Origin of the sequence: Amycolatopsis thailandensis, from assembly GCF_002234405.1 — a bacterium.
Taxonomy (GTDB): domain Bacteria; phylum Actinomycetota; class Actinomycetes; order Mycobacteriales; family Pseudonocardiaceae; genus Amycolatopsis; species Amycolatopsis thailandensis.
In genome coordinates this window covers 53,957-138,016 of the sequence record NZ_NMQT01000103.1, presented here as the reverse complement: position 1 = coordinate 138,016, position 84,060 = coordinate 53,957, and the positions used below count along the sequence as shown (strand labels likewise).

80 protein-coding genes and 3 pseudogenes (1 of these 83 running past the window's edge) are annotated in these 84,060 nt (G+C 68.6%); 34 read left to right on the top strand and 49 right to left on the bottom strand.

The genetic code is table 11. The features are described 5' to 3' along the window. Positions 1-26: 26 nt before the first annotated feature. Positions 27-1,835 carry a sulfoacetaldehyde acetyltransferase gene (gene xsc / locus CFP71_RS29180; RefSeq protein WP_093937153.1) on the bottom strand — a complete coding sequence of 603 codons (1,809 nt, stop codon included), beginning with the start codon at positions 1,833-1,835 and terminating at the stop codon, positions 27-29. Between the two features lie 144 nt (positions 1,836-1,979). Here xsc and CFP71_RS29175 point away from each other — a divergent pair, with 144 nt between their 5' ends. The 3 genes from CFP71_RS29175 to CFP71_RS29165 are packed head-to-tail and all read left to right on the top strand — an operon-like array spanning position 1,980 to position 5,407. Then, positions 1,980-2,780, top strand: a complete 801-nt coding sequence (locus CFP71_RS29175; protein ID WP_093937152.1) for an IclR family transcriptional regulator — start codon at positions 1,980-1,982, stop codon at positions 2,778-2,780. 9 nt (positions 2,781-2,789) lie between these two features. Continuing rightward, on the top strand, positions 2,790-3,722 hold the full coding sequence (locus CFP71_RS29170) for an AAA family ATPase (protein WP_093937151.1): 933 nt from the start codon (positions 2,790-2,792) through the stop codon (positions 3,720-3,722). Next, positions 3,719-5,407, top strand: coding sequence for a cobaltochelatase CobT-related protein (locus CFP71_RS29165; protein ID WP_093937150.1), 1,689 nt, complete (start codon positions 3,719-3,721; stop codon positions 5,405-5,407). Before CFP71_RS29170 ends, CFP71_RS29165 begins: the two co-directional genes overlap by 4 nt. Here the strand turns inward: CFP71_RS29165 and CFP71_RS29160 are convergent. After that, entirely contained in the window at positions 5,390-5,587 is a 198-nt protein-coding gene (locus CFP71_RS29160; protein ID WP_093937149.1) for an antitoxin, read from the bottom strand. The two genes, CFP71_RS29165 and CFP71_RS29160, sit on opposite strands and share 18 nt — an antisense overlap. Positions 5,588-5,916: 329 nt before the next feature. On the opposite strand from CFP71_RS29160, the gene CFP71_RS29155 reads away from it, so the two are divergent. Further along, on the top strand, positions 5,917-6,432 hold the full coding sequence (locus CFP71_RS29155; protein WP_093937169.1) for an OmpA family protein: 516 nt from the start codon (positions 5,917-5,919) through the stop codon (positions 6,430-6,432). After that, positions 6,429-7,631, top strand: a complete 1,203-nt coding sequence (locus tag CFP71_RS29150) for a polysaccharide pyruvyl transferase family protein (protein WP_093937148.1) — start codon at positions 6,429-6,431, stop codon at positions 7,629-7,631. The genes CFP71_RS29155 and CFP71_RS29150 overlap by 4 nt, the downstream gene beginning before the upstream one ends. Before the next feature lie 61 nt (positions 7,632-7,692). On the opposite strand, the gene CFP71_RS29145 is transcribed toward CFP71_RS29150, so the two are convergent. The 5 genes from CFP71_RS29145 to ald all read right to left on the bottom strand — a co-directional run bounded on the left by CFP71_RS29145 (position 7,693) and on the right by ald (position 13,744). Continuing rightward, the gene (locus tag CFP71_RS29145; RefSeq protein ID WP_093937147.1) at positions 7,693-9,132 is read right to left on the bottom strand and encodes a sodium:solute symporter family protein; all 1,440 of its coding nucleotides are present in this window, start codon (positions 9,130-9,132) and stop codon (positions 7,693-7,695) included. Further along, positions 9,132-9,344: a DUF3311 domain-containing protein gene (locus tag CFP71_RS29140; RefSeq protein ID WP_093937146.1), complete on the bottom strand. Its 213-nt coding sequence runs from the start codon at positions 9,342-9,344 to the stop codon at positions 9,132-9,134. The genes CFP71_RS29145 and CFP71_RS29140 overlap by 1 nt, the downstream gene beginning before the upstream one ends. After that, complete coding sequence (locus tag CFP71_RS29135) at positions 9,341-10,999, bottom strand: amidohydrolase (protein WP_093937145.1); 1,659 nt, start codon at positions 10,997-10,999, stop codon at positions 9,341-9,343. Before CFP71_RS29135 ends, CFP71_RS29140 begins: the two co-directional genes overlap by 4 nt. 112 nt (positions 11,000-11,111) lie before the next feature. Next, positions 11,112-12,575 carry a MocR-like pyridoxine biosynthesis transcription factor PdxR gene (gene pdxR / locus CFP71_RS29130; protein WP_093937168.1) on the bottom strand — a complete coding sequence of 488 codons (1,464 nt, stop codon included), beginning with the start codon at positions 12,573-12,575 and terminating at the stop codon, positions 11,112-11,114. A 65-nt stretch (positions 12,576-12,640) separates the two neighbouring features. Continuing rightward, a complete protein-coding gene (ald, locus tag CFP71_RS29125) occupies positions 12,641-13,744 on the bottom strand; it encodes an alanine dehydrogenase (protein ID WP_093937144.1) in 1,104 nt (367 codons plus the stop codon). Between the two features lie 399 nt (positions 13,745-14,143). Between ald and CFP71_RS29120 the strand changes: the two genes are divergently transcribed. The 6 genes from CFP71_RS29120 to CFP71_RS29095 all read left to right on the top strand — a co-directional run bounded on the left by CFP71_RS29120 (position 14,144) and on the right by CFP71_RS29095 (position 20,431). Beyond that, complete coding sequence (locus CFP71_RS29120; protein ID WP_244199873.1) at positions 14,144-14,854, top strand: sulfite exporter TauE/SafE family protein; 711 nt, start codon at positions 14,144-14,146, stop codon at positions 14,852-14,854. Positions 14,855-15,256: 402 nt separating this feature from the next. Further along, on the top strand, positions 15,257-16,441 hold the full coding sequence (locus CFP71_RS29115; protein WP_093937167.1) for a DUF418 domain-containing protein: 1,185 nt from the start codon (positions 15,257-15,259) through the stop codon (positions 16,439-16,441). Between the two features lie 125 nt (positions 16,442-16,566). After that, a complete protein-coding gene (gene eno, locus CFP71_RS29110) occupies positions 16,567-17,850 on the top strand; it encodes a phosphopyruvate hydratase (RefSeq protein ID WP_093937142.1) in 1,284 nt (427 codons plus the stop codon). A gap of 97 nt (positions 17,851-17,947) precedes the next feature. After that, on the top strand, positions 17,948-19,165 hold the full coding sequence (locus CFP71_RS29105; RefSeq protein ID WP_093937141.1) for a cytochrome P450 family protein: 1,218 nt from the start codon (positions 17,948-17,950) through the stop codon (positions 19,163-19,165). 85 nt (positions 19,166-19,250) lie between these two features. Continuing rightward, the gene (locus CFP71_RS29100) at positions 19,251-19,751 is read left to right on the top strand and encodes a GNAT family N-acetyltransferase (RefSeq protein ID WP_093937140.1); all 501 of its coding nucleotides are present in this window, start codon (positions 19,251-19,253) and stop codon (positions 19,749-19,751) included. Between the two features lie 62 nt (positions 19,752-19,813). After that, the gene (locus CFP71_RS29095; protein ID WP_167406321.1) at positions 19,814-20,431 is read left to right on the top strand and encodes a M15 family metallopeptidase; all 618 of its coding nucleotides are present in this window, start codon (positions 19,814-19,816) and stop codon (positions 20,429-20,431) included. Here the strand turns inward: CFP71_RS29095 and CFP71_RS29090 are convergent. Beyond that, positions 20,428-21,207, bottom strand: coding sequence for an endonuclease I family protein (locus CFP71_RS29090; protein WP_093937138.1), 780 nt, complete (start codon positions 21,205-21,207; stop codon positions 20,428-20,430). The genes CFP71_RS29095 and CFP71_RS29090 overlap by 4 nt on opposite strands. A 184-nt stretch (positions 21,208-21,391) precedes the next feature. Between CFP71_RS29090 and CFP71_RS29085 the strand changes: the two genes are divergently transcribed. Both CFP71_RS29085 and CFP71_RS29080 read left to right on the top strand, forming a co-directional pair. Beyond that, positions 21,392-21,787, top strand: a complete 396-nt coding sequence (locus CFP71_RS29085) for a hypothetical protein (RefSeq protein ID WP_093937137.1) — start codon at positions 21,392-21,394, stop codon at positions 21,785-21,787. A 546-nt stretch (positions 21,788-22,333) separates the two neighbouring features. After that, positions 22,334-22,567 (top strand): annotated as a pseudogene (locus tag CFP71_RS29080) (pyridoxamine 5'-phosphate oxidase family protein); the annotation flags it as partial. Positions 22,568-22,575: 8 nt separating this feature from the next. Here the strand turns inward: CFP71_RS29080 and CFP71_RS29075 are convergent. Next, positions 22,576-23,640, bottom strand: coding sequence for a DUF6348 family protein (locus CFP71_RS29075; RefSeq protein WP_093937136.1), 1,065 nt, complete (start codon positions 23,638-23,640; stop codon positions 22,576-22,578). A gap of 82 nt (positions 23,641-23,722) precedes the next feature. Here CFP71_RS29075 and CFP71_RS29070 point away from each other — a divergent pair, with 82 nt between their 5' ends. Next, on the top strand, positions 23,723-24,244 hold the full coding sequence (locus CFP71_RS29070; RefSeq protein ID WP_093937135.1) for a MarR family winged helix-turn-helix transcriptional regulator: 522 nt from the start codon (positions 23,723-23,725) through the stop codon (positions 24,242-24,244). A gap of 10 nt (positions 24,245-24,254) precedes the next feature. Next, the gene (locus tag CFP71_RS29065) at positions 24,255-25,400 is read left to right on the top strand and encodes a cytochrome P450 (RefSeq protein WP_093937134.1); all 1,146 of its coding nucleotides are present in this window, start codon (positions 24,255-24,257) and stop codon (positions 25,398-25,400) included. Here CFP71_RS29065 and CFP71_RS29060 read toward each other — a convergent pair. The 3 genes and pseudogenes from CFP71_RS29060 to CFP71_RS44685 all read right to left on the bottom strand — a co-directional run. Then, positions 25,360-27,384, bottom strand: a complete 2,025-nt coding sequence (locus CFP71_RS29060; RefSeq protein WP_167406317.1) for a S9 family peptidase — start codon at positions 27,382-27,384, stop codon at positions 25,360-25,362. The genes CFP71_RS29065 and CFP71_RS29060 overlap by 41 nt on opposite strands. 58 nt (positions 27,385-27,442) lie before the next feature. Then, entirely contained in the window at positions 27,443-28,819 is a 1,377-nt protein-coding gene (locus CFP71_RS45430) for an isochorismatase family protein (RefSeq protein WP_279629251.1), read from the bottom strand. An 8-nt stretch (positions 28,820-28,827) separates the two neighbouring features. Further along, positions 28,828-28,962 (bottom strand): annotated as a pseudogene (locus CFP71_RS44685) (leucyl aminopeptidase); the annotation flags it as partial. Positions 28,963-29,149: 187 nt separating this feature from the next. On the opposite strand from CFP71_RS44685, the gene CFP71_RS29045 reads away from it, so the two are divergent. Continuing rightward, positions 29,150-29,650, top strand: coding sequence for a MarR family winged helix-turn-helix transcriptional regulator (locus CFP71_RS29045; RefSeq protein WP_093937165.1), 501 nt, complete (start codon positions 29,150-29,152; stop codon positions 29,648-29,650). A 133-nt stretch (positions 29,651-29,783) separates the two neighbouring features. Here the strand turns inward: CFP71_RS29045 and CFP71_RS29040 are convergent, their stop codons facing one another. Continuing rightward, complete coding sequence (locus CFP71_RS29040; protein WP_093937133.1) at positions 29,784-30,572, bottom strand: alpha/beta fold hydrolase; 789 nt, start codon at positions 30,570-30,572, stop codon at positions 29,784-29,786. 641 nt (positions 30,573-31,213) lie between these two features. On the opposite strand from CFP71_RS29040, the gene CFP71_RS29035 reads away from it, so the two are divergent. From CFP71_RS29035 to CFP71_RS29025, 3 genes are all read left to right on the top strand, one after another. Next, a complete protein-coding gene (locus CFP71_RS29035; RefSeq protein WP_093937132.1) occupies positions 31,214-31,648 on the top strand; it encodes a hypothetical protein in 435 nt (144 codons plus the stop codon). A 241-nt stretch (positions 31,649-31,889) separates the two neighbouring features. Continuing rightward, positions 31,890-34,196: a PQQ-dependent sugar dehydrogenase gene (locus tag CFP71_RS29030; protein ID WP_093937131.1), complete on the top strand. Its 2,307-nt coding sequence runs from the start codon at positions 31,890-31,892 to the stop codon at positions 34,194-34,196. A 213-nt stretch (positions 34,197-34,409) separates the two neighbouring features. After that, positions 34,410-34,994: a hypothetical protein gene (locus CFP71_RS29025; protein ID WP_093937130.1), complete on the top strand. Its 585-nt coding sequence runs from the start codon at positions 34,410-34,412 to the stop codon at positions 34,992-34,994. Between the two features lie 3 nt (positions 34,995-34,997). On the opposite strand, the gene CFP71_RS29020 is transcribed toward CFP71_RS29025, so the two are convergent. Beyond that, the gene (locus CFP71_RS29020) at positions 34,998-35,537 is read right to left on the bottom strand and encodes a helix-turn-helix domain-containing protein (protein ID WP_093937129.1); all 540 of its coding nucleotides are present in this window, start codon (positions 35,535-35,537) and stop codon (positions 34,998-35,000) included. A gap of 56 nt (positions 35,538-35,593) precedes the next feature. On the opposite strand from CFP71_RS29020, the gene CFP71_RS29015 reads away from it, so the two are divergent. Then, complete coding sequence (locus tag CFP71_RS29015; protein ID WP_093937128.1) at positions 35,594-36,838, top strand: alpha/beta hydrolase; 1,245 nt, start codon at positions 35,594-35,596, stop codon at positions 36,836-36,838. Between the two features lie 10 nt (positions 36,839-36,848). On the opposite strand, the gene CFP71_RS29010 is transcribed toward CFP71_RS29015, so the two are convergent. The 5 genes from CFP71_RS29010 to CFP71_RS28990 all read right to left on the bottom strand — a co-directional run bounded on the left by CFP71_RS29010 (position 36,849) and on the right by CFP71_RS28990 (position 41,670). Further along, positions 36,849-38,357, bottom strand: a complete 1,509-nt coding sequence (locus tag CFP71_RS29010; RefSeq protein ID WP_093937127.1) for a cryptochrome/photolyase family protein — start codon at positions 38,355-38,357, stop codon at positions 36,849-36,851. 21 nt (positions 38,358-38,378) lie between these two features. After that, on the bottom strand, positions 38,379-39,248 hold the full coding sequence (locus CFP71_RS29005) for a MerR family transcriptional regulator (protein ID WP_093937164.1): 870 nt from the start codon (positions 39,246-39,248) through the stop codon (positions 38,379-38,381). Positions 39,249-39,626: 378 nt separating this feature from the next. Next, positions 39,627-40,061: a VOC family protein gene (locus CFP71_RS29000; protein WP_093937126.1), complete on the bottom strand. Its 435-nt coding sequence runs from the start codon at positions 40,059-40,061 to the stop codon at positions 39,627-39,629. Between the two features lie 9 nt (positions 40,062-40,070). Continuing rightward, positions 40,071-41,048, bottom strand: coding sequence for an aldo/keto reductase (locus CFP71_RS28995; protein WP_093937125.1), 978 nt, complete (start codon positions 41,046-41,048; stop codon positions 40,071-40,073). Between the two features lie 79 nt (positions 41,049-41,127). Further along, on the bottom strand, positions 41,128-41,670 hold the full coding sequence (locus CFP71_RS28990; protein WP_093937124.1) for a cysteine hydrolase family protein: 543 nt from the start codon (positions 41,668-41,670) through the stop codon (positions 41,128-41,130). Between the two features lie 54 nt (positions 41,671-41,724). Between CFP71_RS28990 and CFP71_RS28985 the strand changes: the two genes are divergently transcribed. Continuing rightward, the gene (locus CFP71_RS28985; protein ID WP_093937163.1) at positions 41,725-43,596 is read left to right on the top strand and encodes a glycoside hydrolase family 5 protein; all 1,872 of its coding nucleotides are present in this window, start codon (positions 41,725-41,727) and stop codon (positions 43,594-43,596) included. 164 nt (positions 43,597-43,760) lie between these two features. Here CFP71_RS28985 and CFP71_RS28980 read toward each other — a convergent pair whose 3' ends face one another. Both CFP71_RS28980 and CFP71_RS28975 read right to left on the bottom strand, forming a co-directional pair. Beyond that, the gene (locus tag CFP71_RS28980; RefSeq protein ID WP_093937162.1) at positions 43,761-44,183 is read right to left on the bottom strand and encodes a VOC family protein; all 423 of its coding nucleotides are present in this window, start codon (positions 44,181-44,183) and stop codon (positions 43,761-43,763) included. Next, positions 44,176-44,757 (bottom strand): PadR family transcriptional regulator, encoded by a 582-nt coding sequence (locus CFP71_RS28975; protein WP_093937123.1) that lies wholly within the window; start codon positions 44,755-44,757, stop codon positions 44,176-44,178. The genes CFP71_RS28980 and CFP71_RS28975 overlap by 8 nt, the downstream gene beginning before the upstream one ends. Before the next feature lie 125 nt (positions 44,758-44,882). On the opposite strand from CFP71_RS28975, the gene CFP71_RS28970 reads away from it, so the two are divergent. Then, positions 44,883-45,287 carry a nuclear transport factor 2 family protein gene (locus tag CFP71_RS28970; protein WP_093937122.1) on the top strand — a complete coding sequence of 135 codons (405 nt, stop codon included), beginning with the start codon at positions 44,883-44,885 and terminating at the stop codon, positions 45,285-45,287. Here the strand turns inward: CFP71_RS28970 and CFP71_RS28965 are convergent. Further along, positions 45,256-45,924, bottom strand: coding sequence for a DNA alkylation repair protein (locus CFP71_RS28965; RefSeq protein WP_093937121.1), 669 nt, complete (start codon positions 45,922-45,924; stop codon positions 45,256-45,258). The two genes, CFP71_RS28970 and CFP71_RS28965, sit on opposite strands and share 32 nt — an antisense overlap. Positions 45,925-46,013: 89 nt before the next feature. Here CFP71_RS28965 and CFP71_RS45080 point away from each other — a divergent pair, with 89 nt between their 5' ends. Together CFP71_RS45080 and CFP71_RS28950 are read left to right on the top strand one after the other, a co-directional pair. Continuing rightward, entirely contained in the window at positions 46,014-47,042 is a 1,029-nt protein-coding gene (locus CFP71_RS45080) for an anti-sigma factor antagonist (RefSeq protein WP_244199871.1), read from the top strand. 22 nt (positions 47,043-47,064) lie between these two features. Then, positions 47,065-48,300, top strand: a complete 1,236-nt coding sequence (locus CFP71_RS28950; RefSeq protein ID WP_093937120.1) for a PucR family transcriptional regulator — start codon at positions 47,065-47,067, stop codon at positions 48,298-48,300. A 16-nt stretch (positions 48,301-48,316) separates the two neighbouring features. Here the strand turns inward: CFP71_RS28950 and CFP71_RS28945 are convergent, their stop codons facing one another. Continuing rightward, positions 48,317-48,610 carry an STAS domain-containing protein gene (locus tag CFP71_RS28945; RefSeq protein WP_093937119.1) on the bottom strand — a complete coding sequence of 98 codons (294 nt, stop codon included), beginning with the start codon at positions 48,608-48,610 and terminating at the stop codon, positions 48,317-48,319. Between the two features lie 200 nt (positions 48,611-48,810). On the opposite strand from CFP71_RS28945, the gene CFP71_RS28940 reads away from it, so the two are divergent. After that, complete coding sequence (locus tag CFP71_RS28940; RefSeq protein ID WP_093937118.1) at positions 48,811-49,674, top strand: universal stress protein; 864 nt, start codon at positions 48,811-48,813, stop codon at positions 49,672-49,674. Positions 49,675-49,684: 10 nt separating this feature from the next. Here CFP71_RS28940 and CFP71_RS28935 read toward each other — a convergent pair whose 3' ends face one another. Further along, a complete protein-coding gene (locus CFP71_RS28935) occupies positions 49,685-50,044 on the bottom strand; it encodes a hypothetical protein (RefSeq protein WP_093937117.1) in 360 nt (119 codons plus the stop codon). Positions 50,045-50,115: 71 nt separating this feature from the next. Here CFP71_RS28935 and CFP71_RS28930 point away from each other — a divergent pair, with 71 nt between their 5' ends. From CFP71_RS28930 to CFP71_RS45075, 7 genes and pseudogenes are all read left to right on the top strand, one after another. Further along, a complete protein-coding gene (locus tag CFP71_RS28930) occupies positions 50,116-51,219 on the top strand; it encodes a carboxylate-amine ligase (RefSeq protein WP_093937116.1) in 1,104 nt (367 codons plus the stop codon). A gap of 26 nt (positions 51,220-51,245) precedes the next feature. Beyond that, a complete protein-coding gene (locus CFP71_RS28925; protein WP_093937115.1) occupies positions 51,246-51,857 on the top strand; it encodes a flavodoxin family protein in 612 nt (203 codons plus the stop codon). 46 nt (positions 51,858-51,903) lie between these two features. Next, positions 51,904-52,284, top strand: a complete 381-nt coding sequence (locus tag CFP71_RS28920; protein ID WP_093937160.1) for a hypothetical protein — start codon at positions 51,904-51,906, stop codon at positions 52,282-52,284. Between the two features lie 99 nt (positions 52,285-52,383). Continuing rightward, entirely contained in the window at positions 52,384-53,058 is a 675-nt protein-coding gene (locus CFP71_RS28915; RefSeq protein WP_093937114.1) for a DUF6766 family protein, read from the top strand. Positions 53,059-53,121: 63 nt separating this feature from the next. Further along, the gene (locus CFP71_RS28910) at positions 53,122-53,685 is read left to right on the top strand and encodes a hemerythrin domain-containing protein (RefSeq protein ID WP_093937113.1); all 564 of its coding nucleotides are present in this window, start codon (positions 53,122-53,124) and stop codon (positions 53,683-53,685) included. Positions 53,686-54,072: 387 nt separating this feature from the next. After that, a complete protein-coding gene (locus CFP71_RS28905) occupies positions 54,073-55,332 on the top strand; it encodes an HNH endonuclease signature motif containing protein (protein WP_093937159.1) in 1,260 nt (419 codons plus the stop codon). A 193-nt stretch (positions 55,333-55,525) separates the two neighbouring features. Next, positions 55,526-55,710 (top strand): annotated as a pseudogene (locus tag CFP71_RS45075) (IS481 family transposase); the annotation flags it as partial. Positions 55,711-55,779: 69 nt separating this feature from the next. Here the strand turns inward: CFP71_RS45075 and CFP71_RS28900 are convergent. The 13 genes from CFP71_RS28900 to CFP71_RS28840 form a co-directional block, all read right to left on the bottom strand. Next, positions 55,780-56,451, bottom strand: a complete 672-nt coding sequence (locus CFP71_RS28900; RefSeq protein ID WP_093937112.1) for a phosphate signaling complex PhoU family protein — start codon at positions 56,449-56,451, stop codon at positions 55,780-55,782. Then, positions 56,448-57,185 carry a metallophosphoesterase family protein gene (locus CFP71_RS28895; RefSeq protein ID WP_093937111.1) on the bottom strand — a complete coding sequence of 246 codons (738 nt, stop codon included), beginning with the start codon at positions 57,183-57,185 and terminating at the stop codon, positions 56,448-56,450. Before CFP71_RS28895 ends, CFP71_RS28900 begins: the two co-directional genes overlap by 4 nt. Next, the gene (locus tag CFP71_RS28890; protein WP_093937110.1) at positions 57,182-57,991 is read right to left on the bottom strand and encodes a nucleotidyltransferase domain-containing protein; all 810 of its coding nucleotides are present in this window, start codon (positions 57,989-57,991) and stop codon (positions 57,182-57,184) included. Before CFP71_RS28890 ends, CFP71_RS28895 begins: the two co-directional genes overlap by 4 nt. Continuing rightward, entirely contained in the window at positions 57,988-59,043 is a 1,056-nt protein-coding gene (locus tag CFP71_RS28885) for an NAD-dependent epimerase/dehydratase family protein (RefSeq protein WP_093937109.1), read from the bottom strand. Before CFP71_RS28885 ends, CFP71_RS28890 begins: the two co-directional genes overlap by 4 nt. A 28-nt stretch (positions 59,044-59,071) precedes the next feature. After that, on the bottom strand, positions 59,072-60,130 hold the full coding sequence (locus CFP71_RS28880; protein ID WP_093937108.1) for an FUSC family protein: 1,059 nt from the start codon (positions 60,128-60,130) through the stop codon (positions 59,072-59,074). A 77-nt stretch (positions 60,131-60,207) separates the two neighbouring features. Continuing rightward, a complete protein-coding gene (locus CFP71_RS28875) occupies positions 60,208-61,062 on the bottom strand; it encodes an SDR family oxidoreductase (RefSeq protein WP_093937107.1) in 855 nt (284 codons plus the stop codon). A gap of 159 nt (positions 61,063-61,221) precedes the next feature. Next, complete coding sequence (locus CFP71_RS28870; RefSeq protein WP_093937106.1) at positions 61,222-62,235, bottom strand: TauD/TfdA family dioxygenase; 1,014 nt, start codon at positions 62,233-62,235, stop codon at positions 61,222-61,224. A 6-nt stretch (positions 62,236-62,241) separates the two neighbouring features. Further along, positions 62,242-63,663, bottom strand: coding sequence for a cation:proton antiporter (locus CFP71_RS28865; protein WP_093937105.1), 1,422 nt, complete (start codon positions 63,661-63,663; stop codon positions 62,242-62,244). 10 nt (positions 63,664-63,673) lie between these two features. After that, positions 63,674-64,486, bottom strand: coding sequence for a dimethylargininase (gene ddaH, locus CFP71_RS28860; RefSeq protein ID WP_093937104.1), 813 nt, complete (start codon positions 64,484-64,486; stop codon positions 63,674-63,676). A 12-nt stretch (positions 64,487-64,498) separates the two neighbouring features. Beyond that, positions 64,499-65,752 (bottom strand): ATP-grasp domain-containing protein, encoded by a 1,254-nt coding sequence (locus CFP71_RS28855; protein WP_093937103.1) that lies wholly within the window; start codon positions 65,750-65,752, stop codon positions 64,499-64,501. Beyond that, positions 65,749-66,906: an NAD(P)/FAD-dependent oxidoreductase gene (locus CFP71_RS28850; RefSeq protein ID WP_093937102.1), complete on the bottom strand. Its 1,158-nt coding sequence runs from the start codon at positions 66,904-66,906 to the stop codon at positions 65,749-65,751. Before CFP71_RS28850 ends, CFP71_RS28855 begins: the two co-directional genes overlap by 4 nt. Before the next feature lie 100 nt (positions 66,907-67,006). Then, entirely contained in the window at positions 67,007-68,575 is a 1,569-nt protein-coding gene (locus tag CFP71_RS28845) for a carbamoyltransferase C-terminal domain-containing protein (protein ID WP_093937101.1), read from the bottom strand. A gap of 87 nt (positions 68,576-68,662) precedes the next feature. Continuing rightward, positions 68,663-70,129, bottom strand: coding sequence for an NB-ARC domain-containing protein (locus tag CFP71_RS28840; RefSeq protein ID WP_093937100.1), 1,467 nt, complete (start codon positions 70,127-70,129; stop codon positions 68,663-68,665). 188 nt (positions 70,130-70,317) lie between these two features. Between CFP71_RS28840 and CFP71_RS28835 the strand changes: the two genes are divergently transcribed. Beyond that, the gene (locus CFP71_RS28835; RefSeq protein WP_093937099.1) at positions 70,318-71,010 is read left to right on the top strand and encodes a hypothetical protein; all 693 of its coding nucleotides are present in this window, start codon (positions 70,318-70,320) and stop codon (positions 71,008-71,010) included. Continuing rightward, positions 70,994-71,344, top strand: a complete 351-nt coding sequence (locus tag CFP71_RS28830; RefSeq protein WP_093937098.1) for an MmcQ/YjbR family DNA-binding protein — start codon at positions 70,994-70,996, stop codon at positions 71,342-71,344. The genes CFP71_RS28835 and CFP71_RS28830 overlap by 17 nt, the downstream gene beginning before the upstream one ends. A 534-nt stretch (positions 71,345-71,878) precedes the next feature. Here CFP71_RS28830 and CFP71_RS28825 read toward each other — a convergent pair. The 12 genes in view from CFP71_RS28825 to CFP71_RS28770 are tightly spaced (at most 58 nt apart) and all read right to left on the bottom strand, a layout consistent with a single transcriptional unit that may run on beyond the window. Continuing rightward, a complete protein-coding gene (locus CFP71_RS28825) occupies positions 71,879-72,208 on the bottom strand; it encodes an avidin-fold protein (RefSeq protein WP_093937097.1) in 330 nt (109 codons plus the stop codon). Next, on the bottom strand, positions 72,205-73,458 hold the full coding sequence (locus CFP71_RS28820) for a glutamate synthase-related protein (RefSeq protein ID WP_093937096.1): 1,254 nt from the start codon (positions 73,456-73,458) through the stop codon (positions 72,205-72,207). The genes CFP71_RS28825 and CFP71_RS28820 overlap by 4 nt, the downstream gene beginning before the upstream one ends. Further along, complete coding sequence (locus CFP71_RS28815) at positions 73,455-74,450, bottom strand: asparagine synthetase A (protein WP_093937095.1); 996 nt, start codon at positions 74,448-74,450, stop codon at positions 73,455-73,457. Before CFP71_RS28815 ends, CFP71_RS28820 begins: the two co-directional genes overlap by 4 nt. Continuing rightward, a complete protein-coding gene (locus CFP71_RS28810) occupies positions 74,447-75,754 on the bottom strand; it encodes a methylaspartate mutase (RefSeq protein ID WP_093937094.1) in 1,308 nt (435 codons plus the stop codon). The genes CFP71_RS28815 and CFP71_RS28810 overlap by 4 nt, the downstream gene beginning before the upstream one ends. Next, the gene (locus CFP71_RS28805) at positions 75,751-76,215 is read right to left on the bottom strand and encodes a cobalamin B12-binding domain-containing protein (RefSeq protein ID WP_093937093.1); all 465 of its coding nucleotides are present in this window, start codon (positions 76,213-76,215) and stop codon (positions 75,751-75,753) included. Before CFP71_RS28805 ends, CFP71_RS28810 begins: the two co-directional genes overlap by 4 nt. Beyond that, complete coding sequence (locus CFP71_RS28800; protein WP_093937092.1) at positions 76,212-77,492, bottom strand: ATP-grasp domain-containing protein; 1,281 nt, start codon at positions 77,490-77,492, stop codon at positions 76,212-76,214. The genes CFP71_RS28805 and CFP71_RS28800 overlap by 4 nt, the downstream gene beginning before the upstream one ends. Beyond that, on the bottom strand, positions 77,489-79,228 hold the full coding sequence (locus CFP71_RS28795; protein ID WP_093937091.1) for an ABC transporter substrate-binding protein: 1,740 nt from the start codon (positions 79,226-79,228) through the stop codon (positions 77,489-77,491). The genes CFP71_RS28800 and CFP71_RS28795 overlap by 4 nt, the downstream gene beginning before the upstream one ends. Before the next feature lie 30 nt (positions 79,229-79,258). Continuing rightward, the gene (locus tag CFP71_RS28790) at positions 79,259-80,518 is read right to left on the bottom strand and encodes an MFS transporter (RefSeq protein ID WP_093937090.1); all 1,260 of its coding nucleotides are present in this window, start codon (positions 80,516-80,518) and stop codon (positions 79,259-79,261) included. A 6-nt stretch (positions 80,519-80,524) separates the two neighbouring features. Next, positions 80,525-82,144 carry a class I tRNA ligase family protein gene (locus CFP71_RS28785; RefSeq protein ID WP_093937089.1) on the bottom strand — a complete coding sequence of 540 codons (1,620 nt, stop codon included), beginning with the start codon at positions 82,142-82,144 and terminating at the stop codon, positions 80,525-80,527. Next, entirely contained in the window at positions 82,144-82,509 is a 366-nt protein-coding gene (locus CFP71_RS28780; RefSeq protein ID WP_093937088.1) for a cupin domain-containing protein, read from the bottom strand. The genes CFP71_RS28785 and CFP71_RS28780 overlap by 1 nt, the downstream gene beginning before the upstream one ends. A 23-nt stretch (positions 82,510-82,532) precedes the next feature. Then, entirely contained in the window at positions 82,533-83,846 is a 1,314-nt protein-coding gene (locus CFP71_RS28775; protein WP_093937087.1) for a lysine N(6)-hydroxylase/L-ornithine N(5)-oxygenase family protein, read from the bottom strand. 58 nt (positions 83,847-83,904) lie between these two features. After that, positions 83,905-84,060, bottom strand: partial view of an ATP-grasp domain-containing protein gene (locus CFP71_RS28770; protein WP_093937086.1) — the final stretch only. The gene runs 1,101 nt beyond the window's last position; the window shows 156 of its 1,257 coding nt (coding positions 1,102-1,257); its start codon lies off the right edge, out of view — the gene reads right to left on this strand; its stop codon occupies positions 83,905-83,907.

Genomic DNA, 84,060 nt, shown 5'->3' with positions numbered 1-84,060 from the left:
GAAGGGGGCCTTCACGCGCAAGCGACCTACACGTAGTCCTTGTACTTCTCCAGGAACCGCACGGGCTTGGACAGCGCGTCGCGGCGGAACGGGTCGCCCAGCTCGCGGGTGCACATGATCTCGACGACGGTGGTCTTGCCCTCGTTCATCTGCGCCTCGACGGCGCGCCGCAGCGCGGGGCCGACCTCGTCGAGCTTCTCCACGACGACGCCTTCCGCGCCCATCGCCTTCGCGATCCCGGCGAAGCTCTCGCTTTCCAGCTCGCCCGCGACGAACCGGCGATTGTAGAAGTCGACCTGGTTCTTCTTCTCCGCGCCCCACTGTCGGTTGTGGAACACCACGGCGGTGACCGGGATGTCGTGGCGGACCGCGGTCATGATCTCGCCCATGCTCATCCCCCACGCGCCGTCACCGGCGTAGGAGATCGCGGGCCGGTCGGGCGCCGCGGCCTTGGCGCCGATGATGGTCGGCAGCGCGTACCCGCAGTTGCCGAAGCTCATCGGAGCGAAGAAGCTGCGTGGTTCCTCGAAGCGCAGATAGCTGTTCGCGACCGAGTTGATGTTCCCGATGTCGGTCGACACCATCACCCGCGGCGGCATGGCCTTCTCCAGTTCCCGCAACACTTCCCGCGGGTGCAGCCAGTTGCCTTCCTCGGTCTCCTGCTCCGCGATCATGTCGAGGCTGAACGGGTCGTTCTCGTGGGTCCAGGCGTCGAGTTCGGCCTCCCACTCATCCTTCTCAGCCTTGATCTTCGCCGCGCGGGCGTCCCTGGTGGAGTCACACGCCAGGGTCCGGTCCTGAAGCCGCCGGGTCAGCGCGACCGCCGCGTCCTTGGCGTCACCGCAGATGCCGACGGTGATCTTCTTGACCAGTCCGAGCATCTTGTGGTCCGCGTCGATCTGGATGATCTTCGCGTCCTTGGGCCAGTAGTCCATCCCGTGCTGCGGCAGCGTGCCGAACGGGCCGAGCCGCGAGCCGAGCGCGATCACGACGTCCGCCTGGGAGATCAGCTTCATCGCGGCCTTGGAACCCTGGTAGCCCAGCGGTCCGCACCACTGCGGGTGGCTCGCCGGGAACGAGTCGTTGTGCAGGTAGCTGTTCACCACCGGCGCGCCGAGGCGTTCGGCGAGCGCCTTGCACTCCTCGACGCCGTCGGCCATCACCACGCCGCCGCCGGAGATGATCACCGGGAACTCCGCCGTGGCCAGCAGGGCGGCGGCTTCGTCGAGGCTCCGCTCCCCGCCGGGGCCGCGATCGAGCCTGGCGGGCTCCGGGATCTCGGCCTCGATCTCGCCGTAGAAGAAGTCACGCGGGATGTTGAGCTGCGTCGGGCCGAGTTCGGAGTGGGCCCGGTCGAAGCAGCGGCCGGTGTACTCGGCCATCCGCTTCGGGTTGTTGACGTGCCCCTGGTACTTGGTGAACTCCTGGAACATCGGCAGCTGGTTGGCCTCTTGGAAACCGCCGAGGCCGGTGCCCATCGTGCCCGCCTCCGGGGTCACGATGACGACCGGGCTGTGCGCCCAGTAGGCGGCGGCGATCGCGGTCACGCAGTTGCTGATGCCGGGGCCGTTCTGGCCGATGACGACGCCGTGCCTGCCGCTCACCCGGGCGTAGCCGTCGGCCATGTGCCCGGCGCCCTGTTCGTGCACGACCGGTACCAGCCGGATGCCCGCCGGCGCGAAGATGTCCATCGCGTCCATGAACGCCGACCCCATGATGCCGAAGATGTCGGTGACGCCGTTGGCCACGAGCGTCTCGACGAAGGCCTCGGACGGGGTCATCTTCTTCCGGCCGCTGACGACCGCGCGGCCGTCACCCGTCTTCCGTTCCGTCATGTTCCGCTCCTTCGACAGGCGATATTTACAAAAAACGATACGTGGCGTTCCTGAAATCAGGATGCGCTCGACGATAGGACGGCTGACGCCCAGGGTCAACGTCGGATTCTGAAAATCGAGACGCCATGTGCTACTTTTCGGAACATGGAGCTGCTTCGCGAACCCGAGCCGATCAACGGGGACACGCCGACCATCCGGCTGTTCTCCCTGCTCGAGCTGATCGCCGCCAAGGATCAGCTGGTCTCCCTGCAGGGCCTCGTCGAAGAGACCGGCCTGCCGAAACCGACCCTGCACCGCATGCTCCAGCAGCTCGAAGGCGCGGGCCTGCTCGTCCGCCAGGCCGACGGCCGCCACTACGGCACCGGCCACCGGCTGCGGCAGCTCGCGGAGAACCTGCTCCTCAACGCGACCCACCACGGCGCCCGGCACGCCGTCCTGCGCCATCTCGTCGACGAACTCGGCGAGAGCTGCAACGTGACCACCTTGTCGGGCAACGAAATCGTGTACCTCGACCGCGTGGAGACCCCGGAACCGCTGCGGTTCTACCTCCGGCCCGGCTCACGCGTCCCGATCCACTGTTCGGCCAGCGGCAAGATGATCCTCGCGCAGATGAAGCCCGCGCAGCGGCGGAAACTGCTCGCGCACGCACCACTCAAGCAGTACACGAACAAGACCCTCACCGACCTCGACGCGCTCGAAGCCGAGTTCACCCGCATCCGCCGTGACGGATTCGCGCTCGACGACGAGGAGTTCCTGCCCGGCTTGGTCTGCGTCGCGGTCCTCGTCCCGGGTCGCGCCAACCTTTGCGTCGCCGTGCAGGCGCCGGTCATGCGGCTGACCCCGGACAAGGCGCTGCAAACGCTCCCGGCGCTCCAGCGCGCGGCCGAGGCGATCAGCCGCGTCGACGCCGAGGGCGGGTCCGAACCGGAAAGTGTTCCGTCGTAAGGAGTTCTCATGGTCCCCGAGCTTCGGCTCCCGGTGCGCGACGTCTTCGGCATCGATTCGGATCTGGTCGTCGGCGCGTTCCGTGAACGCGACGAGCACGTCCCCGAGATCGACGAGGCGTACCGCTTCAACCCGGAAGTGACGCTGGCCCTGCTTGCCGGGTTCACCCGCGACCGCCGCGTGCTGGTGCAGGGTCTGCACGGCACCGGCAAATCCACCCACATCGAGCAGGTCGCCGCGCGGCTCAACTGGCCGTGCGTGCGCGTCAACCTGGACGGCCACCTCAATCGCCTCGACCTCGTCGGCCGCGACACCGTCGTGCTGCGCGAGGGCAAGCAGGTCACCGAGTTCCAGGAGGGCATCCTCCCGTGGGCGCTGCAGCGGCCGGTCGCGCTGGTCCTCGACGAATACGACGCCGGCCGCCCGGACGTGATGTTCGTGCTCCAGCGGGTCCTCGAACGCGACGGCAAGTTCACCCTCACCGATCAGAACCGGGTCCTGTGCCCGCATCCGTCCTTCCGGCTGTTCGCCACCGCCAACACGGTCGGTCTCGGCAACCTCAATGGGCTCTATCACGGCGCGCAGCGGCTGAACCACGCGCAGATCGACCGCTGGAACATCGTGGCGTCGCTGAACTACCTGCCCGCAGCCGAAGAGATCGCGATCGTGCGAGCACGGGTGCCGAGTGTTCCCGAAGCGCTGGCGGCATCCCTGGTCGCGGTCGCCGCCTTGACCCGCAAGGGTTTCCAGGCAGGCGACCTGTCCACTTTGATGTCCCCTCGCACGGTTATCACCTGGGCGGAGAACATCGAGATCTTCCGCGATCCGGCGACGGCGTTCCAGCTGTCCTTCGTGAACAAGTGCGACGAAGCCGAGCGTGCCATCGTGGCGGAGTACTTCCAGCGGTGCTTCGACGACGAACTCCACTTGCTCTCGGCATGACCGCCGGACAGGCGGAAACCCGGCGCCGTCATCAGGTCGAGGAGTTGTGCGCGGCCGCGGTCCGGGCGCTCAGCGGCGATCCGGCCCTGCATTTCCGGGCGCGGCGGCTGCATCGGGGACGCGAACCGCTGCCCCTGCACGCGCCGCATCTGCGGCAGGCCGCCGACGACGATCTGTTGTCCTCACGCGGGATCGCGGACGGCATGGCGTTGCGCCTGACCGTCTCGGACGCCGCCCTGCACCGGCGCCTGTGCCCCGCCGATCCGGCCGAGCGCGGAATTTTCGAGCTGCTGGAACAGTTCCGTGTCGAGTCGCTCCCGCCCGCGGAACTGCCGGGGATGCGGCGGAACCTGCGCCTCCGGCACGTCCGCTGGTCGCTGGAGTTCCGTCGGTCCGGGCTGACCGAGACCGCCCGCGGCCTGGCGCTGTACACGGTCGCGCAGATCTGCCGGTCGCGGATCACCGGCGAACCCGTGGTCGAGGAGACCGAGGACCTCATCGAGGCGACCAGGTTCGCGCTGGCGCCGTCGCTCGGCCACGACCTCGCCGGGCTGCGGCGGCACCGGATGGACCAGGAGGCGTTCGCCGGCCACGCGCTGGGGATCGCCCGGACGGTGGGCGTCCTGCTCGCCGGGACCGAGCGGGAGGCCGAGGACGACGGCGATCCCACCGACCCGCGGTTCAGCCTCGTGCTCGACTTCGACACGAGCCTCAGCGAGCAGATCCCTTCCGCGACCGCCGGGACCAGCCGGACCTTGGGCGAATCCGGGGCGGCGTACCGGGTCTACACCACCGCGTACGACCGCGAACGACGTGCGTCGGACCTGGTGCGCCCCGGGCAGCTGACCGGACTCCGCGAACGGCTCGACAGGCGCGTCGGGAGGCAAGGTGTCAGCCCGGGACGGCTGGCTCGCGACCTCAAGGCGGTGCTCGCCGAGCCCGCGCGCGACGGCTGGGACGGCGGGCAGGAGGAAGGCCACCTCGACGGCCGCACCCTGGCGCAGCTGATCAGCTCCCCCACCGAACGACGGATCTTCCGCACCGAGCGGATCGAACCGGTGGCGGACACGCTCGTGACGTTCCTGCTCGACTGCTCGGGTTCGATGACCGCGCACGCGGAACCCGTCGCCGCGCTGGTCGATCTCTTCGCGCGTTCGCTCGAACTCGCCGGTGCGACCTGCGAAGTACTCGGCTTCACGACCGGCGCCTGGAACGGGGGGCTGCCCGGACGGGACTGGAGGCGAGCGGGACGGCCACGGCATCCCGGCAGGCTCAACGAACGGCTCCACCTCGTGTTCAAGGACGCCGAAACTCCCTGGCGCCGGGCACGCCCGGATCTCGCGGCCCTGCTGAAGGCCGATCTGTTCCGGGAAGGCGTCGACGGCGAGGCGGTGGCCTGGGCCTGCGACCGGATGCGCGCGAGAACGGAAGCGCGCCGGATCCTGCTCGTCCTCTCCGACGGCAGTCCCATGGACACCGCGACGAGCCTGGCGAACGATCCGCACTACCTGGACGAACATCTCCGGGAAACCTTGCGGCGTCAGGAAAGTACCGTCGAGATCCGCGGAGTCGGCGTCGGGCTCGACCTCAGCCCGTTCTACCGCCGCTCGCGGGTACTCGACACTTCGGTCACCTCGGGGTACGCCCCGTTCCGGGACGTCCTCGGGCTACTGACCCGGGGGTGAGTCCTGCTGCTGCTCGCCCTGCTGCTGGTCACCGGAGTCGCCGAGGTAATCCTTCGCCTTGTCGGCGGCCGTGTCGATCTTGTCGGAGTGCTCACCGAAGCGGGATTTCGCGAAATCGGCGGCCTTGTCGACGTGCTCCCCGCTCACTTTGTCCTTCATGCCTTCGAAGTCGATACCCATCAGAACTCCTCGTATTCACTGGGCGCCGAAGATCGACGCGTATCTCCATCAAAGGCCATCGACGCCGTCCTGCAACCTGAGGCGGACGGCTGGGTGAGTTTCCGCGATTTCACCTCATTTACCCTTTCCAGGTAAGGAAACCTGCCTCGACCACCGTGAAGGACCAACCACCGAGGTAGCTCAGTCGGGTGGTCTTGCCGTCCGTTCGCCCGGCCACGATTGGCGCTTTTAGCTCTTTCGTGTTCGTATCCCTGGCGTCAGCCAATGCGGAGACAGCCAAAAGGAGTTCGAACCTCATGCGCAGGACAATTGCCCGGACGGTGGCGGGTGTGGCGATCGTGGCCGGCCTGGTCGCCGCATGCGGCTCCGAGGGCGAAAACGGTGCGGCCGGAACAAATGGCGCGAATGGAAACGCTTCAAGCGCGCCGGCCGCGTCGTCCTCCGGCACCGGAGCCGACACGTCATCGGGAGCGGGCACCGGGGACGCGGGTCAGGCAGGCGGCGAGGCGGCCCAGAAGGTGACCGCGGCGATCCAGCAGGCGCTCCAGCAGTCACCGGTCATGTTCACCACGGAAAGCGCCGAGCTGTCCGAGAAGAGCAAGTCGGCGCTCGGCGAGATCGCCAAGGCCATGCAGGGCAACGACGTCAAGATCGCCGTCGCCACTCACGCGGGTTACCCCGACGCGGAAAAGTCCAAGGCACTCTCCGAAAAACGCGCCGAAGCCATCAGCGCCGCCTTCGAAGGAGCGGGCGTGGCCAAGGATCGCGTCAAGAGCGAAGCGACCGGTAACGAAAAGGCACAGGGCGACAAGGCGTTGGACACGCAGATCACCGTCGCCCAGTGACCTTCGACGGACCCCGCCGCCGTCACTACCTGATCGGTCCGAGCGGTTTTCCCAATTTCGGCGACGAGCTGATCGCGGCGACGTGGTTGCGGTATCTGGCCAGGACCGAGCCGGAGGCCGACGTCTGGCTCGACACCCACTCGCCGGGGCCCGCTCAACTGCTGCTGAACGATCTGCACCCGCGCCTGCGCTGCACGGACACCCTGTGGCGGCTGTGCGGTGAGGCGCCGTCCGACGATCCGTGGGAGGTGGCGCGCTGGGTGCAGTCGGCGGTGGACGATCCCGGTCTCGCGCCGCGGTGGGACGCGGGCATCGGCCTGCTGGGCCGGACCGACGTGGTGCACCTGATCGGCGGCGGGTATCTCAACGCGCTGTGGCCTCGGCACATCGGGCTGATCGCGGGTGCCGCGGCCGCCGCCCGGCGATCGGGCGCCCGCACGGCCATGACCGGGCAGGGGCTCACGCCGTTCCCCGCCGGTGCCACCGATCTTCTCCGCTCGCTGGCCGACCGCTTCGACGTCGTCGACGTCCGTGACGATCCGTCGGCCGAACTCCTCCCCGGGGTCGTCCGGACAGTCGACGACGTCTTCCTCGAACCCCACGACCAGCCGCCCGTCGCGCACGCGCGCGAATTCGTGCTGTGCGTGCAGTCCGACATCGGCACCTTCGAGCCGTCCGCGCTGGCCGCCCGGGTGCTGGGCTTGTTGCGATCGTGGGAGGTGCACCCGGAACAAATCGCGGTCGTCGAAGGGATTCCCCGGATCGACCGTGCCGTTCCGGCGCTGCTGGAACACGAGCTCGCCGGCGCGGAATTCCATCCGTTCCGCGACATCTGGCGCCACGGCCTGCCGGTGGCGCCAGGCCAGACCTGGATCTCCAGCCGCTACCACCCGCACCTTCTCGCCGCGGCGGCGGGCGCGACCGGTCTCGCGGTCAGCGTGTCGCGCGGGTACTACACGACCAAGCACCAAAGCCTGATCGACCTCGGTTCGGGCTGGACGTCATTCGACGCCGAGGCGGGCGGGACACCGGACCGGCCGACCGGTACCGGGTTCCCGCCGCACGTCCTCAGGCGGTGCCGGGAGTCGAAACTTTCGGTCGCGAAGGCGGTGTACGGGAGCCGGGTAGCCGAAGAAGCCACGGCGCCTCCCCCGGTGCGGCGCCTCGCCTTGCGTTCGTGGCGGGCGCGATCGAGCTAGCCGGAAGATCCGCCTCCAAGCACGCGAGTTCGGTCTTCAATCACGCATGATCGGTCTTCAATCACGGGCTGAGTGACGGCACCGCCGCCGGGGCCGGGACGCTTTCGGGAGACAGCGCCACCGGCATCCGCGCCTTGTCCGGCGACGCCAGGCTCCAGACCGCCACCACGGCCACGTTCAGCCCCATCGACACCAGGCCCGCGTTGAACCCGCCGAACGTCGCGCCGGTGACATACAGGACGATCGCGGCGAGCACCCCGGTGATCATCCCGGCGGCCACCGCGGCCGTCCGCACCCGGCGCACGAACAGGATCGCGAGCCAGCCGGGGACGACCTGGGCCAGCAGGTTGTAGGTCAGGTTCAGGATGGTGAGCATCAACGTCGACGCGACGAGGGTCAGGACCGCCGCCAGGACCAGGAAACTCGCCACCGCGACGACCGTCCACCGTCGTTGCGCGGCGGTCGGGATGTTCGGCGCGAGGTTGCGGCAGACCATGCCGCCGATGGTGAGCGCGGTCGCGGCGAGGACCAGGACACCGGACAGTGCGGCGCCCGCGGCGACGAGACCGAGCAGCCAGTCGGGCAGCAAACCCTTGGCCGTCACCATGAACACCGTGTTCGGGTTCTTCAGGTCCGGATGCGCGCGCACGCCGTAGTAGGCGGCCAGCACCAGGAACGGGTAGATCAGCATGTACAGCGGCATCCACACGGTCGAGCTCTTCACCGCGCGTTCGGACCGGGCCGGGAACACGTACGCGCCACCGAAACCGAGGTAGAACACGGTGCTCTGGAACAGGATCGTCGTCATCGCGAACGTCAGTTCCGAACCGCCCATGGTGGTCTGCGCCGCGCTGAGCACCTCGGGTCCGCTGACCTTGGCGGTGCCGCCGGCGGCGAGTACGACCGCCACTCCGACGAGCACGACGCCGAGCAGCATGAACAGATCCTTGAGGATCGACACGAACGCGGGCGACCGCACCCCGGAGACGGCGATGTAGACGAACGCCACGATGCCAGCCAGCACCACGCATTGCACGGGATCCAGCCGCAGCCCCAGATTGCTCAGCACCACCTGGAGACCGATGAACTGGTACTGCCCCCACGGGACCAGCGCGATCAGCATCGTGACACAGGTGATCAGCTCGAGCCGCCTGCTGCCGAAATGCCGTCCGAACACGTCGGGCACGGTCATCGCGTCGTACCGTTTCGCCGCCCGCCACGCCAGCGGGGCCAGGAAGTAGCCCAGCGAGTACGCGAGCAGGATGTAGCCGATGAACCAGATCCCGTAGCTCGCGCCGTGCGCGTAGATCCCGCTCGGGAACCCGATCATCGTCCCGATGCTGTACACCTCGCCGACCGCGAGGAAGTACACCAGCCACGCCGGGAACGAGCGGCCGCCGACGAGGAACTCGGAGATCCCGCCGCCGCGCGTGGACCGTCCGGCCCACACCGCGAGCCCGATCGAGCCCGCCATCACCACCGCCACGATCGCGATCAGCATCAGTCGTCCTCCGGGTAGTGGGCGCGGTCGAAGAAACGCCAGCTGATCCACAGGCACAGGGTGGTCAGCGGGCAGCAGCAGAACACCCAGAAGAACAGCACCGGGACGCCCAGTACCGACCCCGTCGATCCCGACAGCACCAGGATTCCCACCAGCAGGGCGAAAGCGGGGACGAACAGTCCGATGAGGACACTGGGCCAGCTGCGGATCATCGAGTCACTCCCGCCGTCTCGCGCCGCCAGACGACCTCGCCGCCGCTGACGGTGGCTTCCACGGTCAGCTCACGGATCCGGTCGGGGTCGATCGTGGTGGGATCACCGGACAGCACCGCGAGATCGGCGAGTTTCCCGATCTCCAAGCTGCCCTTGAGGTTCTCCTCCCCCGCCAGGTACGCCGCGTCGATCGTGTAGCCGCGCAACGCGGCGTCGACGTCGACGGCCTGTTCGGGACCGAGCACCTTGCCCTGTCTGGTGACGCGGCGCACGGCGCACCAGATCCCTTCCAGCGGCGGCACCGGCGTCACCGGGGTGTCCGAATGCAGGCCGAAGTGGATTCCGCGCGAGCGGGCCGAGACGAGCGGGCTGATCCGGCGCGCCCGTTCGGGGCCGAGGAAGACGTCGCGATGCCGGTCTCCCCAGTAATAGACGTGCTTGACGAAGAACGACGCGAGGACGTCGTGGGCGGCCATCCGGTCCAGCTGGTCTTCGCGCACCGTCTGGCAGTGTTCGATCCGGTGCCGCCTGCCGGTTCCCGTCGGCGAGCCCAGCCGGGAGTAGCCGTCGATGATCGCGTCGATCGCCGCGTCCCCGTTTCCGTGCACGGCGACCTGCCAGCCCGCCGCGTCGAGTGCGGCGATCCGGCGGCCGAGTTCGGCGGGTTCCAGCAGCATCATGCCGTGCTCGTCCGGGTCGCAGGTGTAGCCCTCCGCGAGGCATCCCGTCTTGCCCTGGATCGACCCGTCCGCGACGATCTTCACCCCCGTCATCGCGAACTTGTCGTCCGCGCCGCCGGTGTCCGGCGCTTCCGGGGTTCCTTCGGCCAGGCCGGGAAGCAGATCGTGGAACAGGTAGCCGCGCACCCGGACGCGGAGTTTCCCCGCCCGCCGCAGCAGCGCGTACGCCTCCAGTTCCGCCGCTCCGCCGATGAGCCCGATACCGGTGTCGTGCACGGAAGTCACGCCGTTGGCGAGATATTCCTCGTCCGCCAGGAGCAGGGCTTCGGCCAGTTCGCCCGCGCTCTGCCCGGGCAGCCGCGACGTGACCAGGAAGGCCGCCGTCTCGACGAGCACGCCGGTCGGTTCGCCGCGGGCGTCACGCACGATGAGCCCGCCGGGCGGGTCCGGCGTCTCGGCGGTGATCCCGACTTCACGCAGGGCGAGTGAGTTCGCGGTGCAGAAATGCCCGGAAACGTGGGTCAGCACCACGGGATTCCGGCCGGAGACGGGGTCGAGGTCCGCGCGCGTCGGGTGACGGCCGTCGGCGAGCAGGGTGTCGTCGTAACGGAAACCCCGGATCCACTCCCCCGGCCCCAGCTCCTTGGCCGCCTGGGCGACCCGGCCCGCGATGTCGGCGATGGTGTCGTTGGGCGGGCTGCCGGCGTCGACCGGTGCGGCGAGGGTCATCCCGAAGAACGCCGGATGGTTGTGGGATTCGACGAAACCGGGGATCACCGTGCGCTCGGCCAGGTCGAGCACGGTGGTCTCCGGGCCGATCAACCCGGAGATCTCACGCTCGGAACCCAGCGCGGTGATCCGCCCGCCGGTCGCGGCCAGCGCACGGACCCGTCTCCCCGCCGGATCCAAGGCGAGCACGGTGCCCCCGAGGGCGACGAAATCGGCGGCGGGTTCTTCTCGAAGGGATTCCTGCACACGGACCTCCTGGCGACGTTGCCTGGCTCACGAAGGATCACCAGACAGTGCGGCACATCTGGCCGCCTGAACAGGTCCAGAACGGTCCGGTGCGGTGGTACCAGTTGTCTCCTCAGCCGCCGAGCAGGTCGCGGCAGGCCTCGCCGAGCAGCCGGATGCCGGGATCGATGTCGCGCAACGGCACCGCCGCGAAGCCGATCCGGAAGTGGTTGCGCGGCGGGTCGTCCCCGACGAAGAAGATGTCACCGGGTTCGATCAGGACGCCGTCGCGTTCGGCGCGCTCCATCAGCGCCCGGCAGTCCAGTCCGGACGGTCCGGTCATCCAGAGGCTGACCCCGCCGGGCGGGTACGCCGTCTGCGCCCAGGGCAGGTGCTCGGTGACCGCGGCGCAGGTCGCCTCCCATTTCCGCATGAGTTTCGTGCGGTATCGCCGCAGGGAACGGTGGTACTCGCCGCTGTCGATGAGCAACGCCAGCGCCCGCTGGAGGTGACCGGGCGGATGCCGCAGCACGTACCGCCGGATCTCCCGCAGCTCCCGCACCAGTTCGCGCGGTCCGACCAGGTAGCCCAGCCGCAGGCCGGGTGAGAGGAACTTGGAGAAGGTGCCGAGGTAGATCGCGTCACCGGTGCCGTCGAGCGCCTTGAGTGCGGGCGTCGGGCTGCCGTGATACCGGAACTCGCTGTCGTAGTCGTCCTCGACGAGCACCGTGCCCGCGCTCGCGGCCAGGCTGAGCAGGCGACGGCGGCGGCCGATGCTCAACGTCGCGTTCGTCGGGTGGTGGTGGCTCGGGGTGAGATAGAGCAGGTCGACGCCGTCGAGTGTCTCCGGCGGGCGCAGGCCGCTCTGATCGACATCGACGCCGCGCAACCCGGCTCCGGTGCGCAGGAAGATGTGCCGGGCGTCGAGGTACCCCGGGTTCTCCATCGCCACGACGCTGTCCTGGCCGAGCAGCGCGCGGCCGAGCAGGTCGAGCCCTTGCTGCGAACCGACGGTGATCAGCACCTCGGACGGGTCGGCCTCGATCCCCCGCGCGGTGAGCAGCTGACGGCAGATCAGGTCGACCAGCATCGGGTCGTCGGAGCCGACGCTGTCCTGCAAGCTCGGGAATACGTGCGGCCGGTACAGCGCGTCACGCAGGCACCGGGTCCACGATCGCGCCGGGAAGGCGGTGACGTCCACCTGCCCGGCGAGGAACGGGTACGGGTAGGTGTGCCAGTCGACGCGTTTCTCGATGTGCGGCACCCCGGCGTCCGGGTACCGGCGCACCCGCGCGCTCCAGTCGATGGAGGGACTGGTGCCACGCTCCTGCACCGCGCAGTGCGGCCGCATCTCCGCGTTGATGAACAGCCCGCTGCGCTCCCGGCTCTCCACGAACCCTTCGGCGACCAGCTCCTGGTAGGCGAGGTTGATGGTGTTGCGGGAAACGCCGAGTTCGGCGGCCAGCTCACGCGAACTCGGCAGCCGGTGAGCCGGGTCGAACGTGCCGATCGCGATGCCGTGCTCGATGGCGCGCCGCACCTGCCGGTAGAGCGGTTCGGTGGACGTGCGGTCGATTTCGATCAACGTTCGCGGCAACGGCACCTCCCTCACGGCGACGGGGCCGGGATCTGAACCTAGCTTCAGATCCCGGCCCGCACCACCTAGCCGAACGCGACCGAGTCGATCCCGAGCGCTTCGCCGACCGGCGCGGACGTCAGCCGTCCGTCCACCGTGCTGACCCCGCCGCGCAGCTCCGGGCACCGCTCGACAGCGCCGGACAGACCGTGGTTCGCCAGCTCCAGCGCGTAGGGCAGCGTGACGTTCGTCAGCGCGTACGTCGAGGTGTGCGGGACAGCGCCGGGCATGTTGGCGACGCAGTAGAACACCGAGTCGTGCACGGCGAACGTCGGTTCCGCGTGTGTCGTCGGCCGCGTGTCCTCGAAACAGCCGCCCTGGTCGACGGAGATGTCGACGAGTACGCTGCCGGGCTTCATGCGGGACACGAGCTCGTTCGACACCAGGCTCGGCGCCTTGGCGCCGGGCACGAGCACCGCGCCGATCACGAGGTCGGCTTCGACCACGGCCTCCGCGATCGAGTAGGCGTTCGCCGCGGCGGTGCGGATCCGGCCCTGATACATCCGGTCGGCGGCGCGGAGCTTGTCCACGTTCTTGTCGAACAGGACGACGTCGGCCCAGGTCCCGGCCGCGCCGGCGACCGCGTTCATCCCCGCGACACCGGCGCCGAGTACGACCACCCGCGCCGGGGCCACCCCGGAGACGCCGCCGATGAGCACCCCGCGTCCACCGTTGGCGCGCATCAGCGTCTGCGCGCCGACCTGCGGGGCCAGCCGCCCGGCGACCTCACTCATCGGGAACAGCAGGGGCAGCGACCCGTTCGGCAGCTGCACCGTCTCGTAGGCCACCGACGTCGTGCCGGCGTCCAGCAGCGCCCGCGTGCACGGCTCGCTCGCGGCGAGGTGCAGGTAAGTGAACAGCAGCTGGTCGCGCCGCAGGCGGTGGTACTCCTCGGCGATCGGCTCCTTGACCTTGAGCACGAGCTCGCCGGTCGCCCAGACGTCGTCGGCGCTGTCCAGCACCTTCGCCCCGGCCGCGGCGTAGTCCTCGTCGCGGAGGGACGATCCTTCCCCGGCTCCGCGCTCGACGAACACTTCATGCCCGGCCGAGGTGAACTCGTGCACGCCCGCAGGCGTCACCGCGACCCGGTACTCGTGGTTCTTGACTTCACGAGGGACACCGATCCTCATCTCACGCTCCCGTCTGTTCCAAAGGCAGTGACGCCGAGCGTGCGGCACGACTGGAACGGCCAGAAGAGCCAGAACCGGCGCGATCGACGGGTCCAGTTCGTGCGGTGTCTGTCGAGGAGACCGCGAAGTGTCACTCAGGGTGAGAGGTGTGTGTATTTCTGGTCATCCAGCGCACCGAAATCCACACAGTCGGCACCAAAGGTCCGATGTCGTGCCGGGCGGGGCGCCCGGCATTTCCCGCGTCGGGACGTACTGCCCTGACGTTCGGCACAACGGTGCAGGTCGTCCCCGGAGCGCGCTGGGTCACGTGCGTCCAGTCCGCGGGTCATAGCGGTGGGCTATGACGTCCTCGCCGCGCACCGGCTACCGTCCCGGCCGCGCCCGGTCCACAGTGGCCGGGTGGGAACCCTGGCCATGACTTCGCTGGCGGCGGCGGCCGGGGTTGTCGCCCAGCGTCTTTCCGGCATGGGGCTTTCCCTGCTGTGCGTACCGTTCCTGGCGCTGACGCTGGGCCCGCTCGACGCCGTCCGGCTCACCCTGCTGCTCGGCTTCCCGGTCTATCTCGCGGTCGCGGTCACCCATTGGCGGGCGATCAGATGGACGCAGGTCGCCTGGCTGACGGTGCCCGCGGTGGTGTTCACCCCGGTCGTCGCGCTCGTGGTGCGCGGCGTTCCCGAACGTCCGCTGCTGCTCGCGGCGGGTGGCTGCTGTGTCCTCGCCGTCGGCGTGCTGGCGAGCGGCATCACCAGCGGGCGGCTGGCCGGGAGGACGGGCGCCGTCGGCGCGGGCGTGCTCAGCGCGGCGATGAACTCCGTCGCCGGACTGTCCGGGCCGGCCGTGGCGGTGTACGGGGCGAGCGCGGGCTGGGGCGCGGACGAGACGCGCGGGACGCTGTCGATCTATTTCTTCCTGCTCGGCCTGGTCGCGCTGCCCAGTCTCGGCTGGGTGGAGGTGCCGGTGAGCGTGCTCCTCGCGGTCGCTGGTGCCGCCCTCGCCGGGGACCTGCTGGGGCGGGCGCTGAGCCGCCGGGTCGGCGAACGCTCCGTCCGCTGGTCCGTCCTCCTGCTTTCGGCGGCCGGTGGCGCGCTGACGCTGGCACACGCTGCCTGAAGCCCGCAACGACTGGTGGGGCGTCGTCCGCCTGGACACACGTGTCGTCCACCCGATCACACGGAACCGGGTATCACCGGCGCCCGCCGGTAATAGCTCGCCAGTCCATCCCAGCGGGGCGCCCGCTCGCGTCGGACCGGGGGCCGATCTTGTCCGGTGCCTCTGCGCCCTGAGTCCTACGTCCTCTCTCCGCACCCTTCGACGCGCCTCCACAATGGACAGTCGGCCTGAGCGCCACGAAAGCATGACATCCGATCAGAGCAATTCGCCTGATCGGAATACGTTTCGTGACCGATCTTCCTCGGTAGGACGAGCGCGATGCGGAAATGCTACGAAGTGACCAGAGCAAGATCATCCCAACGACGGATGGGGCCGGATGGGGCCGCTGGCAAGGTCGAAGACATGATCCACCAGACCTCGGCCGTCACCGCCGCGAGTCAATCCCGCGGCGGACGTATCCCTTCTCTGGACCTGTTACGAGGGGTGGCGATTCTCGGCACCTTCGGCACGAACGTATTCCTGTTCGCGCATCCCGGTGGACCGACGGGGTTCTTCCAGGACTTCATCGGGACCGCGACCGGCTTCGCCGAATACGCCGAACTCGGCCTCCGAGTGATCTCCAACGGGAAATTCCTCGCGCTGCTCACAATTCTGTTCGGAGTGGGACTGGAACTGCAATATCAATCGGCCCGCCGGCGCGGCGCCTCCTGGCCGGGAAGGTATCCGCTCCGGGCGGGCATTCTGTTCCTCGAAGGCCTCGCGCACTACCTGCTCGTCTTCGAAGGCGACGTGCTCATGGCCTACGGGCTCACCTCACTGCTCGTCGCGTACCTCGTCGGCCGGAGTGATCGGGTCGTCCGCACCGTCGTCGCGGTGGTGGGTGGCGCGTACGCCACACTGCTGCTCGCCTTGACCGCGTTCTTCTTGTCCCAACCGGACGTTTCCGGCGAGCCGGTCCCGGTCAGCCCCGCCGCGACAGCCAGCTGGCCCGGTCAGGTCTCCCTGCGTCTGCACGAATTCCTGATGCTGCGGGCGGAGACCGTCCTGATCGTGCCGTCCGCCGTCGTCCTGTTCCTGCTCGGCTCCCGACTGCGCCGGGCAGGCGTCTTCGAAGACACAGCACAGGGCGGGCGACTGCGCGCACGACTGCTCGTACTCGGCTTCGCCGTCGGTCTGCCCTTGAACGTGCTGACCGGCTTCAGCGGTCCGGACTGGCTGCTCGTGGACAGGTATCTGCTCCCCCCGCTCGTCGCACTGGGCCTGCTCGCCCTGATCACCCATCTCTCCCTCCGGATGCGCGAGCGGCCGGGGACCGTCCGAAGTGGACTCATCGCGGTCGGCCGCACCGCCCTCTCCTGTTACGTGCTCCAGAATCTTCTGGCAGGAATCCTGTGCTACGGCTGGGGTTTCGGTCTCGCCGAACAGTTCGCGGACGCCCGGCCATGGTGGATCGTCGGCCTCTGGAGCTTCGTCGGACTGGTGAACGTCGCTTTCGCCGTCGTATGGCTCCGTCACTTCGACCGCGGCCCGCTCGAACTGCTCATGCACCGCCTCCACACACCGCGGCGAAGCCGGCCGGGCGACTGAGACATCCGAGGGTTCACTGCACCGAAATGCCTGGTCAGAGCTCGGTATCGATTCAGCAGATTTCTGCTAGCCTCGGGGACGTCCCGCTGCTCACTGGGGGCCGCGCGACTCAGCAAGGAGTGCACATGACCGCCATCATCCGCGTCCACGGCCGTCAGATCCTCGACAGCCGGGGCAACCCGACCGTCGAGGTCGACGTCGAACTCGCGGACGGCTCGCTCGGGCGGGCGGCCGTGCCGTCGGGCGCCTCGACCGGGACCAAGGAAGCCGTCGAGCTACGTGACGGGGACAAGACCCGCTTCCACGGCAAGGGTGTCCGCAAGGCCGTCGACGCCGTCAACACCGAGATCGCCGAGGCCGTCGTCGGGCTCGACGCCGAAGCCCAGGCCGAAGTCGACCGCGCGCTGATCGCGCTGGACGGCACCCCGAACAAGGCGCGGCTCGGCGCCAACGCCACCCTCGGCGTCTCCCTCGCCGTGGCCAAAGCCGCCGCGTCCGCGAAGCGACTTCCGTTGTACCGCTACGTCGGCGGCGTGTTCGCGCATCTGCTCCCGATGCCGATGATGAACATCATCAACGGCGGAGCGCACGCGGACAACCCGATCGACTTCCAGGAGTTCATGATCGGCCCGCTCGGCGCGGAGACCTTCGCCGACGCCGTCCGGATGGGCTCGGAGGTATTCCACAGCCTGCGCGCGTCGCTGCACGAAGCCGGGCACGGCACCAACGTCGGGGACGAAGGCGGCTTCGCGCCGAACCTCAGCTCCGCCGACGAAGCGCTCGAATTCGTGCTGCGCGCGATCGAGCAGTCCGGTTACACCCCCGGCGAGGACATCGCCCTGCTGCTCGACCCCGCCGCGTCCGAGTTCTACACCGGCGACGTCTACGAATACACCGGCGAAGGGCGTAAACGCAGCGTCGAGGAGCACGTCGCCTACCTGGCCGACCTGACCGCGCGCTACCCCATCGTGTCCATTGAGGACGGTGTCGCCCAGGACGACTTCACCGGCTGGAAGCAGCTCACCGACACCATCGGCGACCGCGTCCAGCTCGTCGGCGACGACGTCTTCTGTACCAACGTGAACCTGCTGAACGACGGTATCGAGCGTGGCATCGGGAACTCGATCCTGGTCAAGGTCAACCAGATCGGCACGCTCACCGAAACCCTCACCACGGTCGAGACCGCGCACAAGGTCGGCTACTCCGTGGTGATGTCGCACCGCTCCGGCGAGACCGAGGACACCACCATCGCCGACCTCGCCGTCGCCACCAACTGCGGTCAGATCAAGACCGGCTCGCTGTCGCGCTCCGACCGCACGGCCAAGTACAACCAGCTCATCCGCATCGAAGAGGAACTCGGCGCCGAAGCCCGCTACGCCGGCTCCACGACCCTCCGCGGCCGCCGCTGACAAACCGGACCGCTCTCACCGATTGGCTGGTACCCGGACGACGGGCTTTGCTGGCACGCTGGGATCACTTCTTTTCCCCGAGAAAGGATGATCCCCGGTGACGCGTCCGCTGGTGCTGGACCCGAACGGCCACGACATCCACGCAGAAAACGAACGCCTGCGCGAGCGCGGCCCACTCACCCAGGTGGAGCTGCCGGGCGGTGTCGTGGCCTGGTCGGTGACGAGCTACGAATTGTTGCGCGGCTTGCTCAACGATCCGCGGGTATCGAAGGACGCCCGGCAACACTGGCCTGCCTTCGCCGACATCAGCGAGGACTGGCCGTTGCTGGTGTGGGTTTCGGTGCGGAACATGTTCACCGCTTACGGCGCCGACCACCGGCGGCTGCGCTCACTCGTCGCGCAGGCCTTCACCGCGCGCCGGATCGCCACGCTGCAACCCTGGATCACCGCGATCGTCTCCGATCTGCTGGAAACGATCGCGGCCAAGGCCACGAGCGAACCCGTCGACCTCCGGGAGAGTTTCGCCTATCCGGTGCCCATCGAGGTGATCTGCCAGTTGTTCGGGGTTCCGGACGCGGCCCGGGCCAGGCTGCGCCAGTCCGTCGACGTCTTCTTCCAGACCTCGGCGAGCCAGGTGGCGATGCTGGCCGCGTACCAGGAAATCCACTCGATCTTCACCGACCTCGTCGCCGCCAAGCGCGCGGTCCCCGGCGAAGACCTCACGACCGCGCTCATCGCCGCCCATACCCAGGACGCCGGTGCCGACCTGGACGAGACCGAACTGATCGACACCCTGATCCTGTTCATCTCGGCGGGCCACGAAACCACCGTGAACCTCCTGGACCAGGCCATCACCGCGCTGCTGACCCATCCGGAGCAGCTCGCCGAGATCCGCGCCGGGCGCGTCACCTGGTCGGACGCGATCGAAGAGACGCTGCGCTGGCAGGCACCGGTGGCGCACCTGCCGCTGCGCTACGCCGTCGACGACATCCATGTCGCCGACGTGCTGATCCGGAAGGGCGAGGCGATCCTGGCCGGCTACGCCGCCGCCGGCCGCGACCCGGCACTGCACGGGAAGGACGCCGACACGTTCGACGTCTCCCGTGCCGACAAATCGCATGTCGCGTTCGGCCACGGAGTACACCACTGCCTCGGCGCCCCGCTGGCCCGGCTGGAAGCGGCGATCGCGCTGCCCGCGCTGTTCGAACGGTTCCCGGACATGACGCTCGCGACCTCCGCGGCGGACCTGCGGCACCTCGATTCCTTCATTTCCAACGGACATCGCGTACTGCCGGTCCTGCTGAACGGCCGCTAGCGAGGCGCGGCAACCGGCCCGGATCGCTCACGACCGGTTTCTGATAGAACGGTGACGAAACCCTTGGCACCGAAGAAGGAACGACATGCCCGAACTCCGTCAAGCCCAACTCTCCGACCACGGCGCGATCGTCACCCGTGTGCAGGAGTGGTGGGGCGACTCGCGAACCCCCGAACAGGCCCGCGAGCTTTCCCTTCTGCTGCCGAAACTGTTCTTGCAGTTCTTCTCCGGCACGAGTCTGGTGCTGGAGGACGAGGCCGGGATCAGGGCCTTCCTGGTCGGCTTCCACTCCCCCGACGATGACACCGAGGCGTACATCCATTTCGTGGGAGTGGATCCGGCGCTTCGCGGTCAGGGGACGGCACGCCGTCTATACACGGCCTTCTTTCAGCGTGCCGCCGAGGCGGGCCGTACGGAGGTGCGGGCGATCACCTCGCCGGGAAACACCGGATCCATCGCCTTTCATCGCGCCATGGAGTTCACGCTCGAACCCGGTGACCGGCTGGTCGACGGGCTCCCCGTCCACAGCGACTACGACGGGCCTGGCCAGGATCGCGTGTGCTTCCTCAAGCGGATCGGGCGTTAGCGCCCACTCGAAACTCGGCGGACAGAATGGCCGGGGTACGCGACACTGCCCGGGTGATCACGATGCAGCCCGTCCTGGAGGTTCACGCGTCCGGCGACTTCGACCTCTGGCCGGTCGCCGACGTCGACTCGTTCGGCTATTTGGCGCTCAGCGGCGAACTCACGCCCCGGGAGGTCGGGACAGCGGTGATGCGCATCGTCGCCTGCAACGACATCGACCCCGAACAGGGCGACCGCCCGCCCCGGCCCGCCGACCCGCTGGGGTCGTTCCTGCACGGTTTGCTCACCTTCGACACGCTTTTCGCGGCCGGAGGGTTCAGGGTGACGGACAGCGCGACGGGCGTGACGTTCCTGCCAGGCTGCTGCAACGGCCTCGAGGACTGGCGCGAGTGGCACCGGGTCTTCGACAGCGGCTGGCCGGTCGACTTCGGGCATGATCCCGATCCTGCCGCCGAACGTCTCGGCGAAACCGTCCTGTTGACCGTCGACGCCGAGCGATCCGACAGCCCGGTGATCGAGTTGCCCGTCGCCGATCTCCGGCGGCTTCTCGCCGGAGCCGAGGACGACCTCGCCGGTTTCCTCCCGCTGGCAACGGAGTGGGCCGACCGGAACCTGTCCCACTACGCCGTCCCGGTCGTCGCGGCCCTCGCTCGCGTCCTGGACCTGCCGCCTGCCCGCTAGCCGTAGATGGAGGCCGCCCATTCGGGGTGGTCGATGAACGGGTTGCGGTTGTGCTGGAACTGGTCGTAGATGACCTGGTTGCGGCGCTGCTCGGTGGAGTCGGGCGGGTCCTGGGTGTTCCAGGTCAGCAGGACCGAGAGGCGGCCGATGTTGGGCTTCGAGCCGTTGTCGACGGCGTCGTTCGGTTCCAGGTCGGGGAAGCCGTCGGTACCGTCGTAGCGCACGGCCATGTAGAGGATCATGCGGGCCACGTCGCCCTTGACCGCGTCCCTCGGCTCGAACGAGTCGTCATCGGTCAGGCTCCCGGGTGCCTCTTCGACCGGAGAGCCGCCGGCGTCGAAGTCCTTGTTCCCTCGGGTGCTGTTGACCGACGCGTCCTCGGCCCGCAGGTGGTGCAGGTCGGTGCCGGGGCCGACGGCCGTGCCGAAGTCGCCGTGCGACTTGGCCCAGACGTGTTCCCGGTTCCAGTCGTCGACTCCCCCGCCGTTGGCGGTCTTCGCCTGTGAGCGGCCGCTGTAGAGCAGGACGACGTTCGACGGATTGGCCGGATCCTCGTCGGTGGCCCTGATTCCGTCCCACACCTGTTCGTACGTCAGTTTGGTGCCGGTACCGATGATCCCGTGCAACGCCGCCTTGAGCTCGGCACCGGTCTTGCCCAGAGCGTCCTGGTAGTAGTCGTCACCGGACACCGGTCCCGCGAGAGCCGGTGGCGCGACCGCGATCCCCAGCGCGGCGCCGAGTGCGAGAACCAGCGGGATACGGCGGACTGGCTGCATGGACAGGTCCTCTCCCCAGAGGCGCCGACCCGGATCATCGTCCGCACGACCACGATCCCGGCAACGCGTTAGTCGTTCAGTTGGAAAAATACTGTCATGCATGTCAAGGAAAACCACCTTCAAAAGTCATATGCATACGCATATCATATACACTGATAGACGATTACGGAGGCGAGGAGCACGTGTGTTCAAAAGCAGGTGGATCATCGGCCCGGCGGCGGACATCGAAGGAGACGTACTGGTCAGCGTCACCGAGTTGACCCTCGACGACTTCCGGCGAACGCCTGGCGCGTACCGGGCGGGCTACACGCTCGGCCGCGAATGGCCTCGGCTCCCCGGCGCGGTCGGCCAGTGGTTGTGGGCCGAACCGTTGCGACGACGCCTGGGGTCGGTCTCGGTCTGGCGCGACCGCGCCGCCCTGCGCGGGTTCGTCGGGCTCCCCGCGCACGTCGAGATCATGCGGAAGTACCGCGACCTCGGCAGCACCCGTGCCACCACCTGGCACACCGACGAGGTCGATCCGCAGGCCATTTGGCGGACGGCGGAGCGGTGGCTGAAGAACGAGCACATGGTGGAGTGATTCCTTCGAACCCGCGTCGGCTTCCTACCGTTGTCTCGCCGAGCATTACGCGCCGGGCGCGCACGCGGCCGACGATTCGCATCGTTCGACCCGCCCACCGAATCGATCGCGGTGTTCGGCGGGAAACGGTACCGATGACCACACCCGCGGACAGGAAAGAGACCGTTCTCGCGCTGACCAAATGCCACGGAGCTTGAGTTGATCCTGGAATGCACCCTTCGGCGGCTGTCGACCCCAGCGATCAAGCTGGATATGTCGCCGACAGTGAACCCAGGGCGCGACTGTCCACAGGGGACGCCAGCTGGGATCGGGACACCTGCGAGATCGTGAACTGTCACTCAGAGTAAGAGGTGTGTGAAAACAGGGACGTTGAATGTCCCTATTTCCACACACCCCTGGAGCTTCTCGGGCCACCTGGCTGTGATGACCGGTCCGGTCACGCGGGACTGTGTGGATTTCTGAGCGTCCAACGCACAAAAATCCACACAGTCGGCGCCCGAGTTCCGGCGCCACGCAGAGTCACGGACCCGTTCCGCGGACACTATGGACACCGACAACCCGTACGACCGGGTGGTCATCCACGGCCGGGTCGTCGAATTCATCGAAGGCGACGAAGCGGAACAGTGCATGGACCGGCTGGCGAAGAAATACGTCGGGACAGAGCGGTTCGAATGGCGGATCCCGGGAGAACGGCGGGTCAAGATCCTGGTCGAGCCGGACCGCGCCCGCCATGTCGTCGGAGTCGAGCCCTTCCGGCGCGGTGTCGAGCCTGGCGCCTGATCCTGGACTTACACCTCGACGGGCACGAGCAGTCCGAACACCCGCACCGCGACCCGGCCTTCGGGCAGCGGCGCCGGGCTGTCCGCCACCACCGCCTCACCACCGGACCACGGCTCGCTGTCCAGCAGGACCTCGTTGTTCAGCAACTCGCCGTCGTGATGCGCGGCGAACAGCCGGAGCCCGTGCACCTTCCGGCCGAGCTTCTCCGCGCGCAACGCTTCCAACAGCCGGTCCAGCAGCGGCGCGACGGGCGGCACGGTCTCGGCGAACAGGTTGATCTGCGCGCCGAGCACCAACTCGAACACCCCGTCCGGATGTTCGTACCGCTCGCGCTCGACCTGACCGGACGCGGCGCCGGGCAACAACAGGCCGTCGATGATCGGGTGCAGCGCCCCGAGGCTGAACATGTTCACCGCACGGCCGATCGCCTCGCGCCACGTGGTGCCGTGCCCGGCGAAGCTCTCGACCAGCCACGGTTTGGCCAGCGCGGGATGCGACACGGCGAAGTCGACCTGGGCCATCACCATGCCCGCGGGGGCGGGATGCACGACGAGGCTCGCATCGACCTTCGTGCCGTCGTCGAGCGAGATTCCGTGCTCTCGCAGGAAACCCTCGAACACCGCCCGCGGTGACGGCATGCCGCCATCGCCTTCGACCGCGGGTTCCAGATCCTTGAGCAGCCTCGGCTCGCTGAGCTCCAGATCGGCCAGCTGCGATCCGGCGTTGAGCGCCTCGTTGATCACGGCGAACGTACTGCTGCGCAGCGCGATCCGCTCGAACTCCGCCCGGCTCGCGTACCGGGCACGCTCGAACGCGGCCACGAAGACCGGTTCCCGCGAGAGCAGGACCTTCCCCCGCGAATCGAGCACCGCGTCCGGGTACGAGACGTCCGGCAGCAAGCGCCTGACGTAGGCCATCGGCAGGAAGACCAGCAGCCGCTCGGCCAGCCACGGCTCGACTCCGGCGCCGGTCAGCCCTTCCCACACCTGGTCGTCGCCCGGCGGTTCCTCGCCGGCGCAGAACGCGGCGATCCCGACCTCGAGTGCGGCATCGAGCCCCCATGATCCGATCACCGCGGAAGTCTATGCGCGGTGATCAAAGCCGGCGCCACCCGCCACTGGCACGTTACATCGTTTTAGATGTATCGTTTTCGATATGAAAGCCGGTGAGCTGTACCTGCTCGGCAAGCACCTGATGGAGCTCGCGTCCCGGGGCATGCGCGACGACGCCGACCCCGAGGTGCCGGAGATCTACCTCGTGCTGATCTCGGTGGTCGTCGAGGCGCCGGGTCTGTCGATCAGCGAGCTGACCGCGCGCACCGGTTTCGCGCAGAGTCATGTCTCCGCCGCCGTCGCCAAGTTGCGTGAGCGAGGTGCCCTGCGCACGCGCCCGGATCCGGCCGATCGCCGCCGCACCTTGGTCACCCCGGAAGACGGCCTGGTCACGGCGGTCGCGCGACGCCAGCGGCGTGACGCCGAGCAGGTGCTCGCCGCCGCGCTCACCGAGCTCGATCCGGACGAGGATTCGGCCGCGGAGCGCGCCGCGCGCCTGGTCCAGGCGGCCGACGAGCTGTATCGCCTGCTCACCGCCCGCGCTCTCAAGGTCGGCGGGGACTCCGCCGCGCTGATGCCACTGCATTCACTGGCCGAAGAGGCGACAGGCAAACCGAAGAAATAGGGGGAACCACATGGACTACCCGTTCGCGACGACCGAGCCGATGCGCTGCCCGGCCGAACTCGTCCGGAGACAAGACGAAGAACCCGTCAGCCGCGTGCACCTCGCGACCGGCGAGGACGCCTGGCTCGTCACCCGCTACGACGACATCCGCACGCTGCTGACCGATCCGCGATTCCGCGTCTGGCTGCCGGGGGTTCCCGCGAGCGACGCCGGCGCGCTGCTCTTCACCATGAACGGCCCCGAACACGCGCGGCTCAAGCGCATCGCGGGCAAGGCTCTCACCCCGCGCCGGGTGGAGTTCCTGCGGCCTCGCGTCGAAGCGCTCGCCGAAGACCTGGTCGCGAAGCTGATCGCCCAAGGCCCGCCCGCGGAAATCCTGGACGGGTTCGCGGTCCCGTTCGCCCTTTCGGTGCTGAACGAACTCCTCGGCGTCCCGCCGTCGGCGCGCGACGATCTGCGGAACTGGGCGGACGGCATGCTCGCGGTGTTCACGGCGCCGAGCTACGAGGAGATGACCGAAGCCGCCCGGAAGCTGGGTGACTACCTCGCGGAGCTGGTCGAGGCGAAGCGCCGCGCGCCCGGCGAGGACCTGCTGACAGGCCTGCTCCAGGCCCGGGACGACGGCGACGCGTTGAAACCGGACGAGGTCACCCAGCTCGCCTTCGCGATCCTTCTCGGCGGATACGTCCCGCCCGCGAACGCCCTGGCCCAGATCGTGCTGCGGCTGGCGGCCGAACCGGAGCTGCCCCGCGATCCCGCCACGATGCCCGCGCTGGTCGAGGAATTCCTGCGCCAGGACCAAGGTTCGGCCGCCGACCAGGGACGGGTGGCGATCGAAGACGCCGACGTCGGCGGGGTCCCGATCCGCGCGGGCGAGTTCGTCCTCGCCGCCCTGCGCGCGGGAAACCACGATCCCCGAAGGTTTCCCGAACCGGCGCTGACCGATTCCCTGCGCACGCAAGGGCATCTCACCTTCGGCCACGGACCGCACCACTGCCTCGGCGCGGCACTGGCCCGGCTTCAACTGCGGACCGGTGTCGCCGCGCTGCTGGCCGCCGCTCCAGGACTGCGCCTCGCGGTGCCTTTCGAAGAAATCGCCTGGCGGCGGATGTTCCTTACGCTCCAAGGTCCGGCCGCGGTGCCGATCGACTGGTGAGGTACCTGTCGAACCACCGCAGCACTCGCGCGAGGAGGTCGATCTGCGCGGGGTACGCCCGGACGCCGTGCCCTTCTTCCGGATAGATCACCAGCGCCGAGGGCACGCCGTGGGCACGCAAAGCCTGGTGGAATTCCCTCGCCTGTCCCGGAGGCGTGGCTCGGTCGAGCGCGCCCGCGACGTTCAGGCACGGGGTGCGGGCCTTGCTCGCGTGCAAGACCGGGCTGCGCGTGTGCACCAGGCTTCCCGGGGTTTCCGGGTCGGCTTCGAGGTACCGGTTGCCCCAGGACGCGATGTTGCTCGTGAAGGCCTGGCTGTACCAGTCGGTGACCGGGGAGATCGGGACAGCGGCCGCGAAACGGCGATCCTGGGTGACCAGCCAGGACGACATGAACCCGCCATAGCTGCGGCCGATCAGGCCGATCCGGTCCTTGTCGGCGATGCCGCGGTCGACCAGCGCGTCGATGCCGGACAGGATGTCGTGGGCGTCGGCACCGCCCATGTCGCCGACGACGAGGGCGGCGAACTCCCGGCCCCGGCCGCCGCTGCCTCGGGGGTTGGGGTTCAGCACGGCGTAGCCCTGCGCGACCAGGAGCGGGACCCAGGGGTAGCGCATCGACCAGCAGTTCTGGAACGCCCAATTGGGTCCACCGTGGACGTTGACCACCAGCGGGAACGGCCCCTCCCCCGGCGGGCGGCACAGGATTCCGTCGATCTCCAGTCCATCTGGTGCGGTCCAGGTGATCGCCTCGGCCTCACCCGCGACGGAGAGGAGGTAGCCGGTGCCCGGATCAGCCACCGAGGCAAGCACTTCCCGGCTGTCGTGTCCGGAGAGCACGAGCTGGGGCGGCAGGGAGTAGGAGTCCTGGACGGTCAGCACACGGCCGTCCGACGTGAACGCGCCTTGTGGATAGAAGGTGCCACTGGCGCAGGACAGCTTCGTGGCGAGCACCTCCCGGACCGCGCCACTCGGCAGGTCGGCGATCCCGGCGACCGAGTCGAGCCGACGCTGTCCGAGGTAGCCGAGACGGTCCGCGTCCAGCCATTCGACCTGGGTGACATCGGTGCCCGCGGTGTCGATCCGCCGCACCGCGCCGGTGGCCGGATCGACCAGCAGCAGCTCACCGGCGACCACCCCGCGGTCGCTGCACACGGCTTCGACCACCGCGACCCGCGTCCCGTCCGGCGAACCGGCGGGCAGCGCCAGTTGCACGGGGCTGTCCAGTAGCTTGCGTACCCCGCCGCCGAAGTCGAGCAGGCTCAGCCGCGCGGTGAACCACGCGTCCTCCCCTGGCTCACCGGACGAGATCGCGACGACCTGATCCGGCCCGCACCAGCCGGCTTCCCAGCAGTTGAGGCCTAGCGGAGACAACCGATCCAGAGTGCCGGTGGCCGGGGTGTAAACCCATAAGCCGCGCCAGGCGTCGACGTCCTCATCCTCGACCTCCGGGAACCACGGCGGTCGTTCCGTGTTCCTCCGGCTGTTCGAACCCGAGCCCTCGCCGCTGGAAAGGTCCGCACCGCGTCCGGCGACACCGAGCAGGAGCACGCGGCCGTCGGGTGACCAATGGGCGTATTCCACGGTGCCTGGGGCCTCCGGCGCGGGCACCGCCTCACCGAGTCCGCCGTCCCGGAGCAGATGCAGCTGGAACACCCCGGCCTCGCGGCGATCGGCGAGGAACGCGAGGGTGCCGCCGTCCGGCGAGAATCGCGCCCACCGCGCCGATCCCCGCCCGGCCGACACGGCGCGCAACTCCCCGTCCACCGCGGCGTACACCGCGGTCCTGGGCAGCCCGGTGAGTTCGTCGAGGACCACGCCGGTCACCACCGCGCGCCCGCCGTCACTGGCCACGCGTGGCTCGCAGAGCGCGTGCGGACGACCGAACGCCGGCTCGTGCAAGGCGCGCAGATGTTCCGCGACCTTGCGGTAGGCGGGCGTGTTCTCCAGGTCTTCCAAGGTCTCCCCCTGTCTGCCACCGGTCATGAGGATCGAGGTGTGATCACGCGAGATCCGTTCCTGATCACGCGAGTTACGTCTTCGCTCACGCCGAATCGCGCGGGCAGGCGGCGTCGGCACGCGGACCGCCGCTCGATGACAGCAGTTTCCCCAACGCCTCACGCAGTGCCGACAGCCCCTCTTCCGGCCGGTCCCAGAAGACCATGTGCCCGGCGTCCGGAACCTCGACGAATTCGGCCGACGGATTGCGTTCGAGGGCTTCGGCCGCACCGGCGGCGGTGACGACCGGGCTCGCTCCGCCGTACAGGAAGAAAGCCGGGGCGGGCACCTTCGGCCAGTCGTCGAAGAAGTCCTCGGATTCGAACCCGGCGTGGGTGGCGGTGATCGCGTCGCGGGAGCACGAAGACAGCCAGCGGGCACGCAACTCCAGTTCCCTGCGCGGCCATCGCGGCCACGAGCGGGCCACCTCGTCGGCGTCGGTCCCCCTGCGGGCCTGGTCGAGCTGGCCGAGGAAAGCGTCGAGCGTGGTCGGGTACGGACCGCGCCCGGGGCCGCTCAACGGAGGATCGACCAGCACCGTGCCGCGAAGTGACCTCCTGCCGGTGGCGGAGGCCCGCGCGGCGATCCGCGCGCCCATGGAGTGCCCGAGCAGGATCGGATCGCGCAGGCCGAGCCCGTCCACGACAGCGTCGACATCGGCGGCGTAGCTCGCCAGGTCGTAACCAGGTGCGTCATCGGACAATCCACGGCCGCGGACGTCGAGGACGAGCGGGCGCACGAGGTCGGTGAGCCGCCGCGCCACGAAGTCCATCGTGACGGCGGGGCTGGTGATCCCGGGCAGCACGAGCACCGGGACGCCGTCGGCGGGTCCGTAGTCGAGCACGTGCAGCCGGACCGGACCCGAAGTCACCCAGCGGCTGGTCGCGGGCACGTCACCGAGGTCCGCCAAGGCGGACTGGGTGACCGTGCGGCGATCCGAGGTTTCCGCGAGATACGCCAAGGCCTCGCCCAATTCGACGACGTCGGCGTATTTCGCCTGCAGGTCGAACAGTGCGGCGTCATGCGGCCCTTGGGCGCGATCACCGCAGGCCTCCCGGACGACGAGAGTGTCGAAACCGGACTGGACGGCGTCGACGGCGGTCGCCCGGACGCAGCCCGAAGTGGTCGCGCCGAAGACGAGAACGGTGTCCACGTCCAGACCCGACAGAAGACCGGCCAGCGCTGTCCCGTGGAACGCCGAAGCGCCCTTCTTCATGACGAGATGGTCGCCGTCGCGCCGTTCGAGGCGGGGGTCGAGGGCGACGGCGTCGCTCCCTTCGCGCAGTGCCCGCATCCCCGGCGCTTTCCGGAGCCACGCGACGGAGTCGCCGCCCGCCTCGGCGGGGGTGTAGGCGATCGCGGTGTAGATCACCGGGAAGCCGTGCCGCCGGGCCTCGGCCACGAGCGTGGCGGCGGCGGTCACTTCGGCGGTGAGGCCCACAGCAAGGCGTCGGCGTACTCCGCGCGCTCGCCGCCGCGGGTCAGCACCACCACGGTCTCGCCCTCGTGCACCCCCGAGAAGGTCAGCTGGCGCAAGCAGATGTCGTTGAACAGGTTCTGGTCCATCGTCGAACACCTCCACACTAATCCGAGCACGTACTATCCGAGCACGCTCTTTCATCCGAACACGTACTATCCGGATACGCAAGAGGTCGTGGTGGACGGATGTCGGCGGGCTGCCCGTGAGCGACCGTCCGGACACGTAGGATCACCCCGGGGGCCCGGGCAGCGGGTGGAGCCGAAGGAGAAGGCGATGGGTGAACCGGCGCGCACGAGCCGCCGCAGGGAAGACGCGGCGGCGGTCACGCCCGCGCCGCCCTCGGATCTGCTGGCGGCCCCCGGCTACGGAGCCCGGCGGCTGTACCAGGCCTACCTCGCCGCCTGGAACCGGCACGTGGACCCGGTCCTGACCGGACCGCAGTTCGCGGTCCTGTCCGCGGTCCGCGCCTACCCCGGCAGCGACCAGAGCTCACTCGCGGGCGCCGTCGCTCTCGACACCTCGACGATGGCGGACCTGTGCCGCCGGCTCGAACGGCGAGGACTGATCCAGCGTGTCGAGTCCCCGCACGACGCCCGGCGCAAGCTCCTGTCCCTCACCGACGAGGGCAAAACGGTGCTGAGTCAGGTGAACCGCCGCGCCCGCAGGCTGGACAAGGCGCTCCTGGGCGGCGAAGGCGACGTCGACACCGCGGCGCTGCTCAACGCGCTCAGCGCGCATTGGGAACGGATCGCCACGGTCGACAAGCTGCGCTGACGAACGCGGCTGGAATCCGGCTCGAAGTGCTCGTCGGACGACGGTAGGTGGCATGGCACCGCGGCGGCAACCTGGCCGTCGCCGCGGCGGACGTCCCGGAAATCGGGGCGCCGCGGGAAAACACGCCGTGAGCTCAGGCCACGCGGCCGACCAGTTCCCGTACTGTCGCCAGGGTTTTCTCGGGATGGTCGAGATGCACGCTGTGCGTCGCCCCCGGCCAGCACTCGATCCGCCCACCGAAAGCGGCGGCGAAACGCTCGTGAGAACGCCGCATCGCGGTGCCCGGCTTGCGATCCGCGGTCACCACGACAGCGGGCAACCTGGGCAGAACGGCATCCTGCACCTCCTTCGCCAGCACCGTGATCCCGCGGACCGCACGCGCCAGCATCGGGAGATCCGCGTTCCCCATCCGCACGAACGCGGCCTCGCAATCCGGCCGGAGTTCCTGCCGTCGCGCTGACCGGACGACAGCGGCGTTGAGGACGCGCGGAAAGACCTGGCGCAGCAAAGGAACGGCCGAGACCTTGCCGAGCGCACCGATCGCGCGCTCCAGTCCGGCGCACGTGCGAGGATCGTTGATGGGCGTCGGGTCGAGCAGGACGAGACCGGCGACCTTCTCGGGATGATCGCGGGCCAGCAGGACCGCCACGGCGCCGCCGAGACTCTGCCCGACCACCACGACCGGACCGCAGTCCAGGCTGTCGAGGAGCGCGCTCAGATGGGACGCGGCGTCCGCGAGCGTGCCGTCGTCCGACGCGGTGCCCGTTCCCGGCCGGTCGTGCACGATCACCCGGCTGCCCGGATCGGCGACCAGACCCTCCACGAGGCCGGGAAAGAAGCCGTCACAGGATTCGGCTCCGCCTGGCAAGAGCAGCACTGCCTGCCCGGACTCGCCGTGGACCCGGATTCCGCCTGGTTCCATCCGCTCTCCTCGTCCTGTCGATCATTCAGCGTAGCGCGGCTTGTCACCCGCGAGGGCCCAACAGGCTTCCGCCGCGTTGAGCCACAAGTCCGTGAAGGCCTCCTTGAGGGACTCTGGGTCCCTCAAGGAGGCCTTCACGGAACCGGTAATCCCCAACAGCCACAGCGGACGCGCGTGAAGGACTCCTTCACGCGGCTCAGCCGAGGGAACTCGACCTTCACACTTGCCGCGGGTCGTGAAGGCCTCCTTACCTACTCTGAAGGTAGTGAAGGAGGCCTTCACGGACTTGGGGCACAAAGCTTCCCGGCGGCTTTGACGTCGATCAGCGCCGAGGAGGGCGGCATCACGGGTTCGGGGAGTTCGGTGTTCTCCCAACGGGCCCGCTCCCGCCGAAGGACGAGCGCACGCATCCGGCCATTCAGCGAAACAACCTCCCACGATTCGCGGAATCCGGTGATCGACAGATGAACCGAAGATGAACAGATTTGCGTCAGGCTCTGGGAAGGGACCCACTGGACCTGGCACTTCGGGTGCGCGGCGGCCGGTCGGCGCAACACTCGCGGACCGCCGGTGGTACCACTGCGTGAAGCCGCTCGATTACGGTGTGCCGAACCTGGGGGCCACGACGATCGGGAATCCTCATGTCGACACTCACCACCGTGGCCGATTGGACGATCACCGCGTCCGAGGACACCGCCCTCTTCGCCCATGCCGTCGGCGACGGGTACTGGGCACCTCGCGTGTGGAACGGGCACGGCTTCGGGATCGCCGCCGCCGACCTCGCCGCGTTCGACAAGGCACTCGGCGAGATCATGAAGATGCCTCTCTATTGGCAGGCGCGCGCTCGCCGGAGTGACAGCGGGGCCGGGGATCCCGCGATCTGGTCCGAGCCCCGGTACGAACCGGACGACGATTTCGTCTACGTCAACGGTCCTTGCCGGTCCGCCGGGTCCACGCCGGGCTACCGCCCGGTGTCCACCTTCGACATCGATCTGGTCCACCTGCGCGGCCTGCGGGTCAGGATCGCCGCGTACCGGTCGGCGGCAGGTGCCCGATCAGGCGCAGGGGCGGAGTGACGACACTCGCGCCGTCCGGCGAAGGCGCTAGCGACCAGACCTGGCCGGCACCGAACTCGAGTTGACGCCCGATCTGAAGGCCGGGCACCCACGCGTGAGGAGCCGCCGCGCGCCCGCGCCCGGCGCGTTTTTGGCGAGTTGTGCGTATTTCCCGCACCGCCGTAACAACTTTCGGTCGTCTCACGCCATACCGGGCAGCTGTCGCGTTCTTTCCGGTCCCCGCGCAGGAGGAGTCCGTGTGATGAGTTCTCGTCGTACGCTGTTCCCTCGAAGATCACGACGTGCGCTGGCAATCGGCGTCGTCGCTCCGCTCGTTGGCACCCTCGCGGTCGCCCTCGTCGCCGCGGCACCCGCCGAGGCCGCGGTACCCGCCGGTTTCACCGACGCGGTGGCGATCGGCGGGCTCAGTTCGCCGACCGCCACCGCGTTCGCGCCGGACGGCCGGGTGTTCGTCGCGGAGAAGAGCGGCGTGGTCAAGGTCTTCGACTCGCTCGCCGACCCGACGGCGACGGTTTTCGCCGACCTGCGGCCGCAGACTCAGGATTTCTGGGACCGCGGCCTGCTCGGGCTGGCCGTCGACCCCGGTTTCCCCGCCAGGCCTTACGTCTACGTCTCCTACACCCTCGACGCGTCGCCTGGCGGCACCCCGCCGCAGTGGGGCGACGCCTGCCCGACCCCGCCGGGCGCCACCGCCAAGGGTTGTGTCGTCACCGGTCGCGTCTCCCGGCTGACCATGGGCCAGGCAGGCGTCGCCGTCAGCGAGAAACCACTGGTCACGGGCTGGTGCCAGCAGTTCCCCAGCCACTCGGTCGGCGCGCTGGCCTTCGGGCCGGACGGCGCTTTGTACGCGGGCGGCGGTGACGGCGCCAGCTTCAACTTCGCCGACTACGGCCAGGTCGAAAACCCCTGCGCCGACCCGCCCTCGCCCGCCGGGACGAACCTCACGCCGCCGACGGCCGAGGGCGGCGCGCTGCGTTCGCAGTCACCGCGGCGCCCCGCCGGCGAGCCTGTCCTGCTCAACGGCACGTTGCTGCGCCTGGATCCCGACACCGGCGAAGGTCTCCCCGACAATCCCTTCGCGAGCAGCGCCGACGCCAATGCCCGGCGCGTGATCGCCTACGGCGGGCGGAACCAGTTCCGGTTCGGCTTCCGGCCGGGCACCGGCGAGCTCTGGGCCGGTGACGTCGGCTGGGACACCTGGGAGGAGATCAACCGTGTGGCCGACGTCGGCGACGCGGTGGCGGAGAACTTCGGCTGGCCCTGTTTCGAAGGCGCCTCCAGGCAGGCCGGGTACGACGGCGCGAACCTCGACCTGTGCGAGTCCCTGTACTCCGCGGGCGGGCAGTCGGCGCCGTACTACGCCTACAACCATCGTGACAAGGTGGTCGCGACCGATCCGTGTCCCACCGGCGGCTCTTCGATCAGCGGTATCGCCTTCGAGTCCGGCAGCAACTACCCCGGCGAGTACTCCGGCGCGCTGTTCTTCGCCGACTCCTCCCGGGGATGCATCTGGGCGATGCAGACCGTCGGCGGCCTGCCGAGCCCGAGCAAGCTGGTGCCGTTCGTGACCGGTGTCAAAACGCCGGTGCAGGTGCTCACCGGTCCGGGCGGCGATCTGTTCTACGTCGCCCTGGGCAGCGGCGAACTTCGTCGCGTGAGCCATCCCGGCGGTACGAACCGGCCACCGGTCGCGGTGGCCACGGCGAACCCGCCGAGCGGCCCGGCGCCGCTGACGGTCGAGTTCGACGGCACCGGTTCCACCGATCCGGACGCCGGGGACACCCTGTCCTACGCCTGGGACCTCGACGGTGACGGCGCCTACGATGACTCCTCGGCCTCACGCCCCACCTGGACCTACACCGCGGCCGCCACCGTCGACGCCGGGCTGAAGGTGACGGACTCGCACGGCGCGAGCGCGACCACGACGGTCCGGGTGACCGTCGGGAACCCGGAGGGCCTCGATCCGGTGCCGGTCATCGACAGCCCGGACGGCACGCTGACCTGGTCGGTCGGCCAGACCGTGACGTTCTCCGGCCGCGCTGTCGACGCCCAAGACGGTGAGCTCCCGGCTTCGGCGCTGACCTGGCGGCTCGCGATCCGGCACTGCGCCGCCAACGGCACCTGCCATACGCACAACGTCCAGGACTTCCCCGGCGTCGCGTCCGGCTCGTTCGTCGCTCCGGACCACGAGTACCCGTCCTACCTGCAACTGACGCTCACGGCGACCGACTCGACCGGGCGCACCGGCAGCAAGACCGTCGATCTCCAGCCGAAGACGGTGTCGCTGAACTTCGCCTCCAACCCCGGTCAGGCGCTGCTCACCGTCGGCGGGACCCAGCAGCGCACGCCGTTCTCCCGGACGGTGATCGCCGGATCCACCAACTCGATCAGCGCGGACAGCCCGCAGAACCTGCCACCGCTCAACCTGAAGTACGCCTTCACCGACTGGTCGCACGGCGGTGCGCGGACGCAGAACATCGTCGCGCCCGGCACGTCCACGACCTACCAGGCGAACTACCGGCTCTGCTGGCTGTTGCGACCCTGCTGAACCCTGTGCCCCGCGTTTCGTCCTCTGATCGCGATGGTTGCCCGCGCAACTACCGCATCCAGAGGACGAAACGCGGTGGGCGGGGTTCCCTTGCGCGCCGCAAGCGCGAAAGAAAGCGAATCCGGGGATCCGTAAGGTCTCCGAAATGTCGGAACCCGTGCCGGGTGACCGCCGTCGGATCGCCAATTCAGATCCGCGCGGAAGGTGAATCCGATGAGCTATCCAGACCAGCAGAACACACCGGCCCGACCGGCGACCGTGAAGCCCGGCCTCGCCATCGGGATCTTGATCGCGGTGATCGCCTTGGTCGCCTTCTGCATCACCGGTTTCGCCACTCCCGGGTTCCTGCTCGGCAAAGGCGACGGCATCTCGCTGCCCGCCCCGTCCTCGAGTCCGACACCTACTTCGGTGCCTACGAGCAGCGAAGACAGCCCGACCACCACGACGGTCAGCCGGGCGACGCGGCCGAGGGTCACCGTGACGAGGCGCCCGGTTCCGCCGCCGGAGAAAGGTGTTCAGGTGATCACGGATTTCCTCACCAAGATCGCCGGAAACGACAAAGCGGGGGCGATCGCGTTGGCCTGCGAAGAGCAGAAGCGATTCATGGACGACAAGATCGACTCCCTGCTCCCGCTGGGTTCACGTGTCACGATCACCAGGACCAGCGGGACGTCCAGATTCGTTCTGGCCGACGTCGCGGGAACCGTCGAAAACCGCTCCGCCAAAGGCACCGTGATCTCGGATCGCACGGAAGACGGCAGTTTCTGCGTCACGACCTTCAGCATTCGCGACGCCTGAAGATCACGTCCGTTCCGGGCCTTCGATCGGGAACTGGATCGGGCTGAGCAGGTACTGGGCCCGGTCCGGCCTCGGCTCGTTGGACAGCACGGGGACGATGGCCTGCCGCATCGCGCCGATCAGCTCGACAAGCTCGTCACGGGAGAGCCAGACGGCGTGCTGGCGATACCCGACCAGGTCCGCGACCGGATCGGCCCCGTCCCGGTCCAGATAGGCGTCGAACTCGGCGACCAGCGCGGCCTGCGCGACGGCGAAGCTCCGCCGGAAATCCTCGGTGGACGCCGACGCGATGGCCTCGGGATCGAGGGACGCGCGATCCCGGCGAAGCCGGTAGCCACGCTCGACGGCGCCGCGCACCCGTCGTTCCTCCGCCACCTCCAGGACGCCACCCGCTTCGAGGAGTTCGACATGCCGGTAGACCATCGCTTTCGAGGCATCGGGGACGCGCGCGCAGAGCTGGGCCGTCGTGAGCACCCGCTCGCCGCGCATCGCGTGCACTATGCGCAAGCGGACCGGATGTGCCAGGAGTTCCAACGCGTTCACCACCCAACAGTCTCACGATGTGCTACCTTTCGCAAAACATGCGAAAGGTAGTTGTGATGAACCTGGGGCCAGCCACCGCGGTAGCCGAGATGCTGCGCGAGGAACGTTTCGACGAGGTCGAGGCCCTCTTCGCGCCCCCGTTGCGCGCCGCCGTTCCGGCCGGGACGCTGCAGGCCGCCTGGACGGCCGAGATCGGCAAACGCGGCGCCGTCACGGGCATCGGGGACGCGGTCGCCGAAACCGTCACCGCGGATCTCGTCCGGGCCCGCGTTCCCGTGCGCTGCGAGGGCGGCGACCTCACGGTGCTCATGTCAATCGACGCGGACGGCCTGCTGCAAGGCCTGCAACTCACGCCCGCGCAGGGGCCCGCGTGGACACCGCCGCCCTACGCGGATCCCTCGGCGTTCACCGAACGCGAGGTCACGATCGGCGCCGGTTCCTCGGCCGTGCCAGGAACCTTGACCATGCCGGACGGACCCGGCCCCCGGCCCGGCGTCGTCCTGCTGCCCGGCGGCGGGCCGTTCGACCGCGACGAGACCAGCGGGCCGAACAAGCCGCTCAAAGACCTCGCCTGGGGGCTCGCCTCCCGAGGCGTGGCGGTGCTCCGTTTCGACAAGATCACCTACCGCAGCCCGGAAGCGGCCAACGCCCCGGGATTCACGATGTCCGACGAGTACGTGCCCCATGCCACGGCCGCCGTCCGGCTGCTGCGGCGGGAGTCCACTGTGGACCGGGTGTTCGTACTCGGACACAGCATGGGCGGCAAGGTCGCGCCCCGGGTCGCGCTCGCCGAGCCCACGGTCTCGGGACTGGTCGTCCTGGCGGGCGACACCCAGCCGATGCACCACGCCGCGATCCGCGTCGCCCGCCACCTGATGACCACGGCCCCTGAACTCATCGACCAAGACACCGTCGACCTTTTCACCCGTCAGGCTGCGAACGTCGACAGCGCCGGTCTTTCCCCCGCTACTCCGGGCACGGACCTGCCGTTCGGCTTTTCCGGGTCGTACTGGCTCGATCAGCGCGGTTACGATCCCGTCGCGACGGCGGCGGGGCTGGACAAACCCATGCTCGTCCTCCAAGGCGGCCGCGACTACCAGGTGACCGTCGAAGACGATCTGCCGCGCTGGCGAACAGGCCTGGCCCACCGTCCGGACGTCACGATCCACGTCCACGCCGCCGTCGATCACCTGTTCTTCCCCGGCACCGGCCCCTCCACACCGGCCGGCTACGAGGAGCCGAACCACGTCGACGCGGCGGTGATCGACGACATCGCGGACTGGCTCGGCGAAGCAGGATGACGCCATCCGGTCAGAACCGATCCCGCCGGTTTTCCCGCGCGACGACGTCGGGAAGGTCGGACAGTCTGCGCAGACCGTTCAGCGGCTGGCGCATCCGCGGATTGCCCGCCAGGCGATCGGCGTTGCGGTCGAGGAAAGCCCAATAACCCGCGGTGAACGGGCAGGCGTCTTCGCCCACTCGTTTCTTCGGGTTGTAGGTACATCCACCGCAGTGGTCACTCATACGGCTGATGTAGGCACCGCCCGCCGCGTACGGCTTCGTGCCGACGATCCCCCCGTCCGCGTACTGGCTCATCCCGATGACGTTGGCGGGCATGACCCAGGGGAACCCGTCGACGAACGCGGTGGCGAACCAGCCGGTGAGCTCCGCCGGGTCGTAACCACGTTGCAGCGCGTGGTTTCCCAGCACCATGAGCCGCTCGATGTGGTGGGCGTAGCCGCGATCCCGCACACCGGTGAGCGCGGTGCGAAGACAGGCCGCCTCGACCGTGTCGGCGTCGAGCTCCCGCCACCACCGGGGCAGCTTCCGATCGGCGTCGAGTTCGTTCCTCTTCAGGTAGTCCGGCCCCAGATGCCAGTAGAGGTGCCAGATCCACTCCCGCCAGCCGAGGATCTGCCGGACGAACCCTTCGACACTCGCCAGCGGCGCCGTACCGGACAGATACCGTTCCTCGGCACGATGGACGACGTCGAGCGGGTCGAGCAGGCCGAGGTTCAACGGCACCGACAGCAGCGCGTGCGACATCGCCCAATCGGCGCTGAGCATGGCGTCCTGATGCGGGCCGAAAGTCGCGAGCCGGTGGTCGAGGAACCGGTCCAGCGCCTCTTCCGCTTCCGCCTGGCTGACGGCGAAAAGGCGTGGACCGTCGACACCGACCGGGTGGATCTCACCGTCCCGTTCCGCCTTGTCGAGGTCCGCGCGCACCTGTTCGTCCACGTCGTCCTCGGACGGGAACCAGGGCGCGGGAACGGGCAGCGTGGACCGCCCCGGCGGGGGACGCCGGTTCTCGTGGTCGAAGTTCCACTTCCCGCCGGCCGGATCGCCGTCCGGTTCGAGCAGCACACCGAACCGGCGGCGTTGATCGCGGTAGAAGTCCTCCATCACGAACCGCCGCCGGTCCCGCGCCCAGGTCGCGAAGTCCTCTTTGGACCGGACGAATCCCGGCGTCGGAAGCACTTCCGTGACCAGACCCTGCTTCTGCAGACGCCGCACGAGGGCCTCGGCGGCGTGCGAGCCGGGTTCGTGAACCACGACCGGCCGTCCGAATCGGCGCAGCCCGTCCGCGTAGGTCGGCGCGTCGACGATGCGGACTCGGTCGCCGAGATCCGCGGCGAGCCGCCGGATTCCGGCTTCGACGAGGTGGATCTTCTGCCGATGGAACGGGCGGCGCGCGAAGGCCGCGGCCGAGCGGATCAGCAGGATCTCACGGTCTCGATTCCCGGCCGTGCCGTGGAAGTGCGGTCCCAGTTGATCACCGAACAGCCACAGCGGATCGGAACCACTCTTCTTTCGATTCATAATCGATGCGATCCTAGGGCGTCAGGCCTTCATCCGCTCGGCGGCGAGGTCCATCGCGCCCGCCAGGTCGTTCACCCAAGGAGCACCACGGACGTTGAGCCCGTCCCAGCCGGGGCCCGCGACGGCGACGTCGAAACCACGGCGCTGAAGGCGCTGCCGCAACAGGTTGTCGACGGTCGTCGGGGACATCGACCACAACACGACCAGCACCGGTTCGAGCTTGGCGACCATCCCCGCGGTGGTCTCCGCCGGCACCATGTGCCCGAGGTAGACGGCGGGGATGCCGACCTCCGCCATCGACGCGCGCAGGACTTCGACAGGCAGGCTGTGGCGTTCCGCGGGGCAGCACGCGATGAGCACGCGCCGATCCGACGGCGTGTAGGCGAACCGGGCGACGTAGCGCTGGAGCGCGTAAGACACTTCGCTGGTGAGCGCCCATTCGGACTCGAAGCACACATCACCCCGGCTCCAGCGGACGCCGAGGTCGCGCAGGATCGGCAACAGGATCTCGGTCCACGTCCTCGCCGCGCCCATCGTGTCGAGCGTTTCGTCCAAGAGAGCCGCGACGACGGTGAAGTCGAGAGCCTCCGCGGCCCGTTCGAGCTCGTCCGCCCGCTCAGCGAGGGAGATCTCGCGGACAGCGTCCTCCGAGCCGGAGAACACGGCGGCCGCCGCCTCGCGCGGCTTGATGCCGCGGCCGATCAGCCGCCGCATGTACTGGAGCTTGCGGACGTCGGCGTCGGAGTAACGCCGATGACGCCCGTCCGGCCGCAAGGAAGGACCGACGCCGTAACGGGATGCCCAGGTCCGGAGCGTCACCGGAGAGATTCCCAGCTCCTCGGCGACCATGCCCGGGGTCCAGGAGCCCGCGCTCACCTCATCGACGTCCATCGACACCTCACGAATCCAGGTGCAGTCCTCCCCCGCGCGGGTGCACACCGCGGCCAGCTTACGAGATCACGCCCCGTTCCGACCGCCGCGACGAGGCCGCCGCGCGTGTCTTCCCACCACGACCGGCCACGTTCACGAGAGCACTGAGTTCCCGGCGGCGCCACGGATCGACCGGGAGGGGGCCGGCTTCCGCCGGGCGCCGCCGGGCTCCGGAACCCGGCACGAGGGGGAGGATGGCCGGGCCCGCAGGGAGACGAAACGGCACGTCACCCACGTTCGTCAGGTGGTCGTTTTCGCTTCGTGAGCGATGCAAGACGATACACGAGTTGTGCAACGGTTGCGAATCGATCCCGCGAATGGCGGTCAGCCGAAAGAGTGTCAGTCGAGGCAGAACTCGTTGCCCTCGATATCGCGCATATTGATGCAGGACTCGTCTTCTTCGTCCGCGAGCAGAACCTGATCACGGATCGCGCCGAGCGCGACCAGCCGGGCGCATTCGGCTTCGAGCGCGGCGAGACGCTCTTCGCCCACGAGCCCGGTGCCGACGCGCACGTCGAGATGAACCCGATTCTTGACGACCTTGCCTTCGGGAACGCGCTGGAAATACAGCCGCGGCCCCACGCCGGTGGGATCACTGCACGCGAACCCCTTGTCCTGCTTCTCAAGCGGCAGCGAGCGCGTGTAGTCGTCCCAGGTGGCGAACCCTTCCGGTGGCGGCGGCACGACGTATCCCAGCACCTCGCACCAGAAACGGGCGACACGCTCTGGTTCCGCGCAATCGAAAGTGACCTGTACCTGCCTGACCGACGCCATCAAACCACCCTAATCGTTGTCCGGACTGATCAAACCCGCGGCGCGTAAATCGGCCCAGAGCCGCGCGGGCACCTTCACTGCGAAGGACTCCACGTTGCGTCGCGCCTCCTCGGCGGACCGCATTCCCACCGCGATCCCGGCGACGGCCGGATGCCGGAGCGGGAAGGCCATGGCCACCTGCGGAAGCGTCACGCCGTGCGCCTCGCACACGTCGGCGATCCTGTTCGCCCGCTCCACGATTTCCGGTGTCGCGGCCTCGTAATCGAAGTACGCTCCCTCGACCGGCCGGCGCGCGGCGAGCAGTCCGGAGTTGAAGATCGACGCCGCGATCACCGAGACACCCCGTTCCCGGCACGCGGGCAGGAACGTGTCCAGCGCGCTGTGATCGAGCAACGTGTGGCGGCCGGACTGCATGATCACGTCGACGTCGGTCTCCCGCACCAAAGTGGTGAGCATGGCCGTGTCGTACATTCCGGCGCCGATCGCGCCGACCATCCCTTCGGACCGCAGCTCCGCCAGGGCCGGATAACCCTCGCGAACCGCGTCGTCGAAGTATTCCTCGGCGTCGTGCAGGTACAGGACGTCGATCCGGTCCAAGCCCATGCGCTCCAACGAATCCTCGACGCTGCGCCTGATCCCGTCGCGAGTGAAGTCGCGTATCCGGCGATGCGTGGCGGGGACGTGGAAACCGGCCGGATCACTCTTCCCGTCCGCGTCCTGCGGCACCAGCAGGCGGCCGACCTTCGTCGACAGGACGTAGGAATCACGCGGCCGCGAGCGCAGGAATTCACCGATCCGACGTTCGGAATGCCCGATGCCGTAATGCGGCGACGTGTCGTAGTACCGGATCCCGCCGTCCCAGGCCGCGGCCAGCGCCCCCGCGGCCGTCTCGTCGTCCAGCGGCGCGAACAGCCCGCCGAGCGGACCGCCACCGAACCCCAGTCGGGTCACCTCGACGTCGGTGCGCCCGAGTCGCCGCGTCTCCATCTCCCAGCCCCCTTGATCAGCTCACCGTGCACCGTGCCACATCAAGGGCGGATCCCGCCTGGCATTTATCGAAGACCGCTCACGACCAGTCCTCGCAGGACACGACCTCGAACCCCCGGCTCGGGAAGACCGCGTCCACGAAGAAGTCGTGCATCGCCTGATCACCGTCGGCGCAGCCGTCGCGCAGCACGGTCACGTGGTAGCCGCGGTCAGCCGCGTCGTAGGCCGTCGCGGCCACCATCGCACTGGTCGCGACCCCGGCGATCACGACGGTGTCGACGCCCCGCACACGAAGCACCAGATCGAGATCCGTACCGGCGAACGCGCTGGCACGGCGTTTCAGCACGACCACGTCCTCGTCGGCGACCGGCAGATCGATCCCGGTCCCGGCGGAGCCCTCGTGGAAGGTGTCACCGGCCTCGTGGAACGACTTGAACAAAGGGTTCCCCGGAGGCAGGTCGGAGCCGTTGCCACGCAGCGCGAAACGCACGAACACGACGAGCGCGCCCGCCGCGCGGGCCCGGGGCAGCAGTGCCGTGAGCGGCGGCAGGACTCGCTTGGCGAACGGATAGCCGCCCGTGATGCCTCGCTGGAGGTCACCGATGATCAACGCGGTGGTCATGACGGGAAGCTACCAAGAGTGAACCCGATCGTCCGTATACAACCGATGGTGCGCATGGCTAGCCTCCGGCGGGTGAGGATCAAGAGTGTGCTGCTCGCGGTGCTGGTGACCGCCGGAGTCGTGGTTCCCCCTCCCCCGCTCGCGGGCGCCGGAACCGAGGCGGACCCGTCGGGCTGGGTCGCCCCGCTCAGTACGCGCGGGCGCTACATCGTCGACGCGGCGGGCAACCGGTTCAAACTGAAGGCCGCCAACTGGCACGGCGCGAGCGGGACGTGGAACGGGTCGGGCGACGTGAACGATCCCGCCACGCACCACGCCGGCGAAATCGCGTATCAGACGCCGCTCGGGCTGGACCGGGTATCGATCGACACGGTCATCGACGGACTGGCGGAACTGGGGCTGAACAGCGTCCGGCTTCCCTTCTCCAACGCCATGATCCACGAGACCGCACCGGTTCCCGGACTCCCGGCGAATCCGGACCTGCGCGGCCTGACCCCGCTGCAGGTCTACGACCGCGTCGTCACGCGGCTGACCGCTCGCGGGTTCGCGGTGATCCTCAACAATCACACCACCACCTCGCGCTGGTGCTGCGGTCTCGACGGCAACGAACGCTGGAACACCGCGCAGACCGAACAGCGATGGCAGGACGACTGGCTGTTCATGGCCCGCCGCTACGCCGCGAACAAGCGGGTGGTCGGCGCCGACCTGTACAACGAGGTCCGCCGCAACGTGTTCGACGATCCCAATTGGGGCTGGGGCAACGGCACCGACTGGCAGCGGGCGAGCCAGCGGGTGGCCGATCGCATCCAGACAGAAGCCAATCCGGACCTGCTGCTGATCGTCGAAGGCATCAACTGGACCGGTCTGCCCGTGGACGGTCTTCCCCACGGCAGGCCCACGCTGGAGCCCGCACGCACGCTGTCGCACACGCTCGTGGATTCCGGGAAACTGGTCTACGCCGCGCATTTCTACGGCTACACCGGTCCGAACCATTCCGGGGCGACCGGCACCGGCGAAACCCACGACCCGCGCTACCGGGACCTGTCTCCGCGGGAACTCCGAGATGTCCTTCACCGGCAAGCGTTCTTCGTCTCGGCGGAGACCGGCAAGCACTACACCGCGCCGCTCTGGATCAGCGAGTTCGGCGAAGGCCGCCACACCACCGACGCGGCGAGCCGGGCCTGGTTCGAGAACTTCGTCGGCTACCTCGCCGAGAACGACACCGATTTCGCCTACTGGCCCGCGGTCGGTTTCCACGACGGCGGCGGGGGCAACGGCTGGTCGCTGCTCTCGTGGGACACCGCGGGCCGGCGCGTCGACGTGCTCGACGGCACGGACTGGCGTGGCCCGGCCTGGCGACGCCTGGTGGACTCGCCGTCCCGTACCGGGCAGATCCCGATGGCCGAGCGCTGGTCGATGCTCAATCTCGACTACGCCGATTTCCAGGCGTCCCGCGAGGTGCGTTCGAAGGCGGACTGGAATCCGGGCGCTCGCAAGGGTGTCTGTCCCGACGGCCAGCGGCTCACCGGCCTCGCCCATACCGGCAACCGGGGTCTGTGCACCGGCACGCTCGCCGTTCCGGCGGACTACGCCGTGGTCCGCGGTGAGACCTATGTGGACACCGACTGGGCGTCCGGGTACACGAAGGTGCAATGCCCGCCCGAGCACGCCGCCGTCGGCTACAGCGTCACCGGCGCGGCGTTCTCCGCCCTGTTGTGCGGGAAGTCCGCCACTCCGCTGGGCCGCACCGGCCGGACGGTCTGGTTCGACCGCGGCGACAGCCGGCCGTCGGGGGCTCCCGGTGGCGACTTCGCGTCGGGTCACTACAAGGGCCAATGCGCGCCGGGTGAATACGTCGCCGGTGTCGCGTACACCGGCCGCGTCGGCTCGAACCGCACTCCCGACGCGCTGCTCTGCCGCGCCTGAAAGCGGTTAAGTGACCTGCTCGACCGCTCGCGAGTGCGCCTGGGTTCACGTATTGCGAAAGCCACGTTCGCAACCTTGAACGTTGTGAACGTGGCTTTCGCAACACCGCCTACCGCACCTGTGCCGCGTCATGGCAGTACGTCCCGAAATCCGCACACGCCATCTCAGGCGACGAAGACGCAGAACGGATGCCCCGCCGGATCCGCGTAGACGCGCAGAGGTTCTTCGGGGTCATCACTGCGGTCGGAGCGGAGCCGCCCGCCGAGTTCCAGGACCCGGCGGTGCTGCACATCGAGTTCCTCGACCGAGTCCACGGTCAGGTCCAGGTGCAGTTGCTGGGGTACCGGCCCGGGATCCGGCCAGCTCGCTTCTTCCAGCCGATCGACCTGCTGGAAGGCGATTTGCGCCCCACCATCGGGGTTTCTCAGCACCAGCCAGTCCTTGTCCTCGGCGCCGGGCCGAGGCGGTTCGTCACCCGGGCGGTAGTTCCACACCAGCAGACGCCGGTAGAACTCCGCGAGCTCGCGGACGTCGGTGCAGTCCAGCACCACCTGCCGGAACACCGGGCCCTTCTCTTGCTCAGTCAAGCCGTTCACCTCCGAAACCCGCGGTTTCGCGCCGGTCGAGCACCGCGAGAACCTGTTCGCACCAGCGGATGTTCTCCTGTTCGAACGCGATCCCGCGGGCCAGGGTCAGATACGGGCCGACCCGCGGCGCGGTCGCGAAGAACTCGGCCTCGGTGGACTCGCCGAGCAGGCGGTCCCGGAGACGCTCGAAGCGTTTGAGCTTCGTTTCGGCGGCGGCCATCCTGTCCGCGACGGCGCGCCGGATCCGCCCGTCGTCACCCGCCTCGACAGCCTGGATCTGCACCAGCAGCTCATCGCGGATCGCGGTCGGCTTCGGTACTCGCGTGGTGAACTCGGCGAGTTCGGTCGCGCCGGCGTCGGTCAAGGAGAAGAGCCGTTTGTTCGGACGCCGCTCCTGTTCGACGATCCGGGCCGCGACCAGGCCCTGCGACTCCATCTTGTCGAGCTCCCGGTAGAGCTGCTGAGGGGTCGCGGTCCAGAAGTTGGCGACCGACGCGTTGAAGCCCTTCGCCAGGTCGTAGCCCGAGGACTCGCCGTCCAGGAGCATCGCGAGGATCGCGTTTCGCAACGCCATGACGAGATGGTATCGCCACCCGGACTAGTCGCAAAGTTGATTAGTCACTTTGATGGACAGCTTGCTCGGCGATCACCTAAGCTCGGCGGCATCTACTCAACAAGTTGACTATGAGGAGATCGCTCATGCCCACGTTCCGTCAGGCAGTCGAAGCGAAGGACGCCGCCGCGATCGAGGCGATGCTCGCCGACGACGTGATCTTCACCAGCCCCGTGGCTTTCAAGCCGTACCAGGGAAAGGCGATCACCGCGGCGATCCTGCGCGGAGTCCTGCGCGTGTTCGAGGACTTCCGCTACGTGCGCGAGATCCACGACGGCGCTCACCACGTGTACGAGTTCGAAGCGACGGTGGACGGGCTGGAGATCAACGGCTGCGACCTCCTGACCTTCGACGCCGACGGCAAGATCACCGACTTCAAGGTGATGGTCCGCCCGTTGCGGGCGGCGGAAGCGCTCGCGGCGCGGATGGGTGCCCAGTTCGAGGACATCAAGGCGGACGCTACGCGTGCTGCCGCCGCACCATCTCGGTGATCCAGACGGGCGCGAACGGAGACGTGCAGTTCGGCGGCGTCGGGTAGTCCTTGAGCACCTCCAGGCGTTCCCCGATGCCGATCGCACGGGCGCGATGCTCGGCGTGGTCGATCCCGATCTGCGCCAGGCAATGGTTCATCGCCCACTGCAAGCGATCCGGCGCGGTCTTCATCTCCGCCTCGATGACGTCGAGCAGCCGCGTGAGGTCCAGGCCCGCGGGCTTCTTCGCCACCCGTTCGGTGGCCAGCGCCCAGCCGGCGCTCGCGACGACGGGATCCGGATCGGCGGACCAGGCGAGGCGCAGCTCTTCGGCGTGCGGGCTCTTCTTGACCACGTAGTTCACGAGCCAGTCGTGCACCTTCGGGGTACGCGCCTCGCGCACCATGCGGTCCAGCTCGGCACGCTCGAACGCCTTCGGACGACAGATCAAGAGCGCGAGCAGTTTCGCCGCGGTGTCGTCCGTTTCCCAGAGCTCCAGCGCGAGTCCCTGCTGGGTTTTGAGCCGTTTCGCGAGCGCGCGCAGCTTGCCGAGGTTCACCCCGTGGTCGTCACCGTGCTTCTCGTTCACCTGGCGTGCGCGCGGGTCTTCGAGCGCGGCCAGCTCGGCCATCACTTCGGCCGTCGTCGTCCCGGTCACCTCGGCCTCCCGTCCACCGCGTGTGGCGTTCAGCCTACGAGCCGCTCCGTGGTCAGCCGATACTGATCCTCCGACGAGGATGGGTGCCGATGACCGAGAGAGCCACATTCGGAGCCGAACTGAGACGACGCCGCAAAGCGGCAGGCCTTTCACTCACCGAGCTCGCCGCACGCACCCACTACAGCAAGGCGATCGGTGACACCTGGGCGCTCGCCACCACCACGGCGAACCTGGGGGTCGCGCACGTCGATCGCGGCGACCTGGACGAAGCTTCCGCTTACTACGGCGAAGCACTCGCGCTGTTCCGCCGTATCGGTGACGGTCACGGTGAAACCACGACGCTGGCGCACAGCGGCTGGGCCGAGCACTATCGAGGCCAGCACGACGACGCTCTTCGAGACCTCTGGCAGGCGCACGCGCCCTACGTCCGTGACGGCAATCGCAGCAACGTCGCGATCATGGGACCGACCCCGACCTCGACCAGGTCATGGTCGGCGAGGCCAGGGCGCGAACGACCTGATGATCCACCGGTGCACGTGCCGGTATCGAAGACGCCGGCCGGTGACCGACCGGACATCGCTCAACCGGCAGGACGGGCCGCGAGGCTGCTACGGTTGACCCCGTCGCGGTTCAGACACCAGCCGCCGGATCCCCTCTCATGGGTCCGGCATGTCCACCGGGCAGCAGCCGGTCCCCAGTACCGGCAAGGAGTCAACTTGACCGACTACCGCGCTCCCGCTTCCGATCCGCCACGTCAGGCGCGGAGGTTCGTCTCCTCGCTCGCCATCTCCGTCACGACGTCCAGCGCCGACACCGTCGTCACCGTGTCCGGTGAGATCGATCTCGCCGTCTCGGACAGCCTGCGAAAGGCCCTGGAAGAGGAGCTCCAGTTCACTCCCGCGGCGTTGATCGCGGACCTGTCCGCGGTCACGTTCTGCGATTCGTCCGGCTTCACCGCGCTTGTCCAGATCCGCGGGAAGGCCGAGACCGCCGGCGTCCCGTTCATCCTGGTCACCCAGGAGCGAGCCTTGCTGCGCCCGATGTCGCTGCTCGGCCTCGACGCCGTTTTCACCGTGCACCCGACCCTCGATTCGGCACGGGACGCGCTCACTCGCTAACCAGCTGTCATGATGGGCGGTTGTGACGGGTGACAAGGATCCGGGGTTCCGCATCGGCGGACGCCCACTGGCGGAACGGCTGACCGAAGTCCTGCCGTCGCTCACGAAGACGGTCCTGTCCGAGATCGTCTCCCGGATCCCGGAGTACGGTCTGCTGCCCGCCGAGGAGCTCAGCGGCGACATCACGCACGTGATCGAGCAGAATCTGCGGTCGTTCATCGACACCCTGCGCACCGGGGACACGCCCACACGGGAGGAACTCGACTTCCTCCGCGAATCGGCCGCCCGGCGCGCCGAAGAGGGCATCCCCATCGACATCGTGCTGACCGCTTATCACATCGGGATCCAGGTGGTCTGGGCGTCGGTGACCCCGGACGCGCGTCCGGACGAGGTCGCCGACGTCCTGGCCGTCAACGCGCTGACCCTGCGTTACCTCGAAGTGGTCACGCCCGCGGTCGGCGCGGGTTACCTCGACGAGCGCCAGACGATGTTCGACGACGAACGTTCGGCGCGGCACACGGTGCTTTCCGCCCTCCTCGACGGCGATCCGGCGGACGTCGCGGCGGGACAGGCGGGCCTGCGCCTGCCGCCGTGCTACATCGTCCTCGCGGCGTCTGTCGGGGCGCACCCGGACGAGGAGGCCAACGGGGTCGACCCGCTGATCGCCGGACGCCGGAAACTCCGGCGGCTGCGGGTCGAACTGGAACGGCAGATCCGGGGCACGGTCCTGACCTCGCTCACCCCCGAGGGTGGCATCGCCTTGCTGCCGTACGAAACCGCGGCCGACGAACTGTCCACACGCGACTGGACTCGCTTGGAGCGGGTCCTCGCCGACGTCGCGCGTACCGCGGGCGCGGAAGTCATCGCCGGGACCGCCGCGGCCGAACCGTCCGGCGTGCCCGCCGCGGCGAAGCTCGCGCAGGACGTGCTAGCGGTCGCCACCGGATCAGGGCGGCCGCCGGGCCTGTACCGGCTCGACGACGTCCTGCTCGAATACCAGCTTTCGCGCCCCGGCCCGGCCCTGGACCGGCTGGCCACCCGGCTGGCACCGCTGGAAGGCAACGAGGAACTCCTCCAGACTCTGGAGACCTTCCTGCGGCGCGGCGGACGACGGCAGACCGCCGCCGACCTGCACGTCCATCCCAACACCGTCGACTACCGGCTGCGCCGGATCGCCGATCTCACCGGATTGGACCCCACTCGGCTCGAACACATCGCGCTGCTGAACGCGGCGCTCTCGGCCCGCCGCCGGTTGTGACTCGTCACCAAGGCGCTCACAACGAGTGAAGACCTTCGCCGTCGTAGAGGTCGAGCATCCGCCGGGCGGAACGGCACTCACCGGGGAAGACGAACAGAAGCGTGCCTGTGTCGTCGGCGAGCAGCTGAGCCCGTTCGAGCACCCGGATGCCCGTCACGCCGAAGAAATCGAGATCGGACAGGTTGACGATCAACGTGGCGCCGTGACCGTGGAGCCGCTGGTTCAGCATGTCCCAGAACCGGGACGCGGTACCGAGGTCGACCTCGCCGTTCGCCGTGATGACGGCGGTACCCTTGGCCGGCCTGCTCACGCGCAGTCGCAGACGTCCCCGCCGTTCTTCCAACGCCCGTGATTCCGGGGGCATTATGACGGCGCGCTTCTTGTCAAGCGCGCGGGGCGTCGACAGGGAAGTCATAGGTGGAAGTACCCCGGCGCGGGGTCCGGCGAAACAAGCGGACGCTTGAACACCGCCGAAAGCGGGTATCACCGGCGAGTCGGAGGTGATGCCCCATGTCCGCTGACCGAACTCGCCCCGGGCCGGTCGTGACCGGTTTCGACGGGTCGCCCGAGGCAGGCCGCGCCGTCCGCTGGGCGGCCGCCGAAGCGAAAGCGCGCGGCCTCGGCTTGGTGCTCGCGCATGCCGGTGGCGCTGCCGAAGCGGAGTCTGCCCAGCGGCAGCTCGCTTCGACGGTGGACGCGCTGGGACGCTCCGATCCCGGTCTCGACGTCCGCACGGTGGTCCGCGACGATGCTCCGGAGCAGGTCCTGACCGCTGTCGCCGAGGAGACGGACGCGACGATGATCGTGCTGGGTGAATCCCACACCGGGATATTCGCCAGGGCTGTCCTGGGCTCGACGGAATCCGGCGTGACCAAGACCGCCGGCCGCCCTGTCGTGGTCGTACGCGGGGAAGAGCCGCCCCCGGACGGGCCGGTGATCCTCGGGACCGACGGCTCGGAGCAGAGTGCCCAGGCGGCCGGTTTCGCGTTCGACTTCGCGGCGCGGCACGGGCTCACCGTGCACGCGGTCCATGTCGCCCGGATGCCGATCTGGGGTCCCGCGAGCGAGCCTCTGCTCGGTGGACCGGTCCTGGACCCGGCACCCGGGCTCCCCCAGGAAGTCGCCGACGAGCTCGTCGCCCGGCAGCTCAAGCCGTGGCAGGAGCGCTATCCGGACGTCGCCGTGGAGATGGTGCACGGCATCGGCCCCGCCGCGCAGGCCTTGACCGTGCAGTCCAGTGAGGCGGCGCTGCTGGTGCTGGGCCGGAGCGATCACGGTGATCTCCGGCGGTTGCTGCTGGGGTCGATCAGCGACGACGCGCTGCACCACGCGCACTGCCCGGTGGCGGTGGTCCGCGCTCAGCCGGTCGGCTGAGACCGGCGGGTCAGGAAGAGGCGAGTTCTCCGAGGACCCGCTGCGAAGCGCGCAGTTCGGTGGCCATCACCAGGCTGCTCGCGTGGGCTTGGGCGAGCGCGTGGCCGATATCGGCGACCTTGTCCCAGGTCTCCCCCGGCGTATCCCCCGCGCCGACCCGGCCCGCCAGCAGGTTCTCTTCGAGCTGACCTTGCAGACCCGGCAGCAGGTGGGCGAGGTCGTCGGCGAGCTGCTGCAACGCACCGATGGTCCGGCGCAGGTCGGCGGGCGAGGCAGGTTCACCTGCCCTCAGGCGGCTGTACAGGTGACGCACGACCGACCCGGCCTGCGCGGCCAGCAGGTACGGCGGCTCCTCGGAGTGGGTTCTCATGCCCTGAAGTACCCCCTCGGCGACCTGCGAAAACCAAGTTTGTGCCGGAAAAGGCAGGGGTATCAGCGGTTGTGAACGACGACGTACTCACCTTCGGGATCGAGGAAGAGTTTTTCGTGGTGGACCGGGACGGCCGGCTTTCCCAGACCGGTGACGCCGTCGTGGACGCCGCGGACGAAGAGGAAGGCGAACTCCAGCAGGAGCTCACGCGTTCCCAGGCCGAATCGGCGACCGGTATCTGCACGACCCACGACGAAGCCGAGCATCAGCTGACGACGCTGCGGGCGGAACTGGCCCGGAGCGCCGCCCGCCGGGACTGCCGGCTGCTCCCCAGCGGCTGTGCGCCGCTGTCGGAGACGGCGTTGCCCGCCATCACGCCGAATCCGCGCTACGAGCGGATGGCCGAGCATTTCGGGGCGACCGCGCGGACGTCGCACACCTGCGGCTGCCATGTCCACATCGCCATCCCCGACCGGGAGACCGGGATCCGGGTGATCAACCACATCCGGCCCTTCCTGCCCGCACTGCTGACCGTGACCGCCAATTCCGCGATCTGCGACGGATACGACACCGGGTACGCGAGCTGGCGCTACCAGCAGTGGAACCGCTGGCCTTCGGCAGGTTCGCCGCCGCTGTTCGCCTCGCTGGACCACTACGACGGCATCGTCGACGCCTGGCTCCGCGCGGGCGCCATCCTCGATCGCGCAATGGTCTATTGGGACGTAAGGCTTTCCGAGAAGCAGCCGACCGTGGAATTCCGGTTCGCCGACGTCGCGGCCACCCCCGGCGAGGCGGTTCTGCTCGGGGTGCTGATCCGCGGGCTGGTCGGCACGATCCTCGCCTCGGAGGGTCGCCCCGCGGACCTGTCCAACGAGGTCTTGCGAGCGCAGATCTGGCGCGCGTCGAGGGAGGGCGTTTCCGGCCGCTGCCCGCATTTCCGGACCGGTGACCTCGCACCGGCGAGCGACGTGCTCGACGACGTCGTCACCTTCGCCGCCGGTGCCCTCGAAGAGATCGGTGACCTCGACTTCGTCCGTGACGGCTACGCCCGGTTGGTCGCCGAAGGCAGCGGCGCCGACCGACAACGGGCACGTTTCGAGAAGCGGCGACGCGCGGAGGACGTCGTGGATCTGCTGGCCGGGCGACCGGGTTTCCGGCGATCACCGGCCGGGTAGCCCGCGGGCATGGACAGGAGGACACGATGACCCAGCCCTTGAAGGCCCTCGCACTGGTTTGCTCGCTGAAACCGTCACCCGCGCCGTCCAGCAGCGCGCTGATCGCCCAACAGCTGCTCGACAAACTGGCCGAACACGGCGCCACCGGCGAACTCGTGCGCGTGGTCGACCACGACGTCAAGCCGGGTGTGGAAGCGGATATGGGCGATGGCGACGCCTGGCCCGGGATCCGCCGCAAGATCCAAGCCGCCGACATCCTGCTGATCTCGACGCCGACCTGGGTCGGCCACATGTCCAGTGTGGCCCAGCGCGTCCTGGAACGGCTCGACGCCGAACTGTCCGAAACGGACGCTGAAGGCAGGCCCGCGATGTTCGGCAAGGTCGGTGTCACCGCCGTCGTCGGCAACGAAGACGGCGCGCACAAGATCACCGCCGACCTGTTCCAGGCCCTCAACGACACCGGCTTCACGGTGCCCGCGCAGGGCGGGACCTATTGGAACGGCGAAGCGATGAAGGGCGGCGATTACAACGACCTCGACGAAACACCGGAAGCTGTCGAGTCGACCAACTCGACGTTGGCGGCCAACGCCGTCCACCTGGCGAATCTGTTGAGGGAGCGTCAGTACCCCGTGTCATGATCGACCGCGAGGTGTAAGCGACCGGACGGTGGGGTATTCGACCTTCGTGATCGTCAAAACCCTGGCGTTCGGTGCTTGTCTGCTGCTCGCCGGTTGTACTGGAGCGAGCGGCCAAGAACCGGTCAAAGAGGCCGCCGGGCGGTTCCTCGGCGCCGTGGCATCGGGTGATCACCGCGCGGCGTGTGCCCTGCTGGCGCCCCGGGCACAGGAGACCTGGGCGCCGGAAAGCTGTGAACGTGGCCTGGCGGCCGCGAAGATCCCGGATGGAGCGCCCGAGACGGTTTCGGTCTGGAGCTCAGAGGCGCAGGTGAAAACCACCGGCGACACCCTTTTCCTGCACGAGTCCTCCACCGGCTGGCTCGTCACGGGCGCCGGCTGCCACCACCGCAACGAACAGGTCTACGACTGCGTGGCGGGCGGGCCGTGAAAGCACGTCCGGTGTTCACCGTCTATCTCGTCTTTGTCGTGGGTGTCCTCGGCTGTTGCGTACTGCTGGGCCTGCTGCACCGGTGAGGGGAGGCGGACGATGCGGCGTTTTCTCCGTGATAACGCGCTTTCGCTGGCTTTCGGCCTGTTGTTCCTGCTGAGTCTCGTCGGACAGGCGCTGTCCGGTCTCGCCGATTACAACGACGGGCGGCTCGCTCACGCCGCCGAACCCGTCGGCCTGCTCGACTACGTGACGTCCGCGGCTTTCGCCGTCGACGTCGCCGAGAACTGGCAATCCGAATATCTCCAGTTCTTCCTGTACGTGTTCGCCACCGTGTGGCTTCTGCAACGGGGCTCCCCCGAATCCAAACCCGCCGGCCGGGCAGGCCGGGAAACGGACGAGGACCAGCAGGTGGGCGGGCACGCTACGGAAGACTCGCCGAAATGGGCGAGGGCAGGCGGCTGGCGGACGGGGATCTTCTCCGTGTCACTCGGGCTGGTGATGCTCGGGCTCTTCCTGCTGTCGTGGCTCGCCCAATCCGTCGCCGGGATGAGCGCCTACAACGCCGAACAGCTCACCGAATTCGGCGATCCGGTCTCCTGGCTCGGCTATTTGACGTCCTCGGACTTCTGGAACCGCACACTCCAGAACTGGCAGTCGGAGTTCCTGGCCATCGGTTCGATGGCGGTGTTCAGCGTGTACCTGCGCCAGCGCGGCTCCCCCGAATCCAAACCCGTCGGCGCGCCACATCAAGCCACCGACGAATCCGGGTGATTGAACGGCGGAGAGCGGGTACCCACGGCGGGTCGGACTGACGAAACGGACAGGAGTTTGTCCATGACCACCACCACGAAACACGACCTCGTCTCGGTGATCACCGAGGATCACCGTGCCTTCGAACGGATCTTCAAGGAACTCGAGTCCGGCAAGGGCGGTGATCGGCACCGCAAGGATCTCGCGGACCACGTGATCGCCGAACTCGTCCGGCACTCGGTCGCGGAGGAACAGCACATGTATCCCGCCGCGCGGAAGCACATCCCCGACGGCGACGACGTGGTCGGCCACGAGCTCGAGGAACACGCCGAGGCCGAGCGGGTAATGAACGAACTCATCGGCCTGGAGCCGAAGGACAAGCGGTTCGACGAACTGGTCTCCAAACTGATCGAGGACGTCCGGCACCACATCGAGGAGGAAGAGAGCGACCTGCTGCCGAAGCTCCAGGCGGCCTGTACGCCGGAAGACCTCCGCGAGCTGGGCGAGAAAGTGTTGCGAGCCAAGAAAATCGCGCCGACCCGGCCGCATCCGGCAGCTCCGGACCATCCGCCCGCCAACCGGATCCTGGCGCCGGGAACGGCGTTCATCGACAAGATCAGGGACGCGCTGGAAGGCCGTGCCACCTGATCTTTCGTGCCGCTTGGGGCGGGTTAGGCGTTCGGCTGGGATGGCCGTGAGCGGTGGTTCTTTGTGCTCGACCGTTCGCTTGTCCGCCTGGTTCGGGTGTCCCGAAAGTGGCTTTCGCGACGCTTGGGTCCTGCTGGAGCGTGTCGAGTCCGGGGTCGTGAGTGGCGAGTCGGCTTCTAATCCGAATCGCCACTCACGACCGCTTTCTCAGCGCGCTTTGGCGCCGGTCTGCCTCGAACGTGCCGCACCGAGCGCCAGGGCACCACTTACGACACCCTTGCCAAATTGCGGGAAGCCACCGATTCACTCGCCAGTGGGAAATGCGCGGGTTTGCTGGTGACTTAAAATTACGAACACGTGTTCGAAATGTGGGTGTATTATGGAGGGGTGTCCGAGACCTTCCTTCCCGAACTCCCGCAGGAGTTGTGGCGCGCCGGCGAGCTGGAGCTTGCCCATGGCGTGAAGCAGTTCTTGCAGGTGATGCGGGTGGCGTCCGCCGCGATGGGGCGGTTCCTGGCGGAGATCGAGTCTCGGGGCTCGAAAGACTTGTATGGGTATGGGTCGACGGCGGCGTGGTTCGCCGATGTGGCGGGGTTGTCGCGGGGTGAGGCGCAGTCGGTGGTGAAGCGGGCGATCGCGTTGAACCCCACCCGGGGCCTGGACGGCAGTGAGGTCCCGGCTGTCGCACCGACCACGGGCGCGGTGGCGGCCGAGGGGCTGATCGGTGAGCACCGGATCGACCAGATCCTGGACATCTTGAAGAGACTCCCGGCCGATACGTCGGCCGAGGATCGGGAGCACGCGGAGAAAGTCCTGGCCAACCTGGCCCGGGACGCGGGTCCGCGACAGGTTGCGAAGGCCGAAGAGGACATCCTCGGCTGGCTCGACCCCGACGGGAACGAGCCGAAAGACCCCGAACCGAAGCAGCCACGCCGCGAAGTCACCTTGGAACGCCGTCGGGACGGGTTCTGGAAACTGACCGGTCTGCTGGATGACGAGCTGGGGGCTCGTACCGCGGCCGCGCTGGAGGCGTACGCGAAGCCTCGCCCGGTGGACGAATTCGGCCAGGCGGATCTGCGGATGAAATGCGAACGCCAGGGTGACGCGTGGGCTGAGCTTCTCGATCTGGCGGTCGCGTGCCCGGATCAGCCTGGCACCAGCGGGTACCGGACGTTGGTGCACGTCACGATCGGTCTGGAAGAGCTCAAGACGGGGATCGGGAAAGCCTGCCTCGACTTCGTCGGGACCATGACCGCGCGCGACGCGCGCATGGCCGCGTGCGACTGCTTGATGCTTCCTGTGGTGATGAACGCGGCTGGGGAGCCCCTGGATGTGGGACGGCTGAGACGGTTCGTCACGCCGGGCCAGAGACGGGCGCTCAATATCCGTGATCGGGGCTGTGCGTTCCCTGGGTGTCATCGGAAACCCAAGAACTGCCACGCCCACCATATTCATCACTGGGCAGACGGCGGACCCACCGATCTCCGAAATCTCGTGCTGCTGTGCGGTTTTCATCACCGGCTGATCCACCACGGCGACTGGCAAGTACGAATGGCGGCCGACGGACTCCCTGAATTCATCCCACCCCAGTATTTGGATCCGCTACGAAGAATCCGGCGCAACACCCTCCACCGCGCCCCCGCCTAGCCCCGCGTGACCCGAGGAGCCCGCCAGCCACACCGGCGACGGGCCCCTCGGCATGCCCACAGACATTACGCCCACGTTTAGTGATCCGAGACGTCGCGAACGAGGCAACACGTGGTCGGATGGTCTTGGCATGCGGAAACGCCTCCGGGTTCGGTGTGGATCGCAACATCTGCACCGCCTGCCTGGAGGCCTCATGACCCACGCGAACCCACCGTGCCCCTTGCCGGGGAGGTTCTCGCTGGCCCGGTGCGTTGTGGACGAGGGCTGGGCATTGCCGCGGGTTGCGGAACGGTCCAGGTCGCGGTGTCCACGGCGAAACGCTGGGCCGATCGCTCATCCCGTCACCGTGCGCCGCGACCCCCGACCCGGACCGAACGGCCAACCACCCGCCAGCCACGCCCCCAACCCGGGTCGTGAGCGGCAAATAAGGCCTTCACTTGCCAGAACTCAAAGCTCGGCAGGAGCATCCCGTACCGCGGATTCCGGCAACTCCCCGGTGAGCGCGAAATCCACCCGCCGGGCGACGGAGACGACCTGATCGGCGAAGCGCTCGTAGAATCGCGCCAGCAGTGCCACCGAGATCGCGGGCCCGACGCCGTCCGTCCACTCCGGACCGGTGACCAGCGTCATCAGCTCCTCGTACAGCGCGTCGACGCGCTCATCGGTCCGGGCCAGCGAGTGGAACACCTCGGCCGTCGGTCCCTCGACCGCCGCGCCGAGGTCTTCCGCCATCGAGGACACCAGGCCAGCCATCTCACCGAACTGCCCGGTGAGATGGCCGGGGACGGCGAACTCGGGTTCCCGCGCGGCCTGGTCGGCGATGTGCTGGGCCAGGTCGCCCATCCGCTCCAGCCGGTCGGCGCAGAACACCGCCGCGAGCACGGTCCGCAGGTCTCCGGCGACCGGCGCTTGCAGGGCGAGCAGCTTCTGCGCGGTCTCCTCGCATTCGGTCCGCGCCGCGTTCAGCTTCGCCTCGACCATCGCCAGTTCGACAGCGGCTTCGGCATCACGGTCCAGAAAGACGCGGTTGGCCAGGCGCAGCTCCTCACCCGCCATGCCGCACATGGCCGAGAGGAGCTCACCGAGGACGCTCAGTTCACCGTGGAATCGTTCTCTCATGTAAGCACCTTCGCGGGTTCGAGGACATATGTCGCGTACGCCGCGCGGATCACCGGCTGGGCGACGTTGCGCACCGGCACCCCGCCCGGGCTGACGCCTTGCTCGCTGCCGTAGTGGGCGTGCCCGTGCACTGCCAGCGCCACCTGGGCGTCGTCGATCGGCTCGCACAGCAGATACGACCCCAGGAACGGGTGGATCTCCGGCGGTTCACCGTGCAGTGTGCCAGGGATCGGCGAATAGTGCGTCAGCGCCACGGTCACGTCGGGCCGCTCGTCCTCGAGTCCCTCCAGCGCGGTGCGCAGCCGCTGGGCCGCGGCCATGGTGTGCTCGACGAAATCCTTCATTTCGCGTTCGCCGAACCGGCTCGCGCACTTGCCCGCGAACCCTCCGCCGAATCCCTTCACCCCGGCGACGCCGAGCTTCCCGCCGTCCACCTCCACCGTGGTGGCCGTGCCTTCCAGGACGGTGATCCCGCTTTCCTCCAGCAGCCCGCTGACCGCTTCGGCCTGGTCGGAGTGGTAGTCGTGGTTCCCCAGCACCGACACGACGGGGACGTCGAGCCCGGCGAACTCGTCGGCCACCACCCGGGCCTCCTCGATGCTGCCGTGCCGGGTGAGATCACCCGCGAGCAGCAGCACGTCGGCGTGTTCGGCGATGTTGTCCAGTGCCGGCCGCAGCAGGCCGCGATTGTCCTCGCCGAGATGGACGTCCCCGACCGCGGCGACCCTGATCATCGGATCTCCTCGGCGCGCGACGGTTCGCGGACGTCGGCCAGCCGGACGTCGTTGTGCACCAGTTCGGCCGCGATGTGTTCGCAGACGACCCTTTCGACGTCGGCCTTGCGATCGGCACAGGCGACCTCGCCGCCAAGGCGGACCTGCTCGCCTCGCACGGTGACGTGCACGCCGAGTTCGGCGGTCCTCGGGTCTTCCGCCAGCGCCTTGGTCAGCCTGGCGACCAGGTATTGAGGTGCCTCCTGGGGCATCGGGAGCTCCTTCCCGTCGATGATGGACAGTGCCGCGAGCAAGGTCAGGAACGACCACGCGTACGGCGACCCGGCGGTCTCCTCGGCCACCCGGCGCCAGTCGACCTGTTCACGCAGATCGCGGGCGATCCGTAACAGCGGCCCGAAATCGCACCGATGTGGACTGAGGACGAGGACCTTGTCGACGAGCAGATCCGTCCCGTCGAGAACGGGCGCGGCGGTAGCCCCGATCCGCATCAGCGAGGCGCGGTCGAGCATCTCGTCGGTGACGGGGCGATGGTTGGGCCGGAAGATCAGGTCGACCAGGCAGTCCCCGTCGTAGACCTTGGTGAGCCAGTCCTCCGGTGGGCGTACCCGTCTCAGCCCCGCGGCTTCCAGCGCTTCCGCCGCCTCGGGGATGTCCTCGTGTTTGAGGAAGAGGTCGACGTCGTGGTCGGACGGCGGCCCGCCCCGCGCGTACACGGCGAGGCCGCCCGCGACGGCGAACCGCACCGGCGTGCTGTCCAAAGTGGTCACGACCTTGGTCAGCGTGTGCAGCAGTTCTTTTTCGTTCACGGCCGCTCCCCCACCCCTGTGGCAAGTTCGTGTCCTCTGCCGACGTCCGGCTTCAGCGGTGCGGTCGGGAAACCTTCGCCCTCTCGAAGTCCCTTGAGGAACGCCTTGATCGCGTCCTCCGAGGAATACCGCGGCGTCCAGCCCAGTTCTTCCCGCGCACGGGTGCCGTCCATCACCGGCAGGTGCAGAACGGCCTCGAACAATCCCGGCGTGGCCGGGACCAGATGCAGCGACCAGGCCGCGGCGAGCGCACGCCGCACGAACACCGCCGGGACCTTCACCGGCCTGGCACCGAAGATCCGCGCCAGCGCACGGGTGTCCAGCACCGGCTCGGCGGCGATGTTGAAGGCGCCCTTGACGTCCTGGAGCGCGCAACGCCGGTAAGCGTCGGCGACGTCTTCGGTGTGCGCGGTCTGGATCCTCAGCTGCGGGATGTCCGGGATCACCGGGATCAGCGACGGACGCAGGAGCTTGCCCGGCACGAACGGCCCGCCGAAGAGGCGCCGCTGCTCGGGCGCGGCCGCCACCTGGAAGAGGAACCCCGGGCGCAACCGCACGACCCTCATCCGCGGATGACTCCGGTCGAACGCCTCGAGAACCCTTTCGACGTAAGCCTTCTCCCGGGTGTAGGCGGACTGCGGCGAACCGTGGGTCGGCCAGTCCTCGGTGACGGGATGGTCGTCGTCCCTCGGCGAGTAGGCCCCGATCGACGACGCGTACACCAACGCCGGCACCCGCATCGCCTGTGCGGCTTCGAAGACCCGGATCGACCCCAGCACATTGGTCCGCCAGGTGACCTCGGGCCGGTGCGTGGGCTGGAAAAGCCAGGCCAGGTGGATCACCACGTCGGCACCGCCGAACACGGCACGCAGATCGTCGCGGGCGACGTCCGCCGTGACGAACTCGGTCTTCGGGCTTTTCCACAGGCTGGGGCGCCGCGCGACGCCGACGATCGACCCGACCTCCGGATCCGCGCCGAGCGCGCGCACCACGGCGATCCCGACGTTACCGGTGGCGCCGGTGACCACGATCCGCTTGCCGTTGCTGACCATGGGTACGGTTACCCATGGTCGCCCCGGCTTAATCGGCGTGAAGCCGCTGGACGAGACGTCGGGCGGGCAGGGCCATCGCCCCCAGCCCGATCGACGTCGAGACCTCGTCCGTGGGCGTGACGAGCAGGTGATCGATCTCGCCGACCAGCTCGCGGCATCGGTCGAGCCGGTCCGGGTCACCCGAACGGGCTACTTCGGCGAGCGCTTCGAGCAGGTCACCGACCACTCCGCGCGCGTGCTCGCCGGGATGCTGGAACGGCTGCTCGCTCCGGGCCGCCTCGCTCACCGCGTCGATCAACTGGGCGAGCGGCGGCCACAGGGACACGAGGTTCTCCAGGGGCGCTTCCGGGGCCTCACGCCGTCCGCGAAGGTTCAGGAACCGGCCTTCCCTGGTCCAGCCGATCGCGTCTTCCGCCTCCGCGACCAGGCTGCGGACGTCGCGCATCCGGTCTTGCACTGCGTCGGCCGCTTCGGGCGGTTCACCGCCGCGGACCAGTGCCGCGGTCTCGTCGAGGACGTCCGCGATCGCCGACGCCAGCCGGGACGTCGCCGCCCGCAAGCGCTCCCCGTGCAGCGGCGGCAGCACCACCGCGTTCACCACCGCGCCGATCGCGGCCCCCAGCGCGGTCTCCAGCAGCCTGTCCGCCAGCAGGACGGGTTCCGTCGCGCTGCCGTAGGAGATCAGCAGCATGCCGGTGACCCCGACCCAGACCCCCGAGTCGCCGAACCCCCGCCACGAGCCGATCAGCAATCCGCCGAAGACGACCATCCCGAGCGCGACCGTCACCGAGGGGACGATGTGGCCCACGCCCGCGGCGAGCAGTACTCCCACGCTGACCGCGCCGACCTGCTGCGCCCACCCTCGCAGCGACCGGTAGACGGTGGCCTGTACGAGGAACACGGCCGCGTAAGGTGCCAGAAAGGGTTGCGGCAGCTTGAGGACCGAAGTCGCCACGACCCAGGCGATCACCGCCGCGGCCGCGGCTTTGGTGGTCTGGACGAGGCTCCGGCGTTCCTCTCCGGGAATACGGAACACCCTGGCGACCCAGCCGAACGGCGCCGTCCAGCGATTCCGGACGTCACCCATCATTCACCTCCTCGGGACCACGAATACCGGTTGCCGGAGTCTTGGCCGAGGCGCCCGGCTCCCCGGGCCGCGGCGCCTCAGCCGGGCGTCGTCTCCCCGCCGAGCGCGGCGATGACCTCGCCGCTGTAGTACGACGAAAGCCGGTTGGAAGCCAGGAAGACGTACGACGGCGCGAGGTCGTCGGGGTGAGCGGCGCGCTCGAACGGGACCTGGAGGCCGAACTTCTCCACCTTCTCGGGCGGGAACGTCGAAGGGATCAGCGGCGTCCACACCGGCCCCGGGGCGACACAGTTGATCCGGACGCCGCGATCGGCCAGCGCCTGCGCCATGGCGTACGTCCAGGCGTGCACGGCACCCTTGGTCGCGGAATAGTCGATGAGGGACTTGTTGCCGCGCAGACCGTTCACCGAACCGGTGTTGATGATCACCGAACCCTCACCGAGGTGGGGCAGCGCGGCGTTCGTCACCCGGAAGAAGCTGTGGATGTTCACGTCGAAGGTGTGCGTCCACTGTTCGTCGGTGAGTTCCTCCGGGGAGTCGACCGGCCATTGCGTGGCGACGTTGTTGACCAGGATGTCCAGGCCACCGAGGTCGCGCACGGTCCGGTCGACGATCTCGCGGCACTGTGCCGCCCCGGCCAGGTCACCCGGCAGGAGGAGGCACTCGCGCCCCTCGGCGCGGACGCGCTCCTCGGTGTACTTCGCGTCCTCGTGCTCGTTGAGGTAAGCGATCGCGACGTCGGCGCCTTCCTTCGCGAAGGCGATGGCGACCGCGCGGCCGATCCCGGAGTCGCCGCCGGTGATGAGCGCGCGCTTGCCCTTCAGCAGGTCGCGGCCCTCGTAGTCCTCCATGGAGTCGCGAGGCCGCGGGTCCATCTCGGACGTCACGCCCGGCGGCTCCTGCTGCTGCGGCGGTCGTAGCTTGTCGGCCATCGGGGACTCCCTCCCGTCGGGTGCTTTCCGCGGCGGTTACCCGGGTGGGAGCGATCCTGAACATGGCTGTCCGTGAAGGCCTCCTTGAGGGACCCTGGGTCCCTCAAGGAGGCCTTCACGGACTTACGAACCCGCGCAAGGGAGGGAGCGCGGGGGGCCTCAGTGCACCCGCCGGTCCTCCGTCGTGCCCCGGTACCGGATCGTCCACAGGCTGCGCCGGATGTAGGTGCGCTGGAGCCATCGGTCACGCCCGTTGTGCCGCGCGAAGAACTGCGACCGCGCGTGCAGGCCCTTCCGGTTGTTGATCAGCAGCGCCGTCCCCGGCTCCAGCTTGACCTGGTGCGCGACCTCACGGCAGACCCGCTGCAACTCCTCCAGCGCCTGCTCCGCCTCGACGGTCTCCCCCACCACGCCGTTGGCCGAGACCGCGACCTCCGGCGAGTCCGCCGGCCCGGAGATCACCGGGACGAGGTCGGACAGCACGTCGGCCCCCTTGGCCACATCGCGCACGTAACTGCCAGGGGCGTTGAGCCGGAACAGCGGACGGCGCAGGACGTCGAGTACTTCCGGGTCCAGGGCGGCGGAAATGTCCCTGCCGTCGGCGTAGTAGGTGACGGCCTCCTTGTTCCCGTCCTGACGGACACAGTTCAGCACCAGGAAGTCCGGATTGGACACGTCGTACCGGCCGAGGTCGTCGTGCACGATGTCGTTGTGGAAGTTCAGGAACACGTGCGAGCTCTGATTGGTCTGGCTCCGCGCGCCGGCCGAGACCGGGACGACGTCGTGCACGAGCCGTCCGCTCTTCTCCGTGGTGAACCCGACGGGCTCGCCGAGCAGCTGGCTCAGTCCCAAGAGGACGGTCTCGGCGACGAAGGTCTCTTTGTCCTTGCTGGGTTCCCCGTCGATCGGCGTCTCCGGGAGCTCCGGGTCCACCGGCAGGTTGCGCACGAGCGCCACGCCGGGGGTGTCGACGTGCCTGCCGAAGTCCAGGATCGTCTGCAACTGGTCGATGGGCAGCTTCGAGAACGTGACCCGGAGCATCGCCAGCGACCGGTCGATGTCCTCGACAGGGTTCGCGAAGGACCGCAGGTCGCTCCCGATGGCGTCCCGGACCGCGTCGGGGAGCACGACCTCGGCGAACGTGCCGACTAGGGTTTCCTGATTGCTGGTCATGGTGTCCTATCTACTTTCCGCCGCCGCTGGACCGGCGGTCTTGTCCGAGTCCTTTTCGGACTTCTTCCCGAATTTGGCGATCAAGGTGAGCGCGGGGGCGGTGGCGATCGTCGAAGCCAGCGTCATGATCACGAGCATCGCGAACACCGTCGGGCTGATCACCTTCAACTGGAGGCCGACGTTGAGCACCACCAGTTCGGTCAGCCCGCGACAATTCATCAGCGCCCCGAGCGACAGCGACTCGCTCCAGCCGACGCCGGTCAGCCGGGCCGCGGTGGTACTGCCCGCCCATTTCCCGAACACCGCCACCGCCGTGACAGCCAGGGTCCACAGCCACATCGAGCCGGAGCCGAGCAGGCTGAATTCGGTGTGCAGCCCGGTGTAGGCGAAGAACAGCGGCAGCAGCAGGGTCAGCGTCACGCTGCCGAGCTTCCCGGCGGCGCGGGCGAGGACCGGGTCCCTCCTCGGCGCGATCACGCCGAACAGGAAGGCGCCGAAGAGCGCGTGGATGCCGATTTCGTTGGTGGCCAGGGCCGACAGCATGATCCCGCCGAGCAGGATCGCGAGGACGGCGGGCTCCGGTACGCGGGTCAGCAGCTTGTGCAGCAGCGGCCGGACGACGTAGAGCATGGCCGCGACGAAGACCAGGGTGAGCCCGACGGTCAGGAAGACCTCCGACGGCGCGCCGCCCTGGCTGACGGCGACCACCACGGCCAGCAGGCACCACGCGGCGACGTCGTCGACGGCGGCGCAGGTGAGCGCGAGCGCGCCCAGCGGGGTCTTCGAGATGCCGCGGTCGGTCAGGATCCGCGCCAGCACCGGGAACGCCGTCACGCTCATGGAGACCGCGATGAACAGCCCGAACGCGAGGAAGCTGACGTCACCACCGAAGAGCGGGTACATGCCGAGCGCGAGCACGATGCCGGAGACCATCGGCAGCGCGATGCTGACCTGGCTGACCGTCACCGCGGTGAACCCGCGTTTCCGCACCGCGCCAAGGTCGATCTCGGAACCGACCAGGTACATGAAGAAGATCAGGCCCAGCTGCGACAGGATGTTGATCGCCGAGACCACCCCGCTGGGGAACAACCAGCCGAACGCACCGGGCCAGACGATCCCGAACAGCGAGGGCCCCAGCAGGACGCCCGCGACGATCTCGCCGATCACCGGGGGCTGGCCGAGCCGTCTGGCCAGCACGCCTGCCAGGTAGCAGGCGCCCAGGATCACCGGCAAGGCGACCAGCAGACGTGCGTAGGTGTCGGGTCCGCCGGTCGTCGCCTTGGCCGCTGTACCCGCGACGGGTTCGTAGGCCGAACCCAGACCGAGCACCACGACGACCACCACCGCGGGCACCGCGATCAGCGCCGCCCCGACGAGGACCCGGCGCAGCGTGGTGCGCCCGGTCCTCTCCCGCACAGCTGACTCCATGGAGTTCTCCTTAACCGGCACGCAATTCCAGCGTGCAGCACTTGACACTGCCGCCCGCCTTCAGCAATTCGGACAGATCCGCGCCGATGGGTTCGAAACCGTGCTCCCGCAACTGCGCGGTCAGCCCGGTGGCCGCCTGCGGGAGCACGACGTGCTTACCGTCCGACACGGCGTTGAGCCCGAAGACGGCGGCGTCGCGCTCCGAGGCGAGGATCGCGTCGGGGTACATCTCCTTGAGCACCAGGCGGCTGTCCTCCGAGAACGCCTCCGGGTAGTACATGACCGTGTCGTCGTCGAGCACGGCGAGCGCCGTGTCGAGGTGGTAGTACCGCGGATCGATCAGCGTCAGCCCGATCACCGGACAGCCGAAGAACTCGCGGGATTCGTTGTGCGCCTCGGGGTTCGTGCGGAATCCGGTCCCGGCGAGGATCTGCTTCCCGGCGACGAGGTAGTCGCCCTCCCCCTCGTTGACCCACTGCGCCTGCCGCACGTACCGGTAGCCGTTGGCCCGGAACCACTCCAGGTAGGCGTCGGACTCGCCGGCCCGCTGCATGTGGTGGAACCGCGCGACGAGGACCTGCCCGTTGACCACGGTGGCGCCGTTGGCCGCGAACACCATGTCGGGCAGGCCCGGCACCGGTTCGAGGAGGTCGACGCGGTGCCCCAGGTCGACGTAGAGGTCGTGCAGCCACTCCCACTGGGCGAGGGCCAGCTCGGTGTACGTGGGCTTCTTCGGGTCCATCCAGGGATTGATCGAGTACTCGACGTCGAAGTACGTCGGTCTGACCATCAGGTAATGCCGTCGAGTGGCTGTCCGTGACACGTTTCCTCCACGCTATTTCTGGGTTTCGCTGAGCTTGACCTCGATCTTCCCGGCCAGGTCGTTCGCGTTGCGCATGGCTTCGTCGAACGACGAACCGAGCGCGCCGATCCCGCCGAAGATGTTGTTGCCCAGCGGCGGGCGCTTGATCAGGTCACCCGGCTTCGCGAAGATCTTGAGGTAGTACAAGGCTTCCGACTCGTTCACCGCCGGCGGGACTTCGATCGAGGCGATCACGCCGCCGGGGCAGATCAGGCACATCGCGGCCGTGTGCAGTCCGGTCGGGCTGAAGTGGTGGACGTCCGGCCGCACGCCGCGGGAGACGTCCATGAGCCCCCTGATCGGGTCGTATCCGGCCGAAAGCCGCGCCATGTGGTCGAGTCCCCCGCCGCCGGGGCGGACGGCGATCTCCAGCAGGAACGGTTTGCCCTGGTGGAACCGGACCTCGGCGTGCAGCGCGCCGCGGGTGATGCCCTGCGCCCGCACCCCGGCGGCCACCACGGCCTGCACCTCGGCCACCTGGTCCGGGGTCAGCGACGTCGGGGCGTGGTGCACGTCGTCGTCGAAGGTCTCGCCTTCCGACGTTACCCTGTCCACAATGGACCCGAGATAGACCTCGTCGTCCCAGGCGAGCGCCTCGATGAGATGCTCGTGACCGTCCAGAAAGGACTCGACGAGCAGGCCGTGCGGGCCGAGGTCCAGCCCTTCGGCCTCCATGTTGTACCAGGTCATCCGGTCGATGCCTTCGCGTGCCTGCGCGTAGCGCTCCCGCATCTTCTCCTCGTCGTCGACGCGGAAGACGAAGTTGCTGGCCGCGCCGAGCGTCGGCTTCAGGATCACCGGGTAGCCGAAGTCCTCGGCCGCCTGCAGCGCGGAATCGAGGTCCTCGACGAACCGGTAGTCCGGATGCGCGGCGCCGCCCTTTTCGTGCGCCTGCCGCATGATCAGCTTGTTCCGGCTCGTCCGGGCCGCGTCCACCCCGATACCGGGTAGGCCAAGGGCTTCGGCCACCGCGGCGACCAGGACGACGCCCGATTCGGAGAAGGTGAGCACGCCGTCGAAGGACTCCTCCGCGTGCCAGGCCTTCGCGTGCTCGATCAGGTCGTCGATGTGGTTGCTGCCGGCGATCCGGTAGCGCTCGGACGGCCAGAGATCGTCGGTCCCGACCCCGTTGAGCACGTACAGCACCCCGCCGAAGTCCTCGATCTGCTGGTACCGGGGCAGGTAGTAGTAGGAGTTCTGGCTGGCTTCCAGCGCGAGCAGTTTCACGACACACCTCGGAGGGCAAGACGGGACGGGTGGACGCCGGACGCGCGGACGAGCGGCCGGTCGAGCGGTTCGAGTCCGGTCGGGACCGGTTTCGCGCCGGTGAGGCGGGCGGCCAGGGACCGGGCGATCAGCGGGGCGAACTTGAAGGACGAGCCGCCGCACGCCGCGTAGGACAGGACCCGGTCGCCGAGGACGGCGAGCAGCGGGCCGAGGGTGGAACGCCGGGCCAGGTAGTGGCAGTCCCGGGTGTCGATCAGCCAGTCCCGGCGGAAGCCCGGGATCAGCGCGGAGAACGTGTCGATCAGGTGCTCGCGCCACCACGAGGGCGAGGTGGCGCCGCCGATCTCGTCGACCACCCGGCACGCACTGGCGGCGCTGAGCTTCAACGGTGTCCCGGCGACCGGCGGCACCAGCCACGCGCCGCCGGTGGAGCCGAGCGACGTGATCGCCGGTGTCGCCGCCCACGCGGCGGCGTCGGACGGCGGGACGTCGCAGTAGAGCAGCGTCTGCCGGTGCAGCACGAGTTCCCTGGCCAGCCCGGGGGCCAGCAGGTCACGGGACCACGGGCCGGCGGCCAGCAGGACCGCGTCGCCCCGCAGGATCCCGCCGTCGGCCAGCCGGACCTCGGCCCGGTCGGCGTCGACCCCGATCACCTTGCGGTGCGGGTGGAGTTCCGCGTTCGCGTTCCAGCGCAGCCAGCCCGCGCACGCCGTCAGGACCCGATCGGCGAGCAGGACCCCGGCGTGCGACTCGAAGACCGCGCCCGTCCCGGGGACGAACCCGGCGTGCGGGAATTCGGCGGCGAGGTCGTCCGCGCCGAACACCTCGGCCTTGGAACCGGCCGCGTTCAGCAGGTCCCGCGCGGCCGTCGCCTCGCCCGCCCCGATCGCGGTGAGCGCGCCGGACTGCTCGTAGAACGCCGTGGACAGCAGATGTTCCAGCTCGATCCACGCGTGATGCGCACCGACCGCGGCCGCCGTGGTGGCGAGGTCGCCGAGGTGCAACGCGCGCAGCACGCGATGCCGGTCGAACGAAGTGGCACCGCTGAACGGGATGTCCGCCTGGTCGGCGATCACCACTTCGTGCCCGGCCGACACGCACTCCACGGCGGTCAGCAGCGCGATGACACCGCCGCCCGCGAGCACGACTCGCATGACCTTCCCCCTCCGGGCGAGACTTCGTTCGGGCACGACGGGGTCCCGGACACCACGGCTGGGACGTGGCATCCGGGCCTTACCCCCGTCGGGTAAGGAATCAGGAAACGCGCGGGGTCACGAACGTGTCGTTGATGACGTAGCCGTCGAGGCCGTACGTCTCCCCGTACTCGATGAGATCGCTGGTGCGGTTGAGGAAACCGCGACCGTTGTTGTTCAGCGAGGTGTTGCACAGCACGCTGAACCCGGTCTGCTCGCGGAACGCCTCGAGCAGGTCGGTGATTCCGGCGTTGCGTTCCCGCGTCACCGTCTGCGTACGCGCCGTCCCGTCGACGTGCGTGATGGCCTTCAGCTCGTCGGAGTTGACGTGGTTGAAGTACAGCATGTACGGGTCCTGCACCGAGCCGACGAACCACTTGGGAGCGTCGGATTCCAGCGCGATCGGGGCGATCGGACGGTAGTCCTCGCGGCGCTTGATCTTGTTGAGCCGCACGGTGGTGTCCACGGTGAACGGCGCGGCGAGGATCGACCGGTTGCCCAGCGCCCGCGGGCCCATCTCGTACCGGCCGCGCGCCCAGCCGATGATGTTGCCGTCCTTGATGTACTTGGCGACCTCGCTCGCCACGAGCGGCCGGGTCTCGTACTTGGCCGGATCCGGGACGACGTCCTCGACGAAGTTCTCCCCCGCGTAGACGTCCCAGTCGATGGTCGCCTGTCCGGTGTAGAACCACTGCGCGTCGATGGCCGTGCCCAGCGCGGAACCGCTGTCGTTGGGGCACGGCGGAACGAACACCGAGGAGAACAGGCCGCTCTCACGCCACAGCCGGTTCCAGTCGCAGTTCAGGCCGCAGCCGCCGGAGATCAGCAACGGCAGGCCTTCGGTGAGGTTCTTTTCCGCGTAGTCGTAGAACCGGTTGAAGATCGCCTGCGAGTGCTTCGCCGCGGCGTTGCGGTACTCCTGCGACCAGACGCCCGCGTTGTACAGATGGGACCACGACATCTCCTCTTTGGACAGGCCGAGGATGATGCCGTCGCGGTCGAGGATGAAATCGATGGTCTTCTGTTCGTCGGGGGTCAGCGGACCCGGCTCGGCGAACCCGGTCAGCGCCATCTGCTTGCCGGCGTCGTTGAACCGGAACTTTCCCTTGCCCAGCGGGAACTTCGGGTCCGCCAGCGCGAAAAGGTACGCGTACTTCGCTCCCGGGTCGGTCAGCACGTGCTGCAGGTGAGTGGCCTCACCGCGCTCGTCGATCCGGTAGAAGTCCCCGATGTTCCCTTCCCACACCAGAGAGTAGTACGCCTGGCCGGGGGCCGCCGGGGCCATCCCGAGGGAGGTGTAGATGTGCGAACGCTCGTGGGTGGAGGAGAAGTAGCGCACGTCCTTGCCGAAGAACTTGCCAGCCTCGTCGGAGATCGCGCCTTCGCCGACACCGAAGTATCCCGTGCGGGACGGGGGTTCCACGGAGAACTCGCCCTTGACCCAGCCCCCGAGCGCGACCACGTCGGGCTGCTTGTCGAGCATGCCCGCAGCCCGGGCCATCAGCTCGCCGGTGATCCGGTCGTAGCGCGGGTAGTTGTCCTTTTCCGACTCCAGCGCGAACAGCAGCTTGCCGTCCTCGATGGCCACGATCCCGCCATCGTGGCCCTCTTTCATCGACAGAATCAGCATTGTGTCACCGAATTTCGCTCGCCTTCATTCGTCGACTCATTCAAACCGCGCGGCCCGTTGACCGGTAGCGCCGCGCGGTGAGAACAATCAACCTTCGGACGAGCCACCCGGCAGGGTGCGCACGGCCTCGTGGCGCAGCGATTCGAACGCGTTCTTCCGTGCCCGGCGGCCGACCAGCGGGACGGCGGCGGCGAGCGAATCCGGGTCCCGTTGCCGCTCGGCGGCGAACGCGCTGACCAGCCGGGAGACCGCGTACCGGCCGGCGACGTTGGCGCGCTGGAGAAGTCCGGCGTCCACGACGGACTCGAGGAGTTCGTCGGCGGTCTCGATCATGATGCCCATCGCCGCGGCGACGCCGATCGACGTCGTCCAGCCCGCCCCGCTCTGCCCGAAGTGGCGAATGGCCTCGCGTTCGGCGGGCGACAGATGTTCGTACGCCGCGGCGAACCGGTCGCGGACGTTGACGTCGCCCACGCTGAGGCTGTCCATGAGCCGCTCGCGATCGGCGAGCTGGCCCGCCGTGTACGCGATCGCCCATTCCGGGCGCGCGGCGATCTTGCGGCCGACGATGTTGACCGCCAGCGGAAGATCCCCGCACAGATCGGCGATCGAGTCGGTGGCGTCGTGCTCCGCCCGCACTCGGCTCGGACCGGCGATCCGGCCGATCAATGCCAGTGATTCCTTACGGGAGAACGTATCCAGTTCGACACGGTTCGTGTCCTCCAGCCCGAGCAGCCGGGCGCGGCTGGTCACCACGACCTGGCTGTGCGGGGCCTGACCCAGCAGCGGACGCACCTGCCCCTCGTCGCTGACGCCCGCGAGGAGAACGAACAACCTGCGTTCGGCCAGCAGGGATCGGTACAGCCCGATCCGCTGCATCGGGTCGTCGGGCACGAGATGGGCCGGGACGCCGAGCGCGCGCAGGAAGCCGCGCACGATCCCGTTGGCCGACCGGCCGCCGGATCCGCTGTTGCTCAGGTCGGCGTAGAGCTGCCCGTCCGGGAAGTCCGCCGCCACCTCTTCGGCCAGCCGCAACGCGAAGGCGGTTTTGCCCACCCCGATCGGACCGCTGACGAGCAACGGCACCTTGATCGGACCGGTCGCCCCGATCATCTCCGCCGCGTCGGCGAGATCCCTTTCCCTGCCGACGAAAGTCCTCGACCCCATGGGCAGCTGGGCCGGACGGGCGAGATGGATGACGCCGGATGCCAGCGCATGCGCGCCATCCGCCGGTATCTCCGCTTGCGCCGGCACGGGCGCCCGTTCCTCCCGGACCTCGACGCCGCCCCCGGTCTGCCCGGCGAGACTCCGCCACCGTCGTTCCCACGCCGCCCGGTCTCCCCCGCACGCGGAGACGAACGCCAGTGTCACGGCGAGCGTGGGCAGCCGATGCCCGCTCGCCGCGCTGGACAGTACGGAAGGCGCGAACAGTGCCGTCCTGGCGAGTTCCCGGTAGCTCGGGTTTCCCGCCCGGTTCCTCAAAACGCGCAGATCATGAGCGAATGCGGCGATCGGACCAGTGGAGCCGTCCAACGGTCGCTCGGGTCTGCCCATGCCTTACTCCTCCCCTGGATGGGGTAACGCGATCGCAGTGCGTGACCGCCATCCTTGTGGCCTTCCTGGCCACAACCCTAAAGGACCAATGAACCATGCAGCAGATACAAATAGGTGACTCAATGTACAAAGTCCAATAGTTGGACGCGGAAATTCACCCCCTTGGTGGCACCGGATAGGGTGCGCCCATGTCTGGCCCCCTGCCCCCACTCGCCGAACTCCGGCGCACCGCCGAAGTGTTCAACGGCTTCGCGAATGCCGACACGTCTTGGCTCCGGCTTGTCACGGAAACGCGGTCCGCGATCGACCTGTCACAGCCCGCACATCGCGCAATTCTTCTGCGCTGGCTGAACTCGTGGGGATGCCGTATCCGATACCCGCGGGAAGGCGAGCCCGCCCCGTTCGACGACGGGGTCCGGATCTGGTGGGAGACCTGGGGCTCCGCACTGCCCGCCGTCGACCTGGCCCGGCTGACGGACGCGGGGATCGACACGGCCGCGAGGGCGTACGCGGACCTCTCGGGTGTCGTCGTCTCAGCGGGACGGACAAGGCGTACGCTGGGCCCGACCGCCGCGGCCAAGGCGCTGTATGCGTTGCGGCCCAACACGATCATGCCGTGGGACGCCGCCATCGCTGCCGCCCTCCACGGCGACCGCGACGGCGCCGCGTTCGGCAGGCACCTGCGGCTCGGCCGCGAGTGGGCCACCGCGGTGATCGCGGAGGCGGGGGACGACGGGGAGAAGATCCCCACCCTTGTGGGCAGGCCCGTGTCACTGGCGAAGATCCTCGACGAATACCTTTACGTCGCCTTCACCATGGGCGCCAAGGGTGACTGGGGAACAGACAGCGGAGAATGGTGGAAAAATGGTAACCGGGGATGACGTCAGACGGATCACTTCGGACCTGCCGCGCGCCTATGAGGCGCTGGTACGGGACCGGGCGAAGTTCCGCGTGGGACGAATCGTCTTCCTTTCGCTCTCGCCTGACGAAACCGTGATGGGATTCGGCTATCCCAAAGAGGAGAGGGAAGCGCTGGTAGCGGGCGAGCCGGACAAGTTCATGATGCCGATTCCGTCCGATATGCGGTATCAGTGGGTTCGCGTCCGGCTGTCCGCGATCGATTACGAGGAGTTACGGGAGCTGATCGTCGACTCGTGGCGAATGTGCGTGCCGAAGAAGGTCTGGACGGAATACCTGGAAAAGAACCCGAGCTGAGTTGCTCCTTTCGGCGTGCGCCGTTCAGCCCCATGGACTGCCCTTTTCGGTCCCGTGAATTGCCTTTCAGCCGATCGAAAAGGGCAGAAATACGGTGCCGCCCGCCGTTCGTGCTTCGCTCGGCCGGCTTGAAGTCCGTGAAGGCCTCCTTCCCTACCCTGAAGGTAGGCAAGGAGGCCTTCACGGCTTGCCGGAGTCAGGCAGCCGGGCACGCGCAGAGCAAGCTGGTCGTGAGTGGCGATTCGGGTTGGGGCCGACCGTGTCCCAGGTACCGGCTAGCGGGCGGTTTCGCGTGACGGGATGGACGACGCGTGTGATCCGATGGACGACACGCGTGTCCAGACGGACGTCACGCGGCAGGACCCAGCCGGGAGCGTGTCGTCCAATCCGTCACGCGTGTCGTCCATCGGATCACACGCGCCGTCCCCTCGGCCACTCGAAACCACCGGGTCACCCACCGACGGGCAAGTACGTGAAGGCCCCCTTCATTGCGCTAGACGCAGTGAAGGGGGCCTTCATGTACTTGAGCAGGGGCTAGTCGGCGACCTCTTCGATCGCCGACGTACCACGGGAGCCATTGGTCCCGTATCGCTCCCACACCTCGTTCAGCCGGATCCGCCCGTCCGGCAGGAACTCCGGGGTGTTCGTGCTGTGCCCCGAGATCACCTGGCCGCTGGCCAGCACCATCGTGTAGGCCATGTCGATCGTGCCGTCGTCGCCGCACTTCCCGGTCAGCGACCCGAGCCGCACGCCACCACCGGTCAGCTCGGCCCACACCAGGTCGTCCTTCTGCCGGTACAGGGTGACCGGCGCGTTCGGGTCGGTGCTGACCTTGCGGAAGCGTTTGCCGTCGTAGTTGATCATCCGTCCTGCTCCGTCCGTGCCGATGAACCGGGGAACCAGAGGTCGTCCGAGGTGAGATCCGCGAGGTCGTACTTCCCGAGCGCGCTGGTGAGCAGCCGCAGTTCGAGTTCGAGACACCGCACCAGCCGCACGAGCCCTTCGGTCGCGTCCTCGTCGACGGCGAGCAGCGCCGCCCGGCCGAGGCCGACCGCGGAGGCGCCCATGGCCAGGCACTTCAGCGCGCGGGCCCCTTCCCAGATCCGGCCCGACACCAGCAGCGACGCGTCGTGTTTGCCGACCCGGCGCAGGCATTCCACCAGCGGCAGCCCCACCTGGTCGAGGAACACCGACGGTGCCCAGCCGGTGCCGCCCTCGGCGCCGTCCACGGTGACGGCGTCCGCGCCCGCCGCCCAGGCGACCCGCGCCGCCTCGCCGACGTCGCGACCCGGATGCAGCTTCACCCAGGCCCGGGCCCGCGGGTAGTTGTTGCGCATCAGGTGGATCTGCTGGCGCAGGATCTCGCCGGTGAACGTGCCCGGGCTGCTCGACCGCAGCACCATGGCCGTGTCCGTGCCGAAGGCTTCGTCCACTGTGTACTGTTCGGCGATCTCTCCCGCGGCCGTGCGCGAGAGCACGGTCATCCCGCCGAGCCCCGGTTTGGCGCCCTGGCCGACCTTGAGTTCGAACGCCAGCCGCCCGGTTTCCAGCAGTTTCGTGGCGGACGGGTCGCTGTAGACGAGGTTCCACACCTCGGCGTCGGCGTCTTCGGTGCTCTGCTGCACCACGACGCCACCCAGCCCGTCCGGCACCGCGCCCGCGTACGCGCGGATCCGGCCGAGCAGGCCGTCGTCGGCGCTTTCGCCCATCCGGCCGTATCCGTGCATGGGCACGACGTTCTCGCCGATCACCATCGGCATGCCGAGCCTGCCCGCCTGCTCGCTCGCGGCGATCCCGAGACCGCTGCCCGCCACCTGCGTCGATCCGAACGCGCACAGGAAGACCGGCGACGGCGCGGTGAAGCCACCGAGGACCGTCGAGAGCCCGACATCGCCGTACACCGGTTCGCGCGCGAGGTCGAACATCTTCTCCAGCCGCCGCGGGACGAACACCGGCGGCACGATGCGCGCGCGGTCGAGTTCATCGCCCGGGCTGTCGACGTCCGCGCCGAACAGCGACCGGCCGTATCCCCCGACGTCGGGGAAGATCGCCGCGCTGCCTTCCCGCGCCCGGGCGCGGATCGCGTCTTCGGGGAGCTGCCGCGCGGTGATCACGGCGCCGCGATCCCGGGCAGCTTCGGGTACGCGTTGGCCTGCCAGATCGCGTCCAGCCCGGCGATGTACCGCGTCACCCGTTCCAGCCCCATCCCGAAGCCCGCGCTCGGCGGCAGTCCCTCGCGCGCGAGGTCGAGGTACCAGGCGTACTTCGCCGGGTTCTCCCCCGTCTCACGCATCCGTTCGATCAGCCGCCGGTACTCGTGCGTGCGCTCACCGCCACTGCAGAGCTCGCCGAATCCCTCCGCGGCGATGAGGTCGAAGTTCCGCAGCACGCCGGGTTCGGTGCTCGACTCGCCGTCGGTGAACCCTCGCGACCCCTTGGGGTAGTCGACGATGAAGAACGGCCGGTTCGTCTGCTCGGAGATGATCCGCTCGCCCTGCCAGTCGATCTCCGCGTCGGCGCTCTGCCCGTGTAGCAAGCCCTGCAACCGCGAAACCGCCTCGCGGTGCGTCATCCGCTCGAAGTCCTCGTCCAGCAACGCGGTGAACGCCGCCTGGTCCCGGCCGAGCGTGGCGAGGTCAGCTTTGGACTCTCGCAGCGTGTACGTCACCACGTGCCGGAGCAGGCCCTGCGCCAGGTCGAGGACGTCCTCGCGGCTCGCGCGCGCCACCTCGACGTCGATCTGGGTGAACTCCACCAGATGCCGTCCGGTGGTCGAGGTCTCCAGCGGCTCCAGCCGCACGTTCGGGGCGACGTAGAAGATCTTGTCGAACGCGAGCAGCGACGCCTGCTTGTACAGGATGACGCTCGTCATCATCTTGTACTTGTGCCCGTAGTAGTCGACGTCGACCTGTTTGGCACCGCGGCATCCCGGGTCGGTGACCGGGCCGATCAGCGGCGGCTGGAGCTCCACGAACCCGTTCATGCCGAGGTATTCGCGGGTGCCCGCGGTGATGCTGTTCTGGATGCGCAACGCCGCCTGCGTCACCGGCGACATGAGGTGCTCGCGGGTGCCCGGCGGCAGGGCCGCTTCCGGTGTTCCGGTCATGTTCTGCTCCCCTGTATCAGTTTCACGGTTTCGATTCCGGGCATCCCGTACTTCTCGTCGAACGTCCGCTCGACGTACCGGAGCGCGTCGAGCAGATCGCCCGAGGTCATCCGCCGGTCCGCGGGCAGGTCGACCAGATCGCCCAGCGGCATCCCGCCGATCCGCTGCCAGTCGAGGCGCCCGCTCGCGTCCAGCCGTCCCCTCGCGCGGCCGGCGTTGTCCGGGTGCAGGCAGAACGGGACGTCCAGCTGCCCCCGCGCGAACGCGGTGACCAAAGCCCTCCCGAGATCGCTGTCGAGCGAAAGAACGTTGTCCACCAACGCTTTCGCCTGCGAGTGGATCCCGGTGTCACCGAGCTGCCCGATCCGCGGCACGCCACCGGCGGCCTCGGCGGCGTGCTCCAGCGCGGTCACGTTCTCCGCGACGGTCGGCAGCCGGTGCGCCTCGGCGGTGGTCTTGACGATCAGCCTGCTCGACCCGGTGCGGGCGGCCAGCCGCGCGGACTCCGCGAGCAGCGCCAGCGCGCCGCCGGGAGTCCTCGGATAGACGCCCATGTAGCCGTAGATCACCACATGCGTACGCGCGTGCGGCACGTATTCCCTGATCAGCGCGTGCAGTGCGGCGATCGCCTCCTCGTCCTGCCCGGCGTGCGTCTGCTGCGCGTAGCTGAAGGACAGGCACCGGATCCCGTGCCGCCAGAAGAAGATCCCCTCCAGCACACTCAGCGCGACCAGCAACGCCGGCGGGCACAGCTGGCCCATCATGCAGCCACCGAAGGTCTCCAGGTGTGGCTCCAGTTCGGGGCCCCGGGCTTCGGCCAGCGTCTCGCACGAACGCCGCCAGTTGTCGACGGCCGCCGAAAGCGGCATCCGGCTGTACGGCAGGCAGTACGACACCGGCCCGCCCTCGGTCGCGTGCAGTCCGAAGTCCAGCAAGGCCCGCACGATCCGGCGGGGATCCGCCGAACCGTGCCGGATCTGCACCGGGAAATCCCTGGTCAGCACGCCGTCGAGCAACGCCCTCGTCGTCACGGGATCGTGGTCGACGAGCGGGTACCCGTTGAGATCGGCGTCCGCCGCCAGCGCCGCGCGGGCCGCCTCGTGGTCGCCGACCCTGGTGTAGCTGTCGATCGTGATGGTCCCGACCGTCGCGGCCCGCGCCGCCCTGGTCGCCAGCAGGCCCCTGGTCATCCGCCCCGGATCGGCGAATCCCATCCGGGGCTGGACGACCAGGTCCCCCTTGGCGTGGTGGCGCGCGACCACCTCGCCGAACGAAAGTCCCCGGCGCGGGGCGAGCACGCTCATCCGGCGCCCAGCGGGACACCGGAGGTGCGCACGGACAGGGTGCGGAGGAAGGTCCGGAACGGGGTCAGCCCGCCCGAGTCCTCGAACACCGCGTCGAAACCGGCCTCCAGCAGCCGTGCCGCGTTGCTGCCGCCGACGACGTCGAGCTTCCCGCCGATGACTACCGGGGTCGTGACCAGTTCCGAGTGCGCGCGGAAGGTGTCCATCAGCCGGACGCCGTCCTGACAGCCGTGCCCGTTGAGGCTGCTGATCACCACCAGGTCCGGCCGGCGGTCGGCGCATTCGCGCACGATCGTCGCGTCCGGGACGCAGGCGCCGAGATTGGTCACCCGGCAGCCCAGTTCCTCCAGCAACAGCTCCAGGTACACCAGGTTCCAGGTGTGCGCGTCGGACGAGAGCCCGGTGACGATCACGTCGAGACCGGCGTCCGGGAGTGCGGGCTGGACGGCTTCGATGCTCATGGTGCGGCGTTCTCCCTCTCCTCGCCGTCCGGCCGCACGTCGATCTCGATCAGCGCGACCGCTTCTTCGGCCAGGCGCAACGCCTCCGCCGGGCTGTCCGCGGTCACCATCAGATCGCCGACGCGGTCCCACGAGCTGCGCAGCCCGTCGAACCGGTCACCGGCCGAAACACTGACGTCGCACAGGAAGACGCCCTCCGCCTGCGACGCCTTCTCCACCCCGCGCACGTCCTCGATGAGACCCGGCTCGATGGACACGAACCGGACCGCGGCGCCGCGTTCGGCCCGGCGTGGCAGCACGTCCGCGATCGGTTCGTCCTTCATCACCGAGAAGTAGGCGCGATTCAGCTCCACCGGGTAGGCGCGCTGGATCAGCTCGATGATGCCGTCGCCCGCGAACCGGCCGGCGCATTCGACCAGGTACGGGATCCCGTCCGAGACGATCCACTCACAGTGGACGATCCCGGTGCGGAACCCGGCCGCGCCGGTGAGCCGCCGCGTCTCCTCGTTCAGCGTCGCGGTGAGCTCGTCCGGGATGTCGGCGGGGACGATGTGGGCGAGCTCCACCGGGCGCGGCCCGGGGAACAGCTGCTTGCCGGTGACGTTGGCGAACAACGGTTCGCCGTCCCGCAGCAGCATTTCGACGCTGTACTCGTCGCCCTCGACGAAGCACTCGGCGAGCATCTTCAGTTCCATCGCGCGGTCCGGGACGAAGATCCCCTCGTCCTGCACCACGCAGTTCGCCCACGCCCGCTCGGCCTCGGCCGGGTCGGTGAGCACCTGCGTCCCCACCGACGCCTGCCGGTTCGCGGGCTTGAGCACGATCTTCCCCGGATTCCGCGCCATGAATTCGCGGACCTGCTCCGGGCTTTCGACGCGCGCCGACACCGGGTTCGCGATCCCCGCCGCCCGGCTGACCAGGCGCAGCACCGCCTTGTCCCGCAGGATCTGCGCCGCCCCGAACCCCGCGCCCGGCAGGCCGTAGCGTTCCGCGAGCCGGGCCGCGAACGGGGTCGCGTACTCGGTCAGCGGGACCACCGCGGCCGGATCGAGGTCACGGTGGACGTGGTAGAACTCGTCCGCCTTGCCGGGGAGGTGGAACTCCCATTCGATCAGTTCGCGCACCAGCGCCGAACCGGCCACCGTCTGCCGCGCGCCGCGTTTGCGGACGACGTCGGGCTCTTCGACGAAGATGACCGAACCGTCCGGCTGGAAGTCCTTGATGGACGACCCCAGCGCGGCGGCCACGAACCCGACCAGCACCACCGGCCTCGTCATACCCCCTCCTCGACGTAGTACCAGTTCTCGGGATTGATCAGCCCGTACGGGTTGATCGGCGAGAACCCGCGCAGGTTGCCCGCGACCTCGAACAGCCGTCTCGGGAACGTCGGCATGAAGATCACCGGCGCCTGCTCGGCGATGTACTCCTGGTACTCGTACAGCGCTTCGAGGGAGTCGGTGGTGACCGTCTTCGCGATCAGCTCGTCCGCCTTGGCGTCACGCCAGTTGCTGAAGTTGCAGGCGGCGCCGCTCTGGAACAGGTTCTCGCCGGTCGGGTAGTTGTAGACCCAGCCGCCGCCCCAGCAGGACAGCTCCCACATCCGCTTCTCACCCGGACCGTCCTCCGCCACCAGGACCGACCCCATCACCTCTTCGAGGCGGATCTCGATCCCGGCCTTGGCCGCGTCGTCCCGGAACTGCGCCATGAGCCGCGCCAGCGAGGGCCGCCCTTCCCAGTAGCGCAGGGAAAAACTCAGTTCGGTGCCTGCCGGGATGCCTTCACCCGCTTCCTCGGGGCGCACGCATACCGCGGGCGAAGCGCTGACGTCCCAGCCGTTGTCGGCGAGCAGCTGCCGCGCCTTCTCCAGGTCGAACGGCCAGAACCCGCCGCGCTCGGCGATCTTCGGCGACACCAGGTCGCTCTTGGGCAGCACCGGGATCGACCCGGTCTGGCTCCAGCCGTAGCCCTGGTAGACCTCGCGGGCGCCGTACTCCTGGTCGAAGCAGCTCTGGAGCGCCTGCCGGATGTACGGCTGCCGGATCATGTTCCCGGCGACGGTCGGGTTGCTGAAGTTGACCGCCATGAAGTTGATGTTGAACAGGATCTGCGGTTCCAGCTGGAAGCCGTCCCCCAGCGGGTTCGGCCCGCCCTTCGTCGGGTCGCCGTCCGGCTGGACGCCCATCCCCGGCGGCAGGAAGCCGACCTGGACGTCACCGGACTGCAGCAGTTCGTACTGCTGCTCGTCCGACTTCGTCGACACCTGGCGCAACTCGTCGAGATGCGGCGGGTTAGGCCCGCTGTAGTGCTCGTTCGGGACGAAGGTGACGACACCTTCCTCGGTGTAGCTCTTGAGCCGCCACGGACCGTTCACGACACTCCACACAGGACTGTCGGCCCAGCGCGTGCGGTGCGAGTTGTCCTCTTCGACGACGTCGCCGTTCTCCGCCATCAGGAACTCATAGACCGCTTCGGCCTGCTCGATGTCGTGCGTCGCGTCGGCCGGGCCGTCCGCGGTGCGGTCCCACGCCTTCGGCATCGGCGTGATCATGGTGAGCTGGTTCAACAGCACCCAGTTCGTCGAGTACGCCTTGTCGAAGGTGAAGCTCACCTTGTCGTCCGCGACCTTCTCGAACGACACCAGGTTGTCCGGGAAGTAGCCCTCGGAGTAGGCGCCGAACCTGGGCCCCTTCACCTTCAGCATGTTCATCCAGAAGATGACGTTGTCCGCGCAGACCGTCTCGCCGTTGGACCACTTCCACGGCTTGATCCGGACCGTGCAGGTGCGGCCGGTCTCGTCCCAGACCGGCTCTTCGCCGACGCTGAGGTCCCAGTCGATCTCCGGAGCGCCGTCCCGGCCCAGCCAGTACAGCGGCCGGTACATGAGCATCTGGAACTCGTAGAGGCTCCGCACGCCGAAGCGCTCACCCGGGGTGAAGGGGAAGATCACCGCGGGCGGGAACCCGGGCAGGCACGCCCAGGTCGCGACGCCACCCTTGATCCGCTTGTCCGTCATGACTTTCGCTTCCTCCGAATTCGGCCGCGCTCAGGCGGCGGTCGCCTCGAGAACCTCGGCCGGCTGCTTCTTCTCCTGCGCCGACAGCGGTTTCGCCAGACTGAAGTAGGTGCCGATCACGATCGCGCCCTGCAGGATCGCCAGCCCCCAGAAGGCGTAGGGCACGGTGGTCGCGTCCGCCAGCGCGGACAGCCCGACCGTCGCGCCGACACCGAGGCCGAGGCCGACCGCCTGCGTGCCACCGAAGATCCGGCCGACCCGGTCTTCCGGGCTCGCGCGCATCAGCAGGGTGCGAGCGGCGATCCGCCCCTGGGCGAAGCAGAACCCGGCGAACGGGATCGCCACCATCAGCGCGATGTAGTGCAGCGGCTGGATCGCGAGGCAGATCAGGTTCCCGAGCGTGCCGAGCACGGCCAGATGGATGCCCTTGAACCGCTTGCTGACCTTGCCGTACGCGGCGGCGCCGACGATGAACCCGACCCCGGCCAGCGCGTCGACCACGCCGATCATCCACGCGCCTTGATCGAAGGTCTGCAGGATGAGCGTCGTCAGGATGACGTTGGCGACCATCAGGCCGATGTTCCCGTTGGCGTACAACAGCGCGAGCCGCTTGATCGGCTGATGCGCGGGGGCTTCGACCGGCTCCGACGGGTCGGCCGCCGTGGTCTCCTCGACCACCTGGGGCTTGGCGGGCTTGCGGCCGATCGCGTAGACCAGGACGGCCGAGAGGATGAAGCTCAGCGAGTTGAACACGAACAGCGGCGTGGCGCCGAACCAGATCACCAGGAACCCGGCGAGCGAGGACGCCATCAGCATGCCGGCGTTGCTCGCCATCTCGAAGTGCGAGTTGAACTTCCCGAGCCGCTCGTCCCGGATGCGTTCCTTGATCAGGCCGTTGCTCGCGGGCATGAACAACGCGGCGGTGCAGGCGAGCATGAAGTTCGCTATGTAGGAACCCAGGTTCGCCGGGCCGCCGATCCACAGCCAGACCGGCAGGGCGAACGCGGTCATCGCGCTGACCAGGTCCGCGGCGATGCACAACATCCGCCGGTCGACCTTGTCGACCAGCTTGCCGAACAGCAGCGCCAGCGCGACCTGCGGGATCGACACCGCGATGAACAGCCAGCCGACGGCGAGGGTGGTCTGCTCGGCGTGGAAGACCAGGATCGCGGCGGCGGTGATCTGGAACGCGTTGCCCGCCGTGGTGACGAAGCCCGCCGGGACCAGCAGGCGTTCGGCGAGCCGGGAACTCCGGACCGCGTCGGGGGTGAGGGTGCTGTCGAGTGACATGGGGTCTCAGACCTCGCTCGTCGGGGGGAATTCCAGTGGTGGCACGGCGAACGCCGTGGTGTGCGTGACGTCGAAGGCGGCCGCGTCGATCCGGAGGTCGAACCCGCCTGCCTCGGCGGCGCGCGCGGCGAGGTCGATCAGGATCGGCGACGCGCAGCCGATCAAGGCCCGCAGTTCGAGGAAGAGGTCGCCCAGCGCGCCGCGGAGCACCTCCTGGTCGAGGTTGCCCATCAGCGTGCGTTCCGTCGCCGCGCCCAGGCGCCCGACGTGCTGCACGATCAGGTCGGCGGCCCGGCTGAGGCTGAAGTCCTCGAGCTCGTAGTTCAGGGCGAACCGGGAGACCATCGCCGCCGCGCGTTCCGTGGCCTCGGCCGAAACCGGGAGCGAGCCGTTCTCGCCGCCGACCTCGGCGGTGAGTTTGGCCAGCGTCTCGGCGAGTTCGTTCCACGGCGCGACGAGCCGCTCCCCCGCGACCTTCTCCAGCGCGACGCGGGAGAAGTTGGTCCTGGCGAACTCGGGAGCGGTGAGGTTGAGGTGGAACCGCGCGATGTCGCGGGGCACCTCGGCCGCGAGTTCACGGGCCCAGACGACGTGTCCCTTGCTGGTGGAGAACTTCTCGTTCTCCAGTTCGTAGAACTCGTTCACGAGCAGGGTGTCCGGGAGGACGTACCGGCCCTCGAGGGCGATCAGCTCGGCGACATGCACGACGCCCCAGGTGAACAGCGGGTCGAACCCCATGAACACCACGACCCGCGCGTCGTTCTCCGCGAGCCAAGCGTCGTCGTCACCGGCCTTCGGTTTTCCGTTGCGGCGCAACGCGTACTCGGTGCAGTACATCGAGGCGGGCATCCCCTCGACCCACGCGTTGAGCCGCTGGCCCGGCGTCTGGAGGAACGGCGCCGGAAGCCCCCACTTGACCGGGTACGTGATCGCGAAATCGGGCAACGGCCCGGCCAGCAGTTCCCGCATCAGCCCGAGCACGTGCGGGCGCCACGACGGACCGCGTTCCTCGTAGTAGGCGAGGAGCTGCTCGCGGTACTCCGAGACCGGGAAGACCATGATCTCGGTCTCGCGGTAGGTCACCTCGTCGGCCGGGTCGAGCACCGAATACGGCTCGATGAGCGCGTCGAAGTCGATCGGATGCCCGCAGCCCTCGCAGAAACCACCACGGCTGTCGGCGAGGCAGGTCGGGCAGCCGCCACCGACGAACCCCTCGACGAGGAACTCGCCCTTGCTCTCGCTGTAGGGCAGCCGCACCTTGCGCAGGCGAAGCTTCCCCTTGTCGTACAAGCGCTTCACGTAGTCGTGGACGAGCGCCTTGTAGCCGTCGTCGGTCGGCGAGAAGCCGTCGACCTCGACCCCCATCGCCTTGAACGTGCGCTGGATGTTCTCGGTCGACTGCTGCACCAGCTCGGGCGGGGTGAGCCCGACCCGGGCGGCGCTGGTGACGAGATAGGTCTGGCTGTCGTCGGTGCAGGAGGCGAACACGGCCTCGCGGCCCGCCGCGCGCAGGTACCGCCGGTGCACGTCGGCGCCGAGGTACGGGCCCGCGATGTGCCCGATGTGCAGGTCCCCGTTGGACGTCGGGGGCCCGCCGATGATCACCACCGGTCTCGTGTCGGCCATCACGCCAGCTCCTCGTGCCGGGCGGCGAACTTCGCCGACATGTCGGTGTCCCACCAGATCGCGTACATCTCGAAGTCCTCGGCGCCGTCGTTGAGGATGCGGTGCTCGGTGCCGGGCTTGTGGAACTCGAGGTCGCCGGGGCGGAAGGGACGGCGCTCTCCCCCGGACTCGATGACCGCCTCGCCGCTGACGGCGATGAAGAGCTCGTACTCGTGGTGGGAATGCGCACCCGTCGCGCCATGCGCCGGCACCGTGACCCAGGCGCCCTCGAACGGCGCGTTCAGCGCCGCCCACGGCAGGAGCCGCTGGCCGTAGGCGCCGTTCTCGAAGACCATCTTTTCCCGCTCCAGCGGCCGGATCTCCATGACGTTCTCTTTCTTCTCGATGATCAGCGGGTGGCGACGACGGTGTCGGTGTCCTGCGTCGGCTGCGGCGGGACCTCGGGGGTTTCGCCGCGGTGGGCGAGGATGTCCTGGAGGATGTCGTTGGCGCGCGGGGCGAGGACGCTGAGCAGCGAGTCCGCGATCCCGTGCGTCGCCTCGTTGACGCCCTGGAGGTAGACGGCCGCGGTGGCGGGCTGATCGATCTCCAGCCGGTAGTCGCGCGTCACCTTGATCTCCGAGAGGCCGATCGCCTTCGCGATCTCCTGGACCATCCTCGGCATCTCCGGGGAGAAACCGGTGCCGAGCAGGACCAGGTCGGTACGCAGTTCCTGGGTCATCCCGGTCCGCCGGTCGGTCAGCTCCAGCACGATCTCGTCGCCCTCGTCGCGGGCGTCGGTGATGTCGCTCATCGTGATCATCTGCAGGCGAGAACGGCCGGACAGGCGGTCCAGGTAGATCGACCGGTAGAGCGCGTCCATCGTGCCCGGCGCCAGCCCGGAGTAGTTCGTGTGGTGCATTTCCTTGAGCATCTGCTGGCGCGCCTCGGGCCGGGCACCGAAGAACGTGTCCACCTGGGAGGGAAAGAACAGTTCGTTGTTGAACTTGCTGCTTTCGTAGTAGTTCAGGCCGATCGAACGCATCACCATGGTCGGCTTGCATTCGGGCAGATCGTGCTGCACCGCGCTGAACAGTTCCGCCGCGCTCTGCCCGGCGCCGATCACCGCGACGCGGTACGGGAGGTCCTTGCGCAGCTTGGCGATCCTCGGCAGGTACTGCGTGCTGTGGATGACGCGGTCCTGGTTCACTGCCCGCAGCAGGTCGGGGATCCGCGCGTCCCGGCCCGCGCCGACCACCAGGTACCGGCTGCGGATGATCTCGCCGTCCGCGACGCGGGTGTCCCAGCCGGTCAGCACGCCGTCCGTCCACACCGGACTGACGTCGAGGCATTCGCGGCCACGCTGGAGATCCACCAGCGCCAGCGATTCGGCCGTCCACTTGAGATAGTCGGCGAGTTCGACCCGGTACGGGACGAAGCTGCCCATGTTCACGAACTCGTTGAGCCGGTTGGTGGCGTGCAGGTAGCTGAGGAACGAGAACCGGCTGCACGGGTTGCGCAAGGTCACCAGGTCCTTGAGGAACGAGACCTGCGAGAGCGCCTCCGGCAGGAGCATGCCCCGCTGCCAGGAGACCTCCTCGTCGCGTTCGAGCAGGACCGACTCGCGGGCCAGGCCGGGCGCGAGCTCCTCCAGCGCCACGGCGAGTGCCAGGTTGGACGGTCCTGCTCCGACTGCGAGAAGCTCGACATCACGGTTCGCCATTGTTTGCTCCGCCATCGTTGTGAGTGCTTGGAAGGTGTTCTGCGGTGCCCGTGCGCGGTCAGCCACCGGCGGCCACCGAAGGCAGCAGGGGATGCGCGGTCAGCCGGACCTGGGCCATGGCCTTGTCCAGCACCACTTCACAGTCGTCGGGGTCGCTGCCCGCACAGATCACGTACGCGTGCCGCGAGATGAACTCCGCCGGCGGCAGCCGCAT

Coding starts and splice junctions, on each gene's coding strand:
- CFP71_RS28940 (WP_093937118.1), top strand. CDS start 48,811: ATGTCCGCTGACCGAACTCGCCCCGGGCCGGTCGTGACCGGTTTCGAC.
- CFP71_RS29005 (WP_093937164.1), bottom strand. CDS start 39,248: ATGGACGTCGATGAGGTGAGCGCGGGCTCCTGGACCCCGGGCATGGTC.
- CFP71_RS28990 (WP_093937124.1), bottom strand. CDS start 41,670: ATGACCACCGCGTTGATCATCGGTGACCTCCAGCGAGGCATCACGGGC.
- CFP71_RS28800 (WP_093937092.1), bottom strand. CDS start 77,492: ATGACGAGGCCGGTGGTGCTGGTCGGGTTCGTGGCCGCCGCGCTGGGG.
- CFP71_RS29070 (WP_093937135.1), top strand. CDS start 23,723: ATGAAAGCCGGTGAGCTGTACCTGCTCGGCAAGCACCTGATGGAGCTC.
- CFP71_RS28845 (WP_093937101.1), bottom strand. CDS start 68,575: ATGCTGATTCTGTCGATGAAAGAGGGCCACGATGGCGGGATCGTGGCC.
- CFP71_RS28895 (WP_093937111.1), bottom strand. CDS start 57,185: ATGATCAGGGTCGCCGCGGTCGGGGACGTCCATCTCGGCGAGGACAAT.
- CFP71_RS29090 (WP_093937138.1), bottom strand. CDS start 21,207: ATGCAGCCAGTCCGCCGTATCCCGCTGGTTCTCGCACTCGGCGCCGCG.
- CFP71_RS29065 (WP_093937134.1), top strand. CDS start 24,255: ATGGACTACCCGTTCGCGACGACCGAGCCGATGCGCTGCCCGGCCGAA.
- CFP71_RS28835 (WP_093937099.1), top strand. CDS start 70,318: ATGTCTGGCCCCCTGCCCCCACTCGCCGAACTCCGGCGCACCGCCGAA.
- CFP71_RS28880 (WP_093937108.1), bottom strand. CDS start 60,130: ATGGGTGACGTCCGGAATCGCTGGACGGCGCCGTTCGGCTGGGTCGCC.
- CFP71_RS28795 (WP_093937091.1), bottom strand. CDS start 79,228: ATGACGGACAAGCGGATCAAGGGTGGCGTCGCGACCTGGGCGTGCCTG.
- eno (WP_093937142.1), top strand. CDS start 16,567: ATGACCGCCATCATCCGCGTCCACGGCCGTCAGATCCTCGACAGCCGG.
- CFP71_RS28825 (WP_093937097.1), bottom strand. CDS start 72,208: ATGATCAACTACGACGGCAAACGCTTCCGCAAGGTCAGCACCGACCCG.
- CFP71_RS29000 (WP_093937126.1), bottom strand. CDS start 40,061: ATGGCGTCGGTCAGGCAGGTACAGGTCACTTTCGATTGCGCGGAACCA.
- CFP71_RS28870 (WP_093937106.1), bottom strand. CDS start 62,235: ATGACCAGCAATCAGGAAACCCTAGTCGGCACGTTCGCCGAGGTCGTG.
- CFP71_RS28885 (WP_093937109.1), bottom strand. CDS start 59,043: ATGGTCAGCAACGGCAAGCGGATCGTGGTCACCGGCGCCACCGGTAAC.
- CFP71_RS28900 (WP_093937112.1), bottom strand. CDS start 56,451: ATGAGAGAACGATTCCACGGTGAACTGAGCGTCCTCGGTGAGCTCCTC.
- CFP71_RS28830 (WP_093937098.1), top strand. CDS start 70,994: ATGGTAACCGGGGATGACGTCAGACGGATCACTTCGGACCTGCCGCGC.
- CFP71_RS28810 (WP_093937094.1), bottom strand. CDS start 75,754: ATGAGCGTGCTCGCCCCGCGCCGGGGACTTTCGTTCGGCGAGGTGGTC.
- CFP71_RS29015 (WP_093937128.1), top strand. CDS start 35,594: ATGAACCTGGGGCCAGCCACCGCGGTAGCCGAGATGCTGCGCGAGGAA.
- CFP71_RS28975 (WP_093937123.1), bottom strand. CDS start 44,757: ATGGCGTTGCGAAACGCGATCCTCGCGATGCTCCTGGACGGCGAGTCC.
- CFP71_RS28805 (WP_093937093.1), bottom strand. CDS start 76,215: ATGAGCATCGAAGCCGTCCAGCCCGCACTCCCGGACGCCGGTCTCGAC.
- CFP71_RS29040 (WP_093937133.1), bottom strand. CDS start 30,572: ATGGAACCAGGCGGAATCCGGGTCCACGGCGAGTCCGGGCAGGCAGTG.
- CFP71_RS28970 (WP_093937122.1), top strand. CDS start 44,883: ATGCCCACGTTCCGTCAGGCAGTCGAAGCGAAGGACGCCGCCGCGATC.
- CFP71_RS29100 (WP_093937140.1), top strand. CDS start 19,251: ATGCCCGAACTCCGTCAAGCCCAACTCTCCGACCACGGCGCGATCGTC.
- CFP71_RS29060 (WP_167406317.1), bottom strand. CDS start 27,384: ATGACCGGTGGCAGACAGGGGGAGACCTTGGAAGACCTGGAGAACACG.
- CFP71_RS28790 (WP_093937090.1), bottom strand. CDS start 80,518: ATGTCACTCGACAGCACCCTCACCCCCGACGCGGTCCGGAGTTCCCGG.
- CFP71_RS29095 (WP_167406321.1), top strand. CDS start 19,814: ATGCAGCCCGTCCTGGAGGTTCACGCGTCCGGCGACTTCGACCTCTGG.
- CFP71_RS28925 (WP_093937115.1), top strand. CDS start 51,246: ATGACCCAGCCCTTGAAGGCCCTCGCACTGGTTTGCTCGCTGAAACCG.
- CFP71_RS28780 (WP_093937088.1), bottom strand. CDS start 82,509: ATGGAGATCCGGCCGCTGGAGCGGGAAAAGATGGTCTTCGAGAACGGC.
- CFP71_RS29010 (WP_093937127.1), bottom strand. CDS start 38,357: ATGAATCGAAAGAAGAGTGGTTCCGATCCGCTGTGGCTGTTCGGTGAT.
- CFP71_RS29170 (WP_093937151.1), top strand. CDS start 2,790: ATGGTCCCCGAGCTTCGGCTCCCGGTGCGCGACGTCTTCGGCATCGAT.
- CFP71_RS29030 (WP_093937131.1), top strand. CDS start 31,890: ATGAGTTCTCGTCGTACGCTGTTCCCTCGAAGATCACGACGTGCGCTG.
- CFP71_RS29160 (WP_093937149.1), bottom strand. CDS start 5,587: ATGGGTATCGACTTCGAAGGCATGAAGGACAAAGTGAGCGGGGAGCAC.
- CFP71_RS28915 (WP_093937114.1), top strand. CDS start 52,384: ATGCGGCGTTTTCTCCGTGATAACGCGCTTTCGCTGGCTTTCGGCCTG.
- CFP71_RS29035 (WP_093937132.1), top strand. CDS start 31,214: ATGTCGACACTCACCACCGTGGCCGATTGGACGATCACCGCGTCCGAG.
- CFP71_RS29145 (WP_093937147.1), bottom strand. CDS start 9,132: ATGCTGATCGCGATCGTGGCGGTGGTGATGGCGGGCTCGATCGGGCTC.
- CFP71_RS29140 (WP_093937146.1), bottom strand. CDS start 9,344: ATGATCCGCAGCTGGCCCAGTGTCCTCATCGGACTGTTCGTCCCCGCT.
- CFP71_RS28840 (WP_093937100.1), bottom strand. CDS start 70,129: ATGGGCAGACCCGAGCGACCGTTGGACGGCTCCACTGGTCCGATCGCC.
- CFP71_RS28775 (WP_093937087.1), bottom strand. CDS start 83,846: ATGGCGAACCGTGATGTCGAGCTTCTCGCAGTCGGAGCAGGACCGTCC.
- CFP71_RS29175 (WP_093937152.1), top strand. CDS start 1,980: ATGGAGCTGCTTCGCGAACCCGAGCCGATCAACGGGGACACGCCGACC.
- CFP71_RS45080 (WP_244199871.1), top strand. CDS start 46,014: ATGACCGAGAGAGCCACATTCGGAGCCGAACTGAGACGACGCCGCAAA.
- CFP71_RS28785 (WP_093937089.1), bottom strand. CDS start 82,144: ATGGCCGACACGAGACCGGTGGTGATCATCGGCGGGCCCCCGACGTCC.
- CFP71_RS28865 (WP_093937105.1), bottom strand. CDS start 63,663: ATGGAGTCAGCTGTGCGGGAGAGGACCGGGCGCACCACGCTGCGCCGG.
- CFP71_RS29165 (WP_093937150.1), top strand. CDS start 3,719: ATGACCGCCGGACAGGCGGAAACCCGGCGCCGTCATCAGGTCGAGGAG.
- CFP71_RS29115 (WP_093937167.1), top strand. CDS start 15,257: ATGATCCACCAGACCTCGGCCGTCACCGCCGCGAGTCAATCCCGCGGC.
- CFP71_RS28935 (WP_093937117.1), bottom strand. CDS start 50,044: ATGAGAACCCACTCCGAGGAGCCGCCGTACCTGCTGGCCGCGCAGGCC.
- xsc (WP_093937153.1), bottom strand. CDS start 1,835: ATGACGGAACGGAAGACGGGTGACGGCCGCGCGGTCGTCAGCGGCCGG.
- CFP71_RS28985 (WP_093937163.1), top strand. CDS start 41,725: ATGGCTAGCCTCCGGCGGGTGAGGATCAAGAGTGTGCTGCTCGCGGTG.
- CFP71_RS28995 (WP_093937125.1), bottom strand. CDS start 41,048: ATGGAGACGCGGCGACTCGGGCGCACCGACGTCGAGGTGACCCGACTG.
- CFP71_RS29025 (WP_093937130.1), top strand. CDS start 34,410: ATGAGCTATCCAGACCAGCAGAACACACCGGCCCGACCGGCGACCGTG.
- CFP71_RS28815 (WP_093937095.1), bottom strand. CDS start 74,450: ATGACCGGAACACCGGAAGCGGCCCTGCCGCCGGGCACCCGCGAGCAC.
- CFP71_RS29045 (WP_093937165.1), top strand. CDS start 29,150: ATGGGTGAACCGGCGCGCACGAGCCGCCGCAGGGAAGACGCGGCGGCG.
- ald (WP_093937144.1), bottom strand. CDS start 13,744: ATGAGGATCGGTGTCCCTCGTGAAGTCAAGAACCACGAGTACCGGGTC.
- CFP71_RS28850 (WP_093937102.1), bottom strand. CDS start 66,906: ATGCGAGTCGTGCTCGCGGGCGGCGGTGTCATCGCGCTGCTGACCGCC.
- CFP71_RS28875 (WP_093937107.1), bottom strand. CDS start 61,062: ATGGCCGACAAGCTACGACCGCCGCAGCAGCAGGAGCCGCCGGGCGTG.
- CFP71_RS28910 (WP_093937113.1), top strand. CDS start 53,122: ATGACCACCACCACGAAACACGACCTCGTCTCGGTGATCACCGAGGAT.